Source organism: Microcoleus vaginatus HSN003, from assembly GCF_022701255.1.
GTDB classification, from domain to species: Bacteria; Cyanobacteriota; Cyanobacteriia; order Cyanobacteriales; family Microcoleaceae; genus Microcoleus; species Microcoleus vaginatus_B.
Map to the genome: position 1 here is coordinate 2,759,221 of NZ_CP031705.1, position 114,192 is coordinate 2,873,412.

112 protein-coding genes, 1 tRNA gene and 4 pseudogenes (1 of these 117 only partly in view) are annotated in these 114,192 nt (G+C 45.5%); 55 read left to right on the forward strand and 62 right to left on the reverse strand.

Going from position 1 to position 114,192, the window contains the following annotated elements:
- Positions 1–46 precede the first annotated feature (46 nt).
- Positions 47–295, reverse strand: a complete 249-nt coding sequence (locus D0A37_RS11985; RefSeq protein ID WP_242724495.1) for a CRR7 family NDH-1 assembly protein — start codon at positions 293–295, stop codon at positions 47–49.
- A 298-nt stretch (positions 296–593) separates the two neighbouring features.
- Between D0A37_RS11985 and sir the strand changes: the two genes are divergently transcribed.
- From sir to D0A37_RS12005, 4 genes are all read left to right on the forward strand, one after another.
- Positions 594–2,585 carry a sulfite reductase, ferredoxin dependent gene (gene sir, locus D0A37_RS11990; protein ID WP_242724496.1) on the forward strand — a complete coding sequence of 664 codons (1,992 nt, stop codon included), beginning with the start codon at positions 594–596 and terminating at the stop codon, positions 2,583–2,585.
- A 238-nt stretch (positions 2,586–2,823) separates the two neighbouring features.
- The gene (locus D0A37_RS11995; RefSeq protein ID WP_242724497.1) at positions 2,824–3,591 is read left to right on the forward strand and encodes a 16S rRNA (uracil(1498)-N(3))-methyltransferase; all 768 of its coding nucleotides are present in this window, start codon (positions 2,824–2,826) and stop codon (positions 3,589–3,591) included.
- Positions 3,592–3,638: 47 nt separating this feature from the next.
- Positions 3,639–4,079: a lysozyme inhibitor LprI family protein gene (locus D0A37_RS12000; RefSeq protein WP_242724499.1), complete on the forward strand. Its 441-nt coding sequence runs from the start codon at positions 3,639–3,641 to the stop codon at positions 4,077–4,079.
- A 53-nt stretch (positions 4,080–4,132) separates the two neighbouring features.
- Entirely contained in the window at positions 4,133–4,885 is a 753-nt protein-coding gene (locus D0A37_RS12005; RefSeq protein WP_242724501.1) for a PPC domain-containing protein, read from the forward strand.
- Positions 4,886–4,903: 18 nt separating this feature from the next.
- Here D0A37_RS12005 and D0A37_RS12010 read toward each other — a convergent pair whose 3' ends face one another.
- Positions 4,904–5,128 (reverse strand): YgiT-type zinc finger protein, encoded by a 225-nt coding sequence (locus tag D0A37_RS12010; protein WP_015174123.1) that lies wholly within the window; start codon positions 5,126–5,128, stop codon positions 4,904–4,906.
- Complete coding sequence (locus D0A37_RS12015; RefSeq protein WP_242724502.1) at positions 5,118–5,441, reverse strand: DUF4258 domain-containing protein; 324 nt, start codon at positions 5,439–5,441, stop codon at positions 5,118–5,120. The genes D0A37_RS12010 and D0A37_RS12015 overlap by 11 nt, the downstream gene beginning before the upstream one ends.
- A 108-nt stretch (positions 5,442–5,549) precedes the next feature.
- Between D0A37_RS12015 and D0A37_RS12020 the strand changes: the two genes are divergently transcribed.
- Positions 5,550–6,707 (forward strand): tetratricopeptide repeat protein, encoded by a 1,158-nt coding sequence (locus tag D0A37_RS12020; RefSeq protein ID WP_242724503.1) that lies wholly within the window; start codon positions 5,550–5,552, stop codon positions 6,705–6,707.
- 104 nt (positions 6,708–6,811) lie between these two features.
- Here D0A37_RS12020 and D0A37_RS12025 read toward each other — a convergent pair whose 3' ends face one another.
- Complete coding sequence (locus tag D0A37_RS12025; protein WP_242724504.1) at positions 6,812–7,291, reverse strand: hypothetical protein; 480 nt, start codon at positions 7,289–7,291, stop codon at positions 6,812–6,814.
- 318 nt (positions 7,292–7,609) lie between these two features.
- Here D0A37_RS12025 and D0A37_RS12030 point away from each other — a divergent pair, with 318 nt between their 5' ends.
- On the forward strand, positions 7,610–8,227 hold the full coding sequence (locus D0A37_RS12030) for an esterase/lipase family protein (RefSeq protein WP_242724505.1): 618 nt from the start codon (positions 7,610–7,612) through the stop codon (positions 8,225–8,227).
- Between the two features lie 2 nt (positions 8,228–8,229).
- On the forward strand, positions 8,230–8,508 hold the full coding sequence (locus D0A37_RS12035; RefSeq protein WP_242724506.1) for an esterase/lipase family protein: 279 nt from the start codon (positions 8,230–8,232) through the stop codon (positions 8,506–8,508).
- Here D0A37_RS12035 and D0A37_RS12040 read toward each other — a convergent pair.
- Positions 8,468–9,342, reverse strand: a protein-coding gene (locus D0A37_RS12040; protein WP_242717584.1) for an IS630 family transposase whose coding sequence is annotated in 2 segments (ribosomal slippage) — positions 8,468–9,010 and positions 9,013–9,342 — 873 coding nt in all. Because the reading frame shifts where the segments join, the coding sequence is not laid out codon by codon here. The genes D0A37_RS12035 and D0A37_RS12040 overlap by 41 nt on opposite strands.
- A gap of 93 nt (positions 9,343–9,435) precedes the next feature.
- On the opposite strand from D0A37_RS12040, the gene D0A37_RS12045 reads away from it, so the two are divergent.
- Positions 9,436–9,813, forward strand: coding sequence for an esterase/lipase family protein (locus D0A37_RS12045; RefSeq protein WP_445242523.1), 378 nt, complete (start codon positions 9,436–9,438; stop codon positions 9,811–9,813).
- 125 nt (positions 9,814–9,938) lie between these two features.
- On the opposite strand, the gene D0A37_RS12050 is transcribed toward D0A37_RS12045, so the two are convergent.
- Positions 9,939–10,370 carry a VOC family protein gene (locus D0A37_RS12050; protein WP_242724508.1) on the reverse strand — a complete coding sequence of 144 codons (432 nt, stop codon included), beginning with the start codon at positions 10,368–10,370 and terminating at the stop codon, positions 9,939–9,941.
- 11 nt (positions 10,371–10,381) lie between these two features.
- Between D0A37_RS12050 and D0A37_RS12055 the strand changes: the two genes are divergently transcribed.
- Positions 10,382–11,194, forward strand: coding sequence for a TIGR00297 family protein (locus tag D0A37_RS12055; protein WP_242724511.1), 813 nt, complete (start codon positions 10,382–10,384; stop codon positions 11,192–11,194).
- Between the two features lie 176 nt (positions 11,195–11,370).
- Here the strand turns inward: D0A37_RS12055 and hetR are convergent, their stop codons facing one another.
- The 4 genes from hetR to D0A37_RS12075 form a co-directional block, all read right to left on the reverse strand.
- Positions 11,371–12,276, reverse strand: coding sequence for a heterocyst differentiation master regulator HetR (hetR, locus tag D0A37_RS12060; protein WP_242725488.1), 906 nt, complete (start codon positions 12,274–12,276; stop codon positions 11,371–11,373).
- Positions 12,277–13,144: 868 nt separating this feature from the next.
- On the reverse strand, positions 13,145–13,372 hold the full coding sequence (gene patX, locus D0A37_RS12065) for a heterocyst-inhibiting protein PatX (protein ID WP_242724512.1): 228 nt from the start codon (positions 13,370–13,372) through the stop codon (positions 13,145–13,147).
- 607 nt (positions 13,373–13,979) lie between these two features.
- Positions 13,980–14,207: a heterocyst-inhibiting protein PatX gene (gene patX, locus D0A37_RS12070; RefSeq protein ID WP_242724514.1), complete on the reverse strand. Its 228-nt coding sequence runs from the start codon at positions 14,205–14,207 to the stop codon at positions 13,980–13,982.
- 98 nt (positions 14,208–14,305) lie between these two features.
- Positions 14,306–16,108: an FAD-dependent oxidoreductase gene (locus tag D0A37_RS12075; RefSeq protein WP_242724516.1), complete on the reverse strand. Its 1,803-nt coding sequence runs from the start codon at positions 16,106–16,108 to the stop codon at positions 14,306–14,308.
- Positions 16,109–16,428: 320 nt separating this feature from the next.
- Between D0A37_RS12075 and cysC the strand changes: the two genes are divergently transcribed.
- From cysC to D0A37_RS12110, 7 genes and pseudogenes are all read left to right on the forward strand, one after another.
- Positions 16,429–16,953 (forward strand): adenylyl-sulfate kinase, encoded by a 525-nt coding sequence (cysC, locus tag D0A37_RS12080; RefSeq protein ID WP_242724517.1) that lies wholly within the window; start codon positions 16,429–16,431, stop codon positions 16,951–16,953.
- Between the two features lie 37 nt (positions 16,954–16,990).
- Entirely contained in the window at positions 16,991–18,718 is a 1,728-nt protein-coding gene (locus tag D0A37_RS12085; protein WP_242724518.1) for a polysaccharide biosynthesis/export family protein, read from the forward strand.
- Positions 18,719–18,861: 143 nt separating this feature from the next.
- Positions 18,862–21,186 carry a GumC family protein gene (locus D0A37_RS12090; protein ID WP_242724519.1) on the forward strand — a complete coding sequence of 775 codons (2,325 nt, stop codon included), beginning with the start codon at positions 18,862–18,864 and terminating at the stop codon, positions 21,184–21,186.
- A 422-nt stretch (positions 21,187–21,608) separates the two neighbouring features.
- On the forward strand, positions 21,609–22,976 hold the full coding sequence (locus tag D0A37_RS12095) for an NAD-dependent succinate-semialdehyde dehydrogenase (protein ID WP_242724520.1): 1,368 nt from the start codon (positions 21,609–21,611) through the stop codon (positions 22,974–22,976).
- A gap of 144 nt (positions 22,977–23,120) precedes the next feature.
- Positions 23,121–24,758: an acetolactate synthase large subunit gene (locus D0A37_RS12100; protein WP_242724521.1), complete on the forward strand. Its 1,638-nt coding sequence runs from the start codon at positions 23,121–23,123 to the stop codon at positions 24,756–24,758.
- 90 nt (positions 24,759–24,848) lie between these two features.
- A pseudogene (locus D0A37_RS29450) lies at positions 24,849–24,945 on the forward strand (transposase); the annotation flags it as partial.
- A gap of 123 nt (positions 24,946–25,068) precedes the next feature.
- Positions 25,069–25,263 (forward strand): hypothetical protein, encoded by a 195-nt coding sequence (locus tag D0A37_RS12110; protein ID WP_242724522.1) that lies wholly within the window; start codon positions 25,069–25,071, stop codon positions 25,261–25,263.
- Here the strand turns inward: D0A37_RS12110 and D0A37_RS12115 are convergent.
- The 7 genes and pseudogenes from D0A37_RS12115 to D0A37_RS29000 all read right to left on the reverse strand — a co-directional run bounded on the left by D0A37_RS12115 (position 25,247) and on the right by D0A37_RS29000 (position 31,944).
- Positions 25,247–25,582: a hypothetical protein gene (locus D0A37_RS12115; RefSeq protein ID WP_242724524.1), complete on the reverse strand. Its 336-nt coding sequence runs from the start codon at positions 25,580–25,582 to the stop codon at positions 25,247–25,249. The genes D0A37_RS12110 and D0A37_RS12115 overlap by 17 nt on opposite strands.
- Before the next feature lie 79 nt (positions 25,583–25,661).
- Positions 25,662–26,541, reverse strand: a pseudogene (locus tag D0A37_RS12120) (IS630 family transposase).
- Positions 26,542–26,624: 83 nt separating this feature from the next.
- Complete coding sequence (locus tag D0A37_RS12125; protein WP_242724526.1) at positions 26,625–26,780, reverse strand: hypothetical protein; 156 nt, start codon at positions 26,778–26,780, stop codon at positions 26,625–26,627.
- A 154-nt stretch (positions 26,781–26,934) separates the two neighbouring features.
- Positions 26,935–27,810 (reverse strand): DMT family transporter, encoded by an 876-nt coding sequence (locus D0A37_RS12130; RefSeq protein ID WP_242725491.1) that lies wholly within the window; start codon positions 27,808–27,810, stop codon positions 26,935–26,937.
- Between the two features lie 25 nt (positions 27,811–27,835).
- A complete protein-coding gene (locus D0A37_RS12135) occupies positions 27,836–28,009 on the reverse strand; it encodes a serine hydrolase domain-containing protein (protein WP_242724527.1) in 174 nt (57 codons plus the stop codon).
- A gap of 192 nt (positions 28,010–28,201) precedes the next feature.
- Positions 28,202–31,663, reverse strand: a complete 3,462-nt coding sequence (locus D0A37_RS12140; protein WP_242724528.1) for a hypothetical protein — start codon at positions 31,661–31,663, stop codon at positions 28,202–28,204.
- A gap of 158 nt (positions 31,664–31,821) precedes the next feature.
- A complete protein-coding gene (locus tag D0A37_RS29000) occupies positions 31,822–31,944 on the reverse strand; it encodes a hypothetical protein (protein ID WP_278187193.1) in 123 nt (40 codons plus the stop codon).
- Between the two features lie 127 nt (positions 31,945–32,071).
- Between D0A37_RS29000 and D0A37_RS12145 the strand changes: the two are divergent.
- Positions 32,072–33,295 (forward strand): annotated as a pseudogene (locus D0A37_RS12145) (ISAs1 family transposase).
- Between the two features lie 11 nt (positions 33,296–33,306).
- Here D0A37_RS12145 and D0A37_RS12150 read toward each other — a convergent pair.
- The 4 genes from D0A37_RS12150 to murA all read right to left on the reverse strand — a co-directional run bounded on the left by D0A37_RS12150 (position 33,307) and on the right by murA (position 36,215).
- A complete protein-coding gene (locus tag D0A37_RS12150) occupies positions 33,307–33,525 on the reverse strand; it encodes a hypothetical protein (RefSeq protein ID WP_242724529.1) in 219 nt (72 codons plus the stop codon).
- Positions 33,526–33,730: 205 nt separating this feature from the next.
- Positions 33,731–33,812 (reverse strand) — tRNA-Leu (locus D0A37_RS12155).
- The gene (locus D0A37_RS12160) at positions 33,791–34,660 is read right to left on the reverse strand and encodes a M48 family metallopeptidase (protein ID WP_242725496.1); all 870 of its coding nucleotides are present in this window, start codon (positions 34,658–34,660) and stop codon (positions 33,791–33,793) included. Before D0A37_RS12160 ends, D0A37_RS12155 begins: the two co-directional genes overlap by 22 nt.
- 136 nt (positions 34,661–34,796) lie before the next feature.
- Positions 34,797–36,215 (reverse strand): UDP-N-acetylglucosamine 1-carboxyvinyltransferase, encoded by a 1,419-nt coding sequence (murA, locus tag D0A37_RS12165; protein WP_242724530.1) that lies wholly within the window; start codon positions 36,213–36,215, stop codon positions 34,797–34,799.
- 365 nt (positions 36,216–36,580) lie between these two features.
- Between murA and smc the strand changes: the two genes are divergently transcribed.
- Positions 36,581–40,381, forward strand: coding sequence for a chromosome segregation protein SMC (gene smc, locus D0A37_RS12170; RefSeq protein ID WP_242724531.1), 3,801 nt, complete (start codon positions 36,581–36,583; stop codon positions 40,379–40,381).
- A gap of 198 nt (positions 40,382–40,579) precedes the next feature.
- Positions 40,580–41,608: a PRC-barrel domain-containing protein gene (locus D0A37_RS12175; protein WP_242724533.1), complete on the forward strand. Its 1,029-nt coding sequence runs from the start codon at positions 40,580–40,582 to the stop codon at positions 41,606–41,608.
- Positions 41,609–41,611: 3 nt separating this feature from the next.
- On the opposite strand, the gene D0A37_RS12180 is transcribed toward D0A37_RS12175, so the two are convergent.
- Complete coding sequence (locus D0A37_RS12180; RefSeq protein WP_242724535.1) at positions 41,612–41,824, reverse strand: hypothetical protein; 213 nt, start codon at positions 41,822–41,824, stop codon at positions 41,612–41,614.
- 226 nt (positions 41,825–42,050) lie between these two features.
- Between D0A37_RS12180 and D0A37_RS12185 the strand changes: the two genes are divergently transcribed.
- The 3 genes from D0A37_RS12185 to D0A37_RS12195 all read left to right on the forward strand — a co-directional run bounded on the left by D0A37_RS12185 (position 42,051) and on the right by D0A37_RS12195 (position 47,183).
- On the forward strand, positions 42,051–43,076 hold the full coding sequence (locus tag D0A37_RS12185) for an SGNH/GDSL hydrolase family protein (RefSeq protein ID WP_242724536.1): 1,026 nt from the start codon (positions 42,051–42,053) through the stop codon (positions 43,074–43,076).
- A gap of 81 nt (positions 43,077–43,157) precedes the next feature.
- Positions 43,158–45,338, forward strand: coding sequence for a hypothetical protein (locus tag D0A37_RS12190; RefSeq protein ID WP_242724537.1), 2,181 nt, complete (start codon positions 43,158–43,160; stop codon positions 45,336–45,338).
- Positions 45,339–45,350: 12 nt separating this feature from the next.
- Positions 45,351–47,183, forward strand: coding sequence for a DUF6798 domain-containing protein (locus D0A37_RS12195; protein WP_242724538.1), 1,833 nt, complete (start codon positions 45,351–45,353; stop codon positions 47,181–47,183).
- Positions 47,184–47,278: 95 nt separating this feature from the next.
- Here the strand turns inward: D0A37_RS12195 and D0A37_RS12200 are convergent, their stop codons facing one another.
- The 4 genes from D0A37_RS12200 to rfbC all read right to left on the reverse strand — a co-directional run bounded on the left by D0A37_RS12200 (position 47,279) and on the right by rfbC (position 51,703).
- Positions 47,279–48,253 (reverse strand): glycosyltransferase family 2 protein, encoded by a 975-nt coding sequence (locus D0A37_RS12200; RefSeq protein WP_242724539.1) that lies wholly within the window; start codon positions 48,251–48,253, stop codon positions 47,279–47,281.
- An 83-nt stretch (positions 48,254–48,336) separates the two neighbouring features.
- A complete protein-coding gene (locus D0A37_RS12205; protein ID WP_242724540.1) occupies positions 48,337–50,139 on the reverse strand; it encodes a hypothetical protein in 1,803 nt (600 codons plus the stop codon).
- Positions 50,140–50,282: 143 nt separating this feature from the next.
- Positions 50,283–51,155: a dTDP-4-dehydrorhamnose reductase gene (rfbD, locus tag D0A37_RS12210; protein WP_242724541.1), complete on the reverse strand. Its 873-nt coding sequence runs from the start codon at positions 51,153–51,155 to the stop codon at positions 50,283–50,285.
- Positions 51,156–51,157: 2 nt separating this feature from the next.
- Positions 51,158–51,703, reverse strand: coding sequence for a dTDP-4-dehydrorhamnose 3,5-epimerase (gene rfbC / locus D0A37_RS12215; RefSeq protein ID WP_242724542.1), 546 nt, complete (start codon positions 51,701–51,703; stop codon positions 51,158–51,160).
- 50 nt (positions 51,704–51,753) lie between these two features.
- Between rfbC and D0A37_RS12220 the strand changes: the two genes are divergently transcribed.
- Entirely contained in the window at positions 51,754–52,428 is a 675-nt protein-coding gene (locus D0A37_RS12220; protein ID WP_242724543.1) for a class I SAM-dependent methyltransferase, read from the forward strand.
- Between the two features lie 139 nt (positions 52,429–52,567).
- Entirely contained in the window at positions 52,568–53,167 is a 600-nt protein-coding gene (locus tag D0A37_RS12225; protein WP_445242524.1) for a Uma2 family endonuclease, read from the forward strand.
- 388 nt (positions 53,168–53,555) lie between these two features.
- On the opposite strand, the gene D0A37_RS12230 is transcribed toward D0A37_RS12225, so the two are convergent.
- From D0A37_RS12230 to D0A37_RS12245, 4 genes are all read right to left on the reverse strand, one after another.
- Positions 53,556–53,843 carry a hypothetical protein gene (locus D0A37_RS12230; protein WP_242724544.1) on the reverse strand — a complete coding sequence of 96 codons (288 nt, stop codon included), beginning with the start codon at positions 53,841–53,843 and terminating at the stop codon, positions 53,556–53,558.
- Between the two features lie 64 nt (positions 53,844–53,907).
- Entirely contained in the window at positions 53,908–54,312 is a 405-nt protein-coding gene (locus D0A37_RS12235; RefSeq protein WP_242724545.1) for a hypothetical protein, read from the reverse strand.
- Between the two features lie 44 nt (positions 54,313–54,356).
- On the reverse strand, positions 54,357–55,805 hold the full coding sequence (locus tag D0A37_RS12240) for a tetratricopeptide repeat protein (RefSeq protein WP_242724546.1): 1,449 nt from the start codon (positions 55,803–55,805) through the stop codon (positions 54,357–54,359).
- Between the two features lie 94 nt (positions 55,806–55,899).
- The gene (locus tag D0A37_RS12245; RefSeq protein WP_242724547.1) at positions 55,900–56,802 is read right to left on the reverse strand and encodes a hypothetical protein; all 903 of its coding nucleotides are present in this window, start codon (positions 56,800–56,802) and stop codon (positions 55,900–55,902) included.
- 251 nt (positions 56,803–57,053) lie between these two features.
- Here D0A37_RS12245 and D0A37_RS12250 point away from each other — a divergent pair, with 251 nt between their 5' ends.
- Complete coding sequence (locus D0A37_RS12250; RefSeq protein WP_242725502.1) at positions 57,054–57,539, forward strand: helix-turn-helix transcriptional regulator; 486 nt, start codon at positions 57,054–57,056, stop codon at positions 57,537–57,539.
- Positions 57,540–57,773: 234 nt separating this feature from the next.
- Here the strand turns inward: D0A37_RS12250 and D0A37_RS12255 are convergent, their stop codons facing one another.
- The 8 genes from D0A37_RS12255 to D0A37_RS29005 form a co-directional block, all read right to left on the reverse strand.
- Entirely contained in the window at positions 57,774–58,838 is a 1,065-nt protein-coding gene (locus D0A37_RS12255) for an NAD-dependent epimerase/dehydratase family protein (RefSeq protein WP_242724548.1), read from the reverse strand.
- Positions 58,831–59,592, reverse strand: coding sequence for a glycosyltransferase family 2 protein (locus D0A37_RS12260; RefSeq protein ID WP_242724549.1), 762 nt, complete (start codon positions 59,590–59,592; stop codon positions 58,831–58,833). Before D0A37_RS12260 ends, D0A37_RS12255 begins: the two co-directional genes overlap by 8 nt.
- A gap of 3 nt (positions 59,593–59,595) precedes the next feature.
- Positions 59,596–61,488: a hypothetical protein gene (locus tag D0A37_RS12265; protein WP_242724551.1), complete on the reverse strand. Its 1,893-nt coding sequence runs from the start codon at positions 61,486–61,488 to the stop codon at positions 59,596–59,598.
- 226 nt (positions 61,489–61,714) lie between these two features.
- Positions 61,715–63,715 (reverse strand): HlyD family secretion protein, encoded by a 2,001-nt coding sequence (locus D0A37_RS12270; protein WP_242724553.1) that lies wholly within the window; start codon positions 63,713–63,715, stop codon positions 61,715–61,717.
- Between the two features lie 58 nt (positions 63,716–63,773).
- Entirely contained in the window at positions 63,774–66,782 is a 3,009-nt protein-coding gene (locus D0A37_RS12275; RefSeq protein WP_242724555.1) for a peptidase domain-containing ABC transporter, read from the reverse strand.
- 131 nt (positions 66,783–66,913) lie between these two features.
- Entirely contained in the window at positions 66,914–67,663 is a 750-nt protein-coding gene (locus D0A37_RS12280) for a peptidylprolyl isomerase (RefSeq protein WP_006632223.1), read from the reverse strand.
- 295 nt (positions 67,664–67,958) lie between these two features.
- Complete coding sequence (locus D0A37_RS12285) at positions 67,959–71,759, reverse strand: glycosyltransferase (RefSeq protein WP_242724556.1); 3,801 nt, start codon at positions 71,757–71,759, stop codon at positions 67,959–67,961.
- A gap of 178 nt (positions 71,760–71,937) precedes the next feature.
- Positions 71,938–72,066, reverse strand: a complete 129-nt coding sequence (locus D0A37_RS29005) for a hypothetical protein (protein WP_278187194.1) — start codon at positions 72,064–72,066, stop codon at positions 71,938–71,940.
- 53 nt (positions 72,067–72,119) lie between these two features.
- Between D0A37_RS29005 and D0A37_RS12290 the strand changes: the two genes are divergently transcribed.
- The 3 genes from D0A37_RS12290 (at position 72,120) to D0A37_RS12300 (ending at position 75,606) form a co-directional block, all read left to right on the forward strand.
- Positions 72,120–73,793, forward strand: a complete 1,674-nt coding sequence (locus D0A37_RS12290) for a methyltransferase domain-containing protein (RefSeq protein ID WP_242724557.1) — start codon at positions 72,120–72,122, stop codon at positions 73,791–73,793.
- Positions 73,794–73,868: 75 nt separating this feature from the next.
- Positions 73,869–74,738 carry a calcium-binding protein gene (locus D0A37_RS12295; protein ID WP_242724558.1) on the forward strand — a complete coding sequence of 290 codons (870 nt, stop codon included), beginning with the start codon at positions 73,869–73,871 and terminating at the stop codon, positions 74,736–74,738.
- Positions 74,739–74,778: 40 nt separating this feature from the next.
- On the forward strand, positions 74,779–75,606 hold the full coding sequence (locus D0A37_RS12300; protein ID WP_242724559.1) for a Uma2 family endonuclease: 828 nt from the start codon (positions 74,779–74,781) through the stop codon (positions 75,604–75,606).
- Between the two features lie 12 nt (positions 75,607–75,618).
- On the opposite strand, the gene D0A37_RS12305 is transcribed toward D0A37_RS12300, so the two are convergent.
- The 3 genes from D0A37_RS12305 to D0A37_RS12315 form a co-directional block, all read right to left on the reverse strand.
- Entirely contained in the window at positions 75,619–76,425 is an 807-nt protein-coding gene (locus tag D0A37_RS12305; RefSeq protein ID WP_242724560.1) for an MOSC domain-containing protein, read from the reverse strand.
- Between the two features lie 252 nt (positions 76,426–76,677).
- Positions 76,678–76,977, reverse strand: coding sequence for a putative quinol monooxygenase (locus D0A37_RS12310; protein WP_242724561.1), 300 nt, complete (start codon positions 76,975–76,977; stop codon positions 76,678–76,680).
- A gap of 237 nt (positions 76,978–77,214) precedes the next feature.
- The gene (locus tag D0A37_RS12315; RefSeq protein WP_242724563.1) at positions 77,215–77,892 is read right to left on the reverse strand and encodes a superantigen-like protein SSL4; all 678 of its coding nucleotides are present in this window, start codon (positions 77,890–77,892) and stop codon (positions 77,215–77,217) included.
- 142 nt (positions 77,893–78,034) lie between these two features.
- Between D0A37_RS12315 and D0A37_RS12320 the strand changes: the two genes are divergently transcribed.
- Positions 78,035–78,514 (forward strand): hypothetical protein, encoded by a 480-nt coding sequence (locus D0A37_RS12320; RefSeq protein WP_242724565.1) that lies wholly within the window; start codon positions 78,035–78,037, stop codon positions 78,512–78,514.
- 132 nt (positions 78,515–78,646) lie between these two features.
- Here D0A37_RS12320 and D0A37_RS12325 read toward each other — a convergent pair whose 3' ends face one another.
- Positions 78,647–79,150 (reverse strand): hypothetical protein, encoded by a 504-nt coding sequence (locus D0A37_RS12325; protein WP_242724567.1) that lies wholly within the window; start codon positions 79,148–79,150, stop codon positions 78,647–78,649.
- A gap of 441 nt (positions 79,151–79,591) precedes the next feature.
- On the opposite strand from D0A37_RS12325, the gene aroA reads away from it, so the two are divergent.
- Entirely contained in the window at positions 79,592–80,947 is a 1,356-nt protein-coding gene (gene aroA / locus D0A37_RS12330; protein ID WP_242724569.1) for a 3-phosphoshikimate 1-carboxyvinyltransferase, read from the forward strand.
- Here the strand turns inward: aroA and D0A37_RS12335 are convergent.
- The 3 genes from D0A37_RS12335 to D0A37_RS12345 all read right to left on the reverse strand — a co-directional run bounded on the left by D0A37_RS12335 (position 80,910) and on the right by D0A37_RS12345 (position 82,729).
- The gene (locus tag D0A37_RS12335) at positions 80,910–81,086 is read right to left on the reverse strand and encodes a hypothetical protein (protein ID WP_242724570.1); all 177 of its coding nucleotides are present in this window, start codon (positions 81,084–81,086) and stop codon (positions 80,910–80,912) included. The genes aroA and D0A37_RS12335 overlap by 38 nt on opposite strands.
- Positions 81,087–81,090: 4 nt before the next feature.
- Complete coding sequence (locus D0A37_RS12340; protein ID WP_242724571.1) at positions 81,091–81,525, reverse strand: CAAD domain-containing protein; 435 nt, start codon at positions 81,523–81,525, stop codon at positions 81,091–81,093.
- A 196-nt stretch (positions 81,526–81,721) separates the two neighbouring features.
- Positions 81,722–82,729, reverse strand: coding sequence for a 2-hydroxyacid dehydrogenase (locus tag D0A37_RS12345; RefSeq protein WP_242724572.1), 1,008 nt, complete (start codon positions 82,727–82,729; stop codon positions 81,722–81,724).
- Between the two features lie 244 nt (positions 82,730–82,973).
- On the opposite strand from D0A37_RS12345, the gene D0A37_RS12350 reads away from it, so the two are divergent.
- Entirely contained in the window at positions 82,974–83,978 is a 1,005-nt protein-coding gene (locus D0A37_RS12350; RefSeq protein WP_242724573.1) for an ion transporter, read from the forward strand.
- A 117-nt stretch (positions 83,979–84,095) separates the two neighbouring features.
- On the opposite strand, the gene D0A37_RS12355 is transcribed toward D0A37_RS12350, so the two are convergent.
- The 3 genes from D0A37_RS12355 to D0A37_RS12365 all read right to left on the reverse strand — a co-directional run bounded on the left by D0A37_RS12355 (position 84,096) and on the right by D0A37_RS12365 (position 86,583).
- A complete protein-coding gene (locus tag D0A37_RS12355) occupies positions 84,096–84,830 on the reverse strand; it encodes an energy-coupling factor ABC transporter ATP-binding protein (RefSeq protein ID WP_242724574.1) in 735 nt (244 codons plus the stop codon).
- 174 nt (positions 84,831–85,004) lie between these two features.
- Positions 85,005–85,661 carry an energy-coupling factor transporter transmembrane component T family protein gene (locus D0A37_RS12360; protein WP_242724575.1) on the reverse strand — a complete coding sequence of 219 codons (657 nt, stop codon included), beginning with the start codon at positions 85,659–85,661 and terminating at the stop codon, positions 85,005–85,007.
- The gene (locus D0A37_RS12365) at positions 85,654–86,583 is read right to left on the reverse strand and encodes an energy-coupling factor ABC transporter permease (protein WP_242724577.1); all 930 of its coding nucleotides are present in this window, start codon (positions 86,581–86,583) and stop codon (positions 85,654–85,656) included. The genes D0A37_RS12360 and D0A37_RS12365 overlap by 8 nt, the downstream gene beginning before the upstream one ends.
- A 2-nt stretch (positions 86,584–86,585) precedes the next feature.
- Here D0A37_RS12365 and D0A37_RS29010 point away from each other — a divergent pair, with 2 nt between their 5' ends.
- The 3 genes from D0A37_RS29010 to D0A37_RS12375 all read left to right on the forward strand — a co-directional run bounded on the left by D0A37_RS29010 (position 86,586) and on the right by D0A37_RS12375 (position 87,778).
- Entirely contained in the window at positions 86,586–86,717 is a 132-nt protein-coding gene (locus D0A37_RS29010) for a hypothetical protein (protein ID WP_278187195.1), read from the forward strand.
- Positions 86,718–87,365: 648 nt separating this feature from the next.
- Positions 87,366–87,518 carry a hypothetical protein gene (locus D0A37_RS12370; RefSeq protein WP_242724578.1) on the forward strand — a complete coding sequence of 51 codons (153 nt, stop codon included), beginning with the start codon at positions 87,366–87,368 and terminating at the stop codon, positions 87,516–87,518.
- A 38-nt stretch (positions 87,519–87,556) separates the two neighbouring features.
- Complete coding sequence (locus D0A37_RS12375; protein WP_242724579.1) at positions 87,557–87,778, forward strand: hypothetical protein; 222 nt, start codon at positions 87,557–87,559, stop codon at positions 87,776–87,778.
- 141 nt (positions 87,779–87,919) lie between these two features.
- Here the strand turns inward: D0A37_RS12375 and D0A37_RS12380 are convergent, their stop codons facing one another.
- A complete protein-coding gene (locus D0A37_RS12380) occupies positions 87,920–88,087 on the reverse strand; it encodes a hypothetical protein (RefSeq protein ID WP_242724580.1) in 168 nt (55 codons plus the stop codon).
- A 75-nt stretch (positions 88,088–88,162) separates the two neighbouring features.
- On the opposite strand from D0A37_RS12380, the gene D0A37_RS12385 reads away from it, so the two are divergent.
- From D0A37_RS12385 to D0A37_RS12405, 5 genes and pseudogenes are all read left to right on the forward strand, one after another.
- Complete coding sequence (locus D0A37_RS12385) at positions 88,163–88,597, forward strand: ferritin-like domain-containing protein (protein ID WP_242724581.1); 435 nt, start codon at positions 88,163–88,165, stop codon at positions 88,595–88,597.
- A 104-nt stretch (positions 88,598–88,701) separates the two neighbouring features.
- Positions 88,702–89,664 carry an FTR1 family iron permease gene (locus D0A37_RS12390; RefSeq protein ID WP_242724583.1) on the forward strand — a complete coding sequence of 321 codons (963 nt, stop codon included), beginning with the start codon at positions 88,702–88,704 and terminating at the stop codon, positions 89,662–89,664.
- A 596-nt stretch (positions 89,665–90,260) separates the two neighbouring features.
- Positions 90,261–90,998 carry a two component system response regulator RpaA gene (rpaA, locus tag D0A37_RS12395; protein WP_242725505.1) on the forward strand — a complete coding sequence of 246 codons (738 nt, stop codon included), beginning with the start codon at positions 90,261–90,263 and terminating at the stop codon, positions 90,996–90,998.
- A 549-nt stretch (positions 90,999–91,547) separates the two neighbouring features.
- Positions 91,548–92,042 (forward strand): annotated as a pseudogene (locus D0A37_RS12400) (chlorophyll a/b binding light-harvesting protein); the annotation flags it as partial.
- Positions 92,042–92,320 carry a hypothetical protein gene (locus tag D0A37_RS12405; RefSeq protein ID WP_242724585.1) on the forward strand — a complete coding sequence of 93 codons (279 nt, stop codon included), beginning with the start codon at positions 92,042–92,044 and terminating at the stop codon, positions 92,318–92,320. The pseudogene D0A37_RS12400 and the gene D0A37_RS12405, both read left to right, overlap by 1 nt.
- A 158-nt stretch (positions 92,321–92,478) precedes the next feature.
- On the opposite strand, the gene D0A37_RS12410 is transcribed toward D0A37_RS12405, so the two are convergent.
- Positions 92,479–92,628: a ribbon-helix-helix protein, CopG family gene (locus D0A37_RS12410; RefSeq protein WP_242724586.1), complete on the reverse strand. Its 150-nt coding sequence runs from the start codon at positions 92,626–92,628 to the stop codon at positions 92,479–92,481.
- Positions 92,629–92,636: 8 nt separating this feature from the next.
- Here D0A37_RS12410 and D0A37_RS12415 point away from each other — a divergent pair, with 8 nt between their 5' ends.
- The 3 genes from D0A37_RS12415 to D0A37_RS12425 all read left to right on the forward strand — a co-directional run bounded on the left by D0A37_RS12415 (position 92,637) and on the right by D0A37_RS12425 (position 94,678).
- On the forward strand, positions 92,637–93,779 hold the full coding sequence (locus D0A37_RS12415; RefSeq protein ID WP_242724588.1) for an RNA-guided endonuclease InsQ/TnpB family protein: 1,143 nt from the start codon (positions 92,637–92,639) through the stop codon (positions 93,777–93,779).
- The gene (locus tag D0A37_RS12420) at positions 93,745–93,939 is read left to right on the forward strand and encodes a hypothetical protein (protein WP_242724589.1); all 195 of its coding nucleotides are present in this window, start codon (positions 93,745–93,747) and stop codon (positions 93,937–93,939) included. The genes D0A37_RS12415 and D0A37_RS12420 overlap by 35 nt, the downstream gene beginning before the upstream one ends.
- A 223-nt stretch (positions 93,940–94,162) precedes the next feature.
- Positions 94,163–94,678: a Fur family transcriptional regulator gene (locus tag D0A37_RS12425; protein ID WP_242724590.1), complete on the forward strand. Its 516-nt coding sequence runs from the start codon at positions 94,163–94,165 to the stop codon at positions 94,676–94,678.
- Between the two features lie 230 nt (positions 94,679–94,908).
- Here D0A37_RS12425 and D0A37_RS12430 read toward each other — a convergent pair whose 3' ends face one another.
- Positions 94,909–95,760, reverse strand: a complete 852-nt coding sequence (locus D0A37_RS12430; RefSeq protein ID WP_242724591.1) for an Npun_R2479 family HD domain-containing metalloprotein — start codon at positions 95,758–95,760, stop codon at positions 94,909–94,911.
- A gap of 217 nt (positions 95,761–95,977) precedes the next feature.
- Positions 95,978–96,181: a hypothetical protein gene (locus D0A37_RS12435; RefSeq protein ID WP_242724592.1), complete on the reverse strand. Its 204-nt coding sequence runs from the start codon at positions 96,179–96,181 to the stop codon at positions 95,978–95,980.
- A gap of 213 nt (positions 96,182–96,394) precedes the next feature.
- On the opposite strand from D0A37_RS12435, the gene D0A37_RS12440 reads away from it, so the two are divergent.
- From D0A37_RS12440 to D0A37_RS12485, 10 genes are all read left to right on the forward strand, one after another.
- Positions 96,395–96,538: a hypothetical protein gene (locus D0A37_RS12440; RefSeq protein WP_242724593.1), complete on the forward strand. Its 144-nt coding sequence runs from the start codon at positions 96,395–96,397 to the stop codon at positions 96,536–96,538.
- Positions 96,539–96,637: 99 nt separating this feature from the next.
- Positions 96,638–97,018, forward strand: coding sequence for a 30S ribosomal protein S12 (gene rpsL, locus D0A37_RS12445; protein ID WP_006632197.1), 381 nt, complete (start codon positions 96,638–96,640; stop codon positions 97,016–97,018).
- Between the two features lie 145 nt (positions 97,019–97,163).
- Complete coding sequence (gene rpsG, locus D0A37_RS12450) at positions 97,164–97,634, forward strand: 30S ribosomal protein S7 (protein ID WP_006632196.1); 471 nt, start codon at positions 97,164–97,166, stop codon at positions 97,632–97,634.
- A gap of 345 nt (positions 97,635–97,979) precedes the next feature.
- Entirely contained in the window at positions 97,980–100,052 is a 2,073-nt protein-coding gene (fusA, locus tag D0A37_RS12455) for an elongation factor G (protein WP_242724594.1), read from the forward strand.
- Positions 100,053–100,154: 102 nt separating this feature from the next.
- Positions 100,155–101,384 carry an elongation factor Tu gene (gene tuf, locus D0A37_RS12460; protein ID WP_242724596.1) on the forward strand — a complete coding sequence of 410 codons (1,230 nt, stop codon included), beginning with the start codon at positions 100,155–100,157 and terminating at the stop codon, positions 101,382–101,384.
- A 210-nt stretch (positions 101,385–101,594) separates the two neighbouring features.
- Positions 101,595–101,912, forward strand: a complete 318-nt coding sequence (gene rpsJ / locus D0A37_RS12465) for a 30S ribosomal protein S10 (protein ID WP_006632193.1) — start codon at positions 101,595–101,597, stop codon at positions 101,910–101,912.
- 316 nt (positions 101,913–102,228) lie between these two features.
- Entirely contained in the window at positions 102,229–102,612 is a 384-nt protein-coding gene (locus tag D0A37_RS12470) for a helix-turn-helix domain-containing protein (RefSeq protein ID WP_242715925.1), read from the forward strand.
- Complete coding sequence (locus D0A37_RS12475; RefSeq protein WP_242715923.1) at positions 102,612–103,175, forward strand: IS630 family transposase; 564 nt, start codon at positions 102,612–102,614, stop codon at positions 103,173–103,175. The genes D0A37_RS12470 and D0A37_RS12475 overlap by 1 nt, the downstream gene beginning before the upstream one ends.
- 163 nt (positions 103,176–103,338) lie before the next feature.
- Positions 103,339–103,980 carry an LON peptidase substrate-binding domain-containing protein gene (locus D0A37_RS12480; protein WP_006632192.1) on the forward strand — a complete coding sequence of 214 codons (642 nt, stop codon included), beginning with the start codon at positions 103,339–103,341 and terminating at the stop codon, positions 103,978–103,980.
- 209 nt (positions 103,981–104,189) lie between these two features.
- Positions 104,190–105,128: a PspA/IM30 family protein gene (locus D0A37_RS12485; protein ID WP_242724598.1), complete on the forward strand. Its 939-nt coding sequence runs from the start codon at positions 104,190–104,192 to the stop codon at positions 105,126–105,128.
- A 33-nt stretch (positions 105,129–105,161) separates the two neighbouring features.
- Here the strand turns inward: D0A37_RS12485 and D0A37_RS12490 are convergent, their stop codons facing one another.
- Both D0A37_RS12490 and pheA read right to left on the reverse strand, forming a co-directional pair.
- Positions 105,162–105,806 (reverse strand): pentapeptide repeat-containing protein, encoded by a 645-nt coding sequence (locus D0A37_RS12490; protein WP_242724600.1) that lies wholly within the window; start codon positions 105,804–105,806, stop codon positions 105,162–105,164.
- Positions 105,807–105,856: 50 nt separating this feature from the next.
- On the reverse strand, positions 105,857–106,804 hold the full coding sequence (gene pheA / locus D0A37_RS12495) for a prephenate dehydratase (protein ID WP_242724602.1): 948 nt from the start codon (positions 106,802–106,804) through the stop codon (positions 105,857–105,859).
- 208 nt (positions 106,805–107,012) lie between these two features.
- Here pheA and D0A37_RS12500 point away from each other — a divergent pair, with 208 nt between their 5' ends.
- On the forward strand, positions 107,013–107,591 hold the full coding sequence (locus D0A37_RS12500) for a DUF1997 domain-containing protein (protein WP_242724603.1): 579 nt from the start codon (positions 107,013–107,015) through the stop codon (positions 107,589–107,591).
- A 137-nt stretch (positions 107,592–107,728) separates the two neighbouring features.
- Here D0A37_RS12500 and D0A37_RS12505 read toward each other — a convergent pair whose 3' ends face one another.
- Both D0A37_RS12505 and D0A37_RS12510 read right to left on the reverse strand, forming a co-directional pair.
- Positions 107,729–108,181 (reverse strand): FHA domain-containing protein, encoded by a 453-nt coding sequence (locus D0A37_RS12505; protein ID WP_242724604.1) that lies wholly within the window; start codon positions 108,179–108,181, stop codon positions 107,729–107,731.
- The gene (locus tag D0A37_RS12510; RefSeq protein ID WP_242724605.1) at positions 108,178–108,750 is read right to left on the reverse strand and encodes a hypothetical protein; all 573 of its coding nucleotides are present in this window, start codon (positions 108,748–108,750) and stop codon (positions 108,178–108,180) included. The genes D0A37_RS12505 and D0A37_RS12510 overlap by 4 nt, the downstream gene beginning before the upstream one ends.
- Before the next feature lies 1 nt (position 108,751).
- Here D0A37_RS12510 and D0A37_RS12515 point away from each other — a divergent pair, with 1 nt between their 5' ends.
- Positions 108,752–108,925: a hypothetical protein gene (locus D0A37_RS12515; RefSeq protein ID WP_242724606.1), complete on the forward strand. Its 174-nt coding sequence runs from the start codon at positions 108,752–108,754 to the stop codon at positions 108,923–108,925.
- A 109-nt stretch (positions 108,926–109,034) separates the two neighbouring features.
- Here D0A37_RS12515 and D0A37_RS12520 read toward each other — a convergent pair whose 3' ends face one another.
- From D0A37_RS12520 to D0A37_RS12540, 5 genes are all read right to left on the reverse strand, one after another.
- On the reverse strand, positions 109,035–109,772 hold the full coding sequence (locus D0A37_RS12520; protein WP_242724607.1) for a PRC-barrel domain-containing protein: 738 nt from the start codon (positions 109,770–109,772) through the stop codon (positions 109,035–109,037).
- Positions 109,773–109,827: 55 nt separating this feature from the next.
- Positions 109,828–110,304: an FHA domain-containing protein gene (locus tag D0A37_RS12525; protein WP_445242525.1), complete on the reverse strand. Its 477-nt coding sequence runs from the start codon at positions 110,302–110,304 to the stop codon at positions 109,828–109,830.
- Positions 110,305–110,401: 97 nt separating this feature from the next.
- Positions 110,402–111,193 (reverse strand): double zinc ribbon and FHA domain-containing protein, encoded by a 792-nt coding sequence (locus D0A37_RS12530; protein ID WP_242724611.1) that lies wholly within the window; start codon positions 111,191–111,193, stop codon positions 110,402–110,404.
- Positions 111,194–111,398: 205 nt separating this feature from the next.
- Positions 111,399–112,118, reverse strand: coding sequence for a 6-phosphogluconolactonase (gene pgl / locus D0A37_RS12535; RefSeq protein WP_242724613.1), 720 nt, complete (start codon positions 112,116–112,118; stop codon positions 111,399–111,401).
- Positions 112,119–112,351: 233 nt separating this feature from the next.
- Positions 112,352–112,519, reverse strand: coding sequence for a hypothetical protein (locus D0A37_RS12540; protein ID WP_242724615.1), 168 nt, complete (start codon positions 112,517–112,519; stop codon positions 112,352–112,354).
- Positions 112,520–112,594: 75 nt separating this feature from the next.
- On the opposite strand from D0A37_RS12540, the gene D0A37_RS12545 reads away from it, so the two are divergent.
- Positions 112,595–113,971, forward strand: a complete 1,377-nt coding sequence (locus tag D0A37_RS12545; RefSeq protein WP_242724616.1) for a hypothetical protein — start codon at positions 112,595–112,597, stop codon at positions 113,969–113,971.
- Between the two features lie 189 nt (positions 113,972–114,160).
- On the opposite strand, the gene D0A37_RS12550 is transcribed toward D0A37_RS12545, so the two are convergent.
- Positions 114,161–114,192, reverse strand: partial view of an LptF/LptG family permease gene (locus D0A37_RS12550; RefSeq protein WP_242724617.1) — the end only. Its footprint extends 1,135 nt past the window's final position; only the last 32 of its 1,167 coding nucleotides appear in the window; the start codon falls outside the window, past its right edge; its stop codon occupies positions 114,161–114,163.

The following is a 114,192-nucleotide window of genomic DNA, read 5'->3' on the forward strand; positions in this document are numbered from 1 at the left end:
TTAACTGCTAACGGCTAACTGTATTACCAATTCCCCACCCCTAAAATTACTTTTCCAAGCGCACTGCATACCACTGCAAATATTTTCCCTGCCCGACATCTAATTCACAATAAGTATCAATTAAATATTTGGCTTGAGCTTCCACGCCAGATATTTTGTGTACGTCCTGCGGCAAATCTTCGTGTTCTTCGGCTAACAAGGCTTTCAGCTTTTCTAACAGTTCCGCCGCAGTCACAAACTGCTCTGGCTGGTTTGTTTCTAACACCACAAAGGTGTCTTCGTCATACAGTGACATAGTTTCAAAGGTTGAGGTTAATTATTTGTAAAATTTCGTGCAGTTAAGCGATCGAAAGTATAAACTCTTAATTACAATTTTCCAGCCCCAGCTCGATCGTGTTACAATTGAACAACATCAGAATTCCTACCGGATTACCGTTATTAACTTACTTGTTAACTGACTTGTTAACCTAGTTGTCAACATATCCGACACAGCATTTCTGAGGAGATTTGTCAAGTGCAAATTTGTCAAGTGTCAAATTGTCAAGAAATATTCGATCGGCTGTATCTAATTATAACTGGCACTATACATTCCCATGATCACATCTTCCCCTTCAACCCCTGTTGCGCGCAAGCCCTCTAAATCAGAAGGTCTGAAAGAACGCAGCAACTATTTACGAGAACCCGTTGCGACTGAACTGTTAGAAGACACTACCCACTTCACCGAAGAGGGGCTTCAGATTCTCAAATTTCACGGCTCGTACCAGCAAGACAACCGCGACAATCGAGTTAAAGGACAAGAAAAAGATTATCAGTTCATGCTCCGCACCCGCAATCCCGGCGGGTTCACTCCGCCGCAATTATACCTAGCCTTAGACAAGCTATCTGAAGAATACGGCAACCACACGCTCCGCGTCACAACGCGCCAAGGTTTCCAACTTCACGGCGTGTTGAAAAAAAATCTTAAAGCAGTGTTTTCCTCAATTATTAAAAATATGGGGTCAACCTTGGGAGCTTGCGGCGACTTGAACCGCAACATCATGGCACCTCCAGCACCATACAAAAATCGCCCAGAATACCAGTATGCGCTGCAATACGCTAACAATATCGCCGATTTGCTGACACCGCAAACCGGTGCTTATTATGAACTTTGGTTGGACGGCGAAAAAGCTGTTTCGGCCGAGGAAGACCCAGCAGTGAAGGCCGCGAGACAGAAAAACGGCAACGGCACAATCTTTAGCGACGACAAAGAAGAACCGATTTACGGCAGCCATTATATGCCGCGCAAGTTCAAGTGCTCCGTTACCGTGCCGGGAGACAATTCAATTGACTTGTACTCTCAGGATTTGAGCTTGGTGGTAATTACCAATGAAGCTGGGGAATTGCAAGGTTTTGACGTGTTTGCTGGCGGCGGTTTGGGCCGCACTCACAACAAAGAAGAGACTTTTGCGCGGGTTGCTGATGAGATTTGCTATGTTGCCAAGGATGATGTTTACGATTTGGTCAAGGCAATTGTAGCAACGCAAAGAGATTTTGGCGATCGCACAGACAGACGGCACGCGCGGCTGAAGTACCTGATTAACGACAAAGGCGTACAGTGGTTCCGCGAAAAAGTAGCCGAATATTTTGGCAAGCCGCTAGAAGCCTTTAAACCGCTGCCTGAGTGGAAGTATTTTGATTTCTTGGGCTGGCACGAACAAGGAGACGGCAAGCTGTTTGTCGGCATTTCTGTGGATAATGGCCGGATTAAGGATGAAGGGTCGTTTCAGCTAAAAACTGCTTTGCGGGAAATCGTGCAGAAGTACAACTTGCCGATACTGGCGACGCCACACCACAACGTGCTGATTTACGATATTTCGCCGGATCTTAAAGAAGAAATTCAGGGAATACTCGATCGATGCGGCATTCAGCGGGAAACTGCGATCGATCCATTGGTGCGCTATGGGATGGCGTGTCCAGCAATGCCGACTTGCGGGCTGGCCATTACCGAATCTGAGCGCGTGATGCCGAGCATTTTAGAGCGGATTCGGGCACTTTTGACCAAAGTGGGCTTGGAAGACGAGCATTTGGTGGTGCGGATGACTGGTTGCCCAAATGGATGCGCCCGCCCTTATATGGCAGAATTGGGGTTTGTCGGCAGTTCGCCGGAATCCTACCAGATTTGGCTGGGCGGTTCTCCCGAACAAACACGGCTGGCAAAACCAATTGAGGAAAAGCTGCACGTCAAGGATTTTGAAGCTTTTCTGGAGCCGATTTTTGTTTATTTCAAGCAAAAACGGCAACTGAGCGAGAGTTTTGGCAATTTTTGCGATCGCGTCGGGTTAGAATCTATCCGTCAATTTGTAACCAACTACCAATCTGCTGACTCGATGACAACTGAGATAAATGAATTAGAAGTTACGTCTAGTAACGATGACGGGAACGACGCTGCCACTGCTACCGGTGGCAAAGTCCGCCGTCGAATTAGCGTCCGCGATGAAATCTACAACGAGCTCAAGGAAGAAGCAGCCCGTCAGGGCAAGCCGATTACACAACTAGCTACAGAGGCGATTTCAACTTATTTAAAAAAGATTAAGGAGGAAGCATAAGCCGATTTGAAATTTTCGATTTTTGCTAGAATCAAATAAAACTCACGCAAAAATAATATAAAGGCAGAGCATTTGCAGAAAAAAACTGGGATTTTTAACATAAATCTGGTTGTAAATGCTTTGCCTTTATTATTTATGAGCGGTTGAAACCCCGCCTGCTTATCTATCTTCTCTCTTTCTCTGCGTTCTCTGCGGTTAAATAAAAAAATCTAAGAGCAAACGAACAATCCCAAATTCAATGCCTCAACTACAAAGATTAGCAGTTACTGCCCCTCAAATTTGCGATCGCCAAATCGCCTTAACTAGGGAACAACAGCATTATTTAAATCGAGTGCTACGTTTGCAAGCGGGCGATCGATTTATTGCAATGGACGGACGGGGACATTGGTGGTTAGCAGTCCTAGAAGCACGGGAAACCGGGTTATTTGCCTCGATAGCAGAGGAGATTGCTGTGGACAGGGAGCTACCCGTGGAAGTAACGTTGATGGCGGCTTTGCCCAAAGGAAACGGCTTTGACGAGGTTGTGAGGCAGGCGACGGAGCTGGGTGTGGCAAGTATTGTGCCGGTAACGAGCGATCGAACTTTGCTCAAACCAAGTGAGCAAAAAGTTGAGCGGTGGAGAAGAATTGCTGCGGAGGCGGCGGAACAGTCGGAACGCCAATTTGTGCCGACGATTTTAGAGCCTATTTCGTTTGATGTTGCTGTGAAAGATTGCAATCAAAAATATCGATTTATTTGTGTGGCTCGCGGGGAAAATCGGCATTTGTGGGATTGTTTAGCCGATTTGGCTCCCCCCCAGTCCCCCTTAATAAGGGGGGAGCAAGATGGGGGAGAATTATCGATTGTCATAGCTATTGGCCCGGAGGGTGGATGGACTGAGGGTGAAGTGAAAAGAGCGATCGAATTTGATTTTGAAGCTGTTTCTTTGGGGAGTAGAATTTTAAGAGCGGTGACAGCACCGATTGTGGCTTTATCTTTAGTGGGCGCGGCATTGGAAAAGTGCTAATATTAACAAATAACAAAGAATTCATCAGATAGGTGGGTGGACGGGCAATGAAAATAGAGTGGAGGAAAGCTCGATCGATCTTTTGGTCGATTCGCTACGGGATAGCTTCGCTTCACGCGCTTTTGGCAATTTTCGGTACAACATCAGTTTCTGCACAATCTCCGATTTTTCCCATTGCTCAACAGATTAATTGCGATCGCCCCCAAGGAGATGCACAAGTCAGAGCTTGTATTCGGTTGAATTACGAAGCCTCGGATAAACGACTGAACGAGATTTACAAACAACTGATTTCCCAATTGAGTGGCGAAGAGCGGGCGCTACTTTCCGAAGCACAATTAGGGTGGATTCAGTTAAGAGATAAAACCTGTGAATTTGAAGTTTATAAAAGTCGTGGCGGTACCGGTTATCGAGGTTTCCTCAATGAATGTTTGGATCGCATGACTAAACAGCGCACTGCGGAATTAGAAAAGTATTTAAAAGAAAGATAGAATAGGAAGTACACCGTACAACACCTGACAATAATAAAGATAAACCAGTATTTATGAAAAACCGATCGCCCTTCACCCTCACCCTCACCCTCATCTCAGCAATTGTAACCACCATCACACCCGCAGTCTTGGCACAGCGACAGCCATCAGCCAACGAAATCTACATCGATAAAAATTGCCAGCGCAATCAGCAATTACCGCAACTTGAAAGATTCACTGTTTTCAGCAGAAACGAATTTACAACTAACGGTCAAAACTACTGGTTCTACGCCGCCCGATATCTAGACGGAGCCGTGCTTTTCTGTACCTCAAAACCCAACTTCAACCAACCTAAACCTCTAACAGCAAAACAAATACAATCCCAATTTATTGACAAAATACTCCGAGACCCCAACAACAAAACAGCCTTTATCATCGTAGTCAGAGAAGGAAATGGCCTCGAAGTACCCATGACCAATTACGGCTTAGAATTGAGCAATGTCGATCGCCCAAAACTCACCTCCCTTTCCATCCTACAGCAGCGGGGAACCCTCCAAGACGGCGAACCCAGTGAACACACATTTCAAGGACGCGCAGGTCAATCTATTACGATCGACCTCAAAAGCAGAGCATTCGACCACAACATAACACTGTTCGACACCAGCGGCAAAAATATTGCCCAAAAAACAGGTAACTCCCAGAATCGCCGAGAGTCTCAACTCACCGTAAAATTGCCTAGTAACGGCACTTATAAAATAGTTGTTAAAGGAGGCGATCGTACAAGCAAAGGTTCCTACAGTTTAAGCATTAATTCCAACCACTTATAACTAAATCTAAACCAACCCCTAAGCAAATTCAAAAACAGGTGTTTCAATCACCCTAGTCGGCTTTCTATCTTCCCAAATCATCTTCTGCAACTGTTCCACAGTTTCAGGTGAAAAAAAACGCTCTCCCGTTTCCAAACACACTCTAGCCGGAACATTTTCAATAATAATAAACTTACCCTTGATTTCAAGGGTATAACTTACTTTTTGTTCCACCATTGTTTCTTGCCAAATATCATTGTTCATTTTGATTTATCCTTAACTTAAAATCAATCCAAATTTTCGGATCGGGTTCGTATAAAGTAATGATTTTTACCAAAGGACGAGAGGGATAACTGCACTGAACGTGCAAAGGTCTATGGGCAATGGTCAAACCGAAAATCAAACAGCTTGGGCCATATTTGTCATCGGGATACTCTTCGATAACTTCACCAGCCATTATTGCTTCCCGGAGTTCTTGTACCCTGATATGGCGAACTATGCTTTGGTTTACTGCGTGTTGTGAAAGCTCAAAATCATTTTTTACAATTTTGACACGTATTTTTTCAATGATTGTCATAGTTTCATATCATATCTATAACTTAACACAAGAGCAAAAATTGTTAACCAGTGGCGGAACCAGCCAAACATCAGCCAAGATAGAAACAAAGCCATTCCCGCAACCGCCATGACAGACATCAACCAAATAGCCGCCGCCCTAGAGGGTAAAGACTACAAACAAGCTGCCAAACTCATCAAACAACTACAAAAAGAATCGCCCGAAAATCCGTGGGTGCAATACTATATCGCCCGCTACTACGAACTCACCAACAACCTCGAAAAAGCCCAAACCACCTACAAACAAATACTCCGCGACATCACCAACCCGAAAATCGTCTCCCCGACCCGCCAAGCTATTCAACGGATTGAAATCGCCCAACAAAACGTCCGCCAAAAAGCCATAGAAACTGCCAAAAACGACCCCAGCAACCTCGAACCTGGACTCCTCATCCTCGAACCCGTGAGTCCCGAAAACAAACCCGCCGCCATTCAAAATATCAGCAGAATCTTTAAAATCGACGCCTACACAACCCGGATGCAAATCCAAAGCCGCGGGTGGAGACTTTACAAAACTGGCCCCATCGCCGAACTCCGAATTTATGGTCAAGAACTCCTCAACGCCGGCATTCCCGTATTTTGGGCAACCCTAAGCCATATTCAAAAAATCCAAATTTTCCGAGTGCAACACTTCCAGTCTCTCTCTTCCCCAGCCGTTGTTTGCAAAGATAAATTCGATCGACTCGGTGCGATCGAATTTAACTGGTCAGAAGTTACCCAAAGAGTAGAAGGCTTGTTGCCGATGTTCATCGAAGTCATGGACTACTCCCCCAACCGAAGAAAGGAGCAATTTCGCCACAGAGAAATCAGGCAAGATTACGCTCAAATCTGTGACTTGCACATTCCCAGCAGAAACTGCATTCTGCGAATTTGCGACCAAAGTTACGAATTTCAACAAGGAGTTGACTTCACCAAAGCTTCAGCCGAGCTCCCCACTTTACCGAACCAGAAAAACAAAACATCGAGAGTCAAAAACTCTCAACAAATTCCTCAAAGTACCACCCGAATTAACTGGAATAACTTACTGGAAATATTCGATCGCCAGCTTGACGTTACAGTTTGGTCAGAATTTACGCCCTTTGCCGACACAGTGCTCGATTACACTAATATGTTGAGCAAGATCCAATCTCATATAGAAATCGAGCGCAAATCCGAAACTCCTTGGGACTCAGCTTTTCAGCTATACAGCGGATTAGCCTTTCTCAGAAACCCAGGAAATAGGGAATAGAACAAAAAGTTAAAATTAAAAATGAGGAATCCCATTTTTAATTTGTTAACGCCAGCATAGGGAATTATCCCATGCCCAATTCCCTATTATAAATTCCCAATTTCCTATTTCGTTTTCACCTGACGAGCCATTTCCCGGAAATTGTTCATGCTGGGGCCAGGGGTTCGACGACTTCCATTTGGTGTCGGCATTAAATTATTAGGAGCAAAAGTCCGATTCGGTTCAGCTTGACTCGGCACTTTCCCGTTAGTTGCTGCCGCTGCAGGTACCTTCGCAGGTTCGGGATTAGTAGCAGGAACGCTAGCGACTGGTTCCTTTTCTTTCTTAGACTTTTTCTCTACCTTAGCCTTTTTAGCTGGTTCAGACTTCTCAGACTTCTCAGACTTCTCAGACTTCTCAGACTTAACAGGCTCAACTTTTGCCGGTGCGATCGCAACAGGTTCAGACTTCGCAGGCGCAACTTTTGCTGGTTCCTTCCCTCCCGATTCACCCAAATCTAGGAAATATTCAGACTTTTTCAAGCCCAATAGTCTGCCGAAAAATCCGAAAATACCGCCGAAGAAATTTTTGATAAAACCAAACATTAGACTTACTCCTTTTGTTCTTTTAGAGAAATTTGTACAAGCTTGTCAACAAAGTTAGATTACGAGCTAGGGCAACCTTTGTCTACATTTATTCATCAAAATTTACATTGGGCTATATTTAAGCTACCTCATCATAGGAAATTTTAGGTATGAATACCCACAGTGCTTTGCACTTATTTACAAAGTATCTCAGAATTTGTTAGGGATTCCCACTCATTGCCGATCGTACCTCGATCCGATTCCATAGCTGTCCTAGTAGGGGTAAAACTCCCTAGGGGAGTGATTTATGCTGTAATCACCAAGCACTTTTTCCGCAAAATGAACAGTTCGCTCGATCGCAATCCCGTCATCCTCCTACACGGCATCTGGGACACAAAGATGATTTTCAGCAAAATGTCCGCCCACCTCACCCAACTCGGATGGTCAGTCCACAGCCTCAACCTGACCCCCAACGACGGCAGCCTCAGCCTCGACTTACTGGCCAAGCAACTCGCAGACTACATCTCTGAAACCTTCGATCCAGAACAGCCTTTAGACATAGTAGGCTACAGCATGGGCGGCATCGTCAGTCGCTACTACGTCCAGCGCCTCGGAGGAATCAACCGCGTACAGCGTTTCATCACCCTATCATCCCCTCACCACGGCACCCTCACAGCCTATTCCCTACGCCTACCAGGATACCTGGATATGCGGCCCGATAGTCGCTTGCTACGCGATTTAAATCAAGATGTGACAATGCTCAAACGCATAAACTTTACATCAATGTGGACGCCATTTGACATAATGATTGTACCGGCGAACAGCTCCCAAATGCCAGTAGGTAAAGAAGTTAAAGTCAACGTTTTGCTGCACCGCCAAATGGTGACAGAACCCCTAAGCATTAACGCATTAGTTGAAGAACTCAAAGCACCTATTGAAAATAAAATTCCCACTTAAAAATGAATAGGAATTTTAGCCGGAACCCAGTCTTGCTAATTCACGGAATTTTCCGAAAATCGGGAATTTTTTACAAAATGTCTGCCTACCTCACCCAACTGGGATGGTCAGTCTACACCCTCAATCTCTCGCCCCATTGGGGCAACGCCAGCATAGACGAATTAGCCCTACAAATAGCAGATTATATAGACAAAACCTTTGCGCCAGAACAGCATTTAGATATAGCAACCGCCAAGGCGGTTAAGCCGCTGTGCGAAGCACGGCTTCCATGGCATCCCTGAGACAGTCGAATTTAATTAGTTGTTTACGAATTCGACTTTTTAACCATGACCAGCATCGCTCAATTTTGTTAAGATCCGGTGAATAGGGGGGCAAGTATTTTAACTGACAACCTGCAGCTTCAATTAATTGAAGAATCCGCCCACCTTTATGAAAGGTGGCATTATCTGCAAGGACTATTTGTCCCGGTTTTAGCGTTGGGATTAAACAAGTTTCTAGCCAGGTTTCAAACACGGTTCGATTACAAGAACCCTCAACAGTAAATGGAGCCAATAACTCACCATGACAATAGGCAGCAATCATATTAACTCGCCCTTGTCTTCGGCCACTTTTTAAAGCATAAAAGCGGCTCCCTTTAGCATTCCAACCATAGCTATAATCTTCTCTACTATCCATCCCAGACTCATCTATATACACTATATCCTGTGGTACATACAGCCCTATCTCTTGTTTAAAGAGAAGTCGTTTAACTTCATCTCTTTCTTGATAACCATAAGTTTTTTTTTACGCGTAAACCCAATCTTTTTTAATGCCCGTGATATAGTGCGATCACTAATTTCTTCCGTCCATAGTTTGGCCATCTCTACTTGAGTTTTATCTCCATTAACCTCGACAAATTTGGTAAATTTTTCCCAATCAGTAATTTTGTGTCCATTACCAGGTGGTTGATTAGGCAAGGCTTGAAAGTCCCCAGTCTCGCCTTCCCGCTTCAACCATAAACGAATAGTGTTACGACTAATGCTAAATATAAGGCAAGCTTCACTAATCTTTAAGCCATCAAGCTTGATTGCTTGGATCACTTTTTGACGGAGGTCGTAACTGTAGGGTTTGGGCATGGATTTCGCTCCGGTACAGCCGGAGCAAGATTAAGAAATACTTCCAGTATAGGGCTTAACCGCCTTGGCGGTTGCTATATAGTAGGATTGAGTATGGGCGGTTTAGTAACTCGCTACTACCTGCAAAGGTTAGGTGGCATTAACCGAGTGCAGCGCTTTATTGCGATATCTTCTCCTCACAGCGGTACTTGGATGGCTTACACTCTCTGGGGAAAAGGCTGCGTTCAAATGCGTCCGGGCAGTGCTTTTTTGGAAGATTTAAATCGAGATGCTGCGTTGTTGGAAAAGCTCAATTTTACTTCGATTTGGACAGATTGGGATTTCATCATCGTACCCGCTTCTAGTTCCCAAATCTCTGCTGCCAAAGAAGTAAAATTGTCGGTTTTCGCCCATGCCATGATGGCGAGGCATTCCAGCAGTTTAAAAGCGGTCGCTGAAGCACTTTCAGAACCCTTAAAAGTTCATGATTAACCGTTTGATTCATTCTTGTATAATGTCAAATTTTGTTGGGGCGGGTTTCACCTACAATAATTGCCTAAAACCAACAATCTCCTAAACCCGCCCCCACAGGAGGCAAATCGCTACCGGACTAAATATCAAACAGCATCCCCAACTTCAGCGTATTCGCTGCGACCAAAAATTGCTTCAGCTTCACAATAATACTTGAACTCAAGTATATTGTGGAAAGGGTCTTCTAAGAAGAAAGTACGGTGTTCTGTAGGCAAACCGACAAATCGCCGTCTCGGTTCTTGATAGAAATTTAAGTTGTTTTGCTGGGCTTTCTCTAACAACGCTTCCCAGTCAGCTTCGGAAGTAAAAATTAACCCAAAATGCCGGGGATAGATGCCTCGCTGAGGCGTCAAAGGTTCGCGGCTGACGTGGGCGACAATTTGATGGCCACACAAACCCATAATCGCAGAATTAGGCGATTCGCGACCTAGTTGGCAGCCGAGCCCGTCTACATAGAACGCTTTGGTTTGGGCAATATCGGTCACGGGGAAGGCAAGATGAAATAAGACTTGGTTCATGGAGATACTAAATGCAGGATTCAGAATTGTTCTTTAATTATTTATCTTGGTCTAATCCTTGGTTGATGGCGATCGCCCTAAATACAGTTTTACTCGCGATCGGCACCATTGCTCCTAAAAAATTGCTCACTCCCGCTGGCCAATTTCACGGCTGGGTATTGGGCGTCCTCATCTGGGGCTGTTTGGGATGGCAAGGCTATGCTGTGGTGATGTTTTACTTTCTTGTCGGATCGGGAGTTACCAGCATCGGCAAAGCCCAAAAAGAAGCAGAAGGCATAGCCGAAAAGCGTTCAGGCGCCCGAGGCCCGGAAAATGTCTGGGGTTCTGCTTTAACCGCTACTCTTTGTGCTTTGGGAGTTTTGGCATTATCTATTTTAGGCAATACAGGCAAGATGTCTGTGCCACACGATGCTATTTCCCTGTTATTGCTGGGTTACGCGGCGAGTTTTTGCACCAAACTTTCCGATACCAGCGCCAGCGAAATCGGCAAAGCTTACGGAAAGCGGACTTTTTTGATTACCAGCTTGCAGCCTGTACCTAGGGGTACGGAAGGGGCCGTAAGTTTGGAAGGAACGATCGCGGGTATTGTCGGCTCAATTTTGATTGCGCTTTTAAGTTGGGCCGTCGGTTTAATAGACTTGACAGGGATTGTTTTTTGTGTTATTGCAGCTTTTATTGCCACGAACATCGAGAGCGTGATTGGGGCGACGGTGCAATCAAAGTTTGAGTGGCTGACGAACGAGGTGGTAAATTTTTTTAATACACTCATAGGAGCGATCGCAGCGATCGTTTTAGCGGCGACTTGGAGAGCTTTTTTAGCTTAGTTAATCTTGGAGGCCTTCGCGACACAATACACAGGTTTTTTACGATAACTCAAACCATTAAAGCCGTATTTTTGGAAAACAAAACCCGGTGGTGGCGTCCAGGGCTATTAGTTATTAATCATTAGTGATTAGTTTCAAGCAATCAACTCATGACTAATGATTAATAACTAATCAAACTAAGCGTCGTCTTGTGGCCCAAACACCATTTGTACAATCATCGTCGGTTCGCCCCGCTTGTGATAGCGATCGGCCCAATTGCGAATAATTTCATCTAATTCCTCAAGGGCTTGGTCGAGCCGTTCCGGCGGAATATCCAAAGTCTCCATAATTCGCATCACATTCGGTTGTTTTTCCGCCCAATCCTTCATCAGCCGGAAATATCTAGCCGTATCCTCAACCATAGTAAATGTCCGCTCTTCCTGCTCTGCGGGAGAGTAAGTAGCGCGAGTGAGGGCATAAAACGGCATTCCCCAAGGAGAATCAATACGAGTAACTGTCCCAGAATAGATCAAGCGTCGCTTAATGTGTTCTGCTAGAGCTTCGCTCAAAGGCATTCGCCTTTCTGGAGACATATCTTCTTGCGATCGCCTGTGCAGAAACTCGATCAACTCCATAAACTGAAAAGAATTGATCAGTTGAGCGTCTGGCGGATTAGGAGGAATCTTGCCTTCGAGATATTTTTTTTCATCTACAGTCAAATTGTTTCCCGGAATGCGAGGGCGTCCCGGCATCCAACCATACTGTTCCAGCCAGACATAAGGAAACTGAATCAAATACCTAGGTTCTTGCGAACCCAACATTTTCAGCAATTTTCCCTGAGTCAGAGCTTCCCGGACTTCTTCAACAATCACCTTCACCCGTTTAGGCTCAATGTGATGCAAGTGCCCAGTCATCCGCAGGTTGTTGTCCTGCTCCATATAAGTCATATAAATGGCACACTTAGCCGCCGTTGCGGCCGCGTCTAGAAACGCCCCGTGCCTGTGCCCACTGGTTCTCATGGCGCTAAACGCCAGATATAGCATGATCTGATCCATTGCACTAGGGCTGAGGCTTTTGACCAGATCCAAAGAGTCATTTTTCATCACTATCCCCGAAATAGCCAAATTTGGAGGCATTTTGTCATCCTCCATTAAATTATTGCGAGAGCGCCGAATCAAGCATAGCCGACTGTCGCCGGAAAGCTTGCCAGCTACCCTAATATTCAGGTTAGTTAATTTCCCTGAGGTAACAGGGGCATGGGCTTAAAGGCTATCCACACCGCATAAGTGGTTCTTATTGGTGGCCAATTTAAGTAGATTGCTGCACCCTCTGCGTTGACAGTTTACCTATATATAAATTAGTTATCGCAAGTTAATTATAGTGCAGCCGTTGAAAATTAAACCCTACCTGTGGCGGGGAGAACGTAAATAACTGTTGCGATCCCAGGAATTTGAGGCGACTCCGAGCCCTTAATGCTTGAATAGTCATGGATGCCGAAACTCGGTTTGATCAAATAAAATAAGGGTGTTGCATAATTGCGGGAAGATTTTGAGGGTTTTGTGGGATGGGATCTGGTAGCCCGTCCGCTGTATTTTCCCAGCAGGCGGGACACCCCACAAGCATCCTCCTCAAATTATGCAATGCCAAAATAAGGCGTGGAGGGCGAGGGATATCGGTTGAAAAACCCAGATGAGCAGAGGCCTGTGGTTAGTTCCTGTTTAATGGAAGCGTTTTCAATACAAAACCGCCACATACTAGAATATATCTCTAGGTAGATGGCGGTTGCAGGTCTATATGCTAGCATTGTTTACACAAAAAAGAATCTCCTAAGAACTGTCCACAAAAGAACTGTCCACAAAAAGTGCAGTTGTCGCTTAACCTGAAAAACTAGAATCCCAGACAATCCGATCGAGCGATCGAATGAACGGCCCGAAGCAACTCAGTTGTGGTCATCACTTGCGTCCAGTGCCATTAGAAATCTTGTAGCGGATGAGTGTAAACATTAGACTCAGTAAACTCCCTGCGTCCGTCGCCCTTTTGAGGAGCGCGATCGCGGCTTTGTTGAGTTTGGGCTGATAACATATATTGGGCGGTGGCCGTTTCGACGATTGGGAGTGAAGATTCAACAGCTTGAGCGGCGCTGGCACTCAAGGTAATGCCCAATAGGCTCAGTAAAGCAATTGCAGTGTAGGTTTTCATGGGTAGTATTCGTCGTGTCAGTATCTATTTAGAGATACGACATTACCCAGGCTGATCAGGATGAATTTCCCTGAAATTATCAAACTCTAGAATCAGCAATCCGGAATCAGGGATCACGAATCATAAGGAAAAAAGAAGGAGGAATCAGGCTTTAGTTAAGCTATCGCGCATTTAAATTGTATCCTAAAATCCTTGTAGAAAAAGCGGATAATTATCTTTCCCTCTCCATTTCTCACCCTCTCCCCCTCCCGAAGCAACAGACACTTTAGATGCGTAGCATCTGATCTATGAGAGGAGTCAGAAGTCGATGTAAAAGGGAATAAATAAAATCTCTGGCTTCACTAATAAAAAAATTCCTAATTGCACTACCCAGACGGTTGCAATAATATACAAAACCGCCAAATACGAGATTCAATCTCTCGATAGATGGCGGTTTAAGGTTTATATGCTATCATCACTCACATAAAAGAAGAGCCTAATGACTGTAAACAAGAAATGCAGTTGCCTTGGAAACCTGAAAAACTAGCATCCCCGGAAATCAGATTGAGCGCTCGACACGGGCTGCTGAAACTAACTCAATAACGGAAATCGCTTTCGTCCAATGTCATTAAAATGCTTGTAGTTGATGAGTGTAAAGATTAGACTCAATGAACTCTCGGCGTCCGCTGCCTCTTTCTGGAGAACGATCGCCCCTTTGTTCGGTTTGGGCGGATAAAATGTATGAAGCGGTGGCAACTTCGAGCAGTCCGACGAGGGATTCAAAGGCTCGAACGACAGTGGCGCTCAAAGTAACGCCCAAAAGACTGTGTAAAGCAATTGGTGTGTAAGTTTGCATGGGGTTAGTATCCGTGTCATTGTCTATTAACTGATACGGACTCTCCCCGATCGATCAGGATAAATTTCTGTGAAATTTTCGGATCTCTGCAAAAAACCTTACCTCTTCAATTCTACGGATTCCGCCAGCAGCCAAGCACCTGCCGAATTCAGCCTGCCCCATACTGTCAGAGGCTTTTCGGTTTCGCAATTCTGTAAAAATCTGTCGGTTTGCGAGTCCAAAGTCACGAGTTGCCAAGTTTGACCGGCTACAGATACGGGACTTGTCAGCGTTAGTGTCCAGTCTTGTTCGCTGAGGCGACGGAAAATGCCCGAAAACTCGCTGTGGGTATTTGCTGTTTGACTGCTTGGTTTCTCTACTGACTCCTGACATTCGCCGCTGGCGGGATATGCTTCAGGTCGATCGAGATAATAGCGCTGCCACTCGAGCCAGTCCGATAGATCCCGTGTCAAATTAAATAAAGGAATAACTGCCGCACTCGCCTCGGAATCTTGCAGCAAAGCTTCCTGCAAAACTCTCACCGGCAAATCCCGCGGCTGACATCCAGATTCCGCGCACAAAGCCGCCGCCATCCCCGCCGCCTGTCCAATATTCATTACCGTCGGTTGCAAGCGAGTTGCACCGTTGGCGATGTGAGAGACGGAAATATTTTTTTCGCAGACTAGCAAACCGTCTGTACTCTCAGGAATTAGCGCGCTGTAAGGAATGGTAAACGGAGTTCCCGTCCAGCGGCCGCCCCAGCGGATAGATTTGGGCTGCAAGGGAATGTCGCCACTGGTGTAGTGGTGGTCATTGGCGTAGTTGCCGATCGCAATTGTTTCACAAATGCCCTGATAATTTATCGGCAACTTCGCGACTCTTCCACCGACAATAGGCAAAATATCTTGTTCTCGGATTGTTTGTACGCCCCGCAATCGGCGACTTTCTCGGTAGTAAGGATGTAAGGCGAAAGCACCAAGAAGGGGAAAATTTTGTTGATTCTCGATCGTTGAAATGGGGAAAATATTCTGTGCTAGGCCGTAGCGGCGGCCGAGTTGCGTTTGAATGAAGCGGGCAAAACTTTGAGTGTGCCAGAGACTTTCTTGCAGGAATTCTTGTCGAGATGCTTCAGATTTAATGAGTCGATCGACTCCTTCACCATAATCATTACCTCGAATCGGCCAATTAATCATCAACAATCCGCCCGGAAGCCTGCCGTAATTGAGAAATTGTTCGGGAGTGTAACCATCCCAAGCACCGAGAAATCGATCGGGATTGTCAACAGGCGGCGCGGGAATTTCTGACCCCGCCACACCTTTACCAAAATCCTGCATGATTGCCACCCAAGTCGGAGCTTGCACCGAATAGCTCTCTGTGAGAGCATTAGAGGCAGCCGGCGCGCTGGGTTCTCCCCACTCGGCTTGGAATTCCCAACCCCAGCGGTGTCCAACTTGCGCTAAAGCCAGCAAATCTCCCAATTCCGTTGCATCTAAAGTGATTTTGGCCGAAACCGTAAAATCTGCAAACTGAACGCCAGAAATGCGATCTCCTTCATACAGCACATCTTGAGCTTTTTTTCCAGAAATCCAGTGCAAGTTCGGCAAACATTTAACCCAATCAGCGAAAATTTCAGCACCGGTGCGGGGATCGTAAGTAAAAAAACTTACCCAGCCCCAATCCAAACCTCCCGGCTGTCGCTGCTGGAGTTCCCGGAGAAACGCGCCCCACAAACCGGTTTGAAAAGCTGCTAATTCATTGCCATCGGGGGCCGAAACGCCAGCGGAAGTCAGCATTCCTCCCAGCCAGGGGAATTCGCTTACTAAAATAGTTTTGGCACCTCGGCGGGCTGCTTGGACGGCTGCAGCGGTGCCGCCGGTGCCGCCACCGACTACCAAAACATCTGCTTTTAAGACCGAAGACATGGGCAATACCATTTTAGATTGGAGATTGGGAAAGGGTTAGTCAGGCGATGAGTGCGCTACGGATAGATGTTCGGCGTTGGCGATCGCGAATTGAATTTTACGGTGTAAAGACTTGACAAATAATAAATCGGGAATTATGCAGCGCTCCCACAATTTTTTTACTCAATGACCGCAGGAGCGATCGCAAATTTTGATTTCTCACTTTTGGCGCGCAAATATTGGCAATATGACACCGCGAATAACGATAATAGAAAAAAGGGAACAGCATCTATAAAGTTTTACGTCTTAATAATTTCTGAGTTAGTGATTAACGGATGCAAATGGAAAAAGGTTTTATTTTGTGGTTTACCGGGCTGAGCGGTTCCGGCAAGACAACTATCAGCAAAGCTCTCGAACCCGAATTGAAGGCAAGAGGTTGCAAAGTGGAAATATTGGATGGAGATGTCGTTCGCACCAACTTGTCAAAAGGTTTGGGATTTAGCCAAGAAGACCGAGATACTAATATTCGGCGGATTGGATTTGTAGCTCACCTGCTGAGCCGCAATGGAGTAGCCGTAATGACCGCAGCTATTAGCCCCTACAGAGCAATTCGCGACGAAATTAGAGCGATGGAGCCAAATTTTGTTGAAGTATATATCACAGCGCCGCTAGAAGTGTGCGAAGATCGCGATGTCAAGGGACTATACGCTAAGGCCAGAGCAGGAGGAATTAAGGGTTTTACGGGAATTGACGATCCTTATCAAGAACCGCTCAATCCTGAGATTATTTGTTACACAGAGCGAGAAAGTGTGGAAGAGAGTGTTAAAAAAGTTCTCAGCAAGTTAGAAGAGTTGGGTTACATTTGATGTTGGCGGGCTTGGATGAGGATAGGGGCAAAAAGCGATGGTGGTGAAAAGTTATTCGCGCAAGGTGCAACTTGAGAAAAAATCTCACCCTTCTCTCTCCTTCGCGGAGAAGGAAAGGGAAGAATTTCTCCCCTTTGCTGCAAGGAGAGGGGATCAGGGAGACATTTCCAGCAAAAGCTGCAAGGTAAGTTATTGGGCAAGCAATGCTATCAAAAGTTTAATTGCCCAAAGTTTAACAGTGTCAGTGCTCGCGGCGGTTGGTTCATCTCCTGCGGCGGCGCAGTTTATGCCTCCTCCTCCTCCTCCTGGTGATACGGGTTCTCCTGTTCCTGTACAGGTACCGACAGCACCGGGATTTCAGGGATTTCCGGCAAGTGCACCTTCAAGTGTACGATCGGAAGTTTACACTTTGGGAGCGGGCGATCGTATTCAAATGGACATCTTCAACGTCCCGGAATACAGCGGGCCCAACGGTCAACACCAAGTACAGGCCGACGGTTCCCTGAGTTTGCCGTTAATTGGCAGCGTTTCGGTGTACGGGATGACCTTAGAACAAGCTTCTAATGCTGTTAAAGACCGATACGGCAAATACCTCAAACGTCCTTGGATTACCCTGAAACTGCTGGCGCCACGTCCTTTGCAAATTGCGATCGCGGGCGAAATTAACCGCCCCGGAGCCTATACAATATCCTCGGCAGCAGGTCCCGGAGGCACAGCAGAGCAAATGGGAACTCAAATGCCAACGATATCGCGGGCTCTGCGAATGGCCGGCGGAATTACGCAGTCAGCAGACGTGCGCCAAATCAAAATCCGCCGCCCCCAGCGCAACGCACCGGAACAAATTATTAGTGTGGATTTGTGGGAATTATTGCAAAACGGCGATTTGCGGGCCGATATGACTTTGCGCGACGGCGATACTATATTTATTCCCACTGTAACTAGCCTCAACCGCCAAGAAGCACCGACTTTAGCAGTCGCTAACATTACCGGACAAAGCACTCAACCCATTAATATTGCTGTGGTGGGCGAAGTAACTCGCCCCGGTACTTATACTTTGGCAAAAGAGGCTCAAAGTAGGGTACAAGAGAATGAAATGGGTGAAAATTCTGGTTTGTTTGCTGCCAGCGAAACCAACGGCGGGGAAAGTGTTTTGCAGCAAACTGTAACGAGGGCAATTAAAATGGCGGGCGGCATTACGCCGGTAGCTAATATCAGACAAATACAAGTTCGCCGCCTGACGCGGGCGGGTACAGAACAAATTATTAATGTGAATTTGTGGCAACTTTTGGAAGGGGGAGATGTATCCCAAGATTTAGCGCTACAACAGGGAGATACGGTAATCGTCCCCAAAGCCGAAAACCTTGATGAAACCCAAGACGAACAAGTTGCTAATTCTAATTTTTCACCGGATACGATTAGGGTGAACATTGTGGGAGAAGTGGTGAAACCGGGAGCGATTGCGGTGCTGCCCAACACTACTTTAAATCAAGCGCTGGTAGCAGCGGGAGGTTTTAATAAAGCGCGGGCCGAAATGGATTCGGTGAATTTAATTCGCCTCAATCCTAATGGTACCGTTTCGCAGCTAAATGTTAAGGTTGATTTTTCCGCAACTGCCAATGAAGAAACTAACCCCAAACTGCAAAATAATGATGTAATTATGGTAAGGCGATCGGGCCGCGCTACGTTCTCGGATAATGTAGGCGGGACTCTCGCTCCTCTCAGCCCGCTGTTAGGAATATTCCGGTTGTTCGATATTTTTCGGTGATTTGAATAGACTGGCATTAAAACCTCAGAAACCCGGTTTCTAGAAAAAATTACGGTTGGGTAATCAAATATCTAGAAATCAACCGGATTCCTGAAACTCGGCCACCAATACAGACGTTTAAACTAATAAGTTGTAGAAATCAAATGAAACCAGGGAAACAATCTCCAATAGCACTTTTTAATCATAAAAAAGCCGCCGATCTGCAAAAAATATCTTCGGGACTTTATGAAGAAGATCAATTTTTAAACAGAAACAAAACTGACGAAGAAGAGTTAAGTTTTTGGGAAGTTTGCCGCAGTCGCTCCATCTTAGTCATCGGCGTAGCAGCGGCAGTGACTACAGGAGTTTTCGCATGGACACTGAATCAAAAAAGCGAATACGAAGGGCGCTTTCAATTATTAGTAGAACCAGCAGTTACGCAAAATACTTTAGCCCAAATCTACTCCGGTGAGCTGAAACTGCAACCAGCGGCCCCGGCGACGCAAGAAAAGGGCGGTTTTGACTACGAATCCCAAATTCAAGTTTTGCAAAGTCCGCAAGTAATGTCGCCTATTATTAAAGAGTTGCAGGCTAAGTATCCCGAAATAAATTACAATTACCTTTTGAACCAAAAAGCAGATAATTTGCCGTTTTCTCAGGAAACCAGGCTGTCAATTAATCGCTTCAAAAATACCAAAATTATCGAAGTTAGATATCGGGATTATGACCCGAAAAAAATTCAGTTTGTTTTGGACAAAGTTGCGTTAGGATACCGCAACTACAGCGTGCAAGATACCACCACTCAAATTAGTCAGACTCTGGATTTTGTAAAATCGAAAATTCCCAACCAGCAAAAGCGCCAACAAGCTCTGCAAACAGAAATTCAAAAATTGCGGCAGCAGTACAATTTCATCGATCCGCAAATTCAAACCCAACAGCTTTCGCAGCAAATCAGCCAACTTCAAGCGCAAAGATTGGACGCGCAAACGCAGCTCAATCAGCAGAGATTGCTCTATTCTAATCTGCAAAATCAGCTCGGACTCAACCAACAGCAAGCGCTGATGGCCTCGGCTCTGAGTCAAGCTCCCCGCTATCAAGCGATGCTGACCCAATTGCAGCAATTAGAAGGACAAATTGCGATTAACTCGGCTACGTTTACAGACCAAACTCCGCAAATGCAATTGTTGCGAGAACAGCGCAAGAACCTGATTCCTTTGTTGAAGAAAGAAGCCCAACAGGTTCTGGGAACTGATTTGGCTAAGGTAAGTTCACAAGTGCTGGCTTTTCAAGATCCGGTGCGGATTAAGTTAATCGAGCAGTTTGTCGGTACTGCTAATTTAATTCAGGTGCTGGGTGTGCGGAATCAAGTTTTGGAACAAGCTGCTAAGCAGTTGAATCAATACTCTCAAAAATTCCCGGTGATTTTGCGGCGCTATTCCGATTTGCAGCGCGAGTTGGATTTGACTAACAATACGCTGAATAGTTTGGTGGCCAAACAGCAAGCTTTACAGCTTGAATCTGTGGGCAAAAAAGAGGTGGCTTGGGAAATTATTGCTAAGCCGGAAATTCCGCGTTACAAAAATGGCGAGTTGATGGCTGTTGCTCCGATTATGCCTTTGAATTTGGCTTTGGGGGGATTGGCTGGTTTGCTGTTTGGTATGCTGGCGGCGCAGTTGGCGGAACGGTTTAACAATAAAACGGTGTTCCAAACTCCAGAGGATGTCAAACAGTCGATTCGCCTGCCTTTGTTGGGGGTAATTCCTGCTAGCGATAAAATTTTGAGACTTCCTCCTGCTGAGACAAGGGCGGTGGATGTGGCAATTTCGCCGATGCCGACGGATGCTTTTCAAGAAGCTTTTCGATCGCTCAATGCGAATATTCGCTTACTAAACCTTGATACTCCAATCAATTCTTGTGTAATTACTTCTTGTCAAGTAGCTGACGGCAAGTCTACTGTAGCAGTCAATCTGGCGCGGGCTGCTGCTGCAATGGGCCAGCAAGTGCTGTTAGTGGATGCCGATTTGCGGCGCCCGCAGGTACACGAAATGCTGGGTTTACCGAATTGGCAAGGCTTGCACAATGCGATCGCGGATGATGTGGATGTGCAACAGTTGATTATGCGATCGCCCCGCGATGAAAATTTGTTTGTGTTAACTTCCGGCCCGGTTCCTCTCGATCCTACAAAGGTACTTTCTTCCCGAAAAATGCCGCATTTAATGGCAGCTTTGTCAAGTCATTTTGATTTAGTTATTTACGATACTCCACCGCTTTTGGGTTTGGCGGATGCGAATTTGTTGGCGGCTCACACTAACGGATTGATGCTGGTAGTGGGGCTGCATCAAACTGAGCGGGAGGCGCTGTTGTTGGCTTTTGAAGATTTAAAAATGGCGGGAATTCCGCTGTTAGGAATGGTGGCGAATAACGATAAAGGCAGCAGGTATTACTATCAGTCTTACGTGCAGGATTACGTCCAGGAACAGTCTGTTTGAGGGAGAGGAATTGAGAAATATGTACTGGAACAGGCCGCAAAGCCTGTTCTTGAGAATCCAAGGCGGGCGGGATACCCGACAAGATATTTCCTCCATCTTGCACCTTTAATTGTGAATAAAGCTGGCAGGGGCGGGCGGGACGCCCCAAAAGAACATTTAACTTTTGTGGAACAGGCCGTCTAGCCTGTTCTGGGGATTTGTGCGTGATTTCAGAAAGACAAATTTTCTTAAGATTTGCGATCGAGACTCTGAACTATAATTAAAAGTAGAGAAATTTAAACAAATCGCGGCACTTGCAACTTGGCAAGACCTGAAAGAAAACGTGGCTGGTAAATTCCTATTTTGTAATACCTTGATACAACTCCCTGCCGAGGCTGAAAACTAGCAGGGAGTTTTGTGTTTTTCACACAGGAGATGAAACCATGGCTATTGCTACTATCAACCCGGCAACGGGAGAAACGCTGAAAACTTTCGAGCAGATCGCGGATGAGGTAATAGAAGCTAAGCTGGAATTAGCACAGCAAGCTTTTAAAAAATACCGCCAACTGCCGTTTGAGCAGAGAGCCCTGTGGATGCAGAAAGCTGCAGATATCTTGGAGCGCGATCGCGAAATTTACGCTGAAATGATGACCCTGGAAATGGGCAAAACGCTCAAATCTGCGATCGGCGAAGTGGAAAAATGCGCCTTAGTTTGCCGCTATTACGCCAAAAATGCTGCTCAATTTATGGCAGATGTACCGGCAACTACCGACGCTAGCAGCAGCTTTGTCCGCTACCAACCGCTGGGCCCTATTTTAGCCGTCATGCCCTGGAATTTCCCATTTTGGCAAGTTTTTCGGTTTGCGGCGCCAGCACTGATGGCGGGCAATGTCGGCTTGCTAAAACACGCTTCCAACGTGCCTCAGTGCGCTTTGAAAATCGAAGAAATTTTTACGCTTGCAGGCTTTCCCGAAGGAGTTTTTCAAACTTTGTTAGTCGGCGCCGACAAAGTAGCCGATATCATTGCGGACGATCGTATAAAAGCAGCAACTCTCACCGGTAGCGAACCAGCGGGTGAAAGTTTGGCAGCAAATGCGGGCAAGAATTTGAAAAAAGTAGTGCTGGAATTGGGAGGAAGCGACCCATTTATTGTGATGTCCAGCGCCGATGTAGCTGCAGCTTTATCAACTGCGGTGACATCCCGGATGCTCAATAACGGTCAATCTTGCATCGCCGCCAAACGCTTTATTTTAGCAGAAGAGATTGCCGACGAATTCATCACAGGATTTGTCGAAAAATTCGAGCAATTAAAAGTAGGCGATCCGATGTTGCCAGATACGGAGATCGGCCCTTTAGCGACTCCCGCAATCCTCAAAGACTTGGACAATCAAGTGCAAACTTGCGTCCAATCGGGAGCAAAACTTCTGACAGGTGGCAGCCCATTGTCAGAGAATGCCGGCAATTTCTACTTGCCAACTATTCTGGCAGACATTCCGCCGAATGCCTCTGCCCGTCAAGAAGAATTTTTCGGGCCCGTAGCTTTAGTATTCCGAGTTGCAGACATGGATGAGGCGATCGCGCTCGCAAATAGCACATCTTTTGGCTTGGGTGCGTCAGCTTGGACTACAGTAAACTCAGAGAGCGATCGCTTTATTTCCGAACTAGAGGCCGGCGCGGTATTCATCAACGGTTTAGTAAAATCCGACCCGAGATTGCCCTTCGGCGGCATCAAACGCTCCGGTTACGGACGCGAATTGAGCATCCAAGGAATGCACGAATTTGTTAACATAAAAACAGTGTGGGTGAAATAAGCTCCCACTCTATCAACCGATCGCACAAATCTACATAAGTCTGCGTTTATCTGCGTTTACCTGCGGTTAAAAATTCCCATTTAGTATTTTTGCGATCGGTTGAAAAAGACCAAAAAAAACCATTAACCGAGGAGAGAAACGGAAATGAACACAGCTCAATTATTGGTAAAATGTTTAGAAAATGAAGGCGTCGAATACGTCTTCGGACTTCCAGGAGAAGAAAATTTAGAAGTTCTAGAAGCCCTGAGAAACTCTTCAATTAAATTTATTACTACTCGCCACGAACAAGGCGCCGCATTCATGGCAGACGTTTACGGTCGTCTCACCGGCAAAGCCGGCGTTTGCTTGTCCACCTTGGGCCCCGGCGCAACTAACTTAATGACAGGAGTTGCTGACGCCAACTTAGACGGCGCTCCTTTAATAGCAATTACCGGACAAGTCGGCACAGACAGAATGCACATAGAATCGCACCAATATTTAGATTTGGTTGCCATGTTTGCGCCAGTTACTAAGTGGAATGCTCAAATTGTTCGCCCCAGCACGACGGCCGAAATTGTCCGCAAAGCCTTTAAAGTAGCTCAAAGTGAAAAGCCGGGAGCAGTTCACATTGACTTACCTGAAAACATAGCAGCAATGCCTGCTGAAGGAACTCCGCTCACCAAAGACAACCGCGAAAAAACTTTTGGCGCTTACCAAAGCTTGAATAAAGCCGCTGTGGCAATTTCCAAGGCAAAAAGTCCTCTGCTTTTAGTAGGAAACGGCGCGATACGTGCTAACGCCAGCGATGCTTTGACACAATTTGCTACTCGATTGAATATTCCTGTAGCTAATACTTTCATGGGCAAAGGTGTAATTCCTTATACTCATCCTTTGGCACTTTGGACGACGGGATTGCAAAAACGGGATTATATTAGTTGTGCTTTTGAAGAAACAGATTTAGTGATTGCTGTTGGCTACGATTTGATTGAATATTCCCCGAAGAAGTGGAATCCCGAAGGAAAAATTCCGATTATTCACATTGGATCTTTGCCAGCAGAAATTGACAGCAGCTATATTCCTCTTATAGAAGTTGTGGGAGATATTTCTGATTCCCTCAATGAAATTTTGCAGCGTGCCGATCGCATGGAGAAAGTAGACCCTTTTGCTAAGCAATTGCGGGCGGATATTCGCGCTGGGTACGAACAATATGCAGGCGACGACGGTTTCCCCATCAAGCCACAAAAACTCATTTACGATTTGCGGCAAGTCCTGGGCCCGGAAGATATTCTTATATCTGATGTGGGAGCTCACAAAATGTGGATCGCGCGGCACTATCATTGCGATCGCCCGAATACCTGTTTGATTTCTAACGGATTTGCGGCGATGGGAATTGCGATTCCGGGTGCGGTGGCTGCAAAACTCGTTTATCCCGATCGCAAAGTAATAGCAGCCACCGGCGACGGCGGTTTTATGATGAACTGTCAAGAGTTAGAAACTGCTTTGCGAGTTGGTACTAATTTTGTGACGCTGATCTTTAATGATGGCGGCTACGGCTTAATTGAATGGAAGCAACAAGATTATTTTGGTCATTCAGATTTCGTCAAATTTGGCAATCCCGATTTTGTGAAATTTGCGGAAAGTATGGGTTTAAAAGGCTATCGAGTGGAAGCTGCAACCGATTTAATTCCGATTCTGAAAGAAGCCCTGGCTCAAGATGTCCCTTGCGTGATTGATTGTCCGGTAGACTACCGGGAAAATGCGCGTTTCAGTCAATTATCTGGGGATATGAGTTGCAATTTGTAAGAGTAGCCCGAAATCAGGAAACGGCACTGCCGTTTCCTCCATCGCCGTACAGACTCTCGACAGATTATTGAGGCTTGGATTACACAAGCTGGAGCGCAACTCATTTATTTATCTCCCTACTCTCCCGATTTTAATCCGATTGAAAACTGTTGGTCTAAGTTCAAAGCCTATTTACGCGCCGTGGCCGCTCGGTGTCGAGATATTGTCGAAACCGCTTTAGTTGATGCGATTGATTCCCTCACACTTAAAGATATTGAAAATTGGTTTACTCATTGCTGTTACTGTACTACACAAAGTTAGAAAAGGCTGTATGCTTGACCTACTCTTAGAATCAAAGTTAGCTCGCTCTTGGTACTGCGATCGCCTCAACCCGCTCTCAACCGCCGCCAATTGGGTGAAGGTCGGGGATGGAGGCTGGGTAGGACGATCGCTAAGTTCTCAGCTTCGAGCTGATATTGGCGATCGCAGTGATCGTAAAAGCTATTTATTTAGCCTTTTACGTTAACCTCAAGGAGATGTTCTTTTTGTCGTTCGCTGCTCCCAGCGTGCTGCTGGAAAAACTGAATCATAGAATGTCCCGGTTTTAAACCCCGTATCTTGAACACTTCATCTTTGCTAGCGCCAGTAATCATCATCCGTATCTCTCCAGGTTTAGGTTCTTCTAAATCCTCATCATCATCCTCACGATCTACTGGTAAAACATCCACTACCTGGCTGGTTTGAATCACTTCATAAGTCCGAAAAATGCCCGTTGTTCCCCATCCTGGTAGTGTAAGGGTATAGGTTTCGTCAATTATAAGGTCTATTTTTTTTGGTAGTTTCATAACCTGTCGATGATCATTTTTTGGACTTAAACAGTATATCTCTAAAGGATAAAATCATCTATGGCCATAGCCATATTCATTAAGACGCAGCTTGCTTGAGAACGACTTCGATGGCATCGCGCAAATGCTCTGAGTTGGGTAATAGTTTGCGAATCCGACTTTTCAACCAGGCCCAACACTTTTCAATTTGATTGAGATCCGGCGAATAGGTCGGCAGATAGACCAACTGACACCCTGTGGCTTCAATCAATTGGGTAATCCGACCGCCATGATGAAACGTCGCATTATCCATAATCACCCACTCACCCGGACGCAACACTGGAATTAAGCACGTTTCTAGCCAGGTCTCAAACACAGCGCGGTTGCATCCTCCCTTGACCGTAAATGGTGCAATAAATTGACCATCTCGGTACCCAGCGATCATATTAATGCGTCCCTGTCGCTGGCCTGATTTGAGGTCGTAGAAACGTTCCCCTACGGGTGAGTACCCGTAGCCATAGTTATCTCGTTCATCCATACCAGACTCATCGACATAGACCAGGTGAGGCGATGAAAGGGTTCGAGAGTTGCTCTAAGAAGGCTGCCGGTTTGGCTTCATCCCGTTGGCAATACCCGTATGTTTTTTTTTACGAGTATTGCCAATCTTCCGTAATGCCTGGGAAATCGTGCGTTGACTAATCTCCTCATCCCATAGCTGTGCCATCTCCGTTTGGGTTTTATCCCCATACACTTTGACAAAGTCTCGAAACTTCTCCCAATCCCTGATCAAAGCCGTTCTGTTGGGATGCTTGCCTCGGCTTTGGCTTAACATCACCCGTTTCGGCTTTGCGTTGGAACCACAAGTTGATTGTATTGCGACTGATATTGAACAGTTGGCTCGCCTCACTTTTCTTGAGACTGTCCAGCTCAATCGCTGGCATTACTTTTTGCCGGAAGTCATTACTGTAAGGTTGAGCCATTGAAATCGGGTAGAGGCGATCGCAATCAATATAGTCCACGTCCTAACTACGCTGGCTATAGCTATAACTTGTCGGAGTTGTTATTATATCTGAGTTTCGAGGGCTTGGGCAATGGCAATAAACTGACTCATTCTCTCGCCACGAGCTTCATCCAGTTTCTGATATAATTCTCCTTCCTTTTTGCCTGCATGGATATCCATTGCAACTGCAACAACTTCTATAATTTGCCCTAGAGTCATCGCCACGTTAGTTATATTTTTGGCAATGTTGACTGCCTGCCAGGGCTTGCCGTACTTAGTGTGCTAATTTTTCTCAAAAAATTCCCCAAATCCTTGCGGGGCAATGTTTTTTAGCAATAATTACAGCGGTTTCCGCTGTATGTCTCAAATCTAATCACTTCAAACCCAATAATAAGGCGATTCCGCCGATCGCACCAACTACCCCCAAAACAGCCCGAATGCTCACTTTTTCGCCCGCCAGCACCGCTAAAGGCAGTATAAATAGGGGACTGGTAGAACTGAGTGTTTGAGCGATTGCTGCGGGTGCATATTTCAACGAAGTCTGTTGCAGGAAAATTCCGAGATAGGTTCCTAAAAAAGCTGCCAGAATTATTGCAGCTAATATTTTTGAGGATTTTAATTGTTTGAAACTGTCAAGGTTTGTTGGCTTCAAAAAGCACAGCATGACTGCCATACCACCGCTCAAACGCAAGGCCGCCGTCCACAGAGGATCAATATCTATTTGAGTGAAGGCGGCGCGGGATAAAATTGCTCCAACGGCGTGGGTTGTTTGTCCTAATAAACTAATACCTAATCCCTGCCAAAGATGTTTTGATGATAAGGTTGTTTCGGCTGTTCGTTCTGCAATTACCCACCCTACGCCGCAGATTGTTAAAAGAATGCCAGTACAAGCAAGGGGCGATAACTTTTCCTGCAAAAATATTAAGCCCAATAAAGCTGTTAAAGGGGGAGATAGGGTTTCTAAAAGCAGCGTTCGCCTCGCGCCTAAATATTTTAATACGATAAAGAAAGCGGTGTCTCCGATGCCAATTCCTAGACCGCCGCTAATCAGCAGCATTGCTAAAATATTAGGGTTGATTGCGGGTAAGGGTTTTCCTAAAATTAGTACAGTGGCAAGGAGCATGAAAAGGGCGATCGCGCCTTTGAGCAAGTTTAGCACCACTGCGGGGATTTCCTGTCCTACTCGCTGCCAGATTGTCGAAGATAGAGCCCAGACAAATGCAGCGCCTAAAGCGGCGATTTCACCCATAAAACTTCCCATGCGATTGGATATTTTAACCGATTGATGCAATTTCATAAACCCTGCGTTCAGTCGCAGGTATCGAATGTTCTATATTGGCGAAACCGTAGCTTTGGATTAGCACAGGTTCCTCTGCTTCCACCACTGCGATCGACATTTCAGGAATGTGCATTTCTGCCATCAAATTTTGAATGCAATCGTCGATCATGGTGGATATCTATAAATTAGGGTTCCCGGTGGTCTACCTGGAACCCTAGATTTATTAAGCTTTTTTTAGCAGTGGGCGGTGAACATAAATCAATACCATCATGTCCGAATAGAGGAAAGAAGCAATTCGCTTGCGGTTTGGGATTGCTTCGTTCCTTTCTTCGGACACCCAATATAGATGTCTACCTACTGATTAACCTTGTGGTAATTCCGGAGATTGCGTAGGTTGAAATTGTGACCGCATATCTGTTCTTACCCAAGAACCAAAACGATCGGGACGAACGCATTCAGCATTCTCTAATTCGTCTTTGAGTCTCTTGGCGAAAGATTCAAAGATATCCCCTAAAGCCTGACGATCTGTTAAGCAACCTTGGAGAGCAATAAGTTGTTCCAGCGTCCAGTTATACAGTTGAGTGTCCCCTTGTTCAATGCGTAAATAGAACTGATTCTCAAACTGTGCAAGATTAGAGTAGAAGTTCTCAACTTCTGACTTGATCAAGTTGATATCCAGGTAGAATTGTTGCTGTCTCAATTCTGAAAAAATCGTATTTTTGAGGTTCTGCGTGAAGTTTTGGTTCAGCTCAGTTTTGACGATTGTAGAGACATCATTACGGAAGTTGAGAATCTTGTTATCCAAGCTAACATTAATGCGATTGTCAAGATCGTTGACAATATTATTAGTCACTAACTGCACGTTGCTCGTGCTAGATTGATTAACAACCGTATTGATGCGGTCATCAATGTTAGATTCAATCTGCTGAATGACCAGGTTTTTAATGTGTTGGCTTTGGTCAGCAATTTTGAGATTAACTACCGCATTAATCCGCTGATCCATGTCGTGTTGAATTTGCTGAACAATTTGAGTGTTAATATCGTGAGATAGATTAGACACTTTGAGGTTCACGACATTATCGATGCGTTGATCGATGTAAGTTTGCATTTGCTGAATCACCAGATTCTTCACATTCTGGGTTTGATCAGAAATCTTGATGCTCACCACATTCTCAACACGCTGATCAATAGTTTGTTGGACTTGCTGAATTACCTGATTAGTGATCTCTTGAGATTGATTGGCGATTTGGACATTAACCGAGTTACTAATGCGCTCATCAATATCAGCCGATATTTGATTAATTACCGTGGTATTAATCTCTGTAGACTGATTGGCAATTTTGATGTTAACTACATTCTCAATCCGTTGCTCAAGTTCAGTTTGCATTTGCTGAACTACGAGGTTCTTAACTTCTTGAGTCTGATTAGACACTCTGAGATTAACGACGGACTCAATACGCTCATTGAGTTCGGTTTGCATTTGTTGCACGACTAAATTTTTAATCTCTTGGGTTTGTTCAGAGATTCTTAAATTCACCTGCTCACTAACAATGCGGGGGATTCGGGAAATAAATAAGTCGTTGAGATTTTTGTTGAAGTACCCCGACCAATTGTGGAAATTCTGATTAAAACTAACTTCCATTTGCTGGGTAAGAGTCTTAAACATAAAGTCCAGCCGTGCTACCCTCATGCCTAAGTCTTTAGCTTGAGTTTGATAGCCTTTAAGCAGCCATTTTTCCAAATTGTCCCAATAAGCTTCTTTTTTCTCGTTTGGGTCACCTGTTACTGTGATGGAAGTATTGATTTGGGCTGCCATTTGCTGCCACATTTTTTCCATCTGATCTTGGTCAAAACTGAAGTTAAATCCACTGCCAATATTGATATTTTCAGAACCAGAAATACTTGTACCACCAGTGTTAACTGGTATACCACCAGAGTTAGTTGTACCACCAGTGGTAACTGATACACCACCAGAGCTAGTTGTACCACCAGTGGTAACTGGTATACCACCAGAGCTAGTTGTACCACCAGTGGTAACGGGTATACCACCAGAGCTAGTTGTACCACCACCAGAGGTAACTGCTGTACTACTAGAGCTAGTTGTACCACCACCAGAGGTAACTGCTGTACCACCAGAGCTAGTTGTGCTACCACCACCCACTACACTAACAGTGCTTTCGCTGCTGCCCGTGCCAGATGTTATTGATGACCCTCCATATCCTTCGGCTACTTCTACATCAGTGATGTTGTTGATTTCTAAAACAACTTGCCCTTCGTTATCTTCTATATATGTATCAAAAAAGAAGCCGGAGATGGTTGTTTTTTCTTTGACTTCAAAAATAACGTCATCTTTGAAGCCATTTAAGGAACACCAACTTTCGCTAACTTCATTTCCTGTCAACTTGGAGATAAAATTTCCCCCTTGAATCAAGAGTAATGCCCAAGGTTCTAATTGGAAATTTTTTGCTTCTGCTCCATAAGTGGCATTGCTTTCCCGAATCTTGACGCGATAGTTTCCTGGGGCTAACTCGATTGAATTAGCATTGGCTTTTTTAAGATTTGAGAGAGTATTGCTATCAAGCGGATAGCAGTTTTTCTTGCTATCAACGGTTAAAGTTTGGGGATTCTGTTGATTGCCAGTGATTGAAACAGTGACTTGTCCTTGATTATCATCACTATAGATATCAAAGAATAAAGCACAGACTACAGCTTTTTCTTTGATATCTAACTGCAATTTGTCGTTATAGCCGTTTAAAGTTGCCCAAGTTCCACCTGTCTCAACACCTGTCTTTGTGTTGATAAAGGTACTGCCATCAAGTCCATAAATCCAGAGAAAAACAAAAGGCTCACCGGCGGTATTGTCGGCACTATAACTGTAGGTACCACTGGTAATTTGGATGTCAAAAGTTCCTTTGTCTAATGTCAGAGACTTAGCAACATTTTGTTGCAAGTTATTCATCTGATCGGTATTGATAACGTAACAGTTTTCTTTGGTATCAATGGTTAACAGTTGCATAGTTTCCTCAGGAGTTGTAGTAGTTGGTTGTGGAGCTTGTGTAGCTTCAGTGTTAACTTTTGAAGTGATGGTTGGGATCACTTCTGGTGCGGGTTGATAAACGGCAAGGCCTGCCCAACGACCCCTAGGCTTGGTTTGAGCCACTAATGTGCCTTTACCTGTCTTGGTATTAATGCGGATTAATTGACCGTCTTTTCCCAAGTTAAAAAATCTGCCCGTAACGCCATACAGGACATTGCCAACAAATTCCATACTGCCAATACCAGGAAATCCGGTATCACCAATGGTTTTAACTTCGCTAGTATCGAGATTGCATCTAGCAAGTAATTTCTTCTTTTCGTAGCTAATTAATGTGATATATGCTATGCCATTGCTATCAAAGGCAAGTTCACCACAGTTGTAGTCTTTATTAGCTACGGTAGCTACTGGGGTACCTTTTCCTGTTTTAATATCAAGGGCAATCAGTTGTTTAGCTGTGCTGGCATAAAGGGTTTGACGTTGGGGATTATAAGCCAAGCCGACTGTAGCAAAGCCCGTATCCCCAATGACAATCGTATCACCTGTTGTGATGTCAATTTTAACGAGCTGCGTTGTGTCCCCTTCTTGCTCAATGCCATAGAGTTGTGAATCAACAAAGGCGATATCATACATTTCTGTAATGAGCTCACCGATGAATGTTGCTTTACCTGTGGCTAAATCAAGAGTATACAGTTTACTTAACTGATTCGAGACACAATCTTGGATATACACCGTCCCTGGAACCATAGCTAAATCCACAGATGGTATATTACTTGCCTGATTACTCATCTTTTTCTGTTTTTATTACATAAAAAAGCAGATGAAAGTAACAGTGCGGTTGGTCGGTAGTCCTGACTATGCAGGACTATCCCTTTAGTGTTCATAAACTCAGCATCTGCTAGGATGTGTCCCAAGTTTGACCGAGCCGGGGATGACTATTAGTCTATCTAGAAGGGTAGATAATTTTTTTTTTCGTCATAAAACGCAACATCTTTCTCTTCTTTCAGTGGTGCGAAGTCAGAAGCAACGAGCATTTTATCGAGCTCGTACTCGCTCCAGGGTAAGCTCATCTAATTTGGTATAAATTGTACTTGACAAAAAACCGCCAATAGACTTTATATCTGTCAACCGAACTTAAACCTATAATCAAGTTTGAATCTTAACAAAGTCAATCAAGTTGAAACGGAGTTAAAGACAATGACAAAGGGTTTTGCACCTAGATTGAAACTCGCTGTAAAATCTCAAGCTAAAAAAGCAGAAAAACGACAGTTAACACCTCTGAGCGAAATCCAAGCCAATTTATTGAATTATGTAGCAGAGCTCCCCGACCCCAGAGTTCAAAGAACCCAAAAACACTTATTAAAAGATATTTTAGTAATCTCTATTTTAGCCGTCATTGGTGGTGCGGAAGGTTGGGAAGACATGGAAAATTATGGCATCGCTAAACAGCAATGGTGAGAGGAATTTCTCGAATTACCCAATGGTATCCCTAGTGATGATACTTTTCGACGAGTTTTTGAAAGAATCAATCCTGAGGCTTTAGAACAATGTTTAGCGAAGTGGCTTCAAAGTATGCTTGGTTCGATTGTTGGCGAGATTATCCCCATTGATGGCAAAAGTGTTAGAGGTTCTTATGACCGTAATCAAGGGGTAAAAGCTTTGCATTTGGTCACGGCTTGGGCAAGTGAACAGCGTTTAGTTTTAGGGCAAGTTAAAGTTGAGGATCATTCCAACGAGATTACGGCAATTCCGGCACTCTTAGAATTATTAGACCTGACCGGGGCGATCGTTACCATTGATGCGATGGGAACTCAAACCGAGATTGTGAAACAAATTCGCCACAAAAGAGCTGATTATATTGTATCTCTTAAAGCCAATCATCCCACTTTACATTCTCAGGTTAAAGAATGGTTTGATACCAGAAGAGCCAATAACTTTGAAGGCATTAACGTTAGTTATAACCAACAGATTGAAAAGGGACACCATCGCACTGAAAAACGTTATGTTTGGGCTGTTCCTTTTGAGGCTTTCGGTGGTCTTTATCAACAAGACCAATGGTCGGGACTGCAAACCATCGTCATTATTGAAAGAATCCGCCATCTTTGGAACAAAACGACTCGTGAAGTCCAATTTTATCTAACTTCTCTGCCTGCGGATGCTCAAGTTCTTGGTCGTGCCATTCGTCAACATTGGACGATTGAAAACCAAGTTCATTGGACTTTAGATGTCACGTTCCATGAGGATAAATGTCGGATTCGTTCAGGTCATAGTCCTCGTAATTTTGCGATCCTGAGACGGATGGCACTTAACGCTCTTAATCAGGAGAAAACATTGCAGCGTAGTCTTCGTCAAAAAATCAAACAGGCTTCTATGAATAATGATTATATGATGACTGTTCTCAACTCCTTTTGTAAAGCTTGATTGAGATGCTCTTACCCTGGTACTCGCTCCATGCCATAGAGTTGTGAATCAACAAAGGCAATATCATACAATTCTGTAATGAGCTCACCGATGAATGTTGCTTTACCTGTGGCTAAATCAAGAGTATACAGTTTACTTAAGTGATTCCAGACACAATCTTGGATATTATAAACTGTGCCTGGAACGATAGCTAAATCCACAGATGGTATATTGCTTGCCTGATTACTCATCTTTTTCTGTTTTTATTACATAAAAAAGCAGATGAAAGTAATAGTGCGGTTGGTCATGAGTTATTTCAACTGAAGTTCGGAAAATACTCGGCTACCAACCACAGCCACCAGCCAGGGCGAACTCAAGTGATGAGATATGCACTTGGAGCTACTGGGCTACCTAGCACACAGTTCTTTATTAATACATCACTAGCTTTTTTAGCAGTGGGCGGGGAGAGAATCGAACTCTCATACCTTTCGGTGTCAGATTTTGAGTCTGATGCGTCTACCAATTTCGCCACCCGCCCTTTTTGGTTTCACCATCATAACACACAGATCGATTTCCTGCAAGCAAAGATTCATAATCTTTTGAACTTGCCCAACGATCGATCTCTCTGGCGCGCAATACTGGTACAGGATGGGACAACTGAGCCGTCTGAGCTTGTTTGAGCATATCTCCGAGCTGAGTGCTGCTGAGGTCGTCGTAGGCCCGGGCCTGCGCCAAAAACGCATCTACATTCAGTTTCGGAGCTAAAGTCGGCGAACCTCCGGCCAGTTTCATCAGCACGGATGCTACCACTTTTGGGTCTTGGGTGGCGAGCAAGGCGGCGCGATCGCACGTAAATTCGGCACACCGCAACCATTCCAACATTTGCGCCTGCAAACCCTGCACCAGCACGGTTCCCACAGGCGAAATTTGACCGGCGGCCAAGACAATTAAATTAGCCAGAGTCAGGTAAACTCCGTGCTCGCACTTCAAATGCCCCAACTCGTGAGCAATTACTGCCTTAACTTCCTCGTCTGTGAGCAAATCAATCAGAGAAGTGTGCATCACCACAAAAGGCTGTTTTCCCCGCATCGCAAAGGTGTAAGCATTTGGCATTGGATGCTGGCGGACATAAAGCTGCGGCACCTCCAAATCCAGAGTTTTGCAGGCTTCCAACAGCAATTGATGCAGGTGGGGCAATTGATTTTCGCCGACTTGGACGCTGGAAGCCAGATTTTCCAGCATAAAAAACTGTTCGCCCAGTTGTCCCAGCAACTGCCGCACCATCAAATCCAGGCCGGGCAGTTGTTTGAGAGTGCTGGTGGCTTCCAAGTCTAGCGGGTGGCGAAACTGGTCTGCTTTTAAACCGATGAGCGGTATGTTCGACATTTTAGTCAGTTGGGAATGGGGAATTGGGAATTGGGAATTGGGCATGGGGCATGGGGAATTGGGCATGGGGAATTCTTTTGCTTCTTCCTTTTTTCCTCTTCCTTCTTCCTTCTTCCTTCTTCCTTCTTCCTTCTGACTACTTTAAACCCGATCGCACGGGATTGACAGGAGCCTCAGCAGTCGCCGGGTCTGTACCCTCTTTGACCCGCCGCAACTTAGCTCCCAATTTTTGCAGTTTCACCTCTAACTGCTCATAGCCGCGGTCTAAGTGCTGCAAGCTGCTGATGGTGGTGACACCATCGGCTGCAAGTCCCGCGAGCACTAACGCCGCCGAAGCCCGCAAATCTGTTGCCACGACAGGCGCACCTGAGAGCCGCGACACTCCCCGCACAATCGCGACATTGCCTTTAAGGCGAATGTCTGCGCCCATGCGGTTGAGCTCTGCTACGTGGCGCAAGCGATTCTCAAACACGGTTTCTTTGATCAAGCTGTCGCCTTCGCTCAGGGTCAGCAAAGCCATAAACTGAGCTTGCATATCTGTGGGGAAACCGGGATAAGGCAGAGTTTCGATGTCTGTGGCCGAGTGAGTTTGGCCGGGAACTATCCGCAAAATGTCGGGGGATTCTGCAATAATTTTCGCGCCAATTGTCTTCAATTTGGCAATGACTGCAGTCAGGTGGTCGGGAATTACCGGCGACAAACTGATTTCGGAGTGAGTGATGGCTCCGGCTACTAAAAATGTTCCGGCTTCAATGCGATCGGGAATAATTGAATAGTCTACCGCGTGCAGCTTGGGAACTCCCGAAATGACGATCGTATTCGTGCCAGCGCCTTGAATTTTTGCTCCCATGGCGCGGCAGAAATTCGCCAAATCTGCGACTTCCGGCTCTTGAGCCGCATTTTCAATTATGGTTTCTCCTTCCGCCAGAGTCGCCGCCATCATCAAAGTTTCAGTTGCGCCGACGCTGGGGTAGTCCAAATAAATTTTGGCTCCTTTCAGGCGGCGGTTCGGCCCTTTGACGTAAGCGTGAACGGTGCCGTGGTCGATGTGGACTTCGGCACCGAGGGCTTGCAGACCCCGAACGTGGAGTTCAACTGGTCGCGCGCCGATGGCGCACCCACCCGGCAAGGGCACTTTGGCAAATCCCAAACGCGCTACCAGCGGCCCGATGATGAAGAAGCTCGCCCGCAGTTGGCTGACTAATTCGTAGGGGGCTTGAGCGTCTATGAGGTTGCTGGCGTTGATGTCTAAAACGTCCCCGTTCTGCTGTAAGTTGACTCCTACAGCCGAGAGAATTTGCCCCATGCGGGCGACATCGACTAGACCAGGAACGTTGCGGAGACGGCAATCCTCTGGGCAGAGCAGGGCTCCTGCCATGACGACTAAGGCCGAATTTTTGGCGCCACTGATTTTGACGTGTCCTTTAAGGGGTTCGCGACCCCAAATTTGTAATACTTGTTGTTCGTCGCTTTCAGGTGAAGCTGGCAGGTTTGATGAGTTCTGAGCTGGTGTAATGGGTTTGCCCTCCATAATGCGCTTCATTACTTTATACATTATTAATTTTGGTTCGATTTTACCGGAAAGTTTTTATATGTCTAGGGGTAACATTAGGAATTCCGGGAATTATATTTGCTGGCATTCGCTCTGGACAAGGCTTTCAGGTTTTAGCCCACAAATAATATCGATCGAGTCTCATGAAGTTATCTGTATCAAAATTTACGTTCATTTGTAGCGCTCGCTCGGATCTCAGATGTTGTACCTTTGTCAACGATCTTTTTAAGTAAAAGCGGACTCGGTTGTTAACAAAGGTGTAAGATATCGGTTCGATCGACAATGCCGGAAAGTTCACACATTGTCGATCGCCCCATTGCCTGTGCTACCCTGTGACAACAACCTAGAGCCAAAGCTACTCCTAGCATATGGTTCACATTAAACGGATCGAACTGACTAACTTTAAATCTTTTGGCGGCACGACGGCCATTCCCGTGCTGCCCGGTTTTACTGTGGTTTCCGGGCCCAACGGTTCTGGGAAGTCCAACATCCTCGACGCTTTGCTGTTTTGTCTCGGACTTTCGAGTTCCAAGGGAATGCGGGCTGAACGTTTGCCGGATTTGGTCAACAGCGCCCAAAACAAACGCGGTACGATCGAAGCTAGCGTGACTGCGACTTTTGCGCTGGAAGATGTGGGGGAGGAATGGTTCGCCCGGGATGAAGATGAGGAGGAAAATGCAGCAGATGAGTTATCTGTTGAAGCAGAGGAAGTCGAAGAGATAGATATTGCCGAAACTCAAGACAACAACGGCCAATCATCTGCCAATCGAAAATCCAAAATCGAAAATCGAAAATCGGAAGAGTTATCTGTTGAAGACGTAGAAGAGATTGAAATCGCAGCAACTCAAGACAACAACGGACAACTACTCGCTACCAATCGAAAATCCAAAATCGAAAATCGAAAATCGGATGAGTGGAGTGTGACGCGGAAACTTCGGGTAACTCGCCAAGGTACTTACACTTCAACTTATTACATTAACGGCCAACCTTGCACGCTGACTCAACTTCACGAACAGCTCAACCGCTTGCGAATTTATCCCGAAGGCTATAACGTCGTGCTGCAAGGAGACGTTACGAGCATTATTTCGATGAATTCTAAGGAACGCAGAGAAATCATTGACGAATTAGCTGGTGTGGCTCAGTTCGATCGCAAAATCTCTTTAGCTAGGCAGAAGTTGGATGAAGTTAAGGAGGTGGAAGAACGCAGCCGCATTGTAGAAAAAGAGCTGATTTCTCAGCGCGATAGACTGGCTTCCGATCGCACAAAAGCGGAAAAATATCAAAAATTGCGGGCGGAATTTCAAGAAAAGTCGCAATGGGAAATTGTGCTGAAATTCCGCCAATTGCAGCAGCAAGAATGGAAACTGCGAGAACAAATCGAAACGGGCGATCGCACTTCGGCATCTCTCACCGAACAACTGCAAGCAATTAGTACCCAAATTCAAGAAGCAACCGCCGAACTTGACGCACTGAATGCCCGCGTTAAAGCTTTGGGAGAGTCGGAATTGTTGGCTTTGCAAGCGACGATTGCGACTCAGGAAGCGGAACGGCGGCAACTGCAAAACCGCAAACAGGATTTGGAAAAAACTGCTGGGCAAATGGCTGCTAATATAGCACAAACCGAGCAGGAAGTTCGCCAATTCCGCCAAAGTTTGGAGCAAATTGAGATTGAAATATCTTATGTTAAGTCTCAGCAGGGGAGTTTTCAGGAACAGCGGGACGCAGCCAAGCAAAGTTTAGATGAAAGTCGGGAAGTTGCAAATGCGATCGCCTCGACGGCCGAAGTTTGGGTACAGCAGCAGACGGAACTGCACCGCCAAATCGAAACAATTCAACAAACTTTGGAACCGCAGCGTACAGAACAAGCTACCATTGGCGAAAGAGCCGATCGCCTGCAAAGTCAAATTCAAGAACAAAACCAATCGCTGCAAGTATTGGAACAGGAAATTGCAGCGAAAAAAGAGCAGCAATCTCGCCTTGTGGAAACCAAAGGTGTTGCATCTTTGCAAGTAGAATCGCTGACTCAGATTTTAGTCGAAGCCGAACAAGAATTGCAACTGCAACAGGAAACTCAAACTCGTTTGTTGGAAGAACAGCGCGAAAGACAGCGCAAATTAGACAAACTAGAAGTGCAGTTTCAAGCACTGCAAGAAGCGACGGGAACGTTTACTGCAAAAATTGTCGCGCAAAGCGGAATTGGCGGAGTTTGCGGCTTGGTGGCTCAACTGGGCAGGGTGGAACCGCGGTATCAATTGGCCCTGGAAATTGCCGCAGGCGGGCGCATGGGAAATATGGTGGTGGAAGATGACAGCGTGGCTGCTGCTGCGATCGAATTGTTGAAACAAAAACGGGCGGGAAGGATGACGTTTTTGCCTTTGAATAAAATTAGAGGCGGCAGGTATTCGGTGAATGAAAATTTGCGGCGCGCGGCTGGGTTTGTGGATGCGGCTGTTAATTTGATTGATTGCGATTCCCGGTATCTGGAAATTTTTGCTTACGTTTTTGGCAGTACGGTTGTGTTTAGCAACCTCAGCGATGCCCGCCGCTATTTGGGACAGTACCGGATTGTCACTTTGGACGGGGAAATTTTGGAAACTAGCGGGGCGATGACTGGGGGAAGTTCTACTAATAGATCTACTTTGCATTTTGGCACGGTTGAGGCTAGCGAGGCTGCTAGTGAAGCGCGGACGATCGCCTCTTTGCAAGAAAGGTTGGAGGAAATTGAGCGGATTTTGGAACGGTGCAAAATTGCGATCGATCGCGCGTCTGTTGCAGTCAAAACTCGCAGCCAAGAATTGATGGAAGCCAAACAGAATTTGCGCGAACATCAGTTGCGCTTGGAACAGTTGGATTCAGAAATTAAGAATTTGCAAGCGCAACAGGAACAAGTGCGATCGCAAATTGCGAAAAATACACAGGAATTAACTAATTCGCGATCGAGATTGCAGTTGCTGGAACGAGAATTGCCCGCACAGGAAAATCAATTGCAGCAATACCGACAAACTTTGGCGCAGTTGGAAGAGTCCAACAGTCACAGCGAATGGCAGCAAATGCAATCGAGTTTGCGCGCTCTAGAAGCGCAACTCCAAGAGCGAGAATTGGCTCTGAGAAACGTCCAGCAGCGCCTTGTAGACTTGGAAAATCAATTCGGGCGTTTGGAAGAGAAAATTAAGGAAGGTAGCGAGAAGTTGCAGGAATGGCAAGTGCAGCAAAACGCGGGGGCGGATGCGATCGCTCGCATTGTTTCGCTGCAGTTAGAACTCGATCGACAAATTGCCGAAGCTAAGGCGGCTTTGGAGGAAATTGAGGAAAAATTGGGCGTGCAGAAAGGAGAGCGCGATCGGGCGGAATCTCAACTGCGAGAACAGCATTTAGCCAAACAACAGTTACAATGGCAGTTGCAAAAACTCCACGAAACCCAGCAAGAACGCCGGGAACAATTGAGCGCAATCCGCACTCTATTGGAAGCGCAGCGGGCGGAAATGCCCGACCCCGTGCCGTCGATTCCTGAAAATGTCGAGAAAGCCAATTTGACGGAATTGCAGCAGGAAGTAAAGGCGATCGCCAAACGCATTCAAGCTTTAGAACCAGTCAATATGCTAGCCTTGGAAGAGTACAACCGCACTCAAGAACGCCTTCAAGAATTAAGTCAAAAATTGACGACATTGGAAGGAGAACGCACTGAACTGCTGTTGAGAATTGAAAATTTTACCACACTCAGGCGACGCGCTTTTAAGGAAGCTTTCGACGCGGTTAACGAGAACTTCCAGACTATCTTTGCGGAACTTTCCGAAGGCGACGGCTATCTCCAGCTAGATGACCAGGAAGACCCCTTCAGCAGTGGCTTGAATTTGGTGGCTCACCCGAAGGGCAAACCCGTACAGCGGCTGGCTTCCATGTCTGGAGGCGAAAAGTCCTTGACGGCGCTGAGTTTTATTTTTGCCCTGCAACGCTACCGCCCGTCTACGTTTTACGCTTTTGATGAAGTGGATATGTTTCTGGATGGGGCAAATGTGGAGCGATTGGCTAGAATGATAAAGCGACAGTCGGAACAAGCCCAGTTTATTGTTGTGAGTTTGCGGCGACCTATGATTCAATCGGCTGAGCGTACAATTGGTGTTACTCAAGCACGGGGAGCTTATACTCAAGTCATAGGACTGAAGTTGTAGTCCCGGAGTGTCTGTTGATGACCCTACCCAAAAACGGATACAAGCCGACAACAGTCGTGGATAGATCAAAATTTTAGACCCTAGTTCAACCTCCCCCATTCCTCTGTGGAGTACATCTAAAATCTAAAATCTAAAATCTAAAATCGACTGACCGTGTTGAGGTGATATATGTACTTAATAAATCAGGATTAGAGTTAGATGACATCCGAACAAATTTGCCAACGCTCCGACCTTCTCGGCACTCAAGTCATCACCCGCGACAGAGGTAAACGCTTGGGGGTGGTTAGTCAATTATGGGTGGACATTGATCGGCGGGAAGTTGTGGCGATCGGTCTGCGTGATAATATATTTGCGGTCGCTGGAATGCCGAGGTTTATGTTCCTCAGCAATGTTAGTGAAATCGGCGACGTGCTGTTGGTGGAAGATGAGAGCGCGATCGAAGATGATGTTGATGTTGAAGTCTACAGCATTTTGATTAACAGCGAAGTTATTACCGAAACCGGCGAACTTTTAGGTAGGGTGCGAGGCTTTAGGTTCGACCCCGAAGACGGTAAGTTAGTTTCTATAATTATCGCTTCCCTGGGCATCCCCCAAATCCCCGACCAAGTTCTCAGCACTTACGAGTTGGGGATTGAAGAAATTGTCAGCAGCGGCCCGAATCGCTTGATTGTGTTTGAAGGTTCCGAGGAAAGGCTCAGACAGCTTAGTGTTGGTTTGCTGGAGCGCGTTGGTTTGGGCCAAGCACCTTGGGAACGAGAAGAGGACGACCCAGGTTATTATCCGAAACCCGTGGCTACGGGAAATCAATTGGGCCCGGGCGTGCGGATACCTGCACCGGAAATGCGGAGCCGGGTAGCCGCGCCTGCTGTGGAGGAAGTTCCTTGGGATGAGGATTTAGAGTGGAATCGGCCTCCGGTTCGCCAGCCGCCGATGCGCGCGGTGCAGGCACAGCCGCAGCCAATCGAGGAAGATTACGAGGATTACGAAGAGGATAATTGGGGCGGCGAAGAGGACGATTACGAAGAGGAGGAGTACGAGGAAAAGCCGCAATACACTCGCGCTGAGATTTCTCTGCCGAAGCAGCCGGTGGTGGAGTACGAGTACGAGGATGATGTGGAGGCTGATGCTTGGGCTGACGATGAGGCACCGAAGCCTTACCAGGCTCCTCGGGTGAATATCCCTGAGAAAACTAAGACTCCTGAGTATGAGGAGGAGCCTGGTTATTAGGAATTAATCAATTAGCTCAAACCAATATTTTGCACTCTTCTTAAGAACGGGCAAGATGCCCGTTCCACAATCAAGTTTATTTTTTGTGGAACGGGCTTCTAGCCCGTTGCTGATATTGGTGCAAGATGTGAGTTTAAACTGAGATGTTGCACCATTCTCCCTTAACCGGCAAGATGCCTGTTCCACAATAAAATTCATCTCTTGTGGAACAGGCATCTTGCCTGTTCCTAAACAAGTAATTGAGAATGATGCAATATCTCACTTTAAACCAATATTTTGTAGGCACGGGTTTTACGAATAATATTTAATTCTCGCAAACAATCGAGTGGGGTAGGTTGGGGGAGGAATTGAAGGCGCTCAATCTAATTAAATTAGAGCCCTGAACTAGAGAATACTCGCAGGGCAGTTTACTATACTTTTGCTGACGTTTCATATTAGGTTAATGAGCGAAAAAAACTTTGCTAAAAATATTGCTTTCAGATTAATAACATATCTAATTTTTCCAATTTTTTTATCCACCACCACGGCTGAAATTGTCTTGCGAGTTGCGGGATACAAACCCTGGCAAATAGAAAATGTGGATGTTGTGGTCGAACCAAAAGGTAACTTTTTTACGAAAGACTTGGAACTCGGCTACAAGCATTTGCCGGGTAAATTCAAGGTGACACTTAACGGCAATTACTCATTTAATGCCACTCATCTCAATAATAGTTTAAGAATAACCCATCCCCTCAATACTTACAGTTTATCGTCCAAAAAGCCAGAAATTTGGATATTTGGCTGCTCGTTTACCTACGGTTGGTCATTGAATGACAGCGAAACTTATGCTTGGTTGCTTCAAGATAAATTACCCAAATATAAAATAGTTAATTTTGGCGTTAACGGCTACGGCACGCTGCACTCGTTGATTCAATTCCAAGAAGCACTAAAACAAGCAAATAAACCCAAAATTGCGGTGATTGCTTATGCAGGATTTCACGACCGTCGCAATACTTTGTTAAGGGCGAGAAGAAAGCAAATGGCTGCTTGGAATAAACTTGGTATTTTATTCCAGCCCGATGCTAGGCTGAATGGAGAAAATAATTTTACCTACAAAATGGCAAAACTTGAATATCACGAGTTCCCGCTGATGCGGGTTTCTGCATTAAGCCATTTTTTGGAAATTAATTACAATCAATTTGAAGAGGGATTGTACAAAAGTCACGAGGTTTCTAAGGCAATTATTCAAGAGTTTAACCGTGTGGCTGAGGCTAATGGTGTTAAGTTAGTTGTGGCGGGAATTAATGCGGGTTCTGCTAAGATGTTGGAGGAATTAAGGGAGGAGGGAATTGCTACGGCGGATATTTCGGTTGATTTGAAAATACCTGCCAATAATAATTTACCTCATGACCTTCATCCAAGTGCGATCGCGAATCGGCAATATGCAGAAAAGTTGGAAGGTTTTTTGCAAGGTACTGTTTTAAGGTAAGTTAATGAACCGCGAAGGCGCAAAGGGCGCGAAGGAAGAGAGAAAGAAGAAGTTTAGAAGTTATTTAGGGTTGCGAGAGTGATGGGATTATTGGATTTTGTTTCTTTTAAATTGCCTCGCAAGAGTTTGATTGATGGCTTTTTTCTGTTTTTACTTGTTCTTGTAACAGTTGCAGTAACATCAATCTATGTATATAGCGAACATACTTTTTATTGGTGGGATTACGCGGGATACAATACCGCTACAGTCAACACGGCTAATTTATTTCGAGACTCGCCAGATAAAGCATGGCGCGGAGTTATAGAATCGCTATCTAAGGAAAAAAATCTGTTAATTTCTCTGCCGTTAGTGCCGTTTATTCTCTTATTTGGCGCGTCTCGGCTGAGTTACATTCTAAGTGTATCTCTGATTTATGTGCTGCCGTTTCGCCTGTTGCTGGGGGCAATTTCGGCAAAGCTAATTCCAGTTTATCCGCGCCGGGTGTTTTGGTCAACTGTGCTGCTGAGTTTATTAATTCCGATGAGTTGGATACCGACTCTGCGGGGATATCTGGATACTGGCGGCTGTGTGTTTGTAGCCTTGGCAATTTGGGTTTATTTGCAGGATGTTAAGCTGAAATCTTGGTGGAAAATCCCGTTAATTGGGTTTTTTCTGGCGGCGGCGATTCTGTTGCGACGCCATTTTGCTTATAGTGCGATCGCATTTTTTGGTGCAGCTACTTTACAGGCTTTCATCGAGTTTATTGTACTAATATACCGTAACAAAACCGCATTCTCGTCTCCCAAAGACAAGGACGCAGCAGCGCCGTTTCCCTACAGATGCTTGTTTGAATCCGGTGTAAAAGTGGGCTTGATAGCTGCAACTAGCTTGACTATTTTAATGTTGGTAGCAGGAGATTTTACTCGCAGTGCTCTGACGGTTGACTACCGCAATTTGTATGTCGCTTGGAGTTTGCCTGTAAGTGATATTTTAACTCGTTATGCGGATTTTTACGGTTTGGGAACTTGGCTGCTGGTACTGATTGGTTTTTCTGCGGGAATTCTCACTCGAATGCTGGTTCCGGCGGCGGCTATTTTTGTTTCGTTGTTTGGGGTTTTGTCCCTGATTGAATGGCTGTTAGTTTTGCGTTACGGCTACTTGCACTATACAATTCATATTACACCGATCGCACTTTTAGGACTATCCACATTTTTCTGGACAACTTGGCTGAAACTCAAGGGAAAAGTCCGGTATTTGATGCTGGGCGCGGCGGGTTTGTACCTGGTTGTGAATGCCGCAGTCGGGTTAATCCCTCTCAAAATTGATTTGTCAAGACTGTTTATGGCTAATTTTCCGCCGTTAGTGCGATCGGACTACGACGAAGTTGTAAAATTAGTAGAGTTTCTGCGAAAATTAGCACCGAATGAAGAACCGATTTATATTGCTGGTGCTTCTAACAATTTCAATGCTAATATACTCAGACAAGCCAACCGCAAATTAAACCCGCCGGAGGGCTGGTGGAAATTAAATACAATCGGGAGGCCGCAAATTGACTCGCGCGATACTTACCCGCTACCGGAGTTGTTGCAGGCACAATATGCGGTGGTTGCGGTGCCTTTTCAGGAGGTGTTACCGACTGACGAACAAGTTTTGCGATCGCACGAACAAGATGTTGTTAAAGTTGTGTACGATGCCTTTACTCAAAACTGGGAAATTGCCCGCGATTTCCAAGTGCTACCGGAACAGTTTAAGCTAGAAAACGGCGTGACTGTCAGCGTTTACCGGAGGATGCGACCGACTGATACAGCAACGGCAGTTAGGACTCTGGAGGCGATGCAGCGGCAAATAGTCGATCGACCAGGAACCCAGTTAGATTGGATTAGTTTGCATCAATCAATCTACACAAGTGCCAATTATTCAGTCACTCAAGAATCGGATAACCTATATAATCTTGTAACTCATCCAATTAAAAATAGCCAGAAACTCGATACATCTTTTCTGTATTTAGGTTCCATTTCCGACAAAGTAAAAGTTACAGGAAGACTCAATTTACCTAACCAACTATGTCCCGGAGTTGTCCTGCGCTTGACTTTGTGGGACAAGCAAGGTAAATTAATAGACTCAGCAGAGATGGCTTACAGTCCAAAAACTGCGATCGGCTTAAATCTATTAGTTGAGGGCAAAAATCCCATTTATCTGCTGCTTGAGGTATTGAGTAGCAGTAAACAGGATTTAACAAACCAATGCCAACTGGAGATTAACAATTTAGCTGTCAGTAGGTAAATGGAACCGTCAATGCAGAAAAATCAAAAATCCAACTGGTATTTTAATCTATCTCTCTATACTTTTGTCATCATCGGTTCTCTGATGGCTACAGGCTATATTTTCCCGATAGGAGGCAACTTTCCAGAAGTGCCGCCCATTCAACTTATGTTAAATCCTGAACTCTACAAAAATGATTATTACGTTCAGGAAATGGTTAAATTTAATCCCAGGTACTACTATTATTATATTATCTATTTGCTCGCCAACTTAGGAACCAGCATTCCCCTAGCGCACTTTATTTATCAATTCCTCGCCTTCGGTTCATTTATCCTAGCTTGCTACGCAATTATCAATATCTATACTAATTCCAAACTGCCCGCCGCAGCGATGGCTTTTTTATGTATAGCTGCTTCATTTACAGATGTTGGTAACACCCTGATATTTTCCACCAAATCAGTACCCAGTACCTTCGCAATGAGTTTCGCAATTTGGGGAATTTACTTTAGTTTGCGCCAGAAATGGCTAACCGGATATTTATTTTTTGGACTGGGCTGTTTGCTGCAATTTTTAGTTGGTTTGTTGCCGGGATTGATGATGGTTCCCGTTTTATTTATTGAATCTGTAAGACGGCGGAAGTTTAAAACATTGATTTTGGCGATCGCACTTTTAGCAGCAATGGCAAGTATCGTTTACGTACCGATGTTATTAACAGGTACTACCAGCACTCACACTATCGACAACGCTGATTTTGTCTACATTCACGCGAAAGTCCGCAACCCTCACCACATCCTCCCGTCAAATTGGGATGTGGGGAATTGGTTCAACTTTATATGTTTCATAATTGGTGGCTTGCTGTGCATCAAAAAATCTGATTTGTTGCCAAAAGAAGACAAAGTTAATTTTTATACAATTGTTGGTACATCGATTCTTGCACTGTTTCTGAATTACATATTTGTAGAAGTTTACCCTTTGGCTTTTATCGCCAAATTACAGTTAGCTAGAACTGTACCTTTTGCTCAATTAATTATATTTATTGCGGTTGCTTTGACGGTAGAGCGACTTTACAGAGACAAAAAAATAGCTGTTAGCTTGTTGCTGTTAGCTGTACTAACTTTGCCTTTTCGAGGTATCCTTTTCCTAGTATTATCAGTTTGGCAAACAAAAAATTACGTATTTCCCAAACGATATAATATATTGTTGTGGATTTTAGCAGCAGGAACGGTAATTTTCAGCTTGATATATCCGCTGACTGATTCATGGGAAATAATAGGCGATCGAATAATTAGCATCCCAATCTTTTTCTCAATCCTCGCCTTCCCATTCATTTTAGAAAAAACATCCCTAGCTACATCTCTAAAACAGACTCTAACTCACACATTAGCCTTAATAACTACCGCCACCTTAGTTTTTGGAATAGCAGGCATTCTCCCCAAACCTATATTAAATATATTTCAAACAAGAGTTAATATCAATGCCGTTCCCAGAGACGACTTAAGCAAATTAGCTGTGCGATTTTCGCGAATTAGCAGCCGCGATTCACTCGTATTAATTCCCCCCTCAGTTACCAGCTTCCAGTTTTTCTCCGAAAGAGCGATTGTCGTCAACTTCAAGAGCTTTCCCTTTACCGAACAAGGCATAAAAGAATGGCAAACTCGCATGGAAGCTGTTTTAGGGGTTCCCTTAAACCCGCAAATGATTTGGGGAGGGAATGAATTTTTTATCCGCCGCAGCAGTGCAGATTTAGTCAAAGTAGCCCGAAACTATCATGCCGATTATATCCTGACTCGTACTGACTGGCACGCAAATATTGACGGAGAAATAGTAGAGCAAGAAGGTAAATGGATATTGTTTAAAATTAGATAATACTATTCTTGAAAACCTGAGATATTTATGCAGTCTGGCGTTGCGCCGACTTTGTTTCTATAGAAACGTTTTCAACCGCCGAATCTAATCGGAGGTTAAATATCAAAACCCGAATCATCAATAATTTCGCTAATTTGCTTGTCCACATAATCAGCATCCACATTCCGCGCCATCAACTCAGCTAAAATCCCCAAAGAAATCAACTGTACCGACAGAATTGTACACAAAATCCCAAAAAATAACAAAGGTCGATTGCCGATGGGCCCAAAATTCATCCCCGCCAAATTCAGAAACCAAATAACTATCAAATAACTCAGCGAAACAGTTCCAACCAAGCCAAAACACAATCCCAAACCCCCAAACAAATGACCCGGTTTGTGCAAATACTGTGTCGTAGCTAACACCGTCAACAAATCAATAAATCCCCGCGCATAACGTTCCCAGCCGTAATTCGATTTTCCATGCTTTCGCGGATGATGTTCGACAACTACTTCGCCAATTTTAAACCCTAAATTGTTTGCTAAAGCCGGAATGTAGCGGTGTAATTCTCCGTACAATTTAATCGACTGCAAAACTTCCCTACGATAAGCTTTAAAACCGCAATTCATATCGTGCATTTTCACGCCAGTCAGCAAACACGCAACGGCATTAAACAGCTTGGAAGGTAAAGTTTTAGAAAGCGGGTCGTTCCGTTGTTTTCGCCAACCGGAAACTAAATCAAATCCCGATTCTAAATGATGTAAAAATTTGGGAATTTCAGCGGGGTCATCCTGAAGGTCAGCATCAAGAGTAAAAATAATTATCCCTGCTGCATTGCGAAATCCTGCTGAAAGTGCGGCGGATTTGCCAAAGTTGCGGCGCATTTTAATCGCTTTAATTAGTTTGGGATGTTGGCTGGCTAAATCTGTGATTTCTTGCCAGGAATAATCGCGACTACCGTCATCTATGAAAATGACTTCGTAACTGTCAATTTCTGTTTGGAACATCACAAGTTTGATTTTTTCAAACAGTAATTTTATGGTGGCTTCTTCGTTGTGAACTGGGATTACGAAGCTGAGATGTTTTGGCATAGGGCTATTCTATTTCATTTATGTTGTCAAGGAGATTTTTTTATTAGCCGCAGAGGGCGCAGAGTAGGAGAAAGAGAGGTTTTTTAGTTTTTATTGATAACTTGGGAGTTTCGCAAGGCGACCCAACCTTTGCGGTTGTTAAAGGAGGCATAGGCTGTCAATAATTTATCTGTTGGTGATGTTTGAATGTATCCTCTCCAAGCTGCGGATTCGTAGGAAGGCCCAAACAATTTAACTAAATCGGGGCGGGGAAATCCTGACATGGCAAAACCTCGAACGACATTTTCTTGGTTGAGAATGGCAATACATTTTACATTGTTTTCGGGGTCTCCTACCCAGCCAATTACTCTGGAAGCGGCGGGCGCGAGTTTAGTTACTGTATCAAAATATCCGGGTACTCCGTCTTTGGGCGCTGATAGTAAATTTGGGTCAATTTTTGTGTCTAATGCTGCACAGAAATTGTATTTTTTGATGTCTCGGTTAAATGGCACTAAGTTGTTAGTTTTTAAGGCGTCGATTAACCCGATAAAAGCGGCGGGTTTGTTGCCTACGCGGTCTTGAATTAGCGTTACGTCGGTGATGCCTAATTGCAGTGATAATGCTACTAACGGTTGATAGGTTGCTCTGTGGGCGATCGCCATTGCAGTTTCGCCTCCCACCCCGTACATTAAAATAATCGCGACTGTGGCGACTGCAAACAGCGGTGTCAGCCAACGCCCTTGAATTCTTGGTGTTGGCTGCAACTCGCGCACCCACAAAACTGTGAGTACAATTGTGCTCATCCAAAACAAAGCTGGGAGTGTGGCGTAGCGGGAAGCGGTGGCCTGTTCGACGCCAAATCCCGATCGACTAACTGCGGCCATTAACGCCGTTTGCAGCGTGTAAAGTTGAATTGATAGCCAAGGCAGCCAATCCGCGCGATTCCCTACGGGATAGCTACGCTTCACGACCTTTTTTACAAATAGCCAATAACCCACAAAACCAGTCGCTGCACTCAAACCAATTATACCAATAATTGATGCAACAATAATATTTTCGCTAAAAATTCCGCCGAGATAAGTGGGAATATATTCGAGAGTTTTGAGCGGGTGAATTTTAGTTAAAGAAGGGTGATGAGATGGAGTTTTATAAGTTAAAAAATAAATACCAATCACTGCAATCGAAGCAATGAAATACAAATAAGTTATTCGCCGAGGAAACCGCAGCACAACAGCAGCCGCACACAAGATCGGCCACAAACCTAAAGGAGTGCTGTAACTAATACAGCCTAAAATACCAAAAACAATGCTGCCAACTACCCACTTATTTTGTTTCCATCCTTCGTTACCAGGCTCTGCCTGGGAATGAATCTCCCGATGATCCGCCCCCCTCTTATCTAACAAAAGCGTCACATAGGATTGCAAACAAAATATCGAACAAATTACAAATAAATTAGCAATTATCCAGTGAACGCCACTGAATCCCCGCATCCAATTGTGAGCCGCCGCCGGAGTAAAATTAAAAATAGAAATAGAAAGGACTAGCGAGATAAATAGCAGCGGAAAACGCCTCAATTTTAACGGCAGCAGAGCAATTAATACGTGGCACTGAAGCCAAGCCAAGAACCAGGCAACTAAACATAAACCAATATTTGAACCTTGGGTGACAGCTATATTCAAGCCATAAATAATTGCCGGAATCAAGACAAAATGCTCGTTCGCCCGAAATATCCAATTAAAAGGATTTGTAGAGAAACCGTCTACTGAATAAAAATTCCAGGTCATCCACCAATAATCAAAATTAGACAAGTCTCCCGCTTGGGAGATCAGGTACAAAATATATGATGCTGGTATGAGAATGCCGAGAACTGATGCGGCAATTAAAACGTATTCTGATTTGACTTTCATCGGATTCGCCAACACAAATATTTGGATTAGTAGGGGCGGGTTTTACCGATAATAATGGCCTAAAGCCAATAATCTAGCAAACCCGCCCTCACCCAACAGTAACTTCAAATGCAGCCCTTTCAAGATACGAATGTCTCAATTTTTCATTTCACTTCTCTGGCCAGCATTTGTCTGAGCCCTTGCCGCCAGTGGGGAGGATGCGTGCCCAGAAGTGCTGATATTTTCACCGAAGAGAGGACAGAAAAAGCCGGACGTTTTGCGGGTGTTGGATATTCGGCGGTGGTGATGGGAATTACGCGCTGAACTTTTAGGGGAAGGCCCAGTTTTTCTGCTTCCTCAAAAATGGCGATCGCAAAATCGTACCAACTACAAACACCGCTGTTAGTGTAGTGGTAAGTCCCAAAAGTTTCTGGCCCAAGGAGAGGAATAATTTGCGAAGTCGCCGCACTTAAATCGCCCGTCCAAGTAGGGCTTCCGATCTGATCGGCTACTACTCGAATTTCTTCCCTTTCCTTTCCCAACCTCAGCATGGTTTTGACAAAATTACCTTTGCCACCGTTGCCGTAAACCCACGCGGTTCTAATAATAATATGTCGGTTTCCCGCTTTCCGAATTGCTTCCTCGCCTGCTAATTTAGACTTGCCGTAAGTTCCCAGGGGGTTGGTAGAATCTGTTTCCTTATAAGCAGAACCGTGGCTACCGTCAAATACATAATCAGTAGAAAAGTGCATCAAACTTGCTCCCAGTTTTTCGCATTCTTCTGCGAGAATTCCGGGTGCAATACCGTTGACTGCGTTTGCTAATTCCGGTTCGCTTTCTGCTTTGTCTACCGCAGTGTAAGCACCCGCATTGACGACTAAATCCGGTTGAATTTCAGCCATTGCTTGACGGATGCTTTCCGGTTGGGATAAATCGAGGCGAGTGCGATCAACCGCAATTACCTCTCCCGAAGATAATAAAATCGGCTGCAATTCTTGAGCTAACTGTCCGCTGCCGCCTGCGAGTAAAATTTTCATAATCAAAACACTTGAGCTGTTTTCAATGTTTGTCCCGCTTGGTCTTTAGCTGATAAGATTGGTTGGGCACCATCTAGCGGCCAGTCGATCGCCAAATCGGGGTCATTCCACAGGAGACACCGCTCGTGTGCAGGTGCATAATAATCTGTAGTTTTGTACAAAACTTCAGCCGTCTCCGAAACCACTAAAAAACCGTGAGCAAATCCCGCCGGCACCCAAAATTGCCGTTTATTTTCTGCACTCAGCAAACACCCCACCCACTTTCCGAAAGTCTGCGAACTTTGCCTAATATCCACCGCTACATCAAATATTTCGCCCGCAACTACCCGCAGCAATTTGCCTTGAGGCTGCTGCAGTTGGTAGTGCAAACCGCGCAACACATTTTTAGAGGATTTGGAATGATTGTCTTGAACAAATTCTGCGGTCACGCCTGTTTTTTCGATAAAAGCTTTGTGATTGAAACTTTCAAAAAAGAAACCGCGATCGTCTCCGAAAATTTTGGGTTCAATGATCAGCACTTCCGGTATTTCAGTAGATATAACATTCATAGTTGGCTGTATCGCGTGATAAACTCCTACTCAGTCTAGGCTATTTTACTATGAAAACTGACACATATCTCAAAAAATTGTATGCCAACCGCTTTGATTCGCGACAAATGCAAGCGAAGGTGGCACTGTGGAAAGTTTTAATTGACGATTTTTTACAAAATTATGTTCCTCCTGAATCAGCAATTTTAGATATTGGCGGCGGTTACTGCGAGTTTATCAATCAAATTAGGGCTGAAAACAAATGTTTGATTGACCTCAATCCAGATTCAAAGCTATTAGCCAACCCTGATGTAAAAGTGCTGAATATTGACATTTTAAAAATTGGCAAAAACCCAGATTTTAGCGAAGAATTTGACCGAATATTTATCTCTAACTTTTTTGAACATCTCCGCAACAAAGAAGAACTAATCCAAATTATTGCATTTTGCTTTGAAGCGCTTAAGCCAGGGGGTTCTATCTTAGTTGTCCAACCAAATTTTAAATACTCCTTCAAAGAATATTACGATTTTATTGACCATCAATTACCGATTACCCACTTATCGCTGCAAGAGCTTTTACAAACAGTCGGGTTTGAAATCGACTTAATTATACCAAGATTTTTACCGTTTTCGACAAAAGGCAGACCTGCCTCGCCTTGGCTGTTAAAAGTTTACTTAAAATTACCTTTGTTGTGGGGCTTTTTGGGAGGGCAAATGTTTGTCAAAGCATCGAAACCAAACAATTAATGATCGGGGAAAGCGATCGATCTCGCTCGCTTTCCCCGATCATTTCAATTGTTATAATAAAAATTGCAAGTAGTCCTGTAGTTTGGGCTGGTCAAAATCAGGATAAATTTGCTAAAAAAGCATCAATTTTAGGAAAAAAATGATGACACAAACATCCCGCGCCATTGCTGTGAATATTCCGCCGACACTAACACTCACCGTTACCCGCGAACAGTTCGTTGAATTGGCCATCGCCAACCGAGAATTACAATTAGAACGCACAGCAACAGGAGAATTAATCCTGAACCCACCAACCGGAGGCGAAACAGGACGCATAAACTCAGATTTAAGCGGGCAACTCTGGCTGTGGAACCGCCAAACTCAACGGGGTAAAGCGTTTAGCTCTTCTACTGGTTTTTACCTGCCCAATGGGGCCGATCGCTCTCCTGATGCGTCTTGGATGCGTCAAGAAAGGTGGGACGCACTCACCCCAGAACAAAAAGAAGGCTTTCTTCCCTTAAGTCCTGATTTCGTGGTAGAACTCCGTTCTAAAAGTGACAATATGAAACCACTGCGAGAGAAAATGAAAGAATACATGGAAAACCAGGTTCGTTTAGGTTGGTTGATAGATAGAAAAAACAGAAAAGTGGAGATTTACAGGCAAAGTCAAGATGTAGAAGTGCTGGAAAATCCTGCAACTTTGTCGGGTGAAGATGTGTTGCCGGGGTTTGTTTTAGATTTGACAGAAATTTGGGGATAAATGCTGAGTCGTGTTAAAAATGCGCGCTGGCGCGATCGGGCATACCTCATCTTCTAAGCTTGGAAAAATTGATATATAATGTACAAACAAACACATTGCGATTTCAAATAGTATGACCGAGCAAAAAATATTGCAGGAAGGTCAAGAATATACCTTGGGTTTATACTTTGAATTACCTGGCACGCGACGCTTGAATAAACTCTATTGTCTCGTACTGACGGACGAAGGGTGAAAATCCTGATGTGAGGATCTCGCGCACAAATTCTAAGCCTTGGTTGTAGGCGGCGTAGATTCCTTGGGACAGACAGGCCATTTCGAGCGATCGCTGACGATTCAGACCGTGTTTGATTTTTATTTGGTGGGTAGGAGTAGGGTGCGATCTTTAATTTTATCCTCTTGGGTACAGCGACCTAAACTGATTTTCAGTAAACGTTCCCTCTTGGACAAATCGTTGAAGAACTGGACGAAGTTCTTCAAGTTCTGATTTATTCAGAGAAGGGCGCGCATCAAATTTAATTACACCTAATATTTTGTTTACTGTTGAGATTCCATTGTCTTTTTTTACTATCATTTTCATCTGATCACTGAGAAGTTCAGCGCGAGTTTCCTCTAGTCTAGCTATCATCTCTTTCTGACTCAAGCCTTCGAGTTGTTTGAGTATAGATGTAATTGTCATATTCTACAATCTCCTTTTCTTGACAAAATGAAATCAATTTAGTTTTTGAGAATGATAGGGCAGATTAAAATTCCCATTCATGATCGGGATCGTCAAGGGCGGTTCTGACCGATGTTAAATTAGCAAGGTCTTTGAAGGGACTAGACTTAGCTATTTCGGTAATTGAAGTCATGGCTAAAGCTAACTGGTTATTATCACCGATTCCTATTGCCTCATCGACCTTTTTAAACAGAAAGTTAAAGTTCTTAGCACGCTCATCAAACGAGCATTCAAGATAGTTGATTAAAGCATCGCGTTTTGCTTGAATGTCGGCAATTGTTGCTTTTTCCCAAGCTTCTATACCACGCCGTTTAGTCTGTTCTTGCTCGGCAACTATTTTGTATTCGGTGTAAGCTTCAACAACATCGCGGAAGCACTCAGCAGCGGAGCCTGGATTAAAGATTTTTACAGGAACTTTTTTAGCTATCATTTCTATTTGCCTGGTAAAATTCGATATTTAAACAGAACAGAATCCTAAAACACCCGCGTCTGCCACCAAGGAGTATTCTTAATTTCCTTCTGAAGATTGCGGACTTCTTTTTGAAGATTTCGCACTTCATCCATCAGGGATTCTGTGCGAAATAGGCTGATAGCTTTCTGAAAATCTGCTACCGCTTCCTCTCTTTTTGCCTTTTCTCTGCGTAGAGAACCCCTTTTAACGTAGGCATAAGCATTATCTGGCTCTATTTTGATGACCTGATTGTAGTCGGCAAGAGCTCCCCGCTTGTCTCCCTTTTCATGGCGGACACATCCCCGATGAAAATAAGCATCTGTACAGTTTGGTTCTCTCTTGATGACTTGATTGTAGTCAGCTATTGCACTATCATAATCCTTGTTTGCTACGTGTGCATGACCGCGATACAAATAATTAACGGCTTCATTAGGGCTAAGCTTTATAACCTGAGTGAAATCGGCAATAGCTCCTTTATAATTCTTTACTTTTCCGCGAGCATAGCCCCGCTGAAAATACAGGTTAGCATCATTAGGTTTAGTTTTGATAACTTGAGTGAAGTCAGCAATGGCTTTTTTGTAATGTTCTAGCTCAACAAATAAACGACCCCGCGTGAAGTAGGCATCGACACAGTTAGGGTCAAGTTTGATAACTTGAGTATAATCAGCAATTGCACTCTCATAATACTCTAGTTCAGTAGATGCTAAACCACGACAGTAGTAGGCACTCACATTACTAGGAGTGAGAGCGATAACTTGAGTGAAGTCAGCAATGGCTTCTTTGTAATTTTTTAGTTCGCTGTAGGCACTTGCTCGTATTAAGTAGATATCCGCATTGCCGGGAGCGAGTTTGATGACTTGGGTATAGTCAGCAATTGCCTTGCTATAATCATTTGTAGCGACGTAAATGTTACCTCGATTGCGGTAAGCATCGACATAACTAGAATCGATGTGGATAGTTTTAGCGTAGTCTGAAATTGCTCCTGCATAATTGTGCTGTTCATGGAGAATACAGCCACGCACAAAGTAGGCATGAGCATTTTGAGAATTGAGTTCGATCGCTTTCGTAAAATCTTCTATAGCTGCCCCGTACTCTCCACTCTCAAGCCTTTCTATTCCTCGGTTAAAAAAGTCTTCCTCGCTCTTGAAGAAATCAAAAAATCCTGTAATTCCCTTAGATACGCCTTTGCCTACATTCTTAACTGTAGATTCTGCTGTGGCACCAGCCATTGCTACGCCTTTGCCTACATTCTTAACTGTAGATTCTGCTGTGGCACCAGCTATTGCACCGCCCAACATGATTAAAGGAATAGCCAGAGGCCCTATAGCAGCCCCACCTAAAGTTATTACACCAGCCGCAAGTGCTGCACCTCCTCCTACAACTGCACCGGCTTGGTTTTCTTTTGCGAAGTCATTCTCAGTACATACCGTATGTAAATCACCAACATTTCCTAAAATTTCCCAAGGATTCATTGCAACCTCCTTATTTTTAAGTAGTAAAGTGGGAAATGCCCACCCTACAAATAGATTTTCTGCGTAAGTCTTGAGACTACTTCGATCGTGATTTCTATTTCCCTGGTAAAATCCGATATTTCTCCAAAACCTTCACAGTACCGAGATTAAGCTTACCGTCATTGTTTAAAACAGGGGTTTTCAACATTTCTACAAGTCCCTTCATCAGAAGTCCTACCTGTTGGAACTTCTCAGCATCCCTCTTAGCATCAAAAGGCTGAGATTCTAGTTTACTCAAACCTTCAACAGCACGAGTGTTCATGGATTCAAACACTCCTCTCAACTCAGTTATCCGCTGTCTTACCTGTTTGGCAAAGTCCTTAGCAAGTTTCATGTCTGCGATCGCCTTATTGACTTGAGCTTCATGCTCTCGCGCCTTTGTCATCGCTTTCTCGCCTTCACTAGCAGCAAAAAAGCCACCAATCGCCAAAGCTGGTAAAAGGGTGATACCGCCTAGCACAAAAGCACCAACAGCCATACCACCGCCACCAGCCGCCACCGCTCCACCGCCAAACCATGCTAAAGTTGCATTCCAAGCAGCCGCTCCACTGAGAGTTGAGATAGCGGTTCCGGTGCTTGCTGCTCCTAGTGTAGTAACAGCACCAATAGCACCGCCGTAACCTGCTGCGGCTGCTCCAGCAGATTTAACGCCAGCCATAAAATATTGTTCTGCTCCTACCGCCGCAGCTTTGTACTCCTTCATCTGCTGAACTGAAAAATCCATCCCTTCTAAAAGCCGCTTTTCACTTTCTGAAGCCTTCCGACCAGTATTTTCAAGGAAGGTAACAAAGCGCTTAATTGTGCTTCTTATGACATTCAGTTGCAGTTGACCGTACTCTTCGGCTAATCTGTTTGTGGCTGCTTCTTCTCTTTTCAAATCTTCAACCGCACGCTCGAATCGCTTTTGAGCTTCCTGAGCAAGTTCATTAGCTTTCTGACCTGGATAGAATGAAGGCATAAAATACTCCTAAGTCTGATTTTTCGACATTTTAAAAACAGAGGATTTTTTAGAGACTTTGGCTTGATAACTCTGTCGAGCAGAAAACGGTATCTCGCAAGAAGTGAGCTTTAGCCGAATTTCCTGTGTAAAATTAATCACGATCCTGCTTTCCCTGATACTAACCTAACTACCTTTAACAAAGAAACTAATAAGCATTAGGAATCGTGTTAGACTTTGATTATAAAAAATCCAGAAACCTATCCCCTGCAATGGCATCCTCTAACGATCGCTTCCTGGAAGCTGCCCGCGACTGGGACTTAGAAACCCTTTACACAGACCTCGCATCCGCCAAGGGAAAGCGGCTCACGCCCACAGAGAAACAACATCTACGGGGTCTACTCTGCGGCTACAGTCCCGCTGAAATTGCCGAAACGCTCAGTAAAAACCCCAAGGGAATTGCCGTAGATTTCTGTAATACTTTATACCAATATGTAAAAAGTCTTGTAGGTAAAGGGGATGAAAAGGTAGAAAACTGGAGGAAAATTTGTGAATGGCTGGAGGACGCAGGATATAAAACTCAGTCGTCTCCCGAACCAGAATCAGGCGATTGTTTACCAATAAAATTCTTAATAAAAAAAGCCAATGTAGTTGTTGATAAAAATCAAATTATAGTTGATATCAACCTGCGAATAATAGCCTCTTCACCTTCAGAAATTCCCATCATCGAAAACCTCGACCTCAACGGCAATAATTAACATAAGACTTACGCACTCCGAGCAAAGAAACCGGGTTTTTCAACCATTATCAAGGGCTGGAACCAAGAATGGTCGTAAACAAGCCCGATTTCTGCGTAAGTCTTATGTATGTAGGGAAACGGCACTGCCGTGCCCTAATGCCGGACACGGCAGTGCCGTTTCAATACCGCAGAAGAAATGGTTTTATTACCAAATTGCACAACACATCTTCCTGCACCTGCGGTTCCAAAATCCCTACAAAATAGAACTTAACACCACCTCATTAGCAGCAATCCAATCATAAATATCCTGCAAAGCTGCTTCCGGCCCAATAACAGGCCGCCATCCTGTTTTCTCCATCACCCTAGAAGAATCAGTAATAAAAATCGGAATATCCCCCGCGCGTTCCTCCAACACAGGATTAATTGAAATCGATTTATTCGTAATCTTTTGGCACAAATCAGTTGTCTCAACCAAAGAAAGACTGTTGCTCAAACCGCCGCCAACATTAAAAACTTCGCCATCAAATTCAGCAAAATGTTCTAACTGATAATTAACTAACCTCAACAAATCTTCAACGTGCAGTAAATCCCTAACCTGCTTGCCACTGCCACCAAAACCGATGTAATTCAGCGACTTTTGAAAATAGTGAGCAGCCACCCACAAACCGCAAACTCCCTGATCGACTTTACCCATTTGCCAAGCACCCGTAATTAACCCGCAGCGGTTAATAATTGCCGGCACATTGTATGCTTCCCTGTATTCCTCAATCAGCAATTCCGAAGCTAATTTAGTTGCTCCGTACAGCGAACGGTGTCCTTTTAATGGGAAGTCTTCTGATATGCCCAACTCGGATATACCGGGTAAAGTTTGCTCAGGGGCGATCGCAAATCTATTCGGCAATTCCAACAGCTTAACAGACTTGACACTGGCGATCGGATAAACCCGACTCGTAGACAAAAACAACAAACTCGCACCAGTCTGTCTCGCCAACTCCAAAACATTCACAGTGCCCAGTAAATTCGTCTGCAAAACGTACTGAGGCGAACTAAAACCAGCCAGCACAGAAGGCTCCGCAGCACAATCTATAATGCAGTCAGCATTGAGTGCAACTGGATCTAAATCCGCCGCTGTGCGAATATCCCCGTAAACAAACTGAATACCGCAACTTTTAAGCCGAGGAAGATTCAATTCCGAGCCCCGGCGACGCAGGTTATCTAAACAAATTATTTGCCATTCCGGGTGCAGTTTCTTCAGGCCAATTGCCAAACAACTGCCGATAAAACCCGCACCACCAACAATTAAAATTCTCTCAGGCATTCACTTTCAACTTTGCTATCTTTCTAGTCCGGTGGTAGTCGCCGCGAGAGAGATGTTTTTCCAGCCAGACATACAAGACAATAAACAAATATCGACTGCCCATCTCTTTGATTTTAAGCTTAGAAATACCCGCCGTCCGATTGTACCATCTCAGAGGAATCACCGTATAGGAAAAACCCCGAACAATAGCTTTTAAAGGCAGTTCCACTGTCAAATTAAAATGATGGCTCAAAATCGGTTGCACGCCTTCGATTACTTCTCTGCGGTAAATTTTAAAAGCATTGGTGACATCGCTGTAGCGCAAGCCGAAAATACTTTTGACAAACCAGTTTGCTAAGCGGTTAATTGCTAACTTGTGAATTGGATAATCAACTATAAAGCCACCTTTGATAAAGCGGGAACCGAAAACGCAATCATATCCTTCTTGCAATTTGCGGTATCCTGCTACCAAATCCATCGGATCGTCGGAAGCATCCGCCATCACAATTGCCGCAGCATCTCCGTCAAATTCCGCCAATCCCCGGCGCACAGCAAATCCGAAACCGTTGGGAGGTTGATTGTTGATGTATCTAACTGTGGGAAAAGTCTCTGACAACTCCTGGCAAATATCAATAGTTCGATCGACACTGTTGTCATTCACAATCAAAATTTCGTGCGGAATGCCTTCTAAATCGAGCGTCTGGGCGATCGCCCGCACAGTACCGTACAAACAGCCCTCCTCATTGTGGGCTGGTATAATCACAGAAATTTTCACTCCTCATCCTCCGCGCAACTGGACAAACTGGTTGTCAACAGGATTATACACCCAAGCTTTAATTTCCGTTTGGGCGATCGGCAAATTATTATTCGACCAATCCACAGCCCACCTTGCATTGTTGTACAACTCAGATTTTAAACTCTTAGCGATGTCGGGACTGTCCAAATTTACATAAGCGTTAGCAAAAAAAGATTTTTTCTCGCCGACAGATAGCAGTACAATATTCGGCTGTTGCAATTTTTCTGGCAAAACCGCCCAACCAGCAGCCTTGACAGCATCATTTTGCTTAACAGTCAAGGATTTATCGGTAGTTTGAGGTTTGTCTAAATAACCGTAAACTTTCTCGGTATTAGAAATAAAATCTACATTTTTCGCGAACTTGAGCCAACCTATTTTATCGATAATTGCAGCGCCTTCTCTCACCAGCCAATTTTTTTTGCTCAGCACCCTCAAACAGCTTTCCGGCGAATTGTTGAAAAAATCCGACGGTTCCAGATAGTCAATTAACTGCAAACAATCTTGAGCGCCTTTTTTGTAAAGAAGTGCCGATCTAGTTTGGGCGATCGCCTGCTGAGAGTTAACAATAATTATCCCAATTAACAGCCCTGCTAACACCCGATAAACAAATTTATAGTGGCGATTTATGGTAGCAATCTTACCTCGGAAAAACAATTGACCGAGCTGAACCAAAGCAATTAACAGCAAAATCGAATTAGTCGTATATCTCGACGATTCAATCGCCTGAATCGCCCCAAATTCTGCCCTACCAGCCGTAATAAACAGAGCCGATAAAACCGAAAACAAACCTATTGACAGCCAAGGTAAAGCCTCACGATGCTCGGTAATCTTTCTCCCAAAGTGGAATCCCAAAAATAAGAAAGTTGCAAATATTAGCAATCCAACCAATGCTGAAATTCCAGGCGATCGCACAATTGGCGAACCCAACAGACTCAAAAAGTAATCAATTACCACCAGGGGCTTATTCAACAATGAAATAATACTTGTTTTTCGACTGGGATGATAATCAATTGAGTAAACAGCACAAGTTGCAGCAAACAGCAATATCCATAGAATCAATCTTTTTCTTTTTTCTACCGCATTTCCTTCTAAAGCCGCCACAGCCGGAATTGCAGCCACCCAAGACAGCAAGCCTTGCGCGAGGGAAAAACTAGCAATAAAGCAGAATAAAGCAGCAATCGATATTTGAATATTGTAGGGACACCAAAGTGCCGTGTCCGTACTCTGTTCGATCTGAGGTGTTGCATCATTCTCAAGAACGGGCATCTTGCCCGTTCCACAAGAACATTGAATTTTTGTGGAACGGGCATCTTGCCCGTTCCTAAATAGCTTATCGAGATGGGTGCAACATCTCTGTTTCATCTGATTAAAGAAGGCTATATTAGGCAAAAATTCGCGATTTGAACTCAGCACATAAACCGCAGCTACAAAACACAAATTGACTAAAAACCACGCTAATTGAAATCCCCAAAGCCAGTTTTCGTGCTGAACTAGAGAGAAAAGCAAAATACAAGTTAAAATATTAGCTAAATGCCACAAATCATCCGCGACATTCTTAACTTGCATCGAGGATAACTTGTACATAGCGATAAAAGTTATCGCAGCCAAACCTATGCTGACACACAACTGATAATTAATATTCCATCTGGAAGCAAAAGCCACAACCGCAATAATTATTTTCGGGAAAACTATGCGGTGATTGCTGTGCAAATCCCAAAAATCGTTAAAAGTTACATTGGCCGCAGCTATTTTTTCAAAAAGCCTAGCTAACCTCCACTCATCATCAACGGGAACGTTAACGCTAAAATTCGCTACAAATCCGATTAATAAGAGGACAGGAATCAGATATAGAGTAAATAAGATTAATTTTTTCATCAATGTGCGATCGCACTGATTGCCATCACCATTTTATATCAAACCCGGTTAAATAATTTTTATCCAGTTTGTAGTGAAGACTTTACTCCTCATACTTTGGGCAGATCGGGACTTGCATTCCTTACTACAAACAAGTTGAAAAACATAACACCTAGAAACCCGGTTTCTTGAAGAAACCGGGTTTCCGAACAGCATAAAAGTCTCGCGTTCAATTCGGTTAACCGAATTACTTAATAGTCTTGAACGTATCCATTTTCCCAGTAAATCGGTTGATAAACATCTGCAAAACAGTCCGCTTGCCGATATTGATATTAGAACTCACGGACATTCCCGACTGCAAGTTAACCTCAACTTCATTTGCCTTGCCCTTGTTCAAAAGAAACTTCTGATTTTTGAGCTTTATTTTGGTTTTGAAAGCGTAGTATTTCCGCAGTTCAGTAGGAGGCTCAGCATCGCTGCTAATCTCTATCACTTCACCCTCAGCAGTACCAAACTCCATCGCCGGGAAAGCTTCAACATTCACTTCCACAGGCACGCATTGGTATTTCGTCAAACCCAGTTTCTCTCTATTAACTTCCTTCTCTGGACAAACGCAACTTTTACCTGTTTCGCAGTCAATCTTTTCTCCGTCTAATTGCTTGCCGTGATACTGCTCCAATTTTGCCCGCTTCTGTCTCAAAGCATCCAATACCAGAGCCACATTGCTGTTTTCCAGGTAAACAACTGCTTCCAGACCGTTTTCGTCATCCAAAACCTTGAGCAGCTTTTCAGTTTGCTGCGCTTCGTAATAAGCTTCTTCACAGCGCAGTGGGCGCGGTTCGCCCGGTTTCAACACCGAATTAATAATGGATTGGCATATCGGATCTTTCGCCATATCCAACTTAGCTTTCTCCTTCGTAGAAGGCTTCAAATCAAAGATTACCCCCGATACCGGAGCCTTCATCACTTGAGTGTCGCGGTTTTGTTGAGCCTTTTCTAGCTGAGCGTTCACCTCGGACAACTTTTTCAGGTTTTCCACTTTTAAGCGGCTGAGCTGAGAATCACTGCTAGCAATTTGTTTCTCGTTTTCAGCAATTTTGGTATAAAGTTCTTTGGCCCAGGAATCCTTCGTGTTTTTCAACTGTTCTTCGGCGCGGCTGATGGACTCCTGAATACGTGCTTGCTCTCCTTGGTGACGCTGTATTTCAGCAGTAATTTTTTGGATGTCACCTTGACGCGCGTTAATTTCGCCTCGGCGCGTATTGATTTCACCGAGGCGTGTGTTAATTTCGCCTTTGCGAGAGTTGATTTCACCTTCGCGCTGCTTGATTTGATCTTGCTGTTTGAGAACGTCGCTTTGGCCTCTGAAAACATCTTGTTCTTGACGTTCTTTTTGCAGTTCAGCGATGGCTCCTTCCTCTACCAGGGGGGCGAGTCTGCCTAGAATGTTTTGATTCGACTTCAATACTTGTTGGGATTTCGCTAACTGTTCTTGGGCTAAGTCTTTCTGAGCCAGGGCTGATTTTACTTGCTCTTGCGAAGAACCTAACTGCTGCTGAGCATAATTTAATTGGTTTTGGGCAAAACCCAATTGTTGCTGTGCCACTGTCATTTGATCGCCGGCGGCTTTCTCAGCATCCTGAGCTTGCTTCAGTTGTTTTTCCAACTCCTGAACTTGGCCTTGAGCGGCAGCGACGCGAGACAAAAATTCCGATCGATAATTAACATACAGTCCTTGCTGGGCTCCATCAAAATTTCCGCTAGCTCCCCGATTGAGGTACAGTTCGTCAATCAAAGCTTGCAGCACTTGATTTTGGGCCGTGAGGCTCTGTCTGTCCTTGATTGTTGATTCTAGGTTAGAAGGAACAGGGCCTTGAATTTTGCCACTCACAACATCTTCGTAAAATTTATTTTCCTTTTCCAGAGCTTCTTTAGTTTTCTGTATCGATGTTAAATCGGCACTGGGTGCAAGGGGGTTGAAAGTGAGCAGAGGCTGGTTTTTTTCCACACGATCGCCATTTTCAACGTGAAGTCTAACCACTGCCCCCGTAGCAGGTGCTTGGATGTCTCTAGCACCATCTTTGAGCTCCAATTGACCCACAGCGGGGACAGCTTGCTCTACGCTAGCAAAATAAGCCCAAACTACAGCAGAAGTGGTCATCAGCATGATCATCCACAAAAACAAGTGCGACCAAATCGCTGGTTTTTCGAGAATGACTGGTTGCTCAGAAAGTATTAACGATTTCATAGCCATTTGTTAGTTCTCAGTTGTTAAGCGTTAGCGATCAGTTGTGAGTTGTTAGATATCAGGTATTCGATGACTCTTGTTGTTGGAAGAGGCAGTAGTAACGCCCTTTAAGAGCCATTAATTCTTTATGAGTTCCCCGCTCGACTACAGAACCTTGATCCATCATAATAATTATGTCGGCGTTTTGGATGGTAGTCAGGCGGTGAGTAATGAAAAACACCGTGCGGCCAGCGAAAGCTTCTGCTAAGTTATTGCAAACTTGTCGTTCGGAATGGTAGTCGAGGGCGCTTGTAGCTTCGTCCAAAATCAGCAGTTTCGGGTTTTGCAAAATCGTGCGGGCGATCGCCAAACGCTGCCTTTGACCCCCAGAAAGCGACGAACCCCGCTCTCCGACTATGGTATTGTAGCCAGCAGGCAAGCCCATAATAAAATCGTGAGCTACCGCTAATTTTGCAGCCCGCACAATCTCATCCGTACTCGCATCGGGATTGCTCAGAGCAATATTTTCCTGTACCGAGCAGTTAAACAGCAAAGTATCTTGCAGCACCACCCCAAGTTGGCTGCGAAGCGAGTACAGTTCCACCTTAGAAATGTCATAGCCGTCAATAAAAATCCGGCCCGACAGAGGGGGATAAAGACGCTGCAACAACTTCATCGCGGTACTTTTACCGGAACCGCTTCCCCCCACAATTCCCACAAAACTGCCAGCGGGAAATTCCAAATTCACATTCGCCAATTGCAGTGGGCCGCTCTCCAGGAATCGGAAGGAAACCTCTTCATAAGTAACCTGACCTTGAATTGCCGGCAGCGGGATATTGCTGCGGTCTTCATCGCTGGTTTCCGTCGGCGTATCGACCACATCCTTGAGCATATCGATCGACATCGAGACTTCTTGGAAACTCTGCCACACGCTCACAAAACGCAGCAGCGAACCAGTCACGTTCCCGGAAATAATTCGGAAAGCAATCAACTGACCCAAAGTAATCTCATTTCCCAGTACCAAATAAGCTCCCACCCACAACTGAGCTAAGTTACCCACCTGGTTTAAAAAGCCGCTAATCGTACCGGCCGCAGTCCCCGTGATAATTGTTTTAAAACTGGCTGTAATGTATTTTGCGTAGCGGCTAGACCATTCCCAGCGGGATTTCAATTCAATATTTTGAGCCTTAACAGTTTGAATCCCGCTGACTACTTCCACTAGATAAGATTGAGAGTCAGCAAAACGCATATTTCTCTGTTTGATCAGGCGCAGCACCAGCGGATTGATTAGAACAATCATCAGCCCCAGTATCGGTACCACTGCCAAAGATACAAACGTTAGCTGCACACTGTAAGAGAGCATAACGGCGACGTAAACCACCGAAAATACCGCATCGAGAACCACTGTCAGAGCTGTACTCGTCATGAATTCCCGAATCTGGCCCATCATGCTGAATTTGTAAACCAGATCTCCCACCCGCCGATTGTCAAAGTAATTCTGGGGCAGCCGCAGCAAGTGGTCGATTACCTCCGCACTCAATTTGACATCGATGCGGTTTGAGGTGTCCATAAACAAAAAGGTACGCAAACCGTTGAGCAGTCCTTCAAACAGGGCAACACCTAACAGAAATGCCCCCAAAATATCCAAGGTGTCAATGCTGCGCTGACCTAATACTTTATCAATAATTATTTGGCTGATTAATGGGTTGGCAAGACCAAATAACTGTACAAAAAACGAAGCGAGCAAGACCTCAAAAAACACTGTCTTGTGTTCCATCAGCGCCGGCACAAACCACCAGAAGCTGAACTGCTCTTTTTGTTCGACTTGCGGAGCTTGCAGCAGCAGGACTTCTCCTGATTCGCCCCAGATTTCTTTAAACTGAGGTATCCGCTTCCGCATCAGCCCCTGTTCGGGCGTGGCGAGCACCAATTCTTGCTCGGTGATGCTGTAAATAATGGCAAAGCTATCTTGCCATTTAATCATTACGGGGGCTTTGATGCGGTTGATGGCTTCTGCGGGCACTTGCGCCAATTGGGGCGTGAGGCCGATGCTTTGGGCGATCGCCCCGCAGGCTTGCATACTGATAGAACCAGCGGTTTTTAACTGATTTTCTAGAACTTTGCGGATGATATCTCGACGAAATTTAAGGCCGAAATACTTGCTCAACATCTGGAAGCAAGCTAGCGGACTGTCAATCTGCCCTTTGGCGCGGAAAACTGGGTATCTCGCCGCATCCTTTGTTTGACCGCTTGCTGGTTCTGGGGGACGGTCTGGGCCGGTTATAACCTCGATGTATTTTTCGCGGGGCGGCTTCTGGCCAGAGCCTGCTGTCTCTGTCGTGCCATTTAATGACTCTATTTCGGGTTGGGGTTCTGGGGGTTCCCGGAAGCCGACCAAGCGGGCGCCGAGGCGGCCTTCTACTTTTAAGGATTTGGCTGCGTTTTCCACAGAGAAGCGGCTGCCGGTGGGAAAGTCACCCAAGACGCCGCTGCTGACGAGCCAAACTCGATCGGCATCTAGCTCTTTGGCGAGGTCTTGAGTTTTTTTGTTGCCGTTTGGCACGTTGACAACTGCCGCATCTTGCCAAGCTTGCAGGGTGAGTTCCTTGAGATTGGAAGTGCCGTCGGCTTGGCGCTGCAACTCTAAGCTCAACAGTTCAAATACTTCGCTCAAGGAACAGTGTTCGCGAAAGGCTTCTCCAAAGGTCGGCTGTTTTTCCACTACGCTCAGGAAATCTTCGGCAGGTATGACGATCGCGATCAGATCTGTAGAAGCGATCGCCGTCTCGCAGGGAACTCCCCTGAGCAAGCCAGCCCAGCCAAGGATTTCCTTGGACTGCACCAAGCGCAAACTTACGTGGCGCTGCGAACGCTGGTCAAAGCCCAGCAGCCGGGCCTGACCTTGATAGATAATTGCCACCTGAGTCGGCATTTTTTCCCGTTCAAACAGGGGTTGCCCCGTCCGGTAGCCGAGGAGTTGGCATTTAGCCACCAAGGCTGACATAGCCGTCTCTGAGAGTCGGTCAAAGGGAGGTGTTTGAGCTAGGAAATCCTGAATTTGGGAGAGGGAAACAGCGGAAGAAGTCATCCGATTTTTGATTTTTGATTTTTGATTTTAGATTGAATCCACAGATGAATCCGGAGGCTTTTTGTCAGGATGCTACGCTTTTTAAAGTCTCCACGGATAAATCCGGGGGCCCCAGACGAAATTGCTTTCGGTCATGATATTGAAGACACGGAAGAGAGGGGCTGTAGCGGGCCTATTTGCGAGATCTGTTCGGCGAGCCAGCTTTCAAAGAGTTCGTTAATCAAGTGCAGCCGCATCGATTCATCGAGCTGGGCTGGCATGAACTTTTCTAGTCGAATAATTACCATCCATTCTGCCAGAGGACGTGGCGTCCAGAGTTGATTTGGCTGGCTGACGGACAACAGTTTGCTGATTGCCGGGTGGGGCTGGCTGAGGGGTACTGGGCCCAACAAGCCGCCTGACTTGGACTCGGGCCCTTCGGAATAGTCGCGGGCCACTTCGGCAAAGGTTTGTTCCCCTTCGAGGATGCGAAAGTAAAGTTCGTTTGCCAGTGCTGGATTTTTTGTGCGTACCAGGGAATAGACTACGTGGTCTAGGCTGGCTTTGCGGGTTAAAAAATAATTATCTACTTTAGGTCTCCAAGTGGCTTGCTTAAATTTTTCGATCAGCAAGGGCCTCACGGCCATCTCTTGAAGTTCTTCTTCCGTCATGTTTTGGCTACGCAGCCAAGCTTCTTTAGCTTCGGGGGCTGTCAGTTGGTGTTGTGCCAGAAAGTTCTCCACGGCGGATTTGCGTTCTTCGTCGCTGCAACTAAAGGATGCGATCGCTTGGTCTACTATGACACCCCGCAAGAATTGCGGCATCAACTGGTACCGCTTCAGGAGCGATGGCATATCCTGAGCTTGCAGTAATTTATCGCCTATTTGAAAAAGTCCTGTCATTTTTTTATCTCCAACTGACTTGCGCTTCCCCTTTTAATTTAGCTGTGGCAGGAAAAGAGCGACAACCACTAACCCCTCGATTCCCCGATGATAGCAGACCGTCAGTGGGCTAGCGCTATTGCTGTCTATTTCTTGACGCTCTGCCTACCGAGGGGTTCCCCGCAGCTCTCATAATGGTATCTGGATGCGAGAGTGGGAGAGTGGGAAAATCTTTACTTCTGGCACCTTCCTTCTTTCCTCAACATCCATTCGTTAAATCCCGTACACTGCTTAGTTGCTGAACTTCCTTCTTCCTTCACTCTCGGAAGAGTCTTTCAAAGAGTGTGCCGAGTTGGGTCGAGCCAGCGCGACTGTCGAGATATTTGGGGTTTGCCGCCATTTTTTGCTGGATTCGATCGCGGTAGTGCCGGCGCAGTTCTGGGTTGGTTCCCAGTGCTATGCTGAACTCTAAATAAGACTTCTGGCTGTCTGCTACCAGTTCCGGAATTAGCAGTTCTTCGAGCACGGCGGCTGATTGTCGCGATCGAGTTGTTTGCCCTTTTCTTACCACTACAGGCAACCCCACCAACAGCGCTTCTGCCGCATAGCAGGCACTGCTGTATGGATAGGAGTCTAAATATATATCAGCCAATTCCAGACATTTTATGTAATCTGCGCGAGATGGCAGCGCTTTAATTACAACTAAGCGCTTTGTGTCAACCCCAAATTCGGCAAAGAGCGATCGAATTTGTTTGTAAAAAGGCACCGTCGGATAGTTTTCATTGGCGGAACTAAAGGGATACAAAACTAAAATAGAATTTGGTACCGCCGCAATAATTTTTGCCCAAGTTTCTCTCAATTCTGGGATAATTGTAAAAGCTTGAGCGCCGGACATGAACACTACAGATTCCTCAGTGGCTCCCCAACTGCTACGAGTCGGTTCAACTATGGCAGGTGCTGAGCCTACACTATAGCTTAAACAAACTCCCGAGCCTTTTAAAGTAATTAATTGTTCGCGATACTCTGCTGCTGCACCTGCGGCCAATGTCACATCTCCGGCAATGAAATAATCAATATTTCGGGCGCCCGTGGTGGCGGGGGTTGATGCACCGAGAGCTATTTGTATCCGGGCTAGTCGGTGCAGGCACAGCAGCGCGCTTGGTTGAGAAGTGTTGGTAGTATTGGTGCAGATTACCAGAATATCTAAATCGTGCGATCGAATTTCTCGGACTTGCTGGGGCAAATCTTCTGACAGTTGCACCAGTTTGTCGGCCCAACTTTCGCAATATTTCCCCAGTCGCTCGTCTTGTACCTGGAAATAGTACAGGATAATTTCAAATTTGCTTCTGTCTAAATATTCAAAACTCGTAATTGCTGCACGAGTCTCGAATTCCTCACTAATTTTATCAAGCAAAAAGCCAACTTGGATTTTAGTGGTTTCTGGTTCTTTTGGAGGGAAATTCCATTCGAGTTGACAGCCGATATTTTTCAAATGAAATTCCAGAATATCAGATCGCTGACTCAATATGTTGAGCAGATTTACCTCGCTCAAATACAAAGCTTGGAAACTAACATTTTTCGCAATAAAAGCCGCCAAATAACGCCACACTTCTGAATCGGGAAAACTGGCGATATTACCAGCGACGTAGTTGATTAACTGCTGGAAATATTCAGAGTACCTTTCTATTTCCCCGTTTTGTTGAAAATAACCGGGAGACTGAAATATAAATTTCAAAAAGTCGTCAAAAAACCACTGGGGAATCGCTGCATTTTTATACTCAAGTGGCAACTGATAAGCGTCGCGGTACAACATCGCTGCGAGGAGATATTGAATCTTCTCGGCAATTTCCCCTCCTTCAGCAAGTTTCGAGGAAAACTGCTGGATCAAACTTTGTTCTGAGTTGGTTAAACTTTCATTTTTTAGCCTGCTATCTAGTAGCAATTTATGAGCTTTTCCCGCGTCTTTCGAGTAAGCCGTTTCTAATTTTTTCGCTGGCAAATTCAGCCAATATTCAGCTAGCTGTTGGCGGTAGGCACGCAGGGCGAGAAGAGGCTGTTTTGAGGGAAATTTATTGTATTGCTCAAGCATTGCTGACAATTCCGATAAACTCGGCTGGGTTCTCAATGCCAGCTTTTGGCGGATTGTCTGTTTGATTTGTTGATTCAAGAAACTGTAATCAGGACTATTTAGTAGTTTTTTGTAAAATCTTACTACATCTTTATGATTTTCCCCAGCCGCGAAGTTTTTCCAAGTTTGTTGTTCGGGATGAATCCGCAGTGAGGACAGTTTTTCGTCTACAAATCCGATATGATAGTTGCCCATGATTCGCCACCACATATCTAAGTCTACATACTGAGATAATCCCGAATCAAATAATCCTATTTCTTCAAAGACTCGCGTGGCAATTAAGACGGTACTCGGTTCGCCAATTTTGTTGATCGGGTTGCTCAAGCAGTTAGTATCTGCCAGTAATTCTTTTCCTGCCTGAATAGATTTTAAATTCGACCAACTTTTATGCAAATCTTTAATTGAGTGGGAAGCACTCCGCAAAATCGGGTTAGATTCATTTTCAGCTATGGTGATGCCGCGCGGGGAGAAAACCATACCTATTTCGGGGTTCTGTTGGGCGACTTCGACCATTTTTTGAATACATTCGGGTGCGAGCAAGTCGTCTTGAAAGAGAAATTTAATGTATTGACCTTTTGCTTGGGATATGCAGAAGTTCCAGTTTTGTGATAAGCCGTAGTTGCGGTGCAGTACGATGCGGAAATCGAGTGAGGTTTGCGATTGGAAGGATTGGGCGATCGCAACTGTTTCGTCTGTAGAACCGTCGTCGGATATAATCAGCTCTATGTTAGGGTATGTTTGGGCGATCGCACTTTGAATCGCTTCGCCCATAAATGCCGCTCCGTTGTATGTCGGAATACAAATACTAACTAAAGGTGGTGCATTTTTTACTGTCGCCTCCTGAGAGGATTTTTTTCGTATTCCGCGCTCCAAGCTTTTGAAATTATCTGTAATTTCGGCAATATATTCCAGACGGTTTTGAATTTTTATCCCGACAGTTGGCGGATTCAGTAAAGTCTTAATTTCATCAGCAGCTATTTTTCCAACTTGCTGAGCTTCCAGGTAATTGTTGAAGACATGACGCATTAAATCAGCAGCGTGTTCGACATCGACTTCTGCCCAAACATTGCCTTTTTTGTAAGGCCCGCAATCTTTCTCAATTGGGATTAACTTATACTTGACTAAATAGCTGTTGCCGACATTCATAAATTCTGTATTTGATGAATAGCCGGTGGCAATTACGGGTTTGCCGTAAAACATGGCTTCAGCCATTGTTAAGCCAAATCCTTCGCAGCGGTGCAGGGATACATAACAGTCGCAATTGTAGAGCAAACCGTTAAGTTTATTTTTGGACAAATAGCCGTCTAGATGTTTGATATTTGAATTATTTGCTATGGCTGAGTTTAAGGATGCGTGCGCCGCTGAAAATTTGTGGGAATTAGAAGATTTGATGACCAATAATACGCTGTTATCTTCCCCAAAAGCTTGTTTAAATGCTTGAATTGTCGCTAAAGTATTTTTGCGCTCGATGCGGCTGGAAAAGTCGAATACAAACAAGAAAATAAATTTATTTTTCGGTAAATTCAGTGCTTCTCTGTTCAGCGAAGGTGCGGGGAGAGCAATACTAGGCATGATTTTGATAACGGGAATTGGCGCTACTGCGGCAATTGCTTCGGCGCAATAGTTGCTGTAAGTCCATATTTCGTGAAAGTGATTAAATGCGGGCTGCCATTCCGGGGGAAAGGCGGGAAGTTCCCAGGCCCAAAAGCCGATATTGTATTTTTTGTCAAAATAACTGGAACCTATATGTTTGATAAAGGTTGCAACTTCATCGGCGTTGACTTGAATTAAGTTTACGGGATAGGGATTATCTTCGCTAAAATTTTGATAGGTGGTGTCTTTCTTGCGGTGGGGACTGCGGGTAAAATTGTTGATGGCGAAGGGAATGTTGGCCGCTTCGGCGGCTCTGATGTTTGCTCGGACACCTTCTCCTATGCCAAATTCGCCGTTGATGTAGCCGGCGATGTTCATTCCTAGATTAGGGTTCATAGTTTCTAATGTATTTAGCACAGTGTAGTGGGGATTTTTTGAGAAAAAGCAGAATTAATTGATCAGCTCAATTGCGCTAAAAAAAGGTAGGCTAGAGAAGAAATTATAATTTTGCCGAATATTGGCTAAAATATAGCAATCCTGGAGGATTGGTGAATAAGATTTAAAGGAAACGCTCTTAACGCAGACCAAGAGAAGAGAAAAGAAAAAAAGTTCGCAACTGAGAATCTAGTGCTTGACAAAGATAGCGATCGCCATTGTATACTGGCATCGCAATGCTAACCTTCGGCTGGTTGTCTGTCGGCATGGGTTGCTCTGTTTTATTTTAGGATAAACTACTAATCAGGAATTTTAGACAAAGTGATCGATCGCGCCAACCACGACTTCTTGAAGCTGCTACCGCCGGATGCTAAAGTCATTGTCGAAATTGGCTGCGGTACGGGCTCGACGGGCGAACAGTACAAACTGATCAATCCCCATTGTCAGTATATTGGCATTGAATGCGATCGAGAAAAAGCTAAAGTTGCAGTCGATCGCCTAAACTGGGTGACTGTAGCCAATATTGAAGAAATTGCTCTCGAAAGTCTCGACATCGCTCCAGGAACCGTCGATTGCTTAATTTTCGGCGACTTGCTACCGTATCTCAAAAGCCCCTGGGAAGTCCTCAAGCAGTACAGTGCTTTGCTGAATCCAGAGGGGCAAATTCTCGCCAGAATCCCTAATGTTCAATACTGGCGGCGAATTGTCAATCTGCTGCGGGGACAGTGGGAGAATCCCGACAGTAAGATGCAGCACTGGTTTACCCTAGAAAGTATTAAATCACTATTTGCTCAAGCCGGATTGCAGGTTTACGAATTTCAGGGGAAGGGACACAAAACCGAAAATTTTGTCCACTTTCAGGAATTACTACATCCAATGGTAAAGGCTTTAGAGCTCACATCGAGCAGCTTTGCTACGGAAACAGGTGCTGAACATTATATCGTGCGATCGACCAAATCGACCGTACCTGCGCGCAGACTGCTGATTCAGACTATCATTATGGCTCCTACAGGGTGCGATCGCGTGCGAGTTTTGGAACCGGACAAATTTAGCGCCACAATTCCCGGTGTCCGCACCGTATCCGGCGTGAAAACAGCAGGATTAATTCCCCCCCTGGCGGGAGAAGAAAAAGTTTTCATCTGGCAGCGGACAATTATGCAATATCCCGCCTACATTCCCCAACTCAAAGAACTGTTGCAACAAGGCTATTTAATAGTAGCTGAAATTGACGACAATCCCATCCGCCGCCGCGAATATGCAGATAATAATTACCTCAGCTATCGCGGCTGTCACTGCGTGCAAACTTCTACAGAACCCCTCGCAAAAATTTTGCGGCACTACAATCCAAATGTTGCCGTATTTCCCAATCAATTAGCTTATCTACCTCCGCCGCGAATTTATCCGGCAGAAGATACCGTCACAATTTTTTTTGGTGCACTCAACCGCGAAAAAGATTGGCAGCCCATTATGGCAGCACTCAATCGAGTTTTAGTCACACACAAGCACCGGATTCGAGTTAAAGTAATCCACGACCGAAAATTTTTTGAATCCTTGAAAATACAGCAAAAAGAATTTGAACCATTTTGCAGTTACGAACGGTATCAAGAAATCATGTACAGTTGCGATATAGCTTTGCTGCCGCTTGTTTCCAACCCGGTTAACGAAACGAAATCCGACTTAAAATTTATTGAATGTGCGGCGCGGGGAGTAGCGGTGCTGGCCAGTCCCACTGTGTACGAACATTCGATAGTCGAAGGTGAAACCGGATTGATTTATAGATATGAAAAAGAGTTTGAAACCAAACTAAATTCGCTGATTTCTGACACTTCTATGCGCCGGGAAATAGCCGCGAATGCTTACGAATGGGTGCGCGACAACCGCTTGCTGTGCGGACACTACCGACAGCGCCGAGATTGGTACTTACAGATGCGCGACGAGTTGCCACGTTTAAATGCTGAGTTGCGCGATCGCCTGCCAGAGTTATTTGGTGACTAAATGCGGTAAGATTTATAGGGTTATTGTGCGATCGTTCTGTTTTATTGTTTAATTTCTAATTGTTACTCCACACCAATGCGAATTCTCTTCACTATTGCTCACTTTTACAATCCCAGCGGCGACGGGAAACACGCTTCCCAACGAAATGATCCGCAACCGCGACTAAATGCTTTAACCGCTTGCGTGACATCGCTGCAAGCTTTGTACGGTCAATCTCAGTCCATGATTGACATTAGCGAATGTGCAACTATCCCAGCAAATCAATCTCAACAGCACGAAATTGACATTGTTGTTTGCACTACTCAGGGTTATCATCTGTTGCCTCAACTGCCAGTGCAGCCCAGATGTTTTATGCACCACGCTACAAAATGCGAACCGCTGCTATTGGGGTTTGAGTGTCAAGCAGTTTTGCGAGCGTGTCTAGACAAGTACGATTATTTTTGTTATTTGGAAGATGATTTAATTCTGCATGATCCGTGGTTTTTTAGTAAATTAAAGTGGTTTACGCATCACGGGGGAAATGGGAATTTACTACAACCTAATCGCTATGAAATAGCGCCTAAAGGCGCAGTGTTTAAAGCCTATGTTGATGGTGATTTAGCAGACTCAGCTACTTCTCCGTTTCAAAATGTAGAGGATCACCGGAAGTTAATGGGAAAAATTATGGAACAAACAGTCGCTTTTGAGCGGGCGTTGAATCCTCATTCCGGCTGCTATTTTTTGAATGCGGAACAGATGGCACACTGGGCTAAGCAGTCTCATTTTTTAGACAGAGATACTAGCTTTATCGGCCCGCTGGAAAGTGCCGCGACTTTAGGAATTATGCGGACTTTTAGAGTTTACAAGTCAACTCCTGCTTATGCTAATTTTTTGGAGATTCAACATTTTGGCACGAGTTTTCTGAACTTGATTGGTAATAAGGTGAGGGTGCCGGAAGCAGGATGAGTTAAGATATTCAAGTAAGCTGCAATACTTGAGAGGTCGCATGACCCCGGCAACCGAAAAAATTGTCCTTCCCTCTCCTTTCCCCGACCACACTCAACTGCCAGAGGAAGATGGCACTTTTGTGAAGAATTTTCAGGAGCATCCCCAGAGTATTATTTTGACTGATTCGATCGGGTCGGTATTGCAAGAGCTTCATCCCGATGGGCAATATGCTATAGGGCAAGACTGCGGCATCTACTGGCGAGAAACTGACCCGCTTGAAAAGGGAGCAGAAGCTCCAGACTGGTTCTACGTGCCGAATGTGCCACCAACACTCGGAAATCAGATTCGTCGCTCTTACGTGCTGTGGCGGGAATTCATGGCTCCGATGATTGCTTTGGAGTTCGCATCAGGAGATGGTTCCGAAGAGCGGGACACAACCCCACTATCGTACTCGGAAGTTGGAGCGGCACAAAGGCCTGGGAAGTTTTGGGTATATGAGCGGATCATGCGGATTCCGTTTTATGGCATCTATGAGATCAATAGTGGCAGGCTGGAGGTTTACAACCTGAAAAATGGGTTTTACCAGCAGTTGCTTCCGAACGATCGCGGTCATTATCCGATCGCGCCAATGGGCGTAGAATTAGGATTGTGGGAAGGCAGTTATCAAAACCAGACAATGCTGTGGCTGCGGTGGTGGGATAGCGAGGGCAATTTGCTGCTGACAGGTACAGAACGAGCTTCCTTAGCAGAGCAGGCTTTGAGTGCAGAAGCGCAAGCACGGCGGGATGCTATCCCTCGGTTGTTGGCAATGGGATTGAATACACAGCAAGTGGCAGAAGCACTGAGTTTATCAGTAGAGGAAGTTAGCCAGCATTCACAATCTTAATGTCGCTTTTTATTAATAAGAAGTCAAAACATCCCCGATTTTAACTGTGCCGCTGTTGATAATTTTTGCTAAAACTCCTGTTTGTGCGTGACCAAATTCCTGTTGCAGTAAACTGAGTAGGGAAATATCCCGATCGCCCGTTTCTGGATTCACTTCTATATTGACACAGCGATTGATTCGTGCTGTAACTTCTATGCGCGCCGTGCCTAATTGAAACTGTTTTCCGATCAACTCAAATTCTGACCAAGCTGCCATACCTTCTAGCACAATGTTCGGGCGAAATCTGCCCACGTCAATGTTTTGAACAGCGATTTCTGTTAATTGGTCTAATGTGGCTTGACTGAGTAAAGAGATGTGTACGGGTTCTCGATCGGGATAACGAGTTTCGCCGCTGGTGTCGCCGACTAATTGCAAAGGTGCAAACTGCGGGTGTCTCGCTTCTTTTGTGGGTTCAATTGCGGCCAGATATTCTGTGAAAAAAGTGCCGATGCGATCGCGCCCCGCTGTTGTGTTCGTTTCGACCGATAACACTTCAACTCCTTCACGCTTGACTGTTAAAACGGTCGTTTCCGGTTGATAATGACATTCTAAAGCTGCTAACAAAGGCCAATCATTTTGAACGGCAAAATGTTTTTTGCTCATCCAAGGGACATTTTGGGCGGGTATCTTTGCTGCTTCAATATTATCTGCAAACATGAGGGCAAAAGCTCGATCGCCCTTAATTCCGTGTCCGGCTGTTAAAGCAAACTCCGACATTGCTTGCGGTGTCAGCCCTTTAATTGGATAAATAAATAACTGTTTTATTGTTGCTAATGTCATAAACTTTTCCGAATTTAGTAGAATCTAAGATCTTGCACCATTGTAAATAATCCTTTTTTGAACAGGCAAGATGCCTGTTCCACAATAAAATCTACTCTTTGTGGAACAGGCATCTTGCCTGTTCAGCGAGAATAGTGCAAGATGTGAGTAGAATTGGACTTACGCAGAACCTCTATATGTAGGGTGCCCCGCAAACTTTGGAGAAATAGAAGCTAATTCAAAAACCTTAATAAAAGTGCTCTAAAAAGCGGATTAAGCTAGCAATTCATAGCGACGGATATCTGGAGGCCCCACGGCCAAACCGTCTAATTTCTGTACGGCGTCTTGAATGTGAGTTGAACCGAGATGTAGTTCGAGCAAATCTGCACTTTCCCACTCTTCAACGAAGGTAAAATCTGTGGCATCGGCTTGATTTTGCAGGAGTTCGTATTTGATGCAGCCTTTTTCTTTGCGAGTGGGTTCCATAATGCTCAGCAGCAGAGATTTAAGTTCTGCTACTTTGTCAGGAAACGCGACGAGACGGGCGACTACTCGCAAGGTTGTTTTGGACATAGGAGAAAAAAGTCACAGATAGGACGATCGAATTTACCGATTTTTATTTGGCAAACTCAGCAAAACACGATTTTACTTAAAATAACCTAAAGAGGTCGGTCGGTCAACGGCGGTCTAATCAGTCCAAGACGCGCTCATATCTCAGAAACCCGGTTTCTTCCCAAATTCTTCGTTAGCAACCGCAGAGCGTCGTATAAACCGGGTTTCTTGATATATTTTAGCGTATACCGGAGGAACTCACTCTTTTGGATAAAAGCGCTTGTTTTCTGTAGAATATTCCCAGGTCAGATCCTCGGGGTCTTTTTCGCGGCTCCACTGAGCAAACTCCGGCTTAAGTTTCCACTTGCCGATCGTAGTTGCGTGAACTTTGAATCTGCGGGAGAGTTCCGTCTGGGTAAAAGAGATTTTGGGTTTTCCAGGAGTCTTGGTTTGAGTAATGGGGAATAAATTTGGTTTTTTATCTTGTGCTTTTTCCCGATTTGTGGGAGGCTCTTGAACAGCTATTGCCGCATTAGGTGTTTCGCTTGGAGTGACAGGTGGAGCTATTTGAAAATAATACAAAATTCCGCCTTGTTCCGTCACTTCAAAATCTGCGGCAAACTCAGAGGCTCGTTCGTCGAGATACTCTTGAACCTTTTCTCCGGGGAGTTTCGCATTCATCGCCAAATCCAAAGCCGTAACTCGCCCTTGATTTTCCTTGATCAACTTGTAAAAAATCGAGTCTAAATGAGCGAGTTTATTTTTTTGCTGCTGCTGGTAGAGCCTGCAAGCCCAAGCAATGCCCGCTGTGGTGGCGATCGCCCAAAACATCCTTCCCGACTCGAAACTGGCAACCGCCGTCAAGGAAATAGGCAAAAGCAGGGTAAGATATCCCCAAATGCTTCCCTTCTTTAGGTTATTGCTGTTTTTGACCATAGTTCCTAAACAGGTACGTAGTTTAGCTTAGTAGAGCGTGTCTGAATGCCGTGAAAGTTTTTCCACAGTCGATATATCGGCTCATCGCTGACGCACTCTACCACAAAATCCCAGAATCTACTTTTTTCGCAACCGAGGCTTCATGTACTTTTTTCGCAAACAGATTGCCATCCTGCTGATAGTTGTTGCTTGCTGTACGCTGACGATTAGTTGCAGCGATAGCCGAGCTGTCCAGTGTACTAAATTTACTGAAATTGTCAACAAAGGCAACGCTCTCCTTGATGTTGGTAAAGACAGCAACGATGCTGCAACGACCGACAACTTAGCTAAAAATTTGAACCTGATAGCGAATGAACTTGAGGATCTGCGAATAACAGATCCAACCCTCAAAGAAATTCAGCAGCCATCGGTTAAATCCTTCCAAGAAATTAGTCAGGCACTGGGGGACATAAGCAAAAGTCTTCAGGCTGGCAATCTCGCTTCTACAAGTATAGAAGGTCGAGAGCAAATCCAAACAGCTCAAGCAGATATTATTAAAGCTGGCCAACAGGCGAATCAAGCAGCCGCAAATCAAGACGCTTTGACTAGCAAACTGATTAATTATTGTAAGAGCGATCGCTAAACGCTAAGAGTTTTGAGTTGGGAGATTGCAACGCGAACCCCAACAGCGCACAGGGGGTGAATGAATTTGAGGAATGCCTTGCCTTCAGCTAGTATCTACCCATTTCCAATTACCCCTTTCCAATTACCCAGTTTAGTGATGAATTTCTAGATTCAAAATATAGCGACCGAGTTGTACTTTCTCCGACCACAACTCATATTCTAACTGCAAGTGTTCCGGTTCCGGCTTTCCTGTCAGCGTCAAGTTGCGGGTGAAGTTGCGGAGTCGCAACTGTTCGGGAGTCGCCAGCGATTCGCCCTGAAGCCAATAACGGCTCAGGCCGTACATTCCTCGTTCCCAGCAGTGGCGGTAACTGTATTTGCCGTTTCCTTGCATAGTCATAATGACTCGATAGGGCGAAACTTCTAGCCAGAGCAACCGGGGTTTTGTAGTTGGGGGCAAGATTGTAACTTGCTCGGCAGATTCGTCGGAACCGTCGGAAAATTCGCGATCGATTATTGCTGGTTCGTGCAACAACAAGTGAAAGCGATCGCGGTCTTTTTGATAAAGGGTAGCACCGGTTTCAACGAATGACCACAAAGGTAAATCTGTGGATACCAGCGATAAACTTACAGGCTTGCGGTGATGGGTCAGCATAAATAAAAGTTTAGGAGTTGTTGTGAATTGGGCGGTTTGAGATTTGAGATTGTAGGCTTTATATTTTAGATTTTAGATTAGCTGGGTTCCAAATTCCGGAGCTTTTGCTTAAAAAAATGAAAAACCTACAACTCGCAATCGAAAATCTAAAATTGTTCAGTCAAAATTCAATCATCTGGTCGATAACTGATAGCAGGACATGAAATCTACGCATATACACGGATAATATTTGTGAAATTAATGTGAAATTAATGTGAAATCCGTGCGGTTGCGTCCGTCCTCCCTTGTCGCCGATAACTGATAGCAGACTGTGGGGGCGAGTTTAATCAGCCTTTGAGTTAACCGGACACATTGGGAAAAAACCCGCATAGCAAAAGACGACTGACTTAGGACTGGGAAAAAGGTAGGATAGCTAACGCCATCCAATCCTAGTTTATCTCAATGCAAGCTGACATTATCACTACTACGCTTCTTGACAAAAGCCAAACTTTAAGCATTAAAAAACCGGCCTCGGGCTTGTCACTGGTGGGGAGGATTCGAGTTCCGGGCGATAAGTCGATTTCTCACCGAGCTTTGATGTTGGGTGCGATCGCCCAAGGTGAAACTACTATTGAGGGACTACTCCTAGGGGAAGACCCCCGCAGCACTGCTAAATGTTTCTCGCTTCTGGGAGCCAAAGTTTCTGAACTCAACGCGGAACGGGTGACAGTCACGGGCGTCGGAATTGGCGAGTTAGAGGAGCCTGTAGAAGTCTTGGATGCGGGCAATTCCGGCACGACGATGCGGCTGATGTTGGGAATTTTAGCCTCTCATCCGGGGCGTTTTTATGCAGTAACGGGTGACAGTTCTCTGCGATCGCGCCCGATGTCGCGCGTCATTAAACCGCTGCAACAAATGGGAGCGCAAATTTGGGGCCGAAAAAGTAATTCTTTAGCTCCCTTAGCGATACTAGGACAGCAGTTAAAACCAATTCACTACCATTCTCCGATCGCCTCGGCTCAAGTTAAATCTTGCATTTTGCTCGCCGGTTTGATGGCGGAGGGAGAAACTACAGTCACAGAACCCGCTCTGTCGCGAGATCACAGCGAGCGGATGCTGCGAGCGTTTGGAGCTCAATTGAGCGTCGATCCAGAAACTTGTAGCGTGACAGTTACTGGGCCGACACAACTGCAAGGGCAGAATGTGATTGTACCGGGGGATATTAGTTCGGCGGCATTTTGGCTAGTTGCTGGGGCGATCGTCCCAGGTTCCGAGCTCGTAGTCGAAAATGTCGGCGTTAACCCAACTCGTACAGGCATTTTGGAAGCTTTGGAAATGATGGGCGCGGACATTGAACTGCAAAATCAGCGAGAGGCGGCTGGGGAACCTGTAGCCGATATTTTGGTTCGTAGTTCCGGCCAATTGCGGGGATGCACCATTGCGGGTGACTTAATTCCCCGACTGATTGACGAAATCCCGATTTTGGCCGTAGCGGCAATCTTTGCATCGGGTACTACAATAATTCGAGATGCGGCCGAGTTGCGAGTCAAAGAGAGCGATCGGCTGGCCGTGACTGCTGCAGAACTCAACCGCATGGGAGCCCAAATTTCCGAGTTACCCGACGGTTTAGAAATTACCGGGGGAACTCCTTTGAGCGGCGCGGATGTTGACAGCTACACCGACCACAGAATCGCCATGAGTTTGGCGATCGCAGCCCTCAACGCCACAGGTATTACTAACATTCACCGGGCAGAAGCTGCTGCCATTTCCTACCCCGACTTTACCGCCACTTTGCAACAAGTTTGCCATCCAAATTGAGAGCGGGAGAGTGGGAGAGGGGGAGAGTGAGGAGTCGGAGATTTGGAGAAGGGAGAGCAAGAAAAATCCTCTTCCTTCTTCCTTCTTCCCTCTTCCTTCTTCCCTCTTCCTTCTTCCTTCTTCCCTCTTCCTTCAACATCCGTTTAAGACTCTTTACCCACAACTTGTTCTTTTAAAGAATCAATTTCCGTTAACAACTCTTGGCGATCAGAAGCCTTGAGCAGATAGCGATAAACAAACCAACCCGTATATCCCATGCCAATCAACTCAAAAATTGGAGCTACCAAAGGGACATCATTAAGAGCACCTAAAACTCCCAGCATTACCTTAATACTAATACCGCCTGCCAGAATTAAACCAACAGTTATGAGGGGCTTTTGGTAGTCAGCAAAAAAATTAGAGAGATAGGCTGGAAATTCCGACAAAATTGTAATAACTTGGTCTTTAATATCTTGGAACTGGCTCGTCGTTGTTTCTGGGGTTGTCGTAGTCATGACGCCCGGTTGGTCAGGCACCAGGTCTACTGTGACGACTTCAGTAACTGTTTGTGTCTCGTCCGAAAAGTTAGCTTGTGTCATTGGATACTTCCTCCGTTGTCAGGTAAAATTGCAGGCTGTGAATTGCTGCCAGTATAATTCTCCGGCAATTAGCACAGCATCCGCGCTGCAGGGACTAATTGATGAGACTAAGGCAGAGCCTCACAAATTGCAAGCAAAAATAACGATAAGACTTGATTGTAAACAATTCCCCTCGCTGCAAAATCGGTCTTTTGACTCATTTATTCACTTGAGCGAGGTCGATTTGATTCGGGCAAGGGCGTCCTTGTTCAAAGTCGGTGATATTGGCGAGCGTGGTTTCGGCGATATTTTTCAAAGCTTCCTCGGTGAAAAAAGCTTGGTGTCCGGTAATCAGGACGTTGGGGAAAGTCAGCAAGCGTTGAAAAACGTCGTCTTGAATGACGTGATTTGACAAATCCTCAAAAAACAAATCCGTCTCTTGTTCGTACACATCTAAGCCGAGGTAGCCAATTATACCAGACTTCAGTCCTTTGGTAACAGCTTTAGTGTCAATCAACTGACCGCGGCTGGTATTGATCAGCATCATCCCCGGTTTCATTTGCTCGATCGCCTCTGCACCGATTAAATGGTAAGTTTCTGGTATCAGCGGACAATGGAGGCTGACAATATCAGACGCGCCGAAGAGTTCCGGGAGTGCGACGTATTCCATGCCTAGGGCGAGGCAATCTGGGTTGTGGTAAACATCGTATGCCAGCAGGCGACACCCGAATCCGTGCAGAATTTGGGCAGTAATTGCGCCAATTCTGCCTGTTCCGACGATTCCCACGGTTTTTCCGTGGAGGTCAAAACCCAACAGGCCATCTAGGGCGAAATTGCCTTCGCGGACGCGGTTGTAGGCCCGGTGGATTTTGCGGTTGAGGGACAAAATCAGAGCGACTGCGTGTTCGGCCACTGCGTAGGGAGAATAAGCCGGAACTCGCAGCAGAGTTAGATCTAAATCCTTCGCTGCTGCTAAATCGACGTGGTTGAATCCGGCGGATCTCAGGGCTAGCAAGCGGACGCCTTGTTCGGCGATCGCCCCGAGCGTTTTCGCGTCCAAGCAGTCGTTCACGAACGCGCAAACGGCCGGAAATCCAGCAGCCAAAACGCTGGTTTCCAGGGTCAGATGCGGTTCAAAAAAAACCAACTCGTGTTGACCACCGACATTGGCTGCTGTCAGAAAAGTGCGATCGTAGGATTTAGTATTAAATACGGCTACCTTCATGATTTTTGCCTGCAAACCCAGTAGTAGTTGGAAATTCTTTCCAGATCAACTATAAATTTTACTAGAACGCCGTTGCCCCAAACAACCCACTTTCCATGAGAAATATTGAATTTGGCAACAAGAGCCTCTGGGAAGAAACCATTTTTTTAGCTTTAGGACAACTACTGCTTATTTTTTTGAACTTAATTGCTTATACTGTAGTCAAGCGCGAGCGTAAATTGCTAAGTTTTTAGGACAAACTCAGATGCGTAAAAAAATCAAAACTATAATTTATGAGATTTTAGAAACCTCAGACTCAAGCAATTTATACAGTTTAGCAGATGATGTTGTCATAACTGGTTTAATCCTGATCAACGTCGCAGCTTTTATTGCTTCTACTTCGCCCACATTGTCGCCAGAGTACACATCGCTTTTGGCCAACATCGAAATTGTTTCCTCCTTTGTATTTACCATAGAATATATTTTGAGGCTGTGGGTGTCTACAGCCGATCGCCGATACAGCCACCCGCTCTGGGGAAGATTGAGATACGCTCTTACACCGCTAAGTTTGATAGATTTAGTTGCGATTTTACCTTTTTACTTTTTGCTGTTATTTCCTAGTTTGGACTTCGTTAATTTAATTCGTGTTCTGCGCTTGTTGCGCTTGCTCAAAATGAGCCGTTATTCAGAGTCAGTACGAACTATGGGAGCAGTGTTGTACTCTAAAAAAGAGGAGTTGATAGCCACTGCCTTTGCAGTTTTCATTCTGTTAATCTTTGCCTCTAGCATCATGTATTTTGTTGAATACGAGGCACATCCCGAAGCTTTTGGCAGCATCCCCGATGCAATGTGGTGGGGAGTTGTGACATTAACTACTGTTGGTTACGGCGATATTTATCCAATCACTCCTTTAGGGAAATTGTTAGGAGCCATGTTAGCATTTTTGGGAATCGGAATTTTTGCGTTACCTGCGGGGATAATTGCTGGGGGTTTTTCTGAGGAACTACAAAAGAGAAAGCAGGAAAAAAGGGCTAAAAATTTAGAGGAATTTGCGAATGCTCAATCGGTCAACATGCAGGCGGAAATCGAGGTGGGTTTTGAAGACAAGCAAAAAGCGATCGCACTTCATGTTGAAAATTCATCTAACTTGATGAAAATGTGTGTTCAAATGACCAAAGAGAAGTTAGGAAGTGAGTTTCAAAATGAACAAATTTTGCGCGATTTAGCTATTCATATGTACAATGAAGCTGTCCGCAAATTCGATCTTTAATTACAGATATATACTGCCTGTACCCCCCCCGAATTGTTACCCTAGTGAGCAAAAATAAAGCAATCGCTTGTGGTTAGTTATGACTGCTTTATGTAATGACTAATGACCAATACTTAATTACCAATCTGGCGGCAAATTGTAATATTCGAGAGTTGATTTATCTCCCAGCAAATCTTGGGTTTGTCTGTCAATTTTAATCTCACCATCCGCCAAAATTAAAGCCCTTTGAGTCGTTTTTCCGATCCAATTCAAATTGTGAGAAGCGATCAAAATTACCTCGATCGGCAATTGGGACAAAACTGACGCCAAGTGACGCCGCCACGACGGATCGAGTCCGTTAGTCGGCTCGTCTAAGATTAAAATTGCCGGCTCTAATGCTAAAATTGCTGCCAAGGCTGCTAACCTTCTTTGACCTCCCGAAAGTTCGTGGGCCGAACGGTTGGCAAATTCTACTAAACCAAATTCGTCTAATAGCGCTAAAGCTCGATCGCGCGCAACTCCCGGCGGCACTCCGTAATTGCGCGGCCCGAACATGACATCCTCTAAAATAGTGGGCATAAATAGCTGGTCGTTAGCATCTTGAAAGCAAAATCCAATCTGCCGGCGCGCCTGCGATAAAGTCGCCTCTTCCAACTTTTTTCCCTGCACTCTGATCTCGCCAGATTGAGGCATTTTTAATCCAATCAAGTTTTCGAGCAAAGTGCTTTTCCCAGCACCTGTCAGGCCGAGTAGAGCAACTCTTTCTCCCGGTTGCAAAGTAAAAGAAATTCCCCGCAATACTGGCTTTTGCTCGGGATAGCCAAATACTAAGTCTTTCACTTCGATTGTTGGTGCGGATTTGAGATTAGTCATCCGATTTTAGATTGTAGATTTAGATTGAATAATTTCAACTCGTTCCCAGGCAGAGCTTGGTAACGCAGATCCGGAGGCTCTGCCTCCACTTTTCCTCCGCAAGAAGCGAGGCAGAGGCTCTGGATCTCGATTCCCAGACAGAGCCGGGGAACCACTTAAATGCCCAAGGCCCAATTACGAATAACCGTAAGAAGCTATTGTTAATCCGGCTGCTATTAAAATTGCTAGTGTCAGCCAGAGTCGCTCTTTAGGTGTCGATTTTGAGTCGGCGGGCAAACTTCCTTTATAGCCGCGAATTAGCATGGCTGCGTGTACTCTTTCTGCGCGATCGAGACTTCGCAAATAAAGGGCTCCGATCATGGAAGCACTGGCGTAGCGCAGCCATCCTCCGGTACCCGATAAGCCCCGGAGTTGGGCAGATATTTTCATGCGGTTGACTTCCGCAAGCAGGATTTCCAAGTATTGTCCCGTTAACAGTACAATCTCTTGCAAACCTGCTGGTAGGGGTAATCCTTTGAGGGCGATTCCGAAACTGTGGGGTGGCAAAGTTAGCAGAAAACTGTTCATAATTAGCAGGCAAAGTAGGGAACGCAGCAACAGAAAACTGGCGCGTTCCCACCCTTGGGGCAGCACTAATAAGGAAAGAAAAAGCAATTCGGCTCCCAACAGTTGGGCTAGAGTTCGCACCGGAGCCCTGAGCCAAAACGACCAGAAAAGTGCGATCGCCCCATAAATTCCCAGCCACAGCCAAGCGCCTGTCTTCAGAAAACCCATGCCAATCACAATTGTGAGAGACACTCGCAATCGAAAAGGTATGGGGAGTTTAGACATCTTTAGGTTTTACCACCAACTGAGCCATCCCAAAAGCCGCGCCGAAGCTGAAGGCAGACCCTAAAAGTCCAGCAATGCTAGTACCAATCGGCTGTTCTTCTAATCCTTTAACTGTGTAATCTGCTAAAGGAGTGGGATTTTCGATCGCCACAGATTCTTTATCTTTAAAGCCGTATTTTTCGGCTACCGCTTCTAATCCGTCAGGCCAACTTGAAGCAAACAGTGAAAGCACCCCGGCAATTAATAAAACTCCGATTACTGGCACTACCCATTTCTGCAATTGTGGCTGTTCTCCCGGCAGTAAATCCGGCCGCACTTTGACGAGATAAGTTAAAACGCCACCTGTAATTATCCCTTCGCCAATCCCAATTAAAATATGTACGCCTACCATTGCTGGCAATGCGATAGTGAGCCCTACTGTTCCAGAAATTGCCAATTGGATCGCCACAGAAATCGAAGCAGCCACGACGCTAAGGGCGGCTGCAATCCCTGCTGCTAGCGGCAAACGATTTCTGGAACCTCCCAAAAGTTGCTGCAATGGCTGCAACAGCCACCAACCCACCCAAATGCCCACTAGCCCCATATTAAAAATATTGGCTCCCAGGGCGGTGATGCCCCCATCGGCAAACAACACGCTCTGAATTATAAAAACTGTGCTCATCGCTAAAGTTGCCGCCCAAGGGTTCCCCAAAACGACGGATGCGAGCGCCCCTCCTAACAAGTGGCCGCTGGTACCTCCGGCTACGGGAAAGTTGATCATCTGGGCTGCAAACACGAAAGCTGTGGTTAAGCCCATGATTGGGGCTTGTCGGAGTCCAAGGCTGGCGCGGGTTCGATTTAGGGCAACTGCAATTGCTGCTGCGCTTGCTATGCCGGTGGCAATGGCTACTGGCGGTGAAAGAAAACCATCAGGTATGTGCATTGATGTATCCAAACAAGAGAACTTCCAACTCTTTAGTCAACTATTTCTTACAAAAATTTAAAACCCCCTCTGGGGGCATTAATGCGATCGAGCGATCGGGGGATTTGCGACGGGCGATCGCTTACTCGATATAGATTCCGGCTTCACAGCCAGAGTTTTGAGGATGAGAAATGTAACATTAAATAATCCTGAAGAATTATTCTGATATTTTACCGACCCCCCCACATTCACGCTTTTTGATAAGAATTATCAATGTTTGTATACAGATTCAACTACAAAATGTATTTACCATCAAGCTCAAGCAAGAATTAAAAAAAACATAAAGAAAAAACTGAAGATCCCTAATTATTTTTATTTGCGCCTCTTCCGAATAATTTGTATTAATCTGTTGACGATCGCAGCCGCTAAATTGCCCGATAGCTAATTAAAGCCAAAGTATTGCTCTAGAAACTAAAAAGCTAGAATTATTGCTAATTAATATAGTTAGTAGTATGTTGGCGGTTGTCGATCGCACATTGGCGCGATCGGCTCTGTCCGCACGAGCTGCATTATCAAGAAACTCAAAATACTAATGCACTTATTCTCAAGTAATTTTCCGCACAACCTACAGGATGTTTGCCAGTGGTGCAACGCTCAATCCCAGACATTTAGTTCCCTCTGAATTTTCCAAACACTTAGAGATCGCTCAAGTTTCTGTCTACGGACTTAGCTTTTAATCTGCTGGTTTATTTCTGTTTTTACCTTTAGTTAACCTACTGCATCCCAGCCCTTGGTAGCGGTGGATGGGAACCATTCACGGCATGGGTGCAGTGTTGGCATTACTGGTAATGGTTTATACGGGACATTTGGCTTTTCCCTTGCTGCAGGTTGCCGATAAAATCTTGCCACAAATGCGTACATTAGCTTTTTGGTCAACGCCAAGGAGATGCACATAATTGTTTGGGTTAGCCTCGGAGCTTTGACTCTTTTATTTATGACTTTTCCCATCGCAATGTGGCGCGTTAGCCAAAAAGAAAAGTTTCGCGGTTTTCACGTCAAGTCTTTGACAATCGAGCGGCCAAATCCCGCTAATGCTGTTGCTAATGCTGTGGCTAAGGGCGGGACTCAATCAGCTATCAGCAGCCCAGCCGAAAGTTTAGGCGGTAGATGGAACAAATCAGAGAACAGAAATTACCGAGCTGGCCAAGCTAGATGAGTTAACTCTTAAACTGTAAGATCGCATCGATCGAAGTTGGCAAACTAGCCCTACTTTCAATCAAAATCTAGTCTATCGAGTCAGTCCAAGTCAAGATGGGGCGATCGACAATTTCCAGCCACTCAATCAACCAGCCAAGGATTACGACCAAGAAACTGCTTTGCCAAATCTGCGGAAATCTTCCGAAACTAGCAGTAACAGTGCAGCACCAGTCACTAAGTTTACTGTCGTGTTTGCTCCTACGGGAACCTTAGAAGTTAACCCGTAATTCACATACAACATCTCTCCGGTAAGGTGCTGATGGCTCACCTTACTTTTGATTTTTAACTTAAATGTGATATTATAAAGAGCGCCCTCTCAGGCATGCTACTTCTAAAACAACAAATGAAAGAACTTGACGAGAAAAAAACCCAGGAACTGCTATGCACCATCATGGAATGGGAACTGGCAGGTGTCGTGCGCTATACCCACTATTCACTAATGGTGACAGGGCCAAACCGGATTCCCATCGTGCAGTTTTTTAAAGCACAAGCCACGGAATCTCTAATCCACGCCCAACAAGCAGGAGAAATTCTCACTGGTTTAGAGGGGCATCCTAGTCAGAAAATTGCTCCCATCGAAGAAACCTACAAACACTCGGTGAAAGACTTGTTAGAAGAAAGTTTAAATCACGAGAAAAAAGCGCTCAAAAAGTATAAATCTTTACTTGACGTGGTGACAGACTCCAGTGTTTATTTGGAAGAATATGCCCGCAATCTAATTGGACAAGAAGAATTGCACCAAGTAGAACTGAAAAAAATGCTACGGGATTATAGTTGATTTAATCATTTAGTTAGTTGTTATTGGTTATTGGTTATTGGTTATTGGTTATTTTCAATCACCAATGACCAATACCCCATGCCCATGCCCCATGATTATAAAAAATGAATTTTAGTGAAGCCATACCCACTTTTGTAATTACCCTGCGCGAAGGCGTAGAAGCCGCCTTAGTCGTCGGAATTGTACTAGCTTGCCTCAAAAAAGCCGAGCAAAGTCACCTCACTTCTTGGGTTTATGCAGGTGTCGCAGCCGGCATTGGTGCTAGCGGTATTGTGGGTATTCTCTTCAATGCAGTGCTCGCAGCACTATCAACATCCGAGCAGCCTTACGCACCAGTCATTAAACAGCTATTAGAGGGCGTGTTGGGCATTGTGGCGATCGCAATGCTAAGCTGGATGCTAATTTGGATGACTCAGCAAGCGCGCTTTCTCAAAGCTGAAGTTGAAGGAGTAGTTACAGCAGCTTTGACAGAAAATACCAATGCCGGGTGGGGCGTATTTGGCTTAATTTTTATTGCGGTACTGCGCGAAGGTTTTGAAACAGTTATATTTGTCAGCGCTCAATTTCAACAAGGTTTCAGCCCCGCTTTGGGAGCTTTGGCTGGTTTGACTGGGGCGGCAATCATTGGCGCGCTACTGTTCTATTGGGGTGTCAAAATTGATATCCGCCTGTTTTTCAAGTTTATGGGGATTTTGTTGCTGTTAATAGTGGCAGGTTTGGCAGTATCTGCACTCAAACATTTTGACCAAGCCGCTGGGATTTTGTCACAGATGAATAGCAAGTATGCAGCAATTTGTGTTTATTACGATCGCCTCGCACCAGTCCACTCTTGTATTTTAGGGCCTATGGTGTGGAATGCAGCCGAAATTTTGCCCGATCGACAATTTCCAGGAGTGCTTCTCAAAGCACTGTTTGGATACAGAGATCGACTTTATCTCGTCCAAGCAGGGGTTTACACACTATTCTTAGCCACCATCGGCGGCCTTTATTTCCAAAAATTAGGCTCTAACGCGACTGTTCCCAACAAAAATACTCAGCCAGCTCGATCGCAAACTCGCCCCCAGTAGGTATGCAAGCGGTTTTTATCGGTTGTTTTCCTGATTCCAGGCCGAGAAAAAAATTAGCCCCACAGGCAAAAAATTGACCAAAAATTTTCAGGTTGCGGGATGGAGTATTTGAATTTTATATGATACAATTAAATAATTCTAATAGTGTTTATTTGTTTGATAAATAGTTATATTAATATTATTTAATAATACCGTCAATACCCCAACAAACCAAGCACTACCCCTCAAAAAACACAAAAATTTTTTAAGCAAAATTAACTAAGTTAAAAAAATTACAGTTAATGGTTAACAGGGTCATGGAAGACGCGGACTACCGTTAGGGCGATCCTGTGAAGCCCCAGACGCACCCTGCAAAAGTTAAGGCTGTTCTGGCCGACCAAAAATTTGCCCCCAGCAACATTTTGGCCCAACAGTTTTCTGATAAGCCCTCTTAGGGCTTATAATTACTACAAGAATATTTACAGAGCCCTGAAAGTTCTTAATCAACCTTATAATCCTTAATGAAGCTTAAAATTAAAAAATTGTTCGTTAAAGTTACCTGGAACCCCCAGAAGGCTGTAGGATCTGCCATTCGGTTAGCGGTGAGATAAATAATGATGCCCCGGATACTTGTTATTGATGATGACGCGGCGATCGCCGAACTCGTAGCCGTCAACCTAGAAATGGCTGGCTACGAAGTCACCCAGGCAGAAGACGGCATCAAAGGTCAGGCACTAGCAATACAACTGCTCCCCGACTTGATCATGTTAGACCTCATGCTGCCTAGAGTAGACGGATTCACGGTATGTCAGCGTTTGCGGCGTGACGAGCGCACCTCAGACATTCCCGTCTTGATGTTGACAGCCTTAAGTCAAACTCAAGACAAAGTAGAAGGCTTCAACTCCGGCGCCGACGACTACCTGACCAAACCCTTTGAACTAGAAGAGATGCTAGCCCGAGTGCGAGCTCTACTAAGGCGCACAGACCGCATCCCCCAAGCTGCCAAACACTCCGAAATCCTGAATTACGGCCCGCTGACCCTTGTCCCCGAAAGGTTTGAAGCTGTTTGGTACGATCAGACTGTCAAGCTGACCCACCTAGAGTTTGAGTTGCTGCACTGCTTGCTTCAGCGCCACGGTCAGACAGTCTCTCCCAGCGAAATTCTCAAAGAAGTATGGGGTTACGACCCCGACGACGACATCGAAACTATTCGTGTACACATCAGACACCTGAGAACCAAGATGGAACCCGATCCCCGACATCCTCGGTACATCAAAACCGTATATGGGGCTGGTTATTGCCTGGAGTTGCCCAACAACGAGCAACTAGCTGAACAAACCAAATCCTCTGCTTGAGCTAGCGCGACCAATGCAACAAGCAGTTAAAAATCCCGCTAGAAAAGCCTGAGAGTAAATGCTCTCAGGCTTGGTTGTTTGGAATTGAAGATAAATATGTCAACAAGTAGGCATTAACTCTCTTGATTCAAAAAAAACAATCCCGCCCCCTCTAACCGTACTTTTATAAAAGCTTGTCCATAGGAAAGTACCGGATTTCTTTTTCCACCTTGTCTTTTCCTAGAGGATTGGATAGATAGCTACTTAAAAAATACTCTAGCCATAATATTATTTAATCATATTATTTATCAATAAATTTAGAGGTATTTCTTTAGCTGCTATTTTTGCTAACGAGAGACTAAACTCCGCTCCAGCGCCAAAAACAGTCATAATCGTGATATAGCGATGTTTTTTCCTACTGATTTACATACCTGAACTCCAATCAGTAAAAATTTTTCTCAAGTACCCCTTGACGAAACTACTAAAATTGTTGATTATCTATATCAATAACCTGCAATCGCTTAAAACTTCCCTGACATCTTTCTCAAGAGGTAAATGGCCGTGACCAGCATGGCAAAAAAATCTTTCCCAGCCGAAGGAAAATCATTTCCCTGGTGGGTCAGCAACGCCCGCTTAATCAACCTTTCCGGTCGTTTGCTCGGTAGCCACGTCGCCCACGCCGGCCTCATCGTCTTATGGGCAGCAGCCTATACCCTATTAGAGCTTTCCCGCTTTAACCCACAATTGCCCATGTACGAACAAGGCTTAATCCTGTTGCCAAACCTAGCCAGACTCGGCTTGGGTGGGGGTGCCGGAGCCAAAATTGTCGATACTGATCCGTACTTAGCCGTTAGGGCGATTCACCTAATCAGCTCAGCCTTTCTAGGCTTCGGCGGCATCTTTCACTCCCTCAAAGGACCAGCAACTCTCGAAGCAAGAACTTCTTTCTTTGGCTACACATGGGAAGACGCAGACAAAATGACCACCATCTTGGGCATCCGCCTAGTTTTGCTGGGTGTCGCTACCTTCTTGTTGGTACCCAAAGCTATGTATTTCGGTGGTTTATGAGTTTAGCAAACGGAGATTTCCTAGTAGGAACACTTGCTGTGTTGATTCGGTTGCAGGAAAAAGGGTTGACAGGGCTGACGGGTTTGTTGGCGACGCTGGCATTGATTGGGGCGATCGCCCTTTGTGTTGGCGATCGCCCCAATCTGGAAAAAGACAAGTCATTCTCTTGGCATAAAACTCCCGAAGATGGGAGTTTATTCCCGAGTGGTTTTGCCATCGGTGGCACCTCGGCAGCTTTTCAGATTTCGGTCAACCTTGAGACAATAACCGTATGACTGTCTTTTTCTAAAATTTATGTATTGCCACTTTGATTATTTTTGTGGAGTCTGTCAGTAACATTGCCCGAAGGAGTGCATCAAATCAAGCGCTTGTATCCAATTCCTTGTTATTGGGATTTTTTTACCGAAAATTTTTGGTTTAAAGCCCCGTCCTTCTAGGACGGCTTTTTCTTAATCTTAAGGCTTATAATGAGTTCTCTTAAGACATCTGATTTAGATCTTCCTGTTGATTCGCAATAGACTTCTAGCCTCTCAACCTCTTCGTCAGTAAACCTAAAAAACACACTTTTTTTCAGGGCATACATATATCTAAATGATATACAATACTAGCATGAAGACACTGAAGTTTAAGCTCTATAGTCACAAGCGGAATAGATACCTGAAGCAGTCAATCAATGCTGCTGGAGTTATCTACAACCATGCGATCGCTCTCCATCGTCGGTATTACCGGATGTGGGGTAAGCATTTGAACTGCGCCCAACTTCAAGCTCATATTGCCAAGCTGAGAAAGCGTAATCCATTTTGGCAGTTAGTTGGCTCTCAAGGGGTGCAAGATATTTGTCAGCGCATTGAGAAGGCATACCAGCTATTTTTCAAACATCACAAGAAGGGGGTAAAGCCACCAGGATTTAAGAAAATCAAAAAATACAAATCGTTCACCCTGAAACAAGCTGGATACAAGTTTCTGGGTGGTAATCGAGTGAAGATTGGAAGCAGGGTTTATCAGTTTGGGAATTCTAGACCTATTGAGGGCATAGTTAAAACGTTGACCATCAAACGCACACCATTAGGTGAGTTGTTTATGGTTGTAGTGGTGGATGAGGGTTCAGAGCCAGAGATTGAATTTGCGACTGGTAAGATAGCGGGATTCGATTTCGGTCTGAAAACTTTCCTCACTTGCTCGGATGGCAGCAAGATTGAATCGCCCGAATTCTTCAAACAAGGACTCAATACCATCCGTAAAGCGTGTAAGCAGTTATCACGTAAACAAAAGGGGTCTAAGCGTCGTGAGCAAGCCAGAAAGCATCTATGTAGGCAATACGAAAAGATTGCCAACCAAAGACGTGATTGGTTCTGGAAGCTGGCTCATGAACTAACTGATCGCTTTGATGTATTGTGCTTTGAAACATTGAACCTCAAAGGAATGCAACGGCTTTGGGGACGTAAAATCAATGACTTGGCACTGGGCGAATTCCTGTTAATTCTCGAATGGGTAGCCAAGAAAAAGCGTAAATTAGTCGTTTTTATTGACCAGTGGTATCCGAGTTCAAAGACGTGCGCTCAATGCGGTCACATTCTGGAATCGCTAGATCTATCGGTGAGGCAATGGCGTTGCCCATCTTGCCAATCTGTTAATGGACGAGATGAAAACGCATCTATAAATATTCAAACCGTTGGGGCAGCAATGGTTGGGTTAGGTAGTGTCAGACAGGCTTCGCCTGCAACTGCTGTTTGAGCCTTTAGAATCCCCCGCATTCATGCGCGGGGAGTATGTCAATAACGACTACCGCCTCACATTTACAGTGCGCCCGTGCGTTGCTTGTACTGAAGATGCGATCGGTTGCACTGACTTTGAACCTAAGACTTGTTTTACCAATGCTTATCAGCAACATTGATAGAAACTTCACAAAATTTAGGCATAAATCCCGAAAACTAATTTTTCACTTCCACTTTTAGCAAGGGGGATAGATGGCTAGCAGATTACCCTTAACTAAAGGGGAAGTCTAGGATTAAACGGATTATCACGGGGAATACACTTTAGGAGAATCTAAAAAAGAGCGCGAATAAATAATAGATAATCCACTAGAAGCCTCGTTCAAGTTTTTTATTTTTGGCGACATGAACTTATACAGTGCTAACTCACTCAAAGTCGAACTCAACCAGAGAGGCTGCCGCCTGACTCCCCAGCGAGAAACTATTTTGAGTGTCTTTCAAAATCTGCCACAAGGCAATCATTTAAGTGCGGAAGAGTTATACAGGAATTTGCAGAATAAAGGAGAACGAATAGGCTTGTCTACTGTCTACCGAACGCTGCATTTATTAGCCAGGATAGGAATTTTGCGGGAACTAGAATTAGCAGAAGGGCACAAACATTACGAACTGAATTTTCCCGAATTGCACCACCACCACCACCTGGTTTGCATTCAGTGTCACAAAACCTTTGAATTTAGCGATGAATCCATTTTAAGAATTGGCAAAAAGCAAGTTGAAAAAGCTGGGGTCCAACTGCTTGACTGTCAATTAACTGTGCGAGCTGTTTGTTTGGAAGCGCTGAGGGAGGGATGGCCTTCTTTGGTACCCAGCAATTGGTTGTGTCCCAGATATCATTCAGAAATTGAGGAGGAAATTAGTTGAGTTGGATGAAATACACTTCGGTAATGGGGAATTGGTAACTCTTGAACTCAGGTACAGCAATAGCGTTGCAAGGAATGCTAGCGAAGTGATTCTTAGGAAAGCAATCTCACGCATTCCCAACCTTTTCTGCTTAATAGCATTGGAATGAATTTTAAGGAATGTTAGCTAAGCAATTATTAGAAAAGCAATGTCACGCCTTCAAAAATTTTCGCCTTTCCCTTCCCCTTCCGTCAAGCAACCTCAGAATCGCAACGTTGGTGTTCCATCCGAAATATGTTAGCGTACAAACTAGCAACAATCTGTTTGCCTTCCTGCGTCAACTGCAAGTAACCGAGAGATTCACTGATGTGAGGATAAATGCCGCTCCAGTAAAACTTAGAGTAGCTTTGCAGCAAATCCCCCGGATGTCGATAGCCCAAAACTTTAGTAGCACCGCTTTCTTCCAGCTCGTAAAACAGCGCGCCAATTTTCTGTAAATATTGCGGGTTGCTGAGCTGACCTATCAAGTCAGCACCGCGCACTAAACTAGAGTAATTACCTGCATCCTCGTCAGTGTTGCCATCAAGCACCGAGAAACGAGTCTGTTCTATGTTCTGCTTAATTATCTCAGCATTAATTAGCTTGTGGTTGCCGAAGCGCTCGTCAATGAACAATTTAGCTCTGTCAACTCGGTAAGGAGCTAGGCTGGCCGCTGTTGCACCGGGAGCAAGTGCAATTCTCAGGCCATCTTTTCCCGTAGCATACAATCCTTCTGATTCTTGGTCTTGCCGACAAACTCCTTTGACATATCCGATATCTTGGCACAGCAAAGAAATGATGAAGTGCAGCCAATCTTCGCAGGAAACTCCGCCCTTGCGAATGTGTTTTCCGCGCAAGATTTCTTGACCGACTAAGGTAATGCAAATTGCGTGTTCTACATTGTGATAAAGAGCGTCGCTGTTGGCGATGTTTTCTAACGCCATTGCCCCGACCCAGGCAATAATGTCAGAATAATCTGATTTGTAGCCTCCGTAAGTGCGGCTGTACCCGTTCTGAAGTTGTTCGATGAAAGCCTCGATCAGCAGTTCTGTAGAATTAAACATACCCTATCCTTTTACCTTAATATTTCCTTTTAAAAGCGGTGCATCTATTGGGGAGTCCTCTAATTTTATGGATGAGATTTTATTTCACAACTCCTGCACCCGTGTGCGTTGTGATCTGTGGGTGGCAAGTGGGTGGCAATCTCAAAACTCATTGACGCAGCTACGCGCGGGGATTCACTAGGCAATCTCGCGCCCTGAGTCAAAACTCCCAAGCAACTCAGTCCATCACTGACACCCATCCCCGCCGTACTGCATACAGCAGCCTGTTGACAATTTTTCGCTCCTCTGAACTTTTTAAACTGTGAGAATTAATTGCGTATTGGATTTGCTGGAACACAGTCCGATCGATCTTACCGGATTTCCAAATGTTCAAGTAAAGTTCGGAAATTTTATATTCAGGAATATAAGCTTTGGTTGTCATCTGCCGTCAACTCAATGTATATTTCTTATTGTCCGGCCATTTTAGATAACTTTCTGTGATGTAGATCGGCTATAGACTGTGATGCGATCGCAGGCGGGAGTTAATGCCCATCTCCTAAACAAGGGTAATTTGAGCGAAAAAGCGCGATATTGCGATCGTCATAAATTTTGCTGACGGCTGTGACAATAATCATAGTTGCACCTAAATTATAGGATGTCACATACCATTCTCCCGTTGCGCTCGCCCCCTCCCAACTTGCAGCAAGGAAGGAAGTTTGAGCGCGGTTCGCGTAAATTTCTTGCCAAAGAAACTCGCGTCGTGTACAATATAGAGTCTGGTATCCTCACTTACCCATAATTATTTTCATTCATCCCGTCCCCCCAGAGGGGAAGGGACTTTCAGTGCGGATACAGCCAAATCACTATATTCAGCAAAAAGCTAGAAATGCCGTAACTCATGCCCACTATTCAGCAACTCATCCGTTCAGCACGGGAACAAACGCAGAAAAAAACCAAATCGCCAGCTCTCAAGAGTTGCCCCCAGCGGCGCGGAGTTTGCACCAGAGTGTACACAACCACCCCGAAAAAACCCAACTCGGCGCTGCGGAAGGTGGCTCGGGTAAGGCTGACCTCTGGTTTTGAAGTCACCGCCTACATCCCAGGGATCGGTCACAACTTGCAAGAACACTCTGTAGTAATGATCCGGGGCGGTCGGGTAAAAGATTTGCCCGGAGTTAGATACCACATCATTCGGGGTACATTAGACACCGCTGGGGTGAAAGACCGCAAGCAGGGTCGTTCCAAATACGGGGCCAAGCGTCCTAAAGAGAAAAAATAAGACGGAACTCGCCCGATCATCGGGGTTGGGAAGCAAAAATAAATCCGATCGCGCCGATCAATTGCACGCTCGATCGTCATAGATCGAGATCTGATCCCAAAACCCCAAACTCAATCATTCAAAATCAAAAATCCCAAATAGAACTATGTCTCGCCGCACAGTTATTCAAAAACGTCCAGTTCCACCAGATCCAACCTACAACAGCCGGTTGGTAAGCATGATGGTGAGACGGATCATGCAGCACGGCAAAAAATCCGTTGCCTCCAGCATCGTCTACGACGCCCTCAAAACCATCCAAGAACGCACAGGGGCTGAACCGTTAGACTTGTTTGAAAAAGCAGTCAAAAACGCTACACCCCTGGTAGAAGTCAAAGCCCGCCGGGTAGGTGGCGCCACCTACCAAGTACCGATGGAAGTGCGTTCCGATCGCGGTACCACCCTCGCCCTTCGCTGGCTGATCAGATTTGCCCGCGCCCGCACCGGCCGTTCGATGGCCGCCAAGCTAGCCAACGAACTGATGGATGCAGCTAACGAAACAGGCAGTGCTATTCGCAAGCGCGAAGAAACACACCGCATGGCCGAAGCTAACAAGGCTTTTGCTCACTACCGGTACTAACTGCAAAATCGGGCATGGAGAAGAGTGCGATCGTGCGGTATAAAAGCATCGGGTGAGAAATTGGAAAGTGTAAGTTTTGAGTGTTGAGATTGCTTCTCTGGGCGCAATTGCGATTCATGAAGCAAACTCAAGACTCCCAAAATCAAAATTCACGCACTCAAAATTCACGCACTCTCGAAATCCTCCATGTCGCATCCTTAATATTTTTGTAAACAAATTTTGCAAAAAATATTAAAATGTAACAATAAGCTCCCGAGACTTTGGTAAGTCGCTGGGGAGTGCAAAATAGGGTTACTGTGTAGTATAATAGTATTATAACAGCAACACAAGATTAAGGAGGTAGCTGTGGCACGTACCGTCCCGCTAGAAAAAACTCGCAACATCGGCATCGCAGCCCACATTGACGCGGGCAAAACAACAACAACTGAAAGAATTCTGTTCTATTCAGGCATGGTTCACAAAATGGGTGAAGTGCACGAGGGAACAGCAATCATGGACTGGATGGAGCAAGAGCGGGAGCGGGGAATCACGATTACTGCCGCTGCTATCACCACCAGTTGGAAAGATTACACAATCAACATCATCGACACCCCCGGACACGTAGACTTCACGATCGAAGTCGAACGCTCGATGCGAGTGCTCGACGGAGTGATCGCAGTGTTCTGCTCGGTAGGGGGAGTGCAGCCGCAATCCGAAACAGTGTGGCGACAAGCCGATCGGTATAAAGTACCGCGGATCGTGTTCGTCAACAAAATGGATCGGATGGGCGCAAACTTCTACAAAGTCTACGGCCAAATTCGCGATCGAATGAGAGCGAACGCCGTACCCATCCAAATCCCGATCGGCAGCGAAGAAAACTTCCGGGGAATTGTAGATTTAGTGCAAATGAAAGCCTACATCTACAACAACAACACCGGCACCGATATCGAGGAAGTAGAAATCCCCGATGAAGTAAAAGAGCTAGCGGCAGAATACCGCACCAAGCTGATCGAGTCCGTAGCAGAAACCAACGACGCCCTCACGGAGAAATACCTCGAAGGCGAAGAGTTAACGGAAGACGAAATTCGTGCAGCTTTGCGGACTGGCGCCATCTCTGGGGCGATCGTCCCCATGCTCTGCGGTTCGGCGTTCAAAAACAAAGGCGTTCAGCTTTTGTTGGATGCAGTGATCGACTACCTGCCCTCGCCCTTGGAAGTTCCTCCAATACAAGGACTCCTGCCCAACGGCGACACTGCAGAACGATTTGCAGACGACAGTGCGCCCCTGTCAGCCCTGGCATTCAAAATCATGGCTGACCCCTACGGCCGGCTGACCTTTGTTCGCGTCTACTCCGGTATCCTCAAAAAAGGCACCTACGTCCTGAACTCCACCAAAGACAAAAAAGAGCGGGTTTCTCGCCTAATTGTACTCAAAGCGGACGATCGGATAGAAGTTGACGAACTGCGGGCAGGAGACTTGGGAGCAGCCTTGGGTTTGAAAGACACCTTCACCGGCGACACCCTCTGCGAAGAAGGAGCGCCAGTGATTCTGGAATCTCTGTTTATTCCAGAGCCAGTGATCTCGGTGGCTGTCGAACCCAAAACCAAACAAGACATGGAGAAGCTCTCCAAAGCCCTCCAGTCACTCTCGGAAGAAGACCCCACCTTCCGAGTCAACGTTGACCCAGAAACCAACCAGACAGTCATCGCCGGCATGGGCGAACTGCACCTGGAAATCCTGGTAGACAGGATGCTGCGGGAATTCAAAGTAGAAGCCAACGTGGGTCAGCCACAAGTAGCCTACCGTGAAACCATTCGCAAATCCGTCCGCGCCGAAGGTAAATTTATCCGCCAAAGTGGCGGTAAAGGTCAGTACGGTCACGTTGTGATCGAACTAGAACCCACCGAGGTCGGAAGCGGCTTTGAATTTGTCTCCAAAATTGTTGGTGGCACTGTACCCAAAGAGTACATCGGCCCGGCAGAACAAGGGATGAAAGAAGCCTGCGAATCAGGTATCGTAGCAGGGTATCCCGTGATTGACCTCAAAGCTACTATGGTAGACGGGTCTTTCCACGACGTAGACTCCTCAGAAATGGCATTTAAGATCGCCGGTTCAATGGCGATCAAAGAAGCCGTGATGAAGGCGTCGCCAGTGCTGCTAGAGCCTATGATGAAAGTAGAGGTTGAAGTTCCCGAAGATTACATCGGGAACGTCATCGGAGACCTCAACTCGCGTCGGGGTCAGATCGAAGGCCAAGAGACGGATCAGGGGATAGCCAAAGTTTCTGTAAAAGTTCCACTAGCAGAAATGTTTGGTTACGCCACTGACATCCGCTCGAAAACCCAAGGTCGAGGCATCTTCACAATGGAATTCAGCCATTACGAAGAAGTGCCGCGAAATGTGGCTGAAGCCATCATCGCTAAGAACAAAGGTAACTAACGATTTTGAATTTTAGATTTTGGATTTTGGATGAAATCCAAAGTCTAAAATCTAAAATGTTAAAATCTAAAATCGCTAAAAGAAACAAGGAACAAATCGAGAATGGCACGCGCAAAATTTGAACGGAATAAACCCCACGTAAACATCGGCACGATCGGTCACGTTGACCACGGCAAAACAACTTTGACCGCCGCGATTACGATGACTCTCTCTGCACTAGGTCAAGCAAAGGCTAAGAACTACGCCGACATCGACGCTGCGCCAGAAGAAAAAGCACGGGGTATTACGATTAATACTGCTCACGTGGAATACGAAACCACAGGTCGGCACTATGCCCACGTAGATTGCCCCGGACACGCTGACTATGTGAAAAACATGATCACCGGTGCAGCTCAAATGGACGGCGGCATTCTAGTAGTGTCAGCAGCAGACGGCCCCATGCCTCAAACTCGCGAACACATCCTGCTGGCAAAGCAAGTTGGCGTTCCCAGCCTAGTTGTCTTCTTGAACAAAGAAGACATGGTGGATGATGCTGAACTGTTGGAATTGGTAGAACTGGAAGTTCGCGAACTTTTGAGCTCTTACGATTTTCCGGGCGATGACATCCCCATCGTCACAGGTTCGGGATTGAAAGCTCTCGAAGCGATGCTTGCTAATCCCAAGACTGTAAAGGGCGAAAATGAGTGGGTTGACAAAATTTACAAGCTGATGGAAGAAGTAGATGCTTACATCCCCACCCCAGAGCGCGAAGTTGACAAGCCTTTCTTGATGGCAGTTGAAGACGTATTCTCGATTACTGGTCGGGGTACTGTCGCCACAGGCCGGATTGAGCGCGGAACCATCAAAGTCGGCGAAACAGTCGAATTGGTGGGTCTTAAGGACACTCGCAGCACTACGGTGACTGGTGTGGAAATGTTCACCAAGTCTCTGGAGGAAGGTTTGGCCGGCGATAACGTGGGCCTACTGCTGCGGGGGATTTTAAAGGCGGATATTGAACGCGGAATGGTGATTGCTAAGCCGAAAAGCATCCTGCCTCACACTCAGTTTGAATCTGAAGTGTACATCCTCAAGAAGGAAGAAGGCGGCCGGCACACGCCCTTTTTCTCTGGATATCGCCCTCAATTCTACGTCCGTACCACTGACGTGACCGGCACGATCGCACAGTTCACCGCTGATGACGGTACTGAAGCAGAAATGGTGATGCCCGGTGACCGGATCAAAATGACTGTTGAGCTGATTCACCCGATCGCGATCGAACAAGGAATGCGCTTCGCTATCCGCGAAGGCGGCCGCACCGTCGGCGCCGGCGTTGTTTCCAAAATCCTCAAGTAGGAATCCGATAACAGCCTAAATAGCAGAAAAGCCGCCAAATGTCAATAGGCTTTTCTGCTATTTAGTGAGTAGTGAGTAGTTATAGGTTAGTGGCCAGTTGTTAGTAGTTATGGGTTAAATGTTCAATAACAAATAACAAATAACAAATGACTGATGACTGATGACTAATGACTAAAAATAAACTGAACCTCGAAAATTCAAGAAACAAAAATGGCAACAATTCAACAACAAAAAATTCGCATTCGCCTCAAAGCTTTCGATCGCCGAATTCTAGACGCATCCTGCGAAAAGATTGTAGATACAGCAAATCGGACAGCAGCCACAGCGATCGGCCCGATTCCCCTACCGACAAAACGGCGGATTTACTGCTTGCTGCGATCGCCCCACGTAGACAAAGATTCTCGCGAACACTTTGAAACCCGCACGCACCGCCGGATTATCGACATTCACCAGCCATCGGCCAAAACAATTGACGCTTTGATGAAACTGGATTTGCCAGCAGGCGTAGATATCGAAGTCAAGCTGTAGATTGACTTCTCGAAAACTCGGAAAGAAGGAACAAAGATTAAATAAATTGTTCCTTCTTTTTGTTGAAATTTTCCTAGTCATTAGTTATTAGGTATTAGTTATTAGTTAATAATCAGCAATAATTTCTGCTCCGACACGAACTTAAATAATTATTCTTAATTAAGGCGCGCTCACTACAAAAACGCTCCTTTAGCAGTCGCTATCATCGCCTTTGGACTCACTTAGTTTACCAAAAAGGTATATTTAACATTTTGACGAAATACAGCACTTCCGGATGTTATGAGGTACAATAGAATCGACTAAAAATAATATACCAATGAAAGCATACTCAGTAGATTTGCGATCCAAAATAGTAGCAGCCCATGTCGAGCAGAAGCTGTCGATCAGAAAAACAGCAGAAATATTTGCCTGCAGTAAAAGCTTAGTTCAAAAACTTGTCAAGCAACAAAAAATAGAGGGGAATTTACAGCCTAAACCGAGGGGTAAACCCAGATTCAGTCATTTGAATAATGCGTCACAAGAGTTAAGAGAAATAGTGGTCACACATCCCGATGCAACTTTGGTAGAATTGTGTGAGTTGTTCGCCCAAAAAACAGGAAATTGGGTAGGCAGAACAGCCATGTGTAGCGCCTTACAGAAGTTGGGATTAAATCGTAAAAAAAAACAGTCAGGAGTAGCCAAGCAGGCACAGAAAGAGTGATGAAGTTAAGGTTAGACTATTGGGAAAAAGTCAAGGATATCGAGCCAAAAAATCTAGTATTTTTAGATGAGACTGGAGTATTGCTAGGTTTAACCAGAACTCATGCACGTTCGCAACGAGGAACTAGAGCCTATGCGGTCAAACCTTTTTATCGAGGCAAGAAAGTCACAGTAATTGGTGCAATTAGCCTCACGAAAGTAGTGGCATTAATGACCCTGGACAACTCGATGGATAGCAAAGCATTTGAGGTGTTTATCGAGAAATGTTTAGTGCCACAATTGTGGCCCGGAGCCGTAGTAGTGATGGATAACTTACCAGCGCATAAAGTAGATTCAATTACATCGATGATTGCCGTGGTGGGTGCTTCTATTTTATGTTTATCCCCATACTCTCCTGATTTTAATCCGATTGAATTATGGTGGTCGCAACTTAAATCTTTATTGCGACAGTTTTCACCAACCAGCACTAAAATGGTTGACACGATAATTGCTGTGGCTCTTGACTTAATTAATCCGAAACATCTCAAAAACTGGTTTACTAATTGCTGCTACTGTACCTCATAACATCCGGAAGTGCTGTAACGCCTTTGTCAAGCTGCCAGCACCGGAGATAGCTCGCCGTCGCTTCCGTTGCCACCGAAAAAGCCCGATCGCTCCTGCCCCGGAATTGCCTTTAATCAGTTAAAGTAAGAAAAATAAGCGCAAGTACCGTCACTTTTGAGCGACAATGGCATCCTCTTCCTCTGTAGCAGTTCGCGAACTCCCCTTATTTCCGTTGCCGGAAGTGGTTCTATTTCCAGGTAGACCGCTACCGCTGCAAATCTTCGAGTTTCGCTATCGAATCATGATGAATACGATTCTGGAGGGCGATCGGCGTTTTGGTGTACTCATGTGGGACCCCAACCAAAATAAAGTCTCCGCCGTCGGTTGTTGCGCCGAAGTGATTCACTGTCAGCGCCTACCCGACGACCGCATGAAAATTATGACTCTCGGACAGCAGCGGTTCCGAGTGCTCGACGCAGTTCGGGAAAAACCCTATTTAGTCGGTCTCGTAGAATGGATTGAAGACGAACCGCCCCAAAAAGACCTCAGACCTTTGGGAAAAGATGTCGAACAACTGCTGAGAGATGTAGTTCGCCTCTCCAGCAAATTAATGGATCAGCCGATCGACCTGCCCGAAGACATTCCCAGTTTGCCTACAGAATTGTCCTACTGGGTAGCCAGCTATCTTTACGGTGCAGCGACTGAACAGCAAACTCTTTTAGAATTGCAAGATACTGCTGCGAGATTGGAACGCGAAACCGAAATTTTGACTTCTACTCGCAATCACTTGGCAGCGAGGACTGTACTTAAAGATACCCTCAAGTAGCCAATGTGCATAGGAAAAAAGTACGATCGGTTTGACCTCCCTTGAAGAAAGAATTACACACAAATCATTCGATTTTCGATTTTTGATTTTCGATTGACTGATGAACTAAGGGTTTGGATCGCGGGCTTACAGTTCCATTATTTTTTGGAACTGCTAGCTGTTTAATCCTTAACTTCAAACAGGTTCGGATAGGTTCTTTATAGCAGAAAATGCTTGTGTTAGAAAATCTCGACCAACCGAAACCATACGATGCAGTTAGAGGCGGTCAACTGCCACCACCGACAGGTGGTGTCGTGCTCGGCGGACTAGCAGGAGTCAAACACCGGCTGTCTAGTTCAGTCAGCGAACATCGCATCGCCGCCCTGACAGAGGCATTGAATTACGGCGATGCAGGCTTAAAAATAGTCATCAAGATTTGTCAAAGCGAAACAGGGCCAGTGCAGGGGGCGGCCTGCGATTTGCTCCGAAAAAAACTAAGTTCGATCGCTCGCGAAAAATTACAGGCCTTTATAACTTCAAGTTCAGATACAGAAGCGGATGTAGACAGCACTCAAAAAATATTAGATCACTCATCCGGTGCAGTCTCAGAAAAAAATTACGATCGGCAAATGTCCGAAGCCCAGTTAATATTTGAGACAGTTACGCAGCAGATACAACCAAATGTGTTGCTGTTAGAAGCACTGGTAGCCTCTGTAGAACGCGAAGAATTTACCAGCGAACTGATGAATCTTTGGGAACTATTAATCTTAGAAATTCAGGAACCTCTCAAAGAACTGCGTCAGGCTGTTGGCACTGCGATTTCCGCCCAACTGCGGATTCAGTGGCTGTACAATCAAGCTGAATCCCAAGCCAACCAGTGGCAGCAGCGAGCTTTGCTAGCTCTTGAGACACAGGATGAGAATTCAGTCCGCCTCGCCGTGGTTCGCCAGCAGGTTCAATTCGATCAGGCGGCAGAACTAAAAATTGACTTAGACTACCAAACTGTGCGAGTAGAAAATCTCAACCGCAACTTGCTGGCTTTGGAAAGTAAGATTGCTCAAGCTAATTCCAAGAAAGAGATCCTCAAGATGCAGCTTCATTTTGCTAAGGTACAGCAGCAAATAGACTTCACTTTCAGCCAAGTCAATAGTATATTTTTTAGTCCTTAGTTGTGGGATTCTCTGCTGATATATTGCCTGATGTCAGACTTGTCTGACGCAAAAATGTATTGTCCCACTGAAAATTGTTTCCTCATCTCGCTTAGCTCCTTCGAGATTAGCGCCGCACAAAAATGCCCCGCTCAAATTAGCACCCCTCAAGTCAGCTCCTCTCAAGTCGGCGCCCTCAAGGTTACTTTCACACAAAAAAGCGCCTTTCAAATTGGCTGTTCTCAGACTCGCTCCCCGCAGTTTAGCCTCGCTTAGATTGGCTTTTTCGAGGTTTGTATGGTCCAAGCAAGCATCTATGAGGTTTCCTTCCATTAGGTTGGCGGCGTACAAGGAAGCTCCGCTCAAATTAACACCTATCATTTTGGTGTCGCTCAAGTTGGCGTTTTCCAAGTTTGCTTCAATCAGGTCAGCTCCTGTTAATCTTGCGAAAGTTAGATCTGCTTGGCTCAGGTTAGCCCCATTGAGTTTTGTCATCACCAGGCAAGCATTCTTGAGGTTGGTACCTATTAAGTTTGCCCCCCCTAGGTTGGCCAAAGCAAAATTTATTTCTTTGAGATTCGCGCAGGCTAGATTAATATGAATTAGGAAAGCTTCTCGCAAAGAAGCCTCTTTCAAGTTTGTTTCATGAAAATTTCTTTCTCCGGCTGCGTATCGCTTGAGAAGTTCATCAGCATTCATCTCACCAGCCTCCTAAGCTTGACTTAAAAAGTATACTACATAAAAGAAAATTATACTACGGACAGTACACTATAGCAACCAAAAATTTTTAAAGTTTCTGTGTGATTTTTTAATTCTTCGAGTGCCGATAGAACAAATGCTTGGCAGGCGTTAGCTTCAACGTCCATAAAGAAAATATATTCTCCGAGGGATCTTTTAGTCGGTCTAGATTCAATCCGACTTAAATTAATACCGCGACTGGCAAATACTTGCAAAGGTTTTACCAGTGCTCCCGGCATATTGGCAGGTACGCTAAAAGCTAGTGAGGTATGGGTGCAATTAGACGGTGAAGCATCGAGGATCAACTCAGGAGCAGATTGTGTAATGGATTTAATGGACGAGCGAGCCCCTGGTTCTACGTTTCCGATTTCTCCACCACTCCTGCTGAGTACCCAAAAGCGAGTGTAATTATCGGGATAATCATTAATGGGCTGAGCTAACACTGGCAAATTGTAAAGTTCAGCCGCTCTTGGTGAAGATATCGCTGCTACATTTCTATCTTCCAAATATTGCAATGCTTCCGTGGTTGAATTGGCCGGAATTAATTGAGCTGAGGGAATAAACTGCCCCAACCATACCTGACACTGAGCTAGCGCTTGCGGGTGAGAGTAAACTTTGTGAATCTCGTTAAAATTTTTAGCATTAGACACCAGGGCGTGGGAAATTGGCAAAACTAAGGCGTGTTGAATGCGGAGTTGATCGAGTCGCCACAGTGTATCTAAGGTGACAGTCACGCTGCCTTCGATCGAATTTTCGACGGGTACAACTGAATAGTCAACCTGCCCTACGGCAGATGCCTCTAGCGCTTGGGAAATGGTGGAATAAGGACATAAGGTGCATTCCAAGTTAGTTTCCAAGCTCAACCAATTGACATAAGCGAGAGCCGCTGTTTCTGCATTTGTACCAACAGGGCCGAGATGTGCGATCCTCTTCGAGGGCTTCGCTAACGAAATTTTCATTTAGAGGCAATTTTAAGTTACAAATGTTTGCTTTACTCTCATCAGCTAGCAAGTATGATGAAAAATTAGCGATGTCCCGAAAGCTTTTATCCGTGATTTCTCGGATGACATTGCTGGGTACACGACTTAGTGCGCGACTTATGTCACCTTAAAAAAGGTGATACTTCATTAAGATATGCTTAGGAATCCTATATTTTGATATCTTCTCATGTATATCCGCTTTAATGCTTCCCAATCGGTTGAGATCTCCGTACCAGAGGAACGGGTTCCCATTCAACATTATCTGCGCCAGCCGAGGCGACTGGTAAACGCCCTTGTCGATCAAAGTCGCACAGAACAGCTAAGCGATGACTGTTTCCGCCTAAAAATGCGACCGTTACAATTTATGATGCTGAGCCTTCAACCCACAGTAGACATGAGGGTGTGGGCGCAGTCGGACGGCACAATCAATTTGGAGTCCGTCGCCTGCGAAATTCGCGGCGTGGGTTATATCAACGATCGCTTTGCTCTCAATCTCAAAGGACAGCTTTGTGTACACCAAAGCAGCGGGGTAGCATACTTGAAGGGAAAAGCGGATTTGCAAGTGCAAGTAGAGTTACCGCCGCCGTTTTGGCTGACGCCCAAAGCCATTTTAGAAGCAACAGGCAATGCTTTGCTCAAGAGCGTACTGATGAGCGTCAAACAGCGGTTGATGCACCAGTTGCTCTCCGATTACCGCCGGTGGGCAAACAGTGAAACTGAGGTAACATCGATCGAGCTCCCCCCAATCTTATCTTTAGAAGGGTGAAATCCTAATAGAGAAGCTGTTAATTAATGTATAGGGATATTTAGGCACAAATCAGGCCACTTACCACAATATTAGTTAGACGCTCGAATTGGGCCTCTGAGCTTTGTTTGAACTAGCCTGCAATAGATAGCTGCCGGTCAGTCAAGATCGATTTGAGTGAGCCCTCCATGTTCATCGTCTTCGATTATTCCCACGCCCCCAGGCCAAGCAGTTAACTTGTCTTTTGAAGCTGGGTGATTTTGGCTGAGTTCGTGCTGCGGTGGCTTGATTATTTTGCCCGGTGGAGTCGTTGCGCCCACCCGAATCCTGATTTTTGGCCCGGAATTGCCCAAGCGAATTGTCATCCCGTCCACAACTGACACCTGAGCGATCGGTCTATCATTTACATAAGTGCCGTTAGCACCAAAATTAATAATTTCCCAGCCATTAACGTGATTCCACAGCTCTACGTGGTGGCGGGAAACTACAGCGCTGTAAATAATTACATCATTGTCGTTCGATCGACCGATCCGAACCACCGATTCGGATTCAAAACACCAACTTTGAACTGGGACAGACTGGATAGGATGTAACAGAGTTAAGGTAATCACTGATGTTTTGACGCTCCACCGCCAGACAGAAACGGGGATACTTCCAGAGAGATTTTTTGGGAGAAAACTGCAAAAAATTTGATTTTTAAAGGCGTAGTCAGTGCGCCACTACTCCCTCGCTCTGCCGTAAAAGTCGAACTTTTGGCGGCTGGAGGCATTTGAACAAACTTTTGATGGTTAGCTTTTGGCGCAGGCGCCAATTTTTGGTGTCCTGGGTAACAACCAAACACGATGTTATTAATCGGGTGAACTTCCCAATTATTGACAGAGGTCTCAACCGCTTGATTAATTAGATCTCGGATGGAGCGATTGCGCCGATGGCTGAGTCGCTCCATTCCATGTGCCAAATAACCATTTTTCCGCTGACCCACGAGAGCATTTAACTCAGATCCACGCTGGTTGCACCGCTGATTCGAGTTCTTGATCGGGCGACAGTCAACGATCGACGAATCGCTGTTTGTGGAGACAGAAGTTAACCTATTATTAATCCTGGGGTCTCTAGATAAAATACTTGTTGGTTGTATCTGAGATGTTGCACCATTCTGAATAAGCCTTTTATGAACAGGCAAGATGCCTGTTCCACAAGAAAATTCACTCTTTGTGGAACAGACATCTTGCCTGTTTTTGAGAATGGTGCAAGATGTGAGTTGTATCAAACAGCATAGGTCTTTTGGAGTTGCTAGCATTTTCCTTATTGACGCGATACCTTTAAAATACAATGCTTTGAGTAGCACTGGAATTTAGAGCGACAACGCCTCAATCTCTCACATGGAAAATACCGATCGACCTTCCTCGCGCGCCGCCCCAAAATGTGCTAGGCAATTAGTCGCAGGGCGAGCGGGAAAGCCAAACTTCAGCTCAAATCTGACTCAGGCGGCTCCGGCTTCGGCTCTGGCGGGACATATTCTTGCCTTTGTCGCTTCAACTCTGCAACTTTTTCTTGAGCTACATCCCTGACTTCGAGAGCTTTATCTTGGAATTTTTCCGCCAGATTTTGAGCGCCCCGCTTCACGCCTGCCACATTTTTGAGAGTTCTGTCGAAATCTTCGTGTAAAAACTCTGCTACCAAACCGACTTTTTTGTGCAGTCCCTCCGCGTACTGCACTGGCTCGGATACAGCAGCTTCAGAGACGATCGCCCGCTTGCTGCCGATGGTCGAAATAGCTGCCACAGGTAACAAGTAAATGTCGTCTAAAACCCCGCGCCAGCCGCTCGATTTAAATAGGTAGTGGGTGACTGAACCCGTGCGGACATCAAATAGGTAGTCAACCACTGCACCTGCCTGATTCCCAGCGTCCGTGAGCACCTCAAGCCCGATCGGACAAACAGCTTGTTCCGGCTGATGCAATTCCGGCAGTTCCGGGTTAATGGTGACAAAAACATTTTCCCCTACCGTATCAACTTGCGCCCAAGCGAACCAAGTTTTTTTGCTGCCCAAAAGTCCCGACTTGCAAGTAAAGCCGATCGCCCGCTGGGAGTGAGCATCGAGCCAAACCCGATCTACCCTGCCGACCTCTTCCGCCGTTCTGCGGTCGATCGTGCGGCGGTTTAGCAGTTCGCTGCGCCTAACAATCTGTGGTGATGTACTCATAAATAAACTCCTGAGTGCCGCCTTTGAAAAATGTCGATCGTTCAAAGAAGCCGATTTAATATTCTTCTTGCGGATAATGGCGAATATTATCTGCCTCGGTTAACTCCTCCTCTTCCCTGGAAGTGCCAACTTCTTTTTGCTCGGGAACAGGAATCGTGCTAATGTGCACGCCGCCCGAGGGAGCGTGAATTTCCTTAGCTTCCCTGGCCTGGACGCTAAGGAGTCCTAACTGGGCTGAGGACTGATTCGGGCCTACGTTAATTTGAATTTTGGGACCTGAGCGAGCCAAGTGAACGATCAGACCGTCCACAATGGGAACCTTAGCGATCGGCTTACCATCGAGGTAAGTGCCGTTCGTACCTAAATTGATCAGTTCCCAAGTTATGCCGCTGCGCCGCAATTCGATGTGGCGACGAGAAACCACAGCGCTAAAAAGAACGACGTGGTTTTCAGTCGAGCGCCCGATCCGGACGACCTGCTCGTCTTCAAAGATCCAACTGCGGACGGGTATGGACTGGAGTGGATGTAGCAAGGTCAGCTTAATCACATTGGCAGCATTGAGTTTTGGTAGAGCGCCTTAAGATGCGATTTTAGATTTTAGACTTTCGATCGCCCAATCCAAACTCGATCTAAGAGATTTGAAATAAAAACGTAACCAGGTCTCCTTTGCCCAGAGAGATGCGGTCTCCCGGTCGCAACCGGTGGCGGTTTCCCTTGGGTAGCGGAGTATTGTTGACGTAAGTGCCGTTGGAACTGCCTACATCTTCTAGGTAGCAAGCATCTCCCTCCACCCGGAGATTTGCGTGTACCCGAGAAACTATCTCAGAATTAGCAAATCCCGAAACATCAATATCCGGCGGCACTAAGTCATTTGGCTTGCCTATGTGAACCACAGAAAGACTGTGAGGCAATTCCATCGGCGTATTTGTCTGAACGTGTAGCAGGCGGGCCGACTGCTGTTGCAGTTGAGTTTTAGCTATACCTGCTGGCTGTGGGTCGGGAACCGGAGGAGAGATATTTACTGGTGTTGCCACCGATTCAGTTGTAACAGGAACCGAGGGCGAAGGCGGGGGATCTGGAATCGTCGGAATGCTGGCGGGAGTTTTTTCCAAGTTGAGCCCCTTATTTAGGGTAACTAGAGGTTCCATTGCCATCAGGGGATCGGGTGGGACTAAATCCGGCGCCGGTGACGATACCACTGTGGGGCCTACAGGCGAGGGGGACGTTACTGTCACCTCAACTTCTGGAACTATGGAACCCGGACGCAAGTTAAAGCCACACTGACCGCAAAATGCTGCATCTGTCTGAACTGCTGCACCGCAGTTCGAGCAACTTGCGGTAACAGGTAAAGGCGTGTAGCAAGCCTCGCACTGGCTGGCCCCGTCGGGGTTCTGGTGATTGCAATTGGGACAGACAATCATCGATTTCTCCTTGCTATCGGCCAGATTTTCCAATCAGCCTCATAAAAATACTCGTGTATATGGTCAAATTTTAGCTTTAACCGCCACAATTCTTATATTGCTTCGCTAATACTAGCAAGTGAGCTGACGCCGTGACGTTAGCTGTGATGGGCAAGATTGAGTTAGTGATAATGCTGACTGTGTTGGCAATGGGCGGCTCTGTCGGCTATTTTACTGCTGCGCCAGCGGCCGAATCGAGCAGCCACCAAAGCTCGCCCTTCGGTTGAACGAATCTGGCTGGATAGGTCATTTCGTCGGCTGCGGGGGCAAAAATTTGAGCAAGGGCGGGTTGTTTGCTGGCTCCTGCGACCATGAAGATGACGCACCGGGCCTGGTTGATTAAGGGGACTGTAAAGGTAATGCGGGGTTGACCGTCTTTGTTGCCGACAGTTACTAGGGCGTCGCGGACTTCCAACGCTGCGGTGCCGGGAAATAGAGAGGCTGTGTGGGCGTCGTCTCCTATGCCTAATAAAATGATGTCGAAGGCAGGAAACTCGCCCTCGGATACTTTGAAGAACTGCTGTAATTCGGCTTGGTGCGCCGCAGCGTCGGCTGCGGGGTCGCCGGCATCTGTGGGCATGGGGTGGATGTTGCTGGCGGGGATATTCACTCGATCGAGCCATGCGAGGCGCGCCATTTTTTGATTGCTGTCTGGGTGTTCTGGGGGAACGTAGCGTTCGTCGCCCCAGAAAACGTGAATTTTGTCCCAAGGCAGATCTTGGGCTGCGATCGCTCTGTAGAGCGGCTCGGGTGTGCTTCCGCCCGCTGCGGCGATCGTACAAAGTCCGCGTTCTGCTATGGCTTCTGAGATTTTCGACAGCACAATCTCCAGCGATCGATCTATTAGTTGTTCCCGATTTGCTAATACTTCTACTACTTTTTTCATTAATTTCCTCTCAATTTTCCTTGGGTTTTATTCTCAGCAATTGCCAATTTTACCTTGACATTTTACCGTGATATTTTGGTTTGAGGTCTATCTGCTGACTGGTGCGGCAGGCTCAAGACCAGACCCCATGACATTTTATCATCTTATGCCCCTTGATTTGAGGAAAGCCAGACATATTTCTACAAGTGCTTTAGGGATTTTCACCTGTTGCATTGAGCTTTCGTAACTTTCAATCAAAAGTTCGATCGTACTGGGAGCATCTCTACAGAAAGTAAAAAGCGTTTTTTGGGTGCGATCGTCCCCAACCGCAAAGTCTCTAAATATAGCGAGCCGGACGATCGCACACCCACAGTAAAAGCCAAACCGAGATGCTCTCGATCGTACTTACCCCGGCCTAACAAAAATAATCAAGATCATCGATGTGGTAGACTAGGAAAAATAGTTTTAAATCCGCAGGCTCGGATGGAAGCAAAACTATGTCAAATTTTAAGCGATTTCCTACATCTGTCCGCTATCTGATAGCGCGGTTGCGCCACTGGACCCAACCGGCGGTTTGGGCTCCCCTAGCCGTGCTCTGTGCAGGGGGGTTATTTATCTGGGAGGTCTCTGTAAACCCAGAAAGGTTAAGCATAGATGGCGAAGAAGAAGAAGCCACAAACACTCCAGCTTCGCTATCGGGACTATCTGCTGAAGATACCGCCATTGCGGCTGAAATCGACCGCGTACCAGTGCTAGTCAATCAGTTTAATGGCCCTAGTGCTTCTGAACTGAACTTGTTAAATTCATCAGTAGTAAAAAGCCAAGGTTTATTCGAGGAACTTCGAGCTCGGGGCTTAGAAACTCCTCAGCCATCTCCCGCCCCCAAGCGAGTAGAAAGCAACGGATTTTTCCCCTTGCCAAATTTAGCAACTCCTGCTGTCGAGGCCGCAAACAATAACCCCCAAAATTCCAGTTTGCCAAGTTCAAACGCAACATCAGCATTGAGTTTATCTGGCAGTGGCAGACTGACTTCCGGGATAAAAACAAGGATCAAGCCTGAGTCTGGGGGTACAGCAACAGCAACTTTATCGCAGGCGTCGAGTGATGCTAATTCAGATAAACAAAACGAAAATTCTCTGCCTTTGAGTCCGCTGCAAGCAGCTATGAAAAAATACGTCGTTGCTAACACTTCGGCAACGGTGGCGGAGGCTGAGAAAACAGCAGACTCGGCTAAATTGCTCGATCGACCGGCTTCCGATCCGGCAGAAGTAAATGCGACAAATTTGCTCCCAACGACCCCGACCCCTAAAGCTCAAGCTGGAGCAAATCCTGTGAGTGTTCGCACAGCACTTCCCCCACTTGTGGCTCCAACAACTACTGTGAGTAAGGAATCTCAAGAATTCTTAAACCCCACAGCTACAGTCCCTGAACCCTTGGCTGGGCTAAATTCCCGAGTACCGAGCCTCCCCGAAATTAATGCAGCGGCTCCAACGGTGGCTTTGCCGAAAAATCCCTACCAAACTAATTTATCTGGCTCAGGCTTCGCACCTGAAGTTCAACCTGCGGCACTTCCAGTAGCCACACCTTCACCAACACCTCTACTTGCCAATGTCGGTCAATCTTCCTTTGCGAGTGGGATTGGGGGAAGCAAAATAATTAGCCCTCAATTCTCTCCCAATTCAGCGAATGCTGAATTTCAACCAGCTCAACCGAGTCAGCTTAATTTGCCGGGTCCGCCTAACTTTGGAGTTGTTCCCCAAAATACAAATCAGGGCGGGCAGCCCATTCAACCTCAACCTTTTTCTCCACCCCGCTCCCTGGCTCCGGGACGCTACATTGGCGGTGGCCAAATCAATACTTTTTCTAATCCTTAAATGAAGAAAGTTCGGCCACGAAAACGATATTATCAATTCCCAATACTTCGGCTACGCGGTTCCTGCCCTTCGACTTGGGTTCTACTGAGGGTAGTAGAAGGACTGGCCTAGCCGAAGGGAAGAAAGCCGAAGGCAGTCGAAGCGCTGTACAAGTTCCCAATTACCCATTCCCAATGTTAGTGGTAAAACTTACCGGGCGGCTGCCCGCACCAACAACAATC

Coding starts and splice junctions, on each gene's coding strand:
- D0A37_RS11985 (WP_242724495.1), bottom strand. CDS start 295: ATGTCACTGTATGACGAAGACACCTTTGTGGTGTTAGAAACAAACCAG.
- sir (WP_242724496.1), top strand. CDS start 594: ATGATCACATCTTCCCCTTCAACCCCTGTTGCGCGCAAGCCCTCTAAA.
- D0A37_RS11995 (WP_242724497.1), top strand. CDS start 2,824: ATGCCTCAACTACAAAGATTAGCAGTTACTGCCCCTCAAATTTGCGAT.
- D0A37_RS12000 (WP_242724499.1), top strand. CDS start 3,639: ATGAAAATAGAGTGGAGGAAAGCTCGATCGATCTTTTGGTCGATTCGC.
- D0A37_RS12005 (WP_242724501.1), top strand. CDS start 4,133: ATGAAAAACCGATCGCCCTTCACCCTCACCCTCACCCTCATCTCAGCA.
- D0A37_RS12010 (WP_015174123.1), bottom strand. CDS start 5,128: ATGAACAATGATATTTGGCAAGAAACAATGGTGGAACAAAAAGTAAGT.
- D0A37_RS12015 (WP_242724502.1), bottom strand. CDS start 5,441: ATGACAATCATTGAAAAAATACGTGTCAAAATTGTAAAAAATGATTTT.
- D0A37_RS12020 (WP_242724503.1), top strand. CDS start 5,550: ATGACAGACATCAACCAAATAGCCGCCGCCCTAGAGGGTAAAGACTAC.
- D0A37_RS12025 (WP_242724504.1), bottom strand. CDS start 7,291: ATGTTTGGTTTTATCAAAAATTTCTTCGGCGGTATTTTCGGATTTTTC.
- D0A37_RS12030 (WP_242724505.1), top strand. CDS start 7,610: ATGAACAGTTCGCTCGATCGCAATCCCGTCATCCTCCTACACGGCATC.
- D0A37_RS12035 (WP_242724506.1), top strand. CDS start 8,230: ATGAATAGGAATTTTAGCCGGAACCCAGTCTTGCTAATTCACGGAATT.
- D0A37_RS12045 (WP_445242523.1), top strand. CDS start 9,436: ATGGGCGGTTTAGTAACTCGCTACTACCTGCAAAGGTTAGGTGGCATT.
- D0A37_RS12050 (WP_242724508.1), bottom strand. CDS start 10,370: ATGAACCAAGTCTTATTTCATCTTGCCTTCCCCGTGACCGATATTGCC.
- D0A37_RS12055 (WP_242724511.1), top strand. CDS start 10,382: ATGCAGGATTCAGAATTGTTCTTTAATTATTTATCTTGGTCTAATCCT.
- hetR (WP_242725488.1), bottom strand. CDS start 12,276: ATGAAAAATGACTCTTTGGATCTGGTCAAAAGCCTCAGCCCTAGTGCA.
- patX (WP_242724512.1), bottom strand. CDS start 13,372: ATGAAAACCTACACTGCAATTGCTTTACTGAGCCTATTGGGCATTACC.
- patX (WP_242724514.1), bottom strand. CDS start 14,207: ATGCAAACTTACACACCAATTGCTTTACACAGTCTTTTGGGCGTTACT.
- D0A37_RS12075 (WP_242724516.1), bottom strand. CDS start 16,108: ATGTCTTCGGTCTTAAAAGCAGATGTTTTGGTAGTCGGTGGCGGCACC.
- cysC (WP_242724517.1), top strand. CDS start 16,429: ATGGAAAAAGGTTTTATTTTGTGGTTTACCGGGCTGAGCGGTTCCGGC.
- D0A37_RS12085 (WP_242724518.1), top strand. CDS start 16,991: ATGGTGGTGAAAAGTTATTCGCGCAAGGTGCAACTTGAGAAAAAATCT.
- D0A37_RS12090 (WP_242724519.1), top strand. CDS start 18,862: ATGAAACCAGGGAAACAATCTCCAATAGCACTTTTTAATCATAAAAAA.
- D0A37_RS12095 (WP_242724520.1), top strand. CDS start 21,609: ATGGCTATTGCTACTATCAACCCGGCAACGGGAGAAACGCTGAAAACT.
- D0A37_RS12100 (WP_242724521.1), top strand. CDS start 23,121: ATGAACACAGCTCAATTATTGGTAAAATGTTTAGAAAATGAAGGCGTC.
- D0A37_RS12110 (WP_242724522.1), top strand. CDS start 25,069: ATGCTTGACCTACTCTTAGAATCAAAGTTAGCTCGCTCTTGGTACTGC.
- D0A37_RS12115 (WP_242724524.1), bottom strand. CDS start 25,582: ATGAAACTACCAAAAAAAATAGACCTTATAATTGACGAAACCTATACC.
- D0A37_RS12125 (WP_242724526.1), bottom strand. CDS start 26,780: ATGACTCTAGGGCAAATTATAGAAGTTGTTGCAGTTGCAATGGATATC.
- D0A37_RS12130 (WP_242725491.1), bottom strand. CDS start 27,810: ATGGGTGAAATCGCCGCTTTAGGCGCTGCATTTGTCTGGGCTCTATCT.
- D0A37_RS12135 (WP_242724527.1), bottom strand. CDS start 28,009: ATGATCGACGATTGCATTCAAAATTTGATGGCAGAAATGCACATTCCT.
- D0A37_RS12140 (WP_242724528.1), bottom strand. CDS start 31,663: ATGAGTAATCAGGCAAGTAATATACCATCTGTGGATTTAGCTATGGTT.
- D0A37_RS29000 (WP_278187193.1), bottom strand. CDS start 31,944: ATGAGCTTACCCTGGAGCGAGTACGAGCTCGATAAAATGCTCGTTGCT.
- D0A37_RS12150 (WP_242724529.1), bottom strand. CDS start 33,525: ATGAGTAATCAGGCAAGCAATATACCATCTGTGGATTTAGCTATCGTT.
- D0A37_RS12160 (WP_242725496.1), bottom strand. CDS start 34,660: ATGTCGAACATACCGCTCATCGGTTTAAAAGCAGACCAGTTTCGCCAC.
- murA (WP_242724530.1), bottom strand. CDS start 36,215: ATGTATAAAGTAATGAAGCGCATTATGGAGGGCAAACCCATTACACCA.
- smc (WP_242724531.1), top strand. CDS start 36,581: ATGGTTCACATTAAACGGATCGAACTGACTAACTTTAAATCTTTTGGC.
- D0A37_RS12175 (WP_242724533.1), top strand. CDS start 40,580: ATGACATCCGAACAAATTTGCCAACGCTCCGACCTTCTCGGCACTCAA.
- D0A37_RS12180 (WP_242724535.1), bottom strand. CDS start 41,824: ATGCCTGTTCCACAAGAGATGAATTTTATTGTGGAACAGGCATCTTGC.
- D0A37_RS12185 (WP_242724536.1), top strand. CDS start 42,051: ATGAGCGAAAAAAACTTTGCTAAAAATATTGCTTTCAGATTAATAACA.
- D0A37_RS12190 (WP_242724537.1), top strand. CDS start 43,158: ATGGGATTATTGGATTTTGTTTCTTTTAAATTGCCTCGCAAGAGTTTG.
- D0A37_RS12195 (WP_242724538.1), top strand. CDS start 45,351: ATGCAGAAAAATCAAAAATCCAACTGGTATTTTAATCTATCTCTCTAT.
- D0A37_RS12200 (WP_242724539.1), bottom strand. CDS start 48,253: ATGCCAAAACATCTCAGCTTCGTAATCCCAGTTCACAACGAAGAAGCC.
- D0A37_RS12205 (WP_242724540.1), bottom strand. CDS start 50,139: ATGAAAGTCAAATCAGAATACGTTTTAATTGCCGCATCAGTTCTCGGC.
- rfbD (WP_242724541.1), bottom strand. CDS start 51,155: ATGAAAATTTTACTCGCAGGCGGCAGCGGACAGTTAGCTCAAGAATTG.
- rfbC (WP_242724542.1), bottom strand. CDS start 51,703: ATGAATGTTATATCTACTGAAATACCGGAAGTGCTGATCATTGAACCC.
- D0A37_RS12220 (WP_242724543.1), top strand. CDS start 51,754: ATGAAAACTGACACATATCTCAAAAAATTGTATGCCAACCGCTTTGAT.
- D0A37_RS12225 (WP_445242524.1), top strand. CDS start 52,568: ATGATGACACAAACATCCCGCGCCATTGCTGTGAATATTCCGCCGACA.
- D0A37_RS12230 (WP_242724544.1), bottom strand. CDS start 53,843: ATGACAATTACATCTATACTCAAACAACTCGAAGGCTTGAGTCAGAAA.
- D0A37_RS12235 (WP_242724545.1), bottom strand. CDS start 54,312: ATGATAGCTAAAAAAGTTCCTGTAAAAATCTTTAATCCAGGCTCCGCT.
- D0A37_RS12240 (WP_242724546.1), bottom strand. CDS start 55,805: ATGAATCCTTGGGAAATTTTAGGAAATGTTGGTGATTTACATACGGTA.
- D0A37_RS12245 (WP_242724547.1), bottom strand. CDS start 56,802: ATGCCTTCATTCTATCCAGGTCAGAAAGCTAATGAACTTGCTCAGGAA.
- D0A37_RS12250 (WP_242725502.1), top strand. CDS start 57,054: ATGGCATCCTCTAACGATCGCTTCCTGGAAGCTGCCCGCGACTGGGAC.
- D0A37_RS12255 (WP_242724548.1), bottom strand. CDS start 58,838: ATGCCTGAGAGAATTTTAATTGTTGGTGGTGCGGGTTTTATCGGCAGT.
- D0A37_RS12265 (WP_242724551.1), bottom strand. CDS start 61,488: ATGAAAAAATTAATCTTATTTACTCTATATCTGATTCCTGTCCTCTTA.
- D0A37_RS12270 (WP_242724553.1), bottom strand. CDS start 63,715: ATGAAATCGTTAATACTTTCTGAGCAACCAGTCATTCTCGAAAAACCA.
- D0A37_RS12275 (WP_242724555.1), bottom strand. CDS start 66,782: ATGACTTCTTCCGCTGTTTCCCTCTCCCAAATTCAGGATTTCCTAGCT.
- D0A37_RS12280 (WP_006632223.1), bottom strand. CDS start 67,663: ATGACAGGACTTTTTCAAATAGGCGATAAATTACTGCAAGCTCAGGAT.
- D0A37_RS12285 (WP_242724556.1), bottom strand. CDS start 71,759: ATGAACCCTAATCTAGGAATGAACATCGCCGGCTACATCAACGGCGAA.
- D0A37_RS29005 (WP_278187194.1), bottom strand. CDS start 72,066: ATGCCGACAGACAACCAGCCGAAGGTTAGCATTGCGATGCCAGTATAC.
- D0A37_RS12295 (WP_242724558.1), top strand. CDS start 73,869: ATGCGAATTCTCTTCACTATTGCTCACTTTTACAATCCCAGCGGCGAC.
- D0A37_RS12300 (WP_242724559.1), top strand. CDS start 74,779: ATGACCCCGGCAACCGAAAAAATTGTCCTTCCCTCTCCTTTCCCCGAC.
- D0A37_RS12305 (WP_242724560.1), bottom strand. CDS start 76,425: ATGACATTAGCAACAATAAAACAGTTATTTATTTATCCAATTAAAGGG.
- D0A37_RS12310 (WP_242724561.1), bottom strand. CDS start 76,977: ATGTCCAAAACAACCTTGCGAGTAGTCGCCCGTCTCGTCGCGTTTCCT.
- D0A37_RS12315 (WP_242724563.1), bottom strand. CDS start 77,892: ATGGTCAAAAACAGCAATAACCTAAAGAAGGGAAGCATTTGGGGATAT.
- D0A37_RS12320 (WP_242724565.1), top strand. CDS start 78,035: ATGTACTTTTTTCGCAAACAGATTGCCATCCTGCTGATAGTTGTTGCT.
- D0A37_RS12325 (WP_242724567.1), bottom strand. CDS start 79,150: ATGCTGACCCATCACCGCAAGCCTGTAAGTTTATCGCTGGTATCCACA.
- aroA (WP_242724569.1), top strand. CDS start 79,592: ATGCAAGCTGACATTATCACTACTACGCTTCTTGACAAAAGCCAAACT.
- D0A37_RS12335 (WP_242724570.1), bottom strand. CDS start 81,086: ATGTTGAAGGAAGAGGGAAGAAGGAAGAAGGAAGAGGGAAGAAGGAAG.
- D0A37_RS12340 (WP_242724571.1), bottom strand. CDS start 81,525: ATGACACAAGCTAACTTTTCGGACGAGACACAAACAGTTACTGAAGTC.
- D0A37_RS12345 (WP_242724572.1), bottom strand. CDS start 82,729: ATGAAGGTAGCCGTATTTAATACTAAATCCTACGATCGCACTTTTCTG.
- D0A37_RS12350 (WP_242724573.1), top strand. CDS start 82,974: ATGCGTAAAAAAATCAAAACTATAATTTATGAGATTTTAGAAACCTCA.
- D0A37_RS12355 (WP_242724574.1), bottom strand. CDS start 84,830: ATGACTAATCTCAAATCCGCACCAACAATCGAAGTGAAAGACTTAGTA.
- D0A37_RS12360 (WP_242724575.1), bottom strand. CDS start 85,661: ATGTCTAAACTCCCCATACCTTTTCGATTGCGAGTGTCTCTCACAATT.
- D0A37_RS12365 (WP_242724577.1), bottom strand. CDS start 86,583: ATGCACATACCTGATGGTTTTCTTTCACCGCCAGTAGCCATTGCCACC.
- D0A37_RS29010 (WP_278187195.1), top strand. CDS start 86,586: ATGTATCCAAACAAGAGAACTTCCAACTCTTTAGTCAACTATTTCTTA.
- D0A37_RS12370 (WP_242724578.1), top strand. CDS start 87,366: ATGGGAACCATTCACGGCATGGGTGCAGTGTTGGCATTACTGGTAATG.
- D0A37_RS12375 (WP_242724579.1), top strand. CDS start 87,557: ATGACTTTTCCCATCGCAATGTGGCGCGTTAGCCAAAAAGAAAAGTTT.
- D0A37_RS12385 (WP_242724581.1), top strand. CDS start 88,163: ATGAAAGAACTTGACGAGAAAAAAACCCAGGAACTGCTATGCACCATC.
- D0A37_RS12390 (WP_242724583.1), top strand. CDS start 88,702: ATGAATTTTAGTGAAGCCATACCCACTTTTGTAATTACCCTGCGCGAA.
- rpaA (WP_242725505.1), top strand. CDS start 90,261: ATGCCCCGGATACTTGTTATTGATGATGACGCGGCGATCGCCGAACTC.
- D0A37_RS12405 (WP_242724585.1), top strand. CDS start 92,042: ATGAGTTTAGCAAACGGAGATTTCCTAGTAGGAACACTTGCTGTGTTG.
- D0A37_RS12410 (WP_242724586.1), bottom strand. CDS start 92,628: ATGTATGCCCTGAAAAAAAGTGTGTTTTTTAGGTTTACTGACGAAGAG.
- D0A37_RS12415 (WP_242724588.1), top strand. CDS start 92,637: ATGATATACAATACTAGCATGAAGACACTGAAGTTTAAGCTCTATAGT.
- D0A37_RS12425 (WP_242724590.1), top strand. CDS start 94,163: ATGAACTTATACAGTGCTAACTCACTCAAAGTCGAACTCAACCAGAGA.
- D0A37_RS12430 (WP_242724591.1), bottom strand. CDS start 95,760: ATGTTTAATTCTACAGAACTGCTGATCGAGGCTTTCATCGAACAACTT.
- D0A37_RS12435 (WP_242724592.1), bottom strand. CDS start 96,181: ATGACAACCAAAGCTTATATTCCTGAATATAAAATTTCCGAACTTTAC.
- D0A37_RS12440 (WP_242724593.1), top strand. CDS start 96,395: ATGTCACATACCATTCTCCCGTTGCGCTCGCCCCCTCCCAACTTGCAG.
- rpsL (WP_006632197.1), top strand. CDS start 96,638: ATGCCCACTATTCAGCAACTCATCCGTTCAGCACGGGAACAAACGCAG.
- rpsG (WP_006632196.1), top strand. CDS start 97,164: ATGTCTCGCCGCACAGTTATTCAAAAACGTCCAGTTCCACCAGATCCA.
- tuf (WP_242724596.1), top strand. CDS start 100,155: ATGGCACGCGCAAAATTTGAACGGAATAAACCCCACGTAAACATCGGC.
- rpsJ (WP_006632193.1), top strand. CDS start 101,595: ATGGCAACAATTCAACAACAAAAAATTCGCATTCGCCTCAAAGCTTTC.
- D0A37_RS12470 (WP_242715925.1), top strand. CDS start 102,229: ATGAAAGCATACTCAGTAGATTTGCGATCCAAAATAGTAGCAGCCCAT.
- D0A37_RS12475 (WP_242715923.1), top strand. CDS start 102,612: ATGAAGTTAAGGTTAGACTATTGGGAAAAAGTCAAGGATATCGAGCCA.
- D0A37_RS12480 (WP_006632192.1), top strand. CDS start 103,339: ATGGCATCCTCTTCCTCTGTAGCAGTTCGCGAACTCCCCTTATTTCCG.
- D0A37_RS12485 (WP_242724598.1), top strand. CDS start 104,190: ATGCTTGTGTTAGAAAATCTCGACCAACCGAAACCATACGATGCAGTT.
- D0A37_RS12490 (WP_242724600.1), bottom strand. CDS start 105,806: ATGAATGCTGATGAACTTCTCAAGCGATACGCAGCCGGAGAAAGAAAT.
- pheA (WP_242724602.1), bottom strand. CDS start 106,804: ATGAAAATTTCGTTAGCGAAGCCCTCGAAGAGGATCGCACATCTCGGC.
- D0A37_RS12500 (WP_242724603.1), top strand. CDS start 107,013: ATGTATATCCGCTTTAATGCTTCCCAATCGGTTGAGATCTCCGTACCA.
- D0A37_RS12515 (WP_242724606.1), top strand. CDS start 108,752: ATGCCTGTTCCACAAGAAAATTCACTCTTTGTGGAACAGACATCTTGC.
- D0A37_RS12520 (WP_242724607.1), bottom strand. CDS start 109,772: ATGAGTACATCACCACAGATTGTTAGGCGCAGCGAACTGCTAAACCGC.
- D0A37_RS12530 (WP_242724611.1), bottom strand. CDS start 111,193: ATGATTGTCTGTCCCAATTGCAATCACCAGAACCCCGACGGGGCCAGC.
- pgl (WP_242724613.1), bottom strand. CDS start 112,118: ATGAAAAAAGTAGTAGAAGTATTAGCAAATCGGGAACAACTAATAGAT.
- D0A37_RS12545 (WP_242724616.1), top strand. CDS start 112,595: ATGTCAAATTTTAAGCGATTTCCTACATCTGTCCGCTATCTGATAGCG.